Annotated in this window: 105 protein-coding genes and 1 pseudogene; 66 read left to right on the top strand and 40 right to left on the bottom strand. The window is 72.6% G+C overall.

Annotation, left to right across the window (positions count from 1 at the left end):
* Positions 1-149: 149 nt before the first annotated feature.
* On the bottom strand, positions 150-875 hold the full coding sequence (locus ACH01S_RS10920; protein ID WP_083980548.1) for an FHA domain-containing protein: 726 nt from the start codon (positions 873-875) through the stop codon (positions 150-152).
* A gap of 205 nt (positions 876-1,080) precedes the next feature.
* Between ACH01S_RS10920 and ACH01S_RS10915 the strand changes: the two genes are divergently transcribed.
* The 5 genes from ACH01S_RS10915 (at position 1,081) to ACH01S_RS43355 (ending at position 8,903) form a co-directional block, all read left to right on the top strand.
* The gene (locus tag ACH01S_RS10915) at positions 1,081-1,509 is read left to right on the top strand and encodes a DUF3017 domain-containing protein (protein ID WP_067888838.1); all 429 of its coding nucleotides are present in this window, start codon (positions 1,081-1,083) and stop codon (positions 1,507-1,509) included.
* Positions 1,510-1,724: 215 nt separating this feature from the next.
* Entirely contained in the window at positions 1,725-2,942 is a 1,218-nt protein-coding gene (locus ACH01S_RS10910) for an NADP-dependent isocitrate dehydrogenase (RefSeq protein ID WP_067888836.1), read from the top strand.
* 237 nt (positions 2,943-3,179) lie between these two features.
* Positions 3,180-4,169 carry a malate dehydrogenase gene (locus ACH01S_RS10905; protein ID WP_067888832.1) on the top strand — a complete coding sequence of 330 codons (990 nt, stop codon included), beginning with the start codon at positions 3,180-3,182 and terminating at the stop codon, positions 4,167-4,169.
* Positions 4,170-4,380: 211 nt separating this feature from the next.
* Positions 4,381-6,195 (top strand): HSP90 family protein, encoded by a 1,815-nt coding sequence (locus ACH01S_RS10900; protein ID WP_067888829.1) that lies wholly within the window; start codon positions 4,381-4,383, stop codon positions 6,193-6,195.
* Positions 6,192-8,903: a hypothetical protein gene (locus ACH01S_RS43355; protein ID WP_067888826.1), complete on the top strand. Its 2,712-nt coding sequence runs from the start codon at positions 6,192-6,194 to the stop codon at positions 8,901-8,903. Before ACH01S_RS10900 ends, ACH01S_RS43355 begins: the two co-directional genes overlap by 4 nt.
* Here ACH01S_RS43355 and galK read toward each other — a convergent pair.
* Positions 8,869-10,065 (bottom strand): galactokinase, encoded by a 1,197-nt coding sequence (gene galK, locus ACH01S_RS10890; protein ID WP_246236432.1) that lies wholly within the window; start codon positions 10,063-10,065, stop codon positions 8,869-8,871. The genes ACH01S_RS43355 and galK overlap by 35 nt on opposite strands.
* Entirely contained in the window at positions 10,041-10,994 is a 954-nt protein-coding gene (gene galE / locus ACH01S_RS10885) for a UDP-glucose 4-epimerase GalE (protein WP_067888820.1), read from the bottom strand. The genes galK and galE overlap by 25 nt, the downstream gene beginning before the upstream one ends.
* Before the next feature lie 81 nt (positions 10,995-11,075).
* Between galE and ACH01S_RS10880 the strand changes: the two genes are divergently transcribed.
* From ACH01S_RS10880 to ACH01S_RS10865, 4 genes are all read left to right on the top strand, one after another.
* On the top strand, positions 11,076-12,161 hold the full coding sequence (locus ACH01S_RS10880; protein WP_067888817.1) for a hemolysin family protein: 1,086 nt from the start codon (positions 11,076-11,078) through the stop codon (positions 12,159-12,161).
* Positions 12,162-12,179: 18 nt separating this feature from the next.
* Positions 12,180-13,262 carry a tryptophan--tRNA ligase gene (trpS, locus tag ACH01S_RS10875; RefSeq protein WP_067889746.1) on the top strand — a complete coding sequence of 361 codons (1,083 nt, stop codon included), beginning with the start codon at positions 12,180-12,182 and terminating at the stop codon, positions 13,260-13,262.
* A 133-nt stretch (positions 13,263-13,395) separates the two neighbouring features.
* Entirely contained in the window at positions 13,396-13,941 is a 546-nt protein-coding gene (locus ACH01S_RS10870; protein ID WP_246236431.1) for a 2'-5' RNA ligase family protein, read from the top strand.
* 106 nt (positions 13,942-14,047) lie between these two features.
* Positions 14,048-15,103: a YihY/virulence factor BrkB family protein gene (locus tag ACH01S_RS10865; protein ID WP_067888812.1), complete on the top strand. Its 1,056-nt coding sequence runs from the start codon at positions 14,048-14,050 to the stop codon at positions 15,101-15,103.
* Here ACH01S_RS10865 and ACH01S_RS10860 read toward each other — a convergent pair.
* Positions 15,073-15,501, bottom strand: coding sequence for a nuclear transport factor 2 family protein (locus ACH01S_RS10860; protein ID WP_083980546.1), 429 nt, complete (start codon positions 15,499-15,501; stop codon positions 15,073-15,075). The genes ACH01S_RS10865 and ACH01S_RS10860 overlap by 31 nt on opposite strands.
* Positions 15,502-15,633: 132 nt before the next feature.
* Positions 15,634-16,896, bottom strand: coding sequence for a D-alanyl-D-alanine carboxypeptidase family protein (locus tag ACH01S_RS10855; protein WP_246236430.1), 1,263 nt, complete (start codon positions 16,894-16,896; stop codon positions 15,634-15,636).
* Positions 16,897-17,378: 482 nt separating this feature from the next.
* Here ACH01S_RS10855 and ACH01S_RS10850 point away from each other — a divergent pair, with 482 nt between their 5' ends.
* The 10 genes from ACH01S_RS10850 (at position 17,379) to ACH01S_RS10805 (ending at position 30,002) form a co-directional block, all read left to right on the top strand.
* Positions 17,379-18,545 (top strand): glutamate--cysteine ligase, encoded by a 1,167-nt coding sequence (locus ACH01S_RS10850; RefSeq protein ID WP_067888806.1) that lies wholly within the window; start codon positions 17,379-17,381, stop codon positions 18,543-18,545.
* Positions 18,546-18,711: 166 nt separating this feature from the next.
* Complete coding sequence (locus ACH01S_RS10845) at positions 18,712-20,214, top strand: amidohydrolase (protein ID WP_246236429.1); 1,503 nt, start codon at positions 18,712-18,714, stop codon at positions 20,212-20,214.
* A gap of 365 nt (positions 20,215-20,579) precedes the next feature.
* Positions 20,580-21,590, top strand: a complete 1,011-nt coding sequence (locus ACH01S_RS10840) for a BMP family lipoprotein (RefSeq protein ID WP_246236428.1) — start codon at positions 20,580-20,582, stop codon at positions 21,588-21,590.
* A gap of 120 nt (positions 21,591-21,710) precedes the next feature.
* Positions 21,711-23,249: an ABC transporter ATP-binding protein gene (locus tag ACH01S_RS10835; protein WP_067888801.1), complete on the top strand. Its 1,539-nt coding sequence runs from the start codon at positions 21,711-21,713 to the stop codon at positions 23,247-23,249.
* On the top strand, positions 23,246-24,469 hold the full coding sequence (locus tag ACH01S_RS10830; RefSeq protein WP_083980544.1) for an ABC transporter permease: 1,224 nt from the start codon (positions 23,246-23,248) through the stop codon (positions 24,467-24,469). The genes ACH01S_RS10835 and ACH01S_RS10830 overlap by 4 nt, the downstream gene beginning before the upstream one ends.
* Positions 24,466-25,821, top strand: a complete 1,356-nt coding sequence (locus ACH01S_RS10825) for an ABC transporter permease (RefSeq protein ID WP_067888798.1) — start codon at positions 24,466-24,468, stop codon at positions 25,819-25,821. Before ACH01S_RS10830 ends, ACH01S_RS10825 begins: the two co-directional genes overlap by 4 nt.
* A 94-nt stretch (positions 25,822-25,915) precedes the next feature.
* Positions 25,916-26,323: a cytidine deaminase gene (locus ACH01S_RS10820; protein WP_067888797.1), complete on the top strand. Its 408-nt coding sequence runs from the start codon at positions 25,916-25,918 to the stop codon at positions 26,321-26,323.
* A gap of 3 nt (positions 26,324-26,326) precedes the next feature.
* Entirely contained in the window at positions 26,327-27,595 is a 1,269-nt protein-coding gene (locus tag ACH01S_RS10815; RefSeq protein ID WP_067888794.1) for a thymidine phosphorylase, read from the top strand.
* Positions 27,596-27,637: 42 nt separating this feature from the next.
* Positions 27,638-28,018 carry a hypothetical protein gene (locus ACH01S_RS10810; RefSeq protein WP_067888792.1) on the top strand — a complete coding sequence of 127 codons (381 nt, stop codon included), beginning with the start codon at positions 27,638-27,640 and terminating at the stop codon, positions 28,016-28,018.
* Between the two features lie 136 nt (positions 28,019-28,154).
* Positions 28,155-30,002, top strand: a complete 1,848-nt coding sequence (locus ACH01S_RS10805) for a Xaa-Pro dipeptidyl-peptidase (protein WP_067888789.1) — start codon at positions 28,155-28,157, stop codon at positions 30,000-30,002.
* 46 nt (positions 30,003-30,048) lie between these two features.
* Here ACH01S_RS10805 and ACH01S_RS10800 read toward each other — a convergent pair whose 3' ends face one another.
* Both ACH01S_RS10800 and ACH01S_RS10795 read right to left on the bottom strand, forming a co-directional pair.
* Positions 30,049-30,333: a hypothetical protein gene (locus tag ACH01S_RS10800; RefSeq protein ID WP_067888786.1), complete on the bottom strand. Its 285-nt coding sequence runs from the start codon at positions 30,331-30,333 to the stop codon at positions 30,049-30,051.
* A gap of 93 nt (positions 30,334-30,426) precedes the next feature.
* Positions 30,427-30,654: a hypothetical protein gene (locus tag ACH01S_RS10795; protein ID WP_148344087.1), complete on the bottom strand. Its 228-nt coding sequence runs from the start codon at positions 30,652-30,654 to the stop codon at positions 30,427-30,429.
* Positions 30,655-30,780: 126 nt separating this feature from the next.
* Between ACH01S_RS10795 and ACH01S_RS10790 the strand changes: the two genes are divergently transcribed.
* The 5 genes from ACH01S_RS10790 to ACH01S_RS46635 are packed head-to-tail and all read left to right on the top strand — an operon-like array spanning position 30,781 to position 32,687.
* The gene (locus ACH01S_RS10790) at positions 30,781-31,611 is read left to right on the top strand and encodes a helix-turn-helix domain-containing protein (protein ID WP_067888781.1); all 831 of its coding nucleotides are present in this window, start codon (positions 30,781-30,783) and stop codon (positions 31,609-31,611) included.
* Positions 31,608-31,820 (top strand): DUF397 domain-containing protein, encoded by a 213-nt coding sequence (locus tag ACH01S_RS10785; RefSeq protein WP_067888778.1) that lies wholly within the window; start codon positions 31,608-31,610, stop codon positions 31,818-31,820. The genes ACH01S_RS10790 and ACH01S_RS10785 overlap by 4 nt, the downstream gene beginning before the upstream one ends.
* Before the next feature lie 2 nt (positions 31,821-31,822).
* Complete coding sequence (locus tag ACH01S_RS10780; RefSeq protein ID WP_067888775.1) at positions 31,823-32,026, top strand: DUF397 domain-containing protein; 204 nt, start codon at positions 31,823-31,825, stop codon at positions 32,024-32,026.
* Between the two features lie 8 nt (positions 32,027-32,034).
* The gene (locus ACH01S_RS10775; protein WP_306303238.1) at positions 32,035-32,232 is read left to right on the top strand and encodes a DUF397 domain-containing protein; all 198 of its coding nucleotides are present in this window, start codon (positions 32,035-32,037) and stop codon (positions 32,230-32,232) included.
* 2 nt (positions 32,233-32,234) lie between these two features.
* On the top strand, positions 32,235-32,687 hold the full coding sequence (locus tag ACH01S_RS46635; RefSeq protein ID WP_148344086.1) for a DUF397 domain-containing protein: 453 nt from the start codon (positions 32,235-32,237) through the stop codon (positions 32,685-32,687).
* Here ACH01S_RS46635 and ACH01S_RS10770 read toward each other — a convergent pair.
* Positions 32,639-32,929, bottom strand: coding sequence for an EthD family reductase (locus tag ACH01S_RS10770; protein WP_067888768.1), 291 nt, complete (start codon positions 32,927-32,929; stop codon positions 32,639-32,641). The two genes, ACH01S_RS46635 and ACH01S_RS10770, sit on opposite strands and share 49 nt — an antisense overlap.
* A gap of 97 nt (positions 32,930-33,026) precedes the next feature.
* On the opposite strand from ACH01S_RS10770, the gene ACH01S_RS43345 reads away from it, so the two are divergent.
* Positions 33,027-33,197, top strand: a complete 171-nt coding sequence (locus ACH01S_RS43345; RefSeq protein WP_157406277.1) for a hypothetical protein — start codon at positions 33,027-33,029, stop codon at positions 33,195-33,197.
* Positions 33,198-33,629: 432 nt separating this feature from the next.
* Here ACH01S_RS43345 and ACH01S_RS10765 read toward each other — a convergent pair whose 3' ends face one another.
* Entirely contained in the window at positions 33,630-34,475 is an 846-nt protein-coding gene (locus tag ACH01S_RS10765; RefSeq protein WP_083980543.1) for an SCO6745 family protein, read from the bottom strand.
* A gap of 242 nt (positions 34,476-34,717) precedes the next feature.
* Here ACH01S_RS10765 and ACH01S_RS10760 point away from each other — a divergent pair, with 242 nt between their 5' ends.
* Entirely contained in the window at positions 34,718-35,185 is a 468-nt protein-coding gene (locus ACH01S_RS10760) for a BP74-related protein (protein WP_246236427.1), read from the top strand.
* A 77-nt stretch (positions 35,186-35,262) separates the two neighbouring features.
* On the opposite strand, the gene ACH01S_RS10755 is transcribed toward ACH01S_RS10760, so the two are convergent.
* Positions 35,263-35,865 (bottom strand): hypothetical protein, encoded by a 603-nt coding sequence (locus ACH01S_RS10755; protein ID WP_067888765.1) that lies wholly within the window; start codon positions 35,863-35,865, stop codon positions 35,263-35,265.
* A 120-nt stretch (positions 35,866-35,985) separates the two neighbouring features.
* Positions 35,986-36,633 (bottom strand): MOSC domain-containing protein, encoded by a 648-nt coding sequence (locus tag ACH01S_RS10750; RefSeq protein WP_067888763.1) that lies wholly within the window; start codon positions 36,631-36,633, stop codon positions 35,986-35,988.
* Positions 36,634-36,810: 177 nt separating this feature from the next.
* Here ACH01S_RS10750 and ACH01S_RS10745 point away from each other — a divergent pair, with 177 nt between their 5' ends.
* From ACH01S_RS10745 to ACH01S_RS10735, 4 genes are all read left to right on the top strand, one after another.
* Positions 36,811-37,164, top strand: coding sequence for a cupin domain-containing protein (locus tag ACH01S_RS10745; RefSeq protein ID WP_067888760.1), 354 nt, complete (start codon positions 36,811-36,813; stop codon positions 37,162-37,164).
* Between the two features lie 102 nt (positions 37,165-37,266).
* Positions 37,267-37,779 carry a hypothetical protein gene (locus ACH01S_RS10740; protein WP_067888757.1) on the top strand — a complete coding sequence of 171 codons (513 nt, stop codon included), beginning with the start codon at positions 37,267-37,269 and terminating at the stop codon, positions 37,777-37,779.
* 558 nt (positions 37,780-38,337) lie between these two features.
* A complete protein-coding gene (locus ACH01S_RS43340) occupies positions 38,338-38,493 on the top strand; it encodes a hypothetical protein (RefSeq protein ID WP_157406276.1) in 156 nt (51 codons plus the stop codon).
* Between the two features lie 213 nt (positions 38,494-38,706).
* Positions 38,707-40,218: an acyl-CoA dehydrogenase family protein gene (locus tag ACH01S_RS10735; RefSeq protein WP_083980542.1), complete on the top strand. Its 1,512-nt coding sequence runs from the start codon at positions 38,707-38,709 to the stop codon at positions 40,216-40,218.
* Here the strand turns inward: ACH01S_RS10735 and ACH01S_RS10730 are convergent.
* From ACH01S_RS10730 to ACH01S_RS10705, 6 genes are all read right to left on the bottom strand, one after another.
* Entirely contained in the window at positions 40,215-40,796 is a 582-nt protein-coding gene (locus ACH01S_RS10730; RefSeq protein ID WP_246236426.1) for a GAF domain-containing protein, read from the bottom strand. The two genes, ACH01S_RS10735 and ACH01S_RS10730, sit on opposite strands and share 4 nt — an antisense overlap.
* Complete coding sequence (locus tag ACH01S_RS10725; protein ID WP_067888751.1) at positions 40,793-41,440, bottom strand: GTP-binding protein; 648 nt, start codon at positions 41,438-41,440, stop codon at positions 40,793-40,795. Before ACH01S_RS10725 ends, ACH01S_RS10730 begins: the two co-directional genes overlap by 4 nt.
* On the bottom strand, positions 41,421-41,783 hold the full coding sequence (locus ACH01S_RS10720) for a DUF742 domain-containing protein (protein WP_067888749.1): 363 nt from the start codon (positions 41,781-41,783) through the stop codon (positions 41,421-41,423). The genes ACH01S_RS10725 and ACH01S_RS10720 overlap by 20 nt, the downstream gene beginning before the upstream one ends.
* Positions 41,780-42,214 (bottom strand): roadblock/LC7 domain-containing protein, encoded by a 435-nt coding sequence (locus ACH01S_RS10715; RefSeq protein ID WP_218010220.1) that lies wholly within the window; start codon positions 42,212-42,214, stop codon positions 41,780-41,782. Before ACH01S_RS10715 ends, ACH01S_RS10720 begins: the two co-directional genes overlap by 4 nt.
* A gap of 31 nt (positions 42,215-42,245) precedes the next feature.
* On the bottom strand, positions 42,246-43,991 hold the full coding sequence (locus tag ACH01S_RS10710) for a sensor histidine kinase (protein WP_083980541.1): 1,746 nt from the start codon (positions 43,989-43,991) through the stop codon (positions 42,246-42,248).
* A 219-nt stretch (positions 43,992-44,210) separates the two neighbouring features.
* Positions 44,211-44,873 (bottom strand): maltokinase N-terminal cap-like domain-containing protein, encoded by a 663-nt coding sequence (locus ACH01S_RS10705; protein ID WP_067888740.1) that lies wholly within the window; start codon positions 44,871-44,873, stop codon positions 44,211-44,213.
* Positions 44,874-44,976: 103 nt separating this feature from the next.
* Here ACH01S_RS10705 and ACH01S_RS10700 point away from each other — a divergent pair, with 103 nt between their 5' ends.
* On the top strand, positions 44,977-46,473 hold the full coding sequence (locus tag ACH01S_RS10700; RefSeq protein ID WP_218010219.1) for a M20/M25/M40 family metallo-hydrolase: 1,497 nt from the start codon (positions 44,977-44,979) through the stop codon (positions 46,471-46,473).
* On the opposite strand, the gene ACH01S_RS10695 is transcribed toward ACH01S_RS10700, so the two are convergent.
* Positions 46,470-47,243 carry a TetR/AcrR family transcriptional regulator gene (locus ACH01S_RS10695; RefSeq protein ID WP_067888737.1) on the bottom strand — a complete coding sequence of 258 codons (774 nt, stop codon included), beginning with the start codon at positions 47,241-47,243 and terminating at the stop codon, positions 46,470-46,472. The two genes, ACH01S_RS10700 and ACH01S_RS10695, sit on opposite strands and share 4 nt — an antisense overlap.
* Before the next feature lie 141 nt (positions 47,244-47,384).
* On the opposite strand from ACH01S_RS10695, the gene ACH01S_RS10690 reads away from it, so the two are divergent.
* The 6 genes from ACH01S_RS10690 to ACH01S_RS10665 all read left to right on the top strand — a co-directional run bounded on the left by ACH01S_RS10690 (position 47,385) and on the right by ACH01S_RS10665 (position 52,798).
* Positions 47,385-48,353: an ATP-binding cassette domain-containing protein gene (locus ACH01S_RS10690; RefSeq protein WP_067888734.1), complete on the top strand. Its 969-nt coding sequence runs from the start codon at positions 47,385-47,387 to the stop codon at positions 48,351-48,353.
* Positions 48,350-49,174, top strand: a complete 825-nt coding sequence (locus ACH01S_RS10685) for an ABC transporter permease (RefSeq protein ID WP_067888731.1) — start codon at positions 48,350-48,352, stop codon at positions 49,172-49,174. Before ACH01S_RS10690 ends, ACH01S_RS10685 begins: the two co-directional genes overlap by 4 nt.
* Positions 49,175-49,282: 108 nt before the next feature.
* On the top strand, positions 49,283-50,068 hold the full coding sequence (locus ACH01S_RS10680; protein WP_067888729.1) for an SAM-dependent methyltransferase: 786 nt from the start codon (positions 49,283-49,285) through the stop codon (positions 50,066-50,068).
* Positions 50,069-50,209: 141 nt separating this feature from the next.
* The gene (locus ACH01S_RS10675) at positions 50,210-51,001 is read left to right on the top strand and encodes an SAM-dependent methyltransferase (RefSeq protein ID WP_067888726.1); all 792 of its coding nucleotides are present in this window, start codon (positions 50,210-50,212) and stop codon (positions 50,999-51,001) included.
* 50 nt (positions 51,002-51,051) lie between these two features.
* Positions 51,052-52,143, top strand: a complete 1,092-nt coding sequence (locus ACH01S_RS10670) for an adenosine deaminase (RefSeq protein ID WP_067888723.1) — start codon at positions 51,052-51,054, stop codon at positions 52,141-52,143.
* Between the two features lie 7 nt (positions 52,144-52,150).
* Positions 52,151-52,798 (top strand): PH domain-containing protein, encoded by a 648-nt coding sequence (locus ACH01S_RS10665; protein WP_067888719.1) that lies wholly within the window; start codon positions 52,151-52,153, stop codon positions 52,796-52,798.
* Here the strand turns inward: ACH01S_RS10665 and ACH01S_RS10660 are convergent.
* From ACH01S_RS10660 to ACH01S_RS10650, 3 genes are read right to left on the bottom strand one after another with little or no spacing between them, the layout of a single operon-like run.
* Positions 52,791-54,425 carry a phospho-sugar mutase gene (locus tag ACH01S_RS10660; RefSeq protein WP_067888716.1) on the bottom strand — a complete coding sequence of 545 codons (1,635 nt, stop codon included), beginning with the start codon at positions 54,423-54,425 and terminating at the stop codon, positions 52,791-52,793. The genes ACH01S_RS10665 and ACH01S_RS10660 overlap by 8 nt on opposite strands.
* Positions 54,422-55,222, bottom strand: a complete 801-nt coding sequence (locus ACH01S_RS10655) for a purine-nucleoside phosphorylase (RefSeq protein ID WP_067888713.1) — start codon at positions 55,220-55,222, stop codon at positions 54,422-54,424. Before ACH01S_RS10655 ends, ACH01S_RS10660 begins: the two co-directional genes overlap by 4 nt.
* Positions 55,223-55,232: 10 nt before the next feature.
* Positions 55,233-55,685: a gamma-glutamylcyclotransferase family protein gene (locus ACH01S_RS10650; RefSeq protein ID WP_067889720.1), complete on the bottom strand. Its 453-nt coding sequence runs from the start codon at positions 55,683-55,685 to the stop codon at positions 55,233-55,235.
* A gap of 83 nt (positions 55,686-55,768) precedes the next feature.
* On the opposite strand from ACH01S_RS10650, the gene ACH01S_RS10645 reads away from it, so the two are divergent.
* Positions 55,769-57,154 carry an NAD(P)H-quinone dehydrogenase gene (locus ACH01S_RS10645; RefSeq protein WP_067888710.1) on the top strand — a complete coding sequence of 462 codons (1,386 nt, stop codon included), beginning with the start codon at positions 55,769-55,771 and terminating at the stop codon, positions 57,152-57,154.
* 22 nt (positions 57,155-57,176) lie between these two features.
* On the opposite strand, the gene ACH01S_RS10640 is transcribed toward ACH01S_RS10645, so the two are convergent.
* On the bottom strand, positions 57,177-58,460 hold the full coding sequence (locus tag ACH01S_RS10640) for an ArsB/NhaD family transporter (protein WP_067888707.1): 1,284 nt from the start codon (positions 58,458-58,460) through the stop codon (positions 57,177-57,179).
* Between the two features lie 22 nt (positions 58,461-58,482).
* Positions 58,483-58,941 carry a CBS domain-containing protein gene (locus tag ACH01S_RS10635; protein WP_067888704.1) on the bottom strand — a complete coding sequence of 153 codons (459 nt, stop codon included), beginning with the start codon at positions 58,939-58,941 and terminating at the stop codon, positions 58,483-58,485.
* A 368-nt stretch (positions 58,942-59,309) separates the two neighbouring features.
* Between ACH01S_RS10635 and ACH01S_RS10630 the strand changes: the two genes are divergently transcribed.
* Positions 59,310-59,969, top strand: a complete 660-nt coding sequence (locus tag ACH01S_RS10630) for a response regulator (RefSeq protein ID WP_067888701.1) — start codon at positions 59,310-59,312, stop codon at positions 59,967-59,969.
* Here ACH01S_RS10630 and ACH01S_RS10625 read toward each other — a convergent pair.
* Complete coding sequence (locus ACH01S_RS10625; protein ID WP_067888698.1) at positions 59,966-60,982, bottom strand: sensor histidine kinase; 1,017 nt, start codon at positions 60,980-60,982, stop codon at positions 59,966-59,968. The genes ACH01S_RS10630 and ACH01S_RS10625 overlap by 4 nt on opposite strands.
* 242 nt (positions 60,983-61,224) lie before the next feature.
* Here ACH01S_RS10625 and ACH01S_RS45785 point away from each other — a divergent pair.
* Positions 61,225-61,713 (top strand): annotated as a pseudogene (locus ACH01S_RS45785) (SPFH domain-containing protein); the annotation flags it as partial.
* A 62-nt stretch (positions 61,714-61,775) separates the two neighbouring features.
* Here ACH01S_RS45785 and ACH01S_RS45780 read toward each other — a convergent pair.
* The gene (locus tag ACH01S_RS45780) at positions 61,776-63,194 is read right to left on the bottom strand and encodes a hypothetical protein (RefSeq protein ID WP_246236425.1); all 1,419 of its coding nucleotides are present in this window, start codon (positions 63,192-63,194) and stop codon (positions 61,776-61,778) included.
* Between the two features lie 118 nt (positions 63,195-63,312).
* Entirely contained in the window at positions 63,313-65,073 is a 1,761-nt protein-coding gene (locus tag ACH01S_RS10615) for an acetyl/propionyl/methylcrotonyl-CoA carboxylase subunit alpha (protein ID WP_067888695.1), read from the bottom strand.
* Between the two features lie 181 nt (positions 65,074-65,254).
* Here ACH01S_RS10615 and ACH01S_RS10610 point away from each other — a divergent pair, with 181 nt between their 5' ends.
* From ACH01S_RS10610 to ACH01S_RS10600, 3 genes are all read left to right on the top strand, one after another.
* Positions 65,255-65,797 carry a hypothetical protein gene (locus ACH01S_RS10610; RefSeq protein ID WP_067888692.1) on the top strand — a complete coding sequence of 181 codons (543 nt, stop codon included), beginning with the start codon at positions 65,255-65,257 and terminating at the stop codon, positions 65,795-65,797.
* A 268-nt stretch (positions 65,798-66,065) separates the two neighbouring features.
* A complete protein-coding gene (locus ACH01S_RS10605) occupies positions 66,066-66,335 on the top strand; it encodes a WXG100 family type VII secretion target (protein WP_067888689.1) in 270 nt (89 codons plus the stop codon).
* 681 nt (positions 66,336-67,016) lie between these two features.
* A complete protein-coding gene (locus tag ACH01S_RS10600; RefSeq protein ID WP_148344084.1) occupies positions 67,017-68,753 on the top strand; it encodes a hypothetical protein in 1,737 nt (578 codons plus the stop codon).
* 86 nt (positions 68,754-68,839) lie between these two features.
* On the opposite strand, the gene ACH01S_RS10595 is transcribed toward ACH01S_RS10600, so the two are convergent.
* The gene (locus tag ACH01S_RS10595; protein WP_148344083.1) at positions 68,840-70,009 is read right to left on the bottom strand and encodes a hypothetical protein; all 1,170 of its coding nucleotides are present in this window, start codon (positions 70,007-70,009) and stop codon (positions 68,840-68,842) included.
* Positions 70,002-70,583 carry an RNA polymerase sigma factor gene (locus ACH01S_RS10590; RefSeq protein ID WP_067888681.1) on the bottom strand — a complete coding sequence of 194 codons (582 nt, stop codon included), beginning with the start codon at positions 70,581-70,583 and terminating at the stop codon, positions 70,002-70,004. The genes ACH01S_RS10595 and ACH01S_RS10590 overlap by 8 nt, the downstream gene beginning before the upstream one ends.
* 517 nt (positions 70,584-71,100) lie before the next feature.
* Here ACH01S_RS10590 and ACH01S_RS10585 point away from each other — a divergent pair.
* Entirely contained in the window at positions 71,101-71,628 is a 528-nt protein-coding gene (locus tag ACH01S_RS10585) for a DUF1062 domain-containing protein (RefSeq protein WP_067888678.1), read from the top strand.
* A gap of 46 nt (positions 71,629-71,674) precedes the next feature.
* Here the strand turns inward: ACH01S_RS10585 and ACH01S_RS10580 are convergent, their stop codons facing one another.
* Positions 71,675-76,186 (bottom strand): FtsK/SpoIIIE domain-containing protein, encoded by a 4,512-nt coding sequence (locus tag ACH01S_RS10580; protein ID WP_067888675.1) that lies wholly within the window; start codon positions 76,184-76,186, stop codon positions 71,675-71,677.
* Between the two features lie 43 nt (positions 76,187-76,229).
* A complete protein-coding gene (locus tag ACH01S_RS10575; RefSeq protein WP_067888672.1) occupies positions 76,230-77,171 on the bottom strand; it encodes an NAD-dependent epimerase/dehydratase family protein in 942 nt (313 codons plus the stop codon).
* A gap of 110 nt (positions 77,172-77,281) precedes the next feature.
* Between ACH01S_RS10575 and ACH01S_RS10570 the strand changes: the two genes are divergently transcribed.
* The 11 genes from ACH01S_RS10570 (at position 77,282) to ACH01S_RS10520 (ending at position 88,036) form a co-directional block, all read left to right on the top strand.
* The gene (locus tag ACH01S_RS10570) at positions 77,282-77,992 is read left to right on the top strand and encodes a TetR/AcrR family transcriptional regulator (RefSeq protein ID WP_067888669.1); all 711 of its coding nucleotides are present in this window, start codon (positions 77,282-77,284) and stop codon (positions 77,990-77,992) included.
* A 261-nt stretch (positions 77,993-78,253) separates the two neighbouring features.
* Positions 78,254-79,129 carry a CpaB family protein gene (locus ACH01S_RS10565; RefSeq protein WP_067888667.1) on the top strand — a complete coding sequence of 292 codons (876 nt, stop codon included), beginning with the start codon at positions 78,254-78,256 and terminating at the stop codon, positions 79,127-79,129.
* Between the two features lie 2 nt (positions 79,130-79,131).
* Positions 79,132-80,043, top strand: a complete 912-nt coding sequence (locus ACH01S_RS10560; RefSeq protein WP_246236424.1) for a hypothetical protein — start codon at positions 79,132-79,134, stop codon at positions 80,041-80,043.
* Positions 80,044-81,342, top strand: coding sequence for a TadA family conjugal transfer-associated ATPase (locus tag ACH01S_RS10555; RefSeq protein ID WP_067888664.1), 1,299 nt, complete (start codon positions 80,044-80,046; stop codon positions 81,340-81,342).
* Positions 81,343-81,361: 19 nt separating this feature from the next.
* On the top strand, positions 81,362-82,348 hold the full coding sequence (locus tag ACH01S_RS10550; protein ID WP_067888661.1) for a type II secretion system F family protein: 987 nt from the start codon (positions 81,362-81,364) through the stop codon (positions 82,346-82,348).
* Positions 82,345-83,262 (top strand): type II secretion system F family protein, encoded by a 918-nt coding sequence (locus ACH01S_RS10545; protein ID WP_067888657.1) that lies wholly within the window; start codon positions 82,345-82,347, stop codon positions 83,260-83,262. The genes ACH01S_RS10550 and ACH01S_RS10545 overlap by 4 nt, the downstream gene beginning before the upstream one ends.
* A 48-nt stretch (positions 83,263-83,310) precedes the next feature.
* Positions 83,311-83,532: a Flp family type IVb pilin gene (locus tag ACH01S_RS10540; RefSeq protein ID WP_067888654.1), complete on the top strand. Its 222-nt coding sequence runs from the start codon at positions 83,311-83,313 to the stop codon at positions 83,530-83,532.
* A 29-nt stretch (positions 83,533-83,561) separates the two neighbouring features.
* Positions 83,562-83,954 carry a TadE family protein gene (locus ACH01S_RS10535; protein WP_067889714.1) on the top strand — a complete coding sequence of 131 codons (393 nt, stop codon included), beginning with the start codon at positions 83,562-83,564 and terminating at the stop codon, positions 83,952-83,954.
* 29 nt (positions 83,955-83,983) lie between these two features.
* Positions 83,984-84,421, top strand: coding sequence for a TadE/TadG family type IV pilus assembly protein (locus ACH01S_RS10530; protein WP_067888650.1), 438 nt, complete (start codon positions 83,984-83,986; stop codon positions 84,419-84,421).
* Complete coding sequence (locus ACH01S_RS10525) at positions 84,418-84,858, top strand: TadE/TadG family type IV pilus assembly protein (protein WP_067888647.1); 441 nt, start codon at positions 84,418-84,420, stop codon at positions 84,856-84,858. The genes ACH01S_RS10530 and ACH01S_RS10525 overlap by 4 nt, the downstream gene beginning before the upstream one ends.
* A gap of 64 nt (positions 84,859-84,922) precedes the next feature.
* Positions 84,923-88,036: a bacterial transcriptional activator domain-containing protein gene (locus tag ACH01S_RS10520; RefSeq protein WP_067888644.1), complete on the top strand. Its 3,114-nt coding sequence runs from the start codon at positions 84,923-84,925 to the stop codon at positions 88,034-88,036.
* Positions 88,037-88,046: 10 nt separating this feature from the next.
* Here the strand turns inward: ACH01S_RS10520 and ACH01S_RS10515 are convergent, their stop codons facing one another.
* The 4 genes from ACH01S_RS10515 to ACH01S_RS10500 all read right to left on the bottom strand — a co-directional run bounded on the left by ACH01S_RS10515 (position 88,047) and on the right by ACH01S_RS10500 (position 92,459).
* On the bottom strand, positions 88,047-89,282 hold the full coding sequence (locus tag ACH01S_RS10515) for a YncE family protein (protein WP_148344082.1): 1,236 nt from the start codon (positions 89,280-89,282) through the stop codon (positions 88,047-88,049).
* A gap of 106 nt (positions 89,283-89,388) precedes the next feature.
* A complete protein-coding gene (locus ACH01S_RS10510) occupies positions 89,389-90,450 on the bottom strand; it encodes an NYN domain-containing protein (protein WP_067888627.1) in 1,062 nt (353 codons plus the stop codon).
* 124 nt (positions 90,451-90,574) lie between these two features.
* Positions 90,575-90,817 (bottom strand): acyl-CoA carboxylase subunit epsilon, encoded by a 243-nt coding sequence (locus ACH01S_RS10505; protein ID WP_067888624.1) that lies wholly within the window; start codon positions 90,815-90,817, stop codon positions 90,575-90,577.
* A 49-nt stretch (positions 90,818-90,866) separates the two neighbouring features.
* Positions 90,867-92,459, bottom strand: coding sequence for an acyl-CoA carboxylase subunit beta (locus ACH01S_RS10500; protein ID WP_218010218.1), 1,593 nt, complete (start codon positions 92,457-92,459; stop codon positions 90,867-90,869).
* A 102-nt stretch (positions 92,460-92,561) separates the two neighbouring features.
* Here ACH01S_RS10500 and ACH01S_RS10495 point away from each other — a divergent pair, with 102 nt between their 5' ends.
* Positions 92,562-95,186 carry a phosphoenolpyruvate carboxylase gene (locus tag ACH01S_RS10495; RefSeq protein WP_067888621.1) on the top strand — a complete coding sequence of 875 codons (2,625 nt, stop codon included), beginning with the start codon at positions 92,562-92,564 and terminating at the stop codon, positions 95,184-95,186.
* A gap of 2 nt (positions 95,187-95,188) precedes the next feature.
* The gene (locus ACH01S_RS10490) at positions 95,189-95,629 is read left to right on the top strand and encodes a GNAT family N-acetyltransferase (RefSeq protein WP_067888619.1); all 441 of its coding nucleotides are present in this window, start codon (positions 95,189-95,191) and stop codon (positions 95,627-95,629) included.
* Here the strand turns inward: ACH01S_RS10490 and ACH01S_RS10485 are convergent.
* Positions 95,626-96,399 (bottom strand): enoyl-CoA hydratase/isomerase family protein, encoded by a 774-nt coding sequence (locus ACH01S_RS10485; RefSeq protein ID WP_067888616.1) that lies wholly within the window; start codon positions 96,397-96,399, stop codon positions 95,626-95,628. The genes ACH01S_RS10490 and ACH01S_RS10485 overlap by 4 nt on opposite strands.
* An 81-nt stretch (positions 96,400-96,480) precedes the next feature.
* Between ACH01S_RS10485 and ACH01S_RS10480 the strand changes: the two genes are divergently transcribed.
* Both ACH01S_RS10480 and ACH01S_RS10475 read left to right on the top strand, forming a co-directional pair.
* A complete protein-coding gene (locus ACH01S_RS10480; RefSeq protein ID WP_218010217.1) occupies positions 96,481-97,353 on the top strand; it encodes a biotin--[acetyl-CoA-carboxylase] ligase in 873 nt (290 codons plus the stop codon).
* Between the two features lie 156 nt (positions 97,354-97,509).
* Positions 97,510-98,550, top strand: coding sequence for an adenylate/guanylate cyclase domain-containing protein (locus ACH01S_RS10475; protein WP_246236423.1), 1,041 nt, complete (start codon positions 97,510-97,512; stop codon positions 98,548-98,550).
* A gap of 14 nt (positions 98,551-98,564) precedes the next feature.
* Here the strand turns inward: ACH01S_RS10475 and bfr are convergent, their stop codons facing one another.
* Together bfr and ACH01S_RS10465 are read right to left on the bottom strand one after the other, a co-directional pair.
* Positions 98,565-99,062: a bacterioferritin gene (bfr, locus tag ACH01S_RS10470; protein ID WP_067888606.1), complete on the bottom strand. Its 498-nt coding sequence runs from the start codon at positions 99,060-99,062 to the stop codon at positions 98,565-98,567.
* Positions 99,063-99,157: 95 nt separating this feature from the next.
* A complete protein-coding gene (locus tag ACH01S_RS10465; RefSeq protein ID WP_067888603.1) occupies positions 99,158-99,478 on the bottom strand; it encodes a (2Fe-2S)-binding protein in 321 nt (106 codons plus the stop codon).
* A 211-nt stretch (positions 99,479-99,689) separates the two neighbouring features.
* On the opposite strand from ACH01S_RS10465, the gene glgX reads away from it, so the two are divergent.
* The 5 genes from glgX to ACH01S_RS10440 all read left to right on the top strand — a co-directional run bounded on the left by glgX (position 99,690) and on the right by ACH01S_RS10440 (position 108,248).
* Positions 99,690-101,852: a glycogen debranching protein GlgX gene (gene glgX / locus ACH01S_RS10460; protein ID WP_067888600.1), complete on the top strand. Its 2,163-nt coding sequence runs from the start codon at positions 99,690-99,692 to the stop codon at positions 101,850-101,852.
* A gap of 3 nt (positions 101,853-101,855) precedes the next feature.
* Positions 101,856-104,264 (top strand): malto-oligosyltrehalose synthase, encoded by a 2,409-nt coding sequence (gene treY / locus ACH01S_RS45160; protein WP_083980534.1) that lies wholly within the window; start codon positions 101,856-101,858, stop codon positions 104,262-104,264.
* Positions 104,261-106,048, top strand: a complete 1,788-nt coding sequence (gene treZ, locus ACH01S_RS10450; RefSeq protein WP_067888597.1) for a malto-oligosyltrehalose trehalohydrolase — start codon at positions 104,261-104,263, stop codon at positions 106,046-106,048. The genes treY and treZ overlap by 4 nt, the downstream gene beginning before the upstream one ends.
* A 149-nt stretch (positions 106,049-106,197) precedes the next feature.
* Positions 106,198-106,869 (top strand): response regulator transcription factor, encoded by a 672-nt coding sequence (locus ACH01S_RS10445; RefSeq protein WP_019629095.1) that lies wholly within the window; start codon positions 106,198-106,200, stop codon positions 106,867-106,869.
* 107 nt (positions 106,870-106,976) lie between these two features.
* Positions 106,977-108,248 carry an ATP-binding protein gene (locus ACH01S_RS10440; protein ID WP_067888594.1) on the top strand — a complete coding sequence of 424 codons (1,272 nt, stop codon included), beginning with the start codon at positions 106,977-106,979 and terminating at the stop codon, positions 108,246-108,248.
* Between the two features lie 16 nt (positions 108,249-108,264).
* Here the strand turns inward: ACH01S_RS10440 and ACH01S_RS10435 are convergent, their stop codons facing one another.
* Positions 108,265-108,909 (bottom strand): GtrA family protein, encoded by a 645-nt coding sequence (locus ACH01S_RS10435; protein WP_083980533.1) that lies wholly within the window; start codon positions 108,907-108,909, stop codon positions 108,265-108,267.
* 224 nt (positions 108,910-109,133) lie between these two features.
* On the opposite strand from ACH01S_RS10435, the gene ACH01S_RS10430 reads away from it, so the two are divergent.
* Positions 109,134-110,321: a 5-(carboxyamino)imidazole ribonucleotide synthase gene (locus tag ACH01S_RS10430; protein WP_083980532.1), complete on the top strand. Its 1,188-nt coding sequence runs from the start codon at positions 109,134-109,136 to the stop codon at positions 110,319-110,321.
* A 32-nt stretch (positions 110,322-110,353) separates the two neighbouring features.
* Complete coding sequence (gene purE / locus ACH01S_RS10425) at positions 110,354-110,821, top strand: 5-(carboxyamino)imidazole ribonucleotide mutase (protein ID WP_083980604.1); 468 nt, start codon at positions 110,354-110,356, stop codon at positions 110,819-110,821.
* Between the two features lie 16 nt (positions 110,822-110,837).
* Here the strand turns inward: purE and ACH01S_RS10420 are convergent, their stop codons facing one another.
* Both ACH01S_RS10420 and ACH01S_RS10415 read right to left on the bottom strand, forming a co-directional pair.
* Positions 110,838-111,293, bottom strand: a complete 456-nt coding sequence (locus tag ACH01S_RS10420; protein WP_083980531.1) for a CoA-binding protein — start codon at positions 111,291-111,293, stop codon at positions 110,838-110,840.
* 40 nt (positions 111,294-111,333) lie between these two features.
* Complete coding sequence (locus ACH01S_RS10415) at positions 111,334-112,668, bottom strand: UDP-glucose dehydrogenase family protein (protein WP_067888586.1); 1,335 nt, start codon at positions 112,666-112,668, stop codon at positions 111,334-111,336.
* Positions 112,669-112,797: the final 129 nt, after the last annotated feature.

Genomic DNA, 112,797 nt, shown 5'->3' with positions numbered 1-112,797 from the left:
GCGGGAGCCGCCACCAGCACCCCGGTGGCGGCTCCCGCCTTCGTTCCTCCTGCCGGACGGAGCCGCGCCGTCACTTGCGCGGCCCCGTCGGCCGGGTCAAGCGATCGCCCTCCAGTCGCGCTGCCGTCGAGGGCGACCGCGGATCTACCTCAGCTCGCCCTCCGTCCCGCCGGGCTCGGCGCCGGGCGGGCGCCGGTGTGGTGGGCGTGCGGCGCGCCCGCCCGCCGCGTCTCGGCCGTGCCCCGGACCCCCGGTACGCGGCCGTCCATCGGAGGGCGGCCCTGCGGGACGTGCACCGGCGGCAGCGGCCGGACGAGGCCCATCGCGATGACCTCGTTGGCGAGCCTGGTCCGCCGGTTGGCGCCCTCGGGAATCCGGAACTTCTGGTAGAGGCGCAGCAGGTGCTGCTTGACGGCGGCCTCGGTGACGACCAGCTCCCCGGCGATGTCGCGCGCCGTGGCGGGGGCCACGAACGCCTCGTCGGACAGGGCTGGACGGCACAGCGAGGTCAGCACGTCGACCTCGCGTCGGGTGAGCTCCGGCGCGACCGCGCGCCGCAGTTCGACGTCCGGGTCGACCTCCTCACGGGGGATGCCCCCCATCCGGCAGCGCGCCGTGCCGAAGCTCACGACGTCGCCGTCCTCCAGGACTCTGCGGGCGATCGGCCGCCCGTTGACGCGGGTCCCGTTGCGGGACAGGCCCATGTCCACCACGTAGACGTACGGACCGCGTCGGACGATCTCAGCGTGCAAACGGGACACACTCGGGTCGTCGAGGCGGATATCCACTCCTCTCCCTCTCCCGACCGTCGTAACGTCGGGGCGCAGCGGCACCACCAGCCCGCTGTCCTCGATCCGCATGAACGGCCCCTCCACGGCAGTCCTCCCAGCTAGTTAGCGACCCCTGTCTGCCGGGTTACCCGGGCGCCGTGTGGTCACACCCTCCTACTGGCGAGTAGGCACGATGGCGCAAGGGATTCCGGCCTCTCGGACATCACCCGCGCCCCACCCGTCCCACCCCTGCGGGACGGTGGTCCGCCCGATGTCGTGCGGTGGGCCGAATCGCTATACCGTGAAGCCCATGAGCACCGAGGTGCGCAGGCGCCGCCGCAAGGCCCCGCGCCGCAGGGAGGCGGCCCCGCACTGGCTCGCGCAGCTCCCGTACCTCCTCGTCCTCAGCGGCGTCGGCGCGGGCCTCACGCTCTGCGCGTTCAACTACTTCCGCAAGGGGTCGGGGCTGATGGCCGCGGCGCTGCTGCTCGGCGCGCTCGCCCGGCTCCTGCTGCCGGAGTCGCAGCTCGGGCCGCTCGCCGTCCGCAGCCGCTCCATCGACTGCTGGACGCTCGTCATCCTCGGCGAGATGGTCGCGTTCGTCGCGCTCAGCATCCCGCCGATGAACAAGCCGGGGCTCATCCTCGCCGGGGCGTTCGGGGTGCTGATCCTGCTGACGATGGTCGTGCGCGGCGCGCGGCTGCTGCTCGCCGGACGCCGGGAAGGCTCACCTAAGTAGGGCATCGCCCCAGGTCAGAGGGTGTTTCGTCGAGGGTGGGCGGTGGCCGGGTCCAGACCTTCCGGGCGCCTCGGCTAGCCTTGCCAGTTGAGCCTTACAAGGACTGAGTCTCTTCTCATCCGGCGCGAACCGGACGGCCGACACCGCCCCTCGCCCGCGGCAGGATGAGGAACAGCTCACTAGCTGGCCAGGTGTAGGAAAGGGACAGCAGCAGCATGCCCAAGATCAAAGTAGCGGGCCCGGTCGTCGAGCTCGACGGCGACGAGATGACCCGGATCATCTGGAAATTCATCAAGGACCAGTTGATCCTGCCCTACCTCGACGTTGACCTGAAGTACTACGACCTGGGGATCGAGCACCGTGACGCCACGGACGACCAGGTCACGGTGGACGCGGCCAAGGCCATCCAGGAGCACGGCGTCGGCGTGAAGTGCGCGACCATCACCCCCGACGAGGCGCGCGTCGAGGAGTTCGGCCTGAAGAAGATGTGGCGGTCCCCGAACGGGACGATCCGCAACATCCTGGGCGGCGTGGTGTTCCGTGAGCCGATCATCTGCTCCAACATCCCCCGGCTCGTCCCCGGCTGGACGAAGCCCATCATCATCGGCCGCCACGCCCACGGCGACCAGTACCGCGCCACCGACTTCGTCGTGCCCGGCCCCGGCAAGGTGACGATCACCTACACGCCGTCCGACGAGGGCGAGCCGATGGAGTTCGAGATCGCCGACTTCCCCGGCGGCGGCGTCGCGATGGGCATGTACAACTACGACTCGTCCATCCGCGACTTCGCGCGGGCGACGATGCGGTACGCGCTGGAGCGCGGGATGCCGCTGTACATGTCCACGAAGAACACGATCCTGAAGGCCTACGACGGCCGGTTCAAGGACATCTTCCAGGAGATCTACGAGTCGGAGTTCAAGGCCGAGTTCGAGGCCAAGGGCCTCACCTACGAGCACCGCCTCATCGACGACATGGTCGCGGCGGCGCTCAAGTGGGAGGGCGGCTTCGTCTGGGCCGCCAAGAACTACGACGGCGACGTCCAGTCCGACACGCTCGCGCAGGGGTTCGGCTCGCTGGGCCTGATGACGTCCGTCCTGATGACCCCGGACGGCAAGACGGTCGAGGCCGAGGCCGCGCACGGCACGGTGACCCGCCACTACCGGCAGCACCAGCAGGGCAAGCCGACGTCGACCAACCCGATCGCGTCGATCTTCGCCTGGACCCGCGGCCTCGAGCACCGCGGCAAGCTCGACAACCAGCCCGAGGTCGTGGACTTCGCCCACTCGCTGGAGCGAGTCTGTGTCGAGACGGTCGAGTCGGGCCAGATGACCAAGGACCTGGCGCTCCTCGTCGGCGACTCCACCCCCTTCCTGACCACGCAGGGCTTCCTGGAGGCGCTCGACACCAACCTCCAGAAGAAGATCAACGGCTGACCCGCCCCGGTCTTCGAAGGCCGTCCCGGAGACGTTCCGGGGCGGCCTTCCCCATGCGCGCTCCGCACCCGCCCCGTGCGCGCGCTGTGCGCGCCATGCCGGGTTGCGCACCTGCGCGGTGGCGGGCCCGGGGCGCGCGATAGCCTGAACCCCGAACTATCTCGACGGCGAGAGAACCCGCGCGGCGGCGGGCTCCGGTCATCACCAGCCGAGTCACAGCAGAGGATGAAGAAGGAAATGACGCGCACCCCAGTCACCGTCACCGTCACCGGCGCCGCGGGCCAGATCGGCTACGCGCTGCTGTTCCGCATCGCGTCCGGGCAGCTCCTCGGCGCGGACGTCCCCGTCCGGCTGCGGCTGCTGGAGATTCCGCAGGCGGTGAAGGCCGCCGAGGGCACCGCGATGGAGCTGGACGACTGCGCGTTCCCGCTGCTCGCCGGCACCGACATCTTCGACGACCCGACCAAGGCGTTCGAGGGCGCGAACGTGGCCCTGCTCGTCGGCGCCCGGCCCCGGACGAAGGGCATGGAGCGCGGCGACCTGCTGGAGGCCAACGGCGGGATCTTCAAGCCGCAGGGCGAGGCGATCAACGCGGGCGCGGCGGACGACGTGAAGGTCCTGGTCGTCGGGAACCCGGCCAACACGAACGCGCTGATCGCCCAGCAGCACGCGCCGGACGTCCCGGCCGAGCGGTTCACCGCGATGACGCGCCTCGACCACAACCGCGCCCTCGCGCAGCTCGCGAAGAAGGCGGGCGTCTCGGTCGCCGACATCCGCAGGATGACGATCTGGGGCAACCACTCCGCGACCCAGTACCCGGACCTCTTCCACGCGGAGATCGCCGGCAAGAGCGCGGCCGAGACCGTCAACGACCAGTCCTGGCTGGAGGACGACTTCATCCCGACCGTCGCCAAGCGCGGCGCGGCGATCATCGAGGCGCGCGGCGCGTCGTCGGCGGCGTCGGCCGCGTCCGCCGCGATCGACCACGTGCACACGTGGGTGAACGGCACGGCGGACGGCGACTGGACGTCCATGGCCGTCGTCTCGGACGGCTCCTACGGCGTCCCCGAGGGCCTCATCTCGTCCTTCCCCGTCACGACGAAGGACGGCAAGTGGGAGATCGTCCAGGGCCTGGAGATCGACGACTTCTCCCGCGCCCGGATCGACGCCTCGGTGAACGAGCTGGCGGAGGAGCGCGACGCCGTCCGCAAGCTCGGCCTCATCTGACCTGACGCGGGCGCCCGGCCCTCCGGACGCGCGTGCCCCGGATCCTCGGGGCGGCGCGTCCGGAGGGCCTTTTCCGTCCGCCGCCCGGACGGCCTCGCCCCGCGCCCGCGGGGTTGGCACGTTCTGCCGAGTGTCGAGGAATTGATCGGAAGTGGTCCGTACCGGTCGCTAGGGTGTGATCGCCAAGAAAGGTGATCGGGGAGGCGCGCCCGTGGCGGAACAGGCATTCCAGGTCGATCTACGCGGCGTGGTGGATCTGCTGAGCCGGCATCTCTACGCGAGCCCGCGGGTCTACCTGCGGGAACTGCTGCAGAACGCGGTGGACGCGATCACCGCGCGCGGCGGCGACGGCGGCCGGGTCGAGATCGAGACCTCGGGCGGGACGCTCCGCGTCCACGACGACGGCATCGGGCTGACCGCCGACGAGGTCCACACGCTGCTCGCGACGATCGGCCGCTCGTCCAAGCGGGACGAGCTGGGCTTCGCCCGGCACGACTTCCTCGGCCAGTTCGGCATCGGGCTGCTGTCGGCGTTCCTCGTCGCGGACGAGATCGAGGTCGTGACGAGGTCCGCGCGGGGCGGCGCCGCCGTCCGCTGGACGGGCCGCTCCGAGGGCAGCTACCGGGTCGAGCCCGCCGAGCGCGACGCGCCGGGCACGACGGTCACGCTGCGCGCCCGGCCGGGGTCGGCGGAGCTGCTGAGCCCGCCGGTCGTGGCCGAGCTGGCCCGCGGCTACGGCTCGCTGCTCCCCGTCGAGCTGGTCGTGGACGGCGTGCCGATCACCGGCGACGGCCCGCCCTGGCAGGTGACGCACCGCGACCCGGCGGCGCGCCGCCGCGCGCTGGAGCGGTACTGCGAAGACCTCTACGGCTTCGTGCCGTTCGACGTCGTCGACCTGGAGGTGCCCGAGGCGGGCCTGACCGGCGTCGCGTTCATCCTGCCCGACCCGGTGTCCCCGGCGGCCCGCGCGTCCCACCGCGTGTACCTGAAGCGGATGCTGCTGGCCGAGAGCGTCGAGGGGCTGCTGCCCGAGTGGGCGTTCTTCGCGCGCTGCGTCGTGGACGCGGGCGAGCTGCGGCCGACCGCGAGCCGCGAGGCCCTCTACGAGGACGAGCTGCTCGACTCGGCGCGGCAGGGCCTCGGCGGCGCGCTGCGGCAGTGGCTCGTGACGCTCGCGGAGACCGACCCGTCCCGGCTGCGGGCGTTCCTGCGGCTGCACCAGCTCGGCGTGAAGGCGATGGCGCTGCACGACGACGAGATGCTGCGGATCGTCGACCGGTGGCTGGACTACGAGACGTCCGCCGGGCCGATGACGCTGAGCGAGTTCCGCCGCCGCCACCCGGACGGCCGCTACACCGCGAGCGTGGAGGAGTTCCGCCGGCTGTCGGCGGTGGCGGGCGCGCAGGGCGTCGGGCTCGTCAACGGCGGCTACGTCCACGACACCGAGATCATCGAGCGGCTGCCCGACCTGGACCCCGACATCCGGCTGTCCCGGCTGGAGGCGGCCGAGCTGACCACGACGTTCGGCGTCCTCGACCCGGCGGCCGAGCTCGCGCTGCGGCCGTTCCTCGCGGCGGCGCAGCGCGCGGTGGAGCGGCTCGGCTGCGAGGTCGTGGTCCGCGAGTTCGACCCGGCGTCGCTGCCCGCGCTGTTCCTGACCAGCCGCGACGCGCAGTTCCGCGAGGAGCTGAAGCGGGCGCGGGAGGAGGCGGACGCGCTGTGGGCCGACGTCCTCGGCGCGGTCGGCGCGAGCGCCGGGATCGAGCGCCCGCAACTGGTGCTGAACTACCGCAACCCGCTGGCGCGGCGCGTCACGTCCCTCGGCGTCGGCGGGCCCGCCGACGGTGCGGAGACGGCCCCGCGGGCGAACCGGACCGAGCTGGTGGAGCTGGCCGTCCAGGCGCTCTACGGGCAGGCGCTGCTGCTCGGCCACCATCCGCTGCGGCCCGCCGACACGGCGGTGCTGAACCGTTCCTTCATCGGCCTGCTGGAATGGGCCGTCCACTCCCCGGAGGCTCCCGAGTGACCAGCGATCCCACCGAAGACGTCTACGCCCTGATGGGGCGGGCGGAGGAACTGCCCTACGGCGAGGCCCGCACCGTCCTGGTCGAGGACGCGCTCCGCCGCGCGGAGGCGGCGGGCGACGAGGTCCTGGCGTTCCAGGTCCGGGTCCGGCTGACGAACGCGTACCGGTACGGAGGCGAGCCCCTGAAGGCGTTCGCGACGTTCAGCCGGACGCTCGCCGACCACGACCGCGACCCGGCCCGCTTCGACGAGACGCACGGCCTGATGTGGCAGATGAAGGCGGCCGTCAGCTCGCTGACCCTGTTCCCCGAGATCCCGCTCGACCGCACCTACGCGGTCCTGGACGACATGGAGCGCCGCTACAAGGCGGGCGGGCACAGCCTCCAGGCGGTCTACCACTACCGCAACATCGTGGCGCGGCACGTCGGCGACGGCTCGGCGGACGAGTGGTACACGAAATGGCGCGCGGCCGAGCGGGACGAGCTGTCCGACTGCGAGGGCTGCGACCCGACCGGCATGGCCCGCCACCTGGTGGAGGCGGGCCGGTACGAGGAGGCGTTCGAGGTGGCCGCGCCGGTGCTGAGCGCGCGGCTGTCCTGCAACGAGCAGCCGCAGTCGATGCAGACCACGCTCCTGCCCGTCTACCTGCGCACGGACCGCCCCGAGCAGGCCGCCGACGCCCACCGCCGCGCCTACCGCGTCCACCGGGGGCGCCTCGCCGACCTCGGCGACATCGCCGAGCACCTGGAGTTCTGCGCGATCACCGGCAACGAGGCGCGCGGGCTGGAGATCCTCCAGCGGCACATCGGGTGGCTCGACAAGGCGCCGAGCACGCACGCGGAGATGGAGTTCTGCGCGGCGGCGGCGCTCGTCCTCGCGCGGGTGGAGGCGGCCGGGCACGGCGGGCTGGCCGTCCGGCGGCGCGGCCCCGGGGACGGCCCGGCCGCGGACGTGCCGGTGCCGGAGCTGCGGGCCGAGCTGGCGGAGCGCGCGACGGAGCTGGCCGCCCGGTTCGACGCCCGCAACGGGACGTCCTGCCAGGGCGACAAGGTGCGCGCGACGCTGGCGGGCGAGGAGGTCTTCGACTACGTCCCGCTGGCGGCGCACCACCGCCGCCCGGCTCCCGCGCCGCGGCCGGAGAGCGTCCCGCAGGACGGGCCCGGCGACGACCTCGGCTCGATCGACGACTTCGACGCGCTGCTCGACATCGCCGACGCGCGGCGCAACCGGCCCGGCCTGGACCGCGCGATGGCGGCGTGGCGGCGGTTCGACGTCCTCGCCGAGACGGCGGAGCCGACGCCGCTGCAGCGGGCCCGCCGCCTGGACGGCGAGGGCGTCCAGCACGCCGTGGCGAACCGCGACCAGGCCGCCGTCGACTGCTGGGAACGCGCGTTCGCGATGTTCGAGGAACTGGGCGACGAGGCGAACCGGCACCGGGTCCTCAGCCGCCTCGGCGCGATGCGCGCGAAGGCGGGCGAGGGGCGCGGCCTCGCCGACATGGCCGCCGCCGCCGAGTACTTCGCGGCGCACCCGACCGGGGAGGGCGACGCGGTCGGGACGCTCCTGCGGCTCGCGACCGCGCACGTGGAGCTGGAGCAGCCCGCCGAGGCGCTCGCCGTGCTCGACCGGGCCGGCCTGGACGGCGACGGCGCCGACCGGGCGGGCGAGTACTGGTTCGTCCGCGCGCAGGCGCTGCTGATGTCCGGGGAGGTGGACGACGCGGTCGCCGCGTTGCGCAAATCCGCGGAGGCGGCGCGCGGGTCCGAGGACCGCGAGGAGGTCGCCGCGCCCGCGCTCCTGCTCGCCCGCACCCTCGCCCGCCGCGAGGGCGGCGCGGACGACGAGACGTTCGCGCTGTTCGACGAGGCGCTCGGCGCGCTCGCCGGGCCGTCCCCGATGCGGGCGGCGGCGCACACCGAGCGGGGGCTGGCGCTGCTGGCCAAGGACCGTCCGGGCGACGCGATCCCCGACCTCGTCGAGGGCATCGCGGGCTGGACGGCCGAGGGCATGCCGATGCGGGCCGTCCACCTCCGGGTCGACCTCGCCGCCGCGTACCTGTCGACCGGCCGGCACCTGGAGGCGGCCGAGACCGCCGAGGAGGCGCTGCCCGCGCTGCCCGGGTTCGCCGACGCGGGCGACCCCGACGCGGAGCGCCGCTGCCGCCTGATCCTCGCGCACGCGCAGAAGGAGCTGCGCGAGGCGGACGCCGCCGTGTCGTTCGAGGCGCTGGCCGAGGACGCCGCCGAGGCCGGGCGTCCGGACGCCGTCGCGCACTTCCTCAACGAGGCCGCCGACGTCCTCACCGACCTCGACCGCGACGCCCAGGCCGCCGAGCGGTACGCCGAGGCGGCCGCCGCGTACGAGAAGGCGGGCGACCCGTACGGCGTCGTCCGCACCCGCCGCCGGTACGCGATGTGCCTGCTGTGGAGCGGCGACCGGGACGGCGCCGTCACGGCGGCGGAGACGGCCCGCGCCGCGCTGGCCGGGCTGCCCGCCGACAACGAGCCCGCCCGGATCTGGGAGACGGCGCTGCTGTCCTACGACCAGTCCCGCATCCTCGCCCAGGCGGGACGGCTCCAGGAGGCAGCCGAGCACGCGTCCGCCGCCGTGGACGGCTTCACCGCCCTGGACGAGAAGGGCCCGGCCGAGGAGGCCGCGACCCTCCGCGACGACATCAGGGCCGCGCTGGCGGAGGACCCGGAGGGCTGAGGCGGTCCGCGCCCCCGGACGGGACGGCGTCGATGAACCGGGGGGACGCCCAGCCGCGCCGGTCGTAGGCGGCGGCGACGGCGTCCCTGACCCGGTCCGCCCGGCCCGCCGGGGCGAGGACGAGCACCGACCCGCCGAACCCGCCGCCGATCATGCGCCCGCCGCGCGCGCCCGCGCGCAGGGCGGCGTCGACGGCCGCGTCGGCCTCCGGCCAGGACACCTCGAACTGGTCGCGCAGCGACAGGTGCGACGCGTTCAGCATCGCGCCGAGCTCGGCGGCGGCCCCGGCGCGCAGCAGGCCCACGGCGGCCTCGACCCGGTGGTTCTCGGTCACGACGTGCTGGACGCGCCGCCGCAGCACCGGATCGCGGAGCGCGCCGAGCGCGGCGGGCAGGTCCGTCACGTCGCGGAGCGCGGGGACGCCGAGCAGCGCGGCGGCCTCCTCGCACTCGGCGCGGCGGCGCCCGTACTCGCCGCCGGTCAGCGCGTGCGCGGCGCGGGTGTCGACGACGATGAGCGCCAGCCCGGCGGCGGCCGGGTCGAGCGGCACGCGCGACGACAGCCCGCTGCGGCAGTCGAGCAGCAGCGCGCGCCCGGCCTCGCACAGCAGGGACACCGCCTGGTCCATGGGCCCGCAGGGGGTCCCGGCCTGCTCGTTCTCGGCGCGCTGCGCCAGCCGGGCCAGCTCGGGACGGTCGATCCGCACCCCGTGCAGGTCGCACAGGGCCAGCGCGGTCGCGCATTCCAGCGCCGCCGACGACGCGAGGCCCGCGCCGCGCGGCAGGTCGGAGTCGATCAGCAGGGACGCGCCGCCCGTCCCGCGCTCGCGCAGCACCCGCGCGACGCCGACCGGGTAGGCGGCCCAGGCGCGGTCGGCGGGCCAGCCCTCGGACACGACCGTCCCGCCGCCGACCGGCGCGGACACCGCCGTCGCCGCCTGCCGCGACCGGACCTCGACCACGCCGTCGTCGCGCCGCGCCCCCGCGACGGAGATCCCCTGCGAAATGGCGAACGGCAGGACGAGCCCGTCGTTGTAATCGGTGTGCTCGCCGATCAGGTTCACGCGTCCCGGCGCCCGCCAGACGCCCTCGGGCGCGCGCCCGAACGCGTCCGCGAACGCCGCTTCGAGCGCCCCGGTCACCGGGAGCGCAGGAACGTCCACGCGTCGTCGATCATGGTGCGCAGGTCGCGCTCGGGCTTCCAGCCGAGCTCGGCCCGGATCTTCTCGGACGAGGCGACCAGCACCGCCGGGTCGCCGTCGCGGCGCGGCGCCACCTCGGCCGGGATCTCGCGGCCGGTCACCTCGCGGCACGCCTCGACGACCTCGCGGACGGAGTTGCCCGTCCCGCTGCCGAGGTTGAAGATCTGGTGGGAGCCGGGCGCGCACGCGTCCAGCGCGAGCAGGTGGGCACGGCCGAGGTCGGTCACATGGATGTAGTCGCGGACGCACGTCCCGTCCGGCGTCGGGTAGTCGTCGCCGAACATCTTCACGGCGTCGCCGTCGCCCTGCGCGATCTTCAGCACGTTCGGGATCAGGTGCGTCTCGACCGCGTGGCGCTCGCCGTGCCGCCCGTAGGCGCCCGCCACGTTGAAGTACCGCAGCGACACGCCGCCGAGGCCGTGCAGTCGCGCGTACTCGGCGAGGGCCGTGTCGATCGCCAGCTTGGACGCCCCGTACGGGTTCGTCGGACGGGTCGGGTCGGTCTCCAGGATCGGCGTCGACTCCGGCTCCCCGTACGTCGCGGCCGTGGAGGAGAACACGATCCGCGGGACGCCCGCGACGCGCATCGCCTCCAGCAGGGCCAGCGACTCGCCGAGGTTCTTGTCCCAGTACAGGCCGGGCTTCTGCACGGACTCGCCGACCAGGGACTTCGCGGCGAAGTGCAGGACGGCCTCGAACCCGGCGCCCGCGAGGACGTCCGCCGCGGTGTCGCGGAGCGTGCCGCGCACCAGCCGGGCGCCCTCCGGCACCGCGTCCTCGTGCCCGGTGGACAGGTCGTCGAGCACGACGACCTCGTGCCCCGCCTCCAGGAGAAGAGCGGAGACGACGCTGCCGATGTAGCCGGCGCCTCCGGTGACGAGCAGCTTCACGAATGGACCTCCATGAGACGACTCTCTTACGGCGGGGTCAGGCCAGGCTATCCGCAACACGGGACGGGGAACGCTGAAGTCATGGACGGGACGCCGTCGCGGCGGCCCAGCGGGGCCGCCCGGCCGTTGCTGTGGCTGCTGTCGGGCGCGGCCGACCTCGTCGTGCGGCTGTCGGGCGCCGACCCCGACACGCTGCGCGAGGAGCTGACCGCGGAGCGGATGCGGGCGCTCGTCGCCCGGAACACCCAGCTGACCCCGGACGAGCGCGCCCTGATCGAGGAGGTGTTCGCGGCGGGGGAGCGGCCGCTGCGGGAGGTGCTCGTCCCGCGCACCGAGGTCGTGTTCCTGGACGCCGCGCAGCCGCTGTCGGACGCCGCGCGGGCCGCCGCCGGGAGCCCGCACTCCCGGTTCCCGGTCTGCCGCGACTCGCACGACGAGGTGATCGGGTTCGTCCACATCCGCGACCTGCTGGCCCCGGACCCGCCCGCGGCGGACGCCCCCGTGGGCGAGCTGGTGCGGCCGGTGAAGTTCCTGCCGCCGACCAAGCGCGTCCTGCCCGCGCTGTCGGAGATGCGCCGCGAGGGCTGCCACCTCGCGATCGTCATGGACGAGTACGGAGGCGTGGCCGGGATCGTCACCCTGGAGGACCTCGTGGAGGAGCTCATCGGCGACATCCGCGACGAATATGATGTCCAGGACGCGCAGGCGCGGCGCCTGCACGGCGGCGTGGTCGAGGTCGACGGCCTGCTCAACCTCGACGACTTCGCCGCCGAGACCGGTATCCGGCTGCCCGCCGGGCCCTACGAGACGGTCGCCGGGCACATCATGGCGGTGCTCCGCCGCGTGCCCGCCGAGGGCGACTCGGTGGACGCCGCCGGGCACCGCCTCGCGGTGGCCCGGATGGACGGCCGCCGGGTGGCCCGCGTGCGCGTCACCCCGCGGGCGACGCCGCCGCAGGCCGCGGCGGCGCCGCCCGGCACGCCGCCCGCGACCCCGCGGGCGGCCGTCGGCCCCGCCGCCACCGGCCAGGCCGCGACCGGTCCCGCCGGCACGGGCCCGGCCGCCTCCGGCTCCGCCACCGGTCCCGCGACCGGCGGCGGCAGCGGGCGGGCGGCGGGCCGCGCGCCGGGTGGGGCCACCCGCGGCGGCGCCTCGGGCGGCGCCTGAGAGAATCGGTCCGTGCACATGTCCGAAGCGTCCAGCCCCGCCGCTCCCGGCGCGTCCCGGCCCGGCGGCGCGCTCACCCCGCGCGTGCTGTCCGGCATCCAGCCCACCGCCGACTCGTTCCACCTCGGCAACTACCTGGGCGCGTTGCGGCAGTGGGTCGCCATGCAGGACACGCACGACGCCTTCTACTGCGTGGTCGACCTGCACGCGATCACCGTCGAGCACGACCCCGCCGTGCTGCGCCGCCGGACGCTGGTCGCCGCCGCGCAGCTCTTCGCGATGGGCCTCGACCCCGACCGCGCCACCGTGTTCGTGCAGAGCCACGTCCCCGAGCACGCGGAGCTGGCCTGGGTGCTCGGCTGCCTCACCGGGTTCGGCGAGGCCGGGCGGATGACCCAGTTCAAGGACAAGTCGGCCAAGCAGGGCACGGGCGGGACGAGCGTCGGCCTGTTCACCTACCCGATCCTCCAGGCCGCCGACATCCTGCTGTACTCGCCCGAGCCGGGCGAGGGCGAGCGGGCGCTGCGGGTGCCGGTCGGCGAGGACCAGCGCCAGCACCTGGAGCTGACCCGGACGCTCGCGCAGCGTTTCAACCACCGGTTCGGGGAGACGTTCGTGCTGCCCGAGGCGCACATCCCGCCCGGCGCCGCGAAGATCACCGACCTGCAGGAGCCGGACGCCAAGATGAGCAAGTCGGCGTCGTCCCCGCAGGGGATCATCGACGTCCTGGAGGAGCCCGGCCCCATGCGCAAGAAGATCATGCGCGCGGTCACCGACACCGGCTCCGAGGTCGTCTACGACGAGGAGAAGAAGCCCGGGGTCACCAACCTGCTGCGGATCTACTCCGCGCTGGAGGGCGCCTCCGTGCCCGACCTGGAGAAGCGCTACGCGGGCTCCGGGTACGGGCAGTTCAAGAAGGACCTCGCGCAGGTCGTCCTCGACACCTTCGCGCCGATCAGGGAGCGCACGCTCACGCTGCTGGACGACGAGCGGCACCTCGACGCGCTGCTCCGGCGGGGCGCGGACCGCGCGTCCGAGGTCGCCGCGCGGACGATGGAGACCGTGCGCGAACGGGTGGGATTCGTGGGACGTGGCCGCTGACCGTCCGGCGCGCGCGAACGATGCGGGGGGGCGCCCCCCCGCACCCCCCGGAACGCCCCGCGACGGAGCCGCGGAGGGCCCGAACGAGGTGCCCCCCGCGGCCGCCGCGTCCGCTGTGCCCCCTGTGCCTGCTGTGTCCCCTGTGCCCGCCGCGCCCGGCGGGGGAGTGCGCGCGATCGGCGTCGCCATCCCGATCCCCGACCCGCACGGCGCGTTCCTGCAGGCCAGGCGCGCCTCGTTCGGCGACCCGATGGCGCACGCCATCCCGACGCACATCACGCTGCTGCCGCCGACCGAGGTCGGCGACGACGAACTCGCCGCCATCGAGGAGCACCTCAGGGAGATCGCGCGCACCGAGCGGCCGTTCCAGATCAAGCTCCGCGGCAGCGGAACGTTCCGACCGGTCTCACCGGTCGTGTTCGTCGCGCTCGCCGAAGGAATCGGCGGCTGCGAGCGCGTCCAGGCAAGGGTTCTGTCGGGGCCGCTGGCCCGGCCGCTGCCCTTCCCGTACCACCCGCACGTGACGATCGCCCACCACCTCCCGGACGACGTCATGGACCGCGCGTTCAAGGATCTGGCGTCCTACAGCGCCGACTTCGACGTGTGGGGCTTCGCCCTGTACGAGCACGGGCTGGACGGCGTGTGGCGCCCCCAGCGCGACTTCGTCTTCCGCGGCTGAGCCCGCCGAGCGCGTCGGCGCCCGTCCGCGCTGGTCACGGACGGTCGTTTACCACTCGATTACGGTCTGCCGCATCGAGTTACCGCATCCGGGTACGTTGCGGTACATGCGCCAGGCGATCAGCGGGGTCCAGCGGAAGGCCGACGCCCTTTTCGGCGGCGCGAAGGACGCGTTGCGCGGCGCCCGCGCGCGGTGGCGCTGGGTCGACCACCAGGCGCGGGCGCTGCGGCGCTACCAGGAGCGGCGCGGCGACCGGCTCGCCGCCGCCCTCACCTGCTACGGGTTCCTGTCCTTCTTCCCGCTGCTGGCGCTCGCGTACGCGCTGCTCGGCTACCTCGTCGGGATCAGCGCGCAGGCGCGCGACTACTTCGTCCGGGCGGTGAACTCGCTGCTGCCCGGCCTGTCCGAGGACCTCCAGGTCGAGCAGATCGCGCAGTCCAAGACGGCGGTCGGGATCATCGGGCTCGTCGCGCTGCTCGTCACCGGGCAGGGCTGGGTGCAGGTGCTGCGCGAGGCGCTGCGCGACATGTGGGGGTACGAGCCGGGCGGCGGCGGGAACTTCGCCGTCAAGCGGGTGTGGGACGTGGGCGTCCTCGCGTTCCTCGGCGTCGTGCTGATCTGCGGGATGGCGGTCTCGACGGTGACGACGTCGGCGACGCACACCGTCCTCGGCTGGGTCGGGCTGCAGGACGTCCCCGGCGCGGGCACCGTCCTGCGGCTGCTGTCGCTGGCCTGCGCGACCGCGTTCAACACCGTGATCTTCCTGGTGCTGTTCACCCGGCTGTCGGGGACGCGGGCGCCGTGGCGGCGGATCTTCCGGGGCGCGCTGTTCGGCGCGGTCGGGTTCGAGGTCCTCAAGCAGACCGCCTCGCTGCTCCTCGCGCGGACGACGCAGAACCCCGTCTACGGCACGTTCGCCGTCCTGGTCGGGCTGATGGTGTGGATCAACATCGTGTCCCGGTTCACGCTGTTCGTCGCCGCCTGGACGGCGACCCGCCGCGTCGTCCTCACGGCCGACGCCGACGCCGGGCTCGGCCCGGACGCCAACGCGCTGGCGGCGGCCGAGGAGCCGGCGCCGGCACCGCCGGCCGAGGCCGAGCCGCGGCCCGAGGTGAAACCGCCGTCGCCGGGTCAGGACCAGAAGGCGTCGTCGGCGTACTGATCTTCGGCCAGCGTCCGGATCTCGGTGATCCGGCCGCCGGCGAGGCGGAACAGGTCGACGGCGCGGCCGTCGAGGACGCGCCCCGGCCGCTCGGCGTAGGTCTGGACGAGCGCCGCCCCGTACTCCTCGTTCGCCATCACCGCGTACGGCTCGGCGCGGAACGTCCCGCCGGACAGCTCGAACAGCCGGACGTAGAAGCCGAGCACCTCGGCGGGCGTCCGGTACTCCCCGGCGAGCGGCCCGTTTCCCGGGACGCGGTGGACGACGTCGTCGGCGAGCAGCCCCCGGATCAGGCCCATGTCGCCCTTGGCGAAGGCGGTGTAGCCGTCCTTCAGCAGGGCGACGTTCGGATGTTCGAGCGCGGGCCGGTCGGACGTGCAGACGTACATGTCGGACATGCCGGGCTTCCCTTCGCGCTTTCCCTCGCGCCTTCCCGCCACCGCGAGCCTAGGCCCGCCCGGGCGCGCGGGCCAGCGTCCGCGACCGGCGGGGAACGAACCTTTACCGCAGGCCGAAGGATGGGCGCGGGGTCAGCGGCCGGGGTCGTCGGACGCCGCCGCCGACCGGTACCGCGGGCCCTCAAGCCGCCTGCGCCGCCGCAGCACCACGAACAGGACGGCGATCGCCAGCAGCGCGCCCACCGTCCCGCCGCCGACGAGCAGCCACAGCCGGTCGGTGCCGTTGGAGGCGAGCGGCTCGTCCGGCAGCATGCCGTCGGCGCGGTCCTTCTCCGAGCTCTTCGGGGTGCCGGGCGCGACGAGGACGCCCACCGGCTGCACCTTGCCGCGCGCGGCGAAGCCCCAGTCGAGCAGCTTGGCCGCGTACGGGGACGGCGGCCGGTCCGCCTTCATCAGCGCGATCACGACCGTGTGCCCGCCGCGCCGCGCCTCGGCGACGAACGTCTGCTGCGCGGCGACCGTGTACCCGTTCTTGCCGCCGATCATCCCGGCGTACGCCTCGCGCTCGCCCGGCAGCATGTGGTTGTGGGTGTGGATCGGGTACCCGCCGACCTTCTTGCCCTTCTTGAGCTCCTTCTTGGTCGGCGGAGCCGGGAACTTGAAGTCGATCGCCCGCATGTAGGACAGGTAGGCCGGGTTCCGCATCCCCTCGCGCAGGACGAGCGCCAGGTCGTACGCCGACGTGTGCTGGGTGCGGACGTTCAGCCCGAGGTCGGTGTCGAGCCCGTTCGGCGACCCGGCGAGGGTGTCGTGCGCGTTGATCCGCTTCGCCTCGGCGTTCATGTCGGCGAGCGTCTTGCGCATGCCGCCGTTGGCCTCGGCCAGCGTCATCGCGGCGTCGTTGGCCGACATCATCAGCATCGCGTGGAACAGGTCGGAGACCTTGTACTGCATCTTCGGCGTCAGCCCGACCTTGGTGCCCTCCACGTCGCAGGCGTGCTGCGACGGCCGGACGAGGCGCTTCGCGTCCAGCTTCGGGATCAGCGCCAGCGCGGTCAGCGTCTTGATCGTGCTGGCCGGGAGGTACCGGCCGTGCGCGTCCTTGGCGGCGAGGACGTCCCCGGTGTCGGCGTCCGCGACGACGTAGGAGCCCGCGTTGATCTTCGGCAGCGCGGGCACGCCGGGCGCCCGGTTGACGACGACGCCGCGGCCGGCGAGCTGCGGGCCGCCGAGCGGGCCCGCCGGGTCGGCCGTGGGCCCCGCGGCCGTCGGCGCCGCGGTCGCGGGCGCCGCCACGAGGACGGGCCCCGCGGTCAGGGCGACCGCGGTCAGCGGCACGGTGATCATCGTCACGGCGCGGCGGACGTCCGTCCGCTCCCGTCGCTCTGCTCGCAAGCTTCCGACGCTCCTTGATCCCGTGGAAGCCCGATCGCTCCCCACGCGCATGCGCGTACCGCCCATGACTCCCCCGAAGACTAGGCGACGTATCCGGCGAAGGGGTACCCGAACATGAACACGGCAAGCGCAGGACGTACACGACGCCGGACGCACTCCGGTGGTGCACGGTATGTAACGGACGCCCCCTATCCGTTACGCTTAGTCGCCGCAGGTATTTTGGGACGCACTGACTAGTTCGATCGGATGGTGCCCCAGACAAGATCAATGACCGAAAAGTATGGCACGGGATGCCCGCCGACCCTCCGCATGAGTCAATTGATCCGCAAAGGGCATGAGACCCGGCAGGGCGGGGAGCACGGACGCCATCATGGAACGAACACGTGACCTGGACCGGCGTTTGTCCAGGCTTAGGGACCCGCTGGCTGAATTGCGCCACGTGCCACGCAACGACCTGCAAGGATTGTGGACGGAGGTTGGCCGTGGCCATTGACTTCAACGCATCGGACGGGGCGACGCTGGGCGTCGAGTGGGAGATCCAGCTCGTCGATGCGGAGACCAGGCACCTGCGGCAGGACGCACGCGAGGTGCTCGCCGCCCTGCCGTCGCTCAGCGAGAACGGCGACAACCCGCCCGTCCGGCACGAGCTGATGGAGTCCACGGTCGAGGTCGTGACCGGGATCCGGCACACCGTCGCCGAGGCCAAGGCCGACCTCGCCGGGACCCTCACCGCCCTCCGGTCCGCCGCCGCCGACCGCGGCATCGCGCTGGCCTGCACCGGCACCCACCCGATCAGCGACTGGCGGGACGCCGTGATGGCGCCCACGCGGCGCTACGCCGAGCTGATCGAGGAGATGCAGTGGCTCGCCCGCCGCATCCAGACGTTCGGCGTCCACGTGCACGTCGGCGTCTCCGACGGCGCGAAGGCGATCCCGATCGTGAACGCGCTGTCGGCCTACCTACCGCACTTCCTCGCGCTCACCGCGTCCAGCCCGTTCTGGAAGGGCAGCGACACGGGGCTCGCGTCCAGCCGCGCGGTCGTGTTCGGCCAGCTCCCGACGGCCGGTCCGCCCCACCTCCTGGACGACTGGGCCGCGTTCGAGGATTACATGGACACGCTCCTGCGTTCGGGAACCATAAGGAGCATCAAAGAGGTGTGGTGGGACATCCGCCCGCATCCCGACTTCGGCACGGTCGAGATCAGGATGTTCGACGGGATCCCCACCATGCGCGAGGTCGGCATGGCGGTGGCGCTGTGCCAGAGCCTGGTCACGCTGTTCGAGCAGCAGCTCGACCGCGGGTACACGCTCCCGCGGCCGGCGGCGTGGGTCGTCCGCGACAACAAGTGGCGCGCCACCCGGTACGGGCTCGACGCCATCGTCATCACCGACGACACTGGGAGCACCGCCCCGCTGCGAGACGACCTCTACGAGCTGATCAGGGAACTGGAGCCGGTCGCCGACCGGCTCGGCTGCGCCGAGGAGCTCAAGGTCGCGGGGGAGGTACTGGAGCACGGGGCGCCGTACGAGCGGCAGCGCGCGATCCGCGCCGAGGGCGGGACGCTGGAGAACATCGTCGACGCTGCGATCACAGAGCTCGCGGAGGACAGGTTCGTCACACTGGGGGAGGTCGCACATGCCGGAGCGTGAGGACCCGGCCGGACGCGGGTCCGACCCCGGGGACGCGGTCCGCGAGGCAGGACGTGGGGCAGAACGCGAGACCGGCCGCGGGGCGGGCCGGGACGCGGGCACCGAAGCGAACACCGACACCACCGGGCGGAGACCCTTCGGCTCCGCCGTCGCACAGGGGGCGCACATGACACCACACCCGGCACCAGGGGTGATGCCCGGCCTTGAGCCGCCCGCCGCCTCGGGGCCGACCGGCCCGGGGGCCCGCGGCACCGAGGCCCACGGCGCGGGCGCGCCCGGCGCGGGGGCGGGGGAGGCGGCCGAGACCGCCCGCGGTTCGCTGCCCGCCGAGACGCTCGCCGCCGAGAACCCCGCCGACGAGAGCGTGACCGGCCGCATCGTGCCGACCCCGGCCGTCCCGGGCGCGGCGTCCGCGGGCTCGGCCGTGCTCGGCGGCGCGGTGCTGCAGCCGCAGCTCGACGCGTTCCTCGCCGCGCACGAGGACGAGCTGATCGCGTTCCGCCGCGACCTGCACATGCACCCCGAACTCGGCTACGCCGAGCACCGCACCACCCGCAAGCTCGCCGAGCGGCTGCGCGCGGCGGGCCTGCGGCCGGTGATCCTCCCCAAGGGCACCGGGCTGTTCTGCGACATCGGCCCCGCCGACGGCACCACGGTCGCGCTGCGCGCCGACATCGACGCCCTTCCCCTCCAGGACGAGAAGGAGAAGGCCCCCTACCGCTCGACGGTCCCCGGCGTCGCGCACGCGTGCGGCCACGACGTCCACACCGCGATGGTGCTGGGCGCGGGCCTGTTCCTCGCCCAGCAGGCGGAGGCGGGGCTGCTGCCCGGCCGCGTCCGGCTGCTGTTCCAGCCCGCCGAGGAGACCCCGGGCGGCGCGCTCGACGTGATGGCGGCGGGCGGCATCGTCGGCGTCGACCGCGCGTTCGCGCTGCACTGCGACCCGCGCATCGAGGTCGGCCAGCTCGGCCTGCGCACCGGCCCGATCACCGCGGCCTGCGACAAGGTGTACGTCAAGGTCACCGGGCCCGGCGGGCACACCGCCCGGCCGCACCTGACCGCCGACCTCGTGTACGCGCTCGCCAAGATCGTCACCGAGCTGCCGTCCGCGCTGTCGCGGCGGGTCGACCCGCGCTCCAGCCTGTCGCTGGTGTGGGGACGGGTGTCGGCCGGGTCCGTCGCGAACGCGATCCCGGACGACGGCATCGCCGAGGGAACGGTCCGCTGCCTCGACGACGACGCCTGGCACCGCGCCCCCGAGATGATGAAGGCGCTGCTCCAGTCGGTCGCCGCCGCCTACGACGTGGAGGCGTCGCTGGAGTACGTCCGGGGCGTCCCGCCGACCGTGAACGAGGCGGCCAGCGTGCAGATGTTCCGCGACGCGGCCGCGCAGGTCATCGACGAGGAGGGCGTCGTCCCGACCCCGCAGAGCCTCGGCGGCGAGGACTTCGGCTGGTACCTGGAGTCGATCCCGGGCGCGCTCGCCCGGCTCGGCGTCCGCACCCCCGGCTCGCCGGGCGAGTACGACCTGCACCGCGGCGATTTCGACGTCGACGAGCGCTGCCTCGCGGTCGGCGTCCGGGTGCTGAGCGCGACCGCGCTGACCGCGCTGTGGGAGGGCGGGCGTCCGGGCGACGCCGAGCCGATCGAGGGCGCCGCCCTTGCCTAGCCGACGGCGTCATGACGACCTGGGCCAACGGCCCGAGGTAAGACCTGGAGTGGCGGTCCCGCGCAGCGAACACTCACCCTGCGGACACGCTCACTCCGGGTAATCTCCGTCTCCGCGACTCCTCGCTGGCCGGGAGCGGCCGTCCGTGCCCTGACCTGGGGTGCTGACCTGTGGCGATATGCGTACGCCTTGGTAACGGAGCTGTTGCGAAACGGTGCACGCGGGAAGTTTGCCCGCATTCGCGGGGTAGCGTCCGATCGATTTCGGTGACCGTACCGGTCGCCGGACCGTGGGTGGGGAACGGAAGGAGCGCTACCTTGCGCCGTGGATTGAAGATTTCGCTCGTCACTCTCACGGGTGCGGCGTTGACGCTCACGGCCTCCGCGTGCGGCGGCAAGAAGGCCGACAGCGGCGGCGACGACAAGGACGGCAAGAAGACCCTCAAGATCGGGCTCGCCTTCGACATCGGCGGGCGCGGCGACCAGTCGTTCAACGACTCCGCCGCCGCCGGGCTGGACAAGGCCAAGCAGGACCTGAGCGTCCAGACCGAGGAGATCTCCGCCAAGCCGGACGAGCCGGACGCTGACAAGGAGTCCCGCCTGCGGCTGCTGGCGAACAAGGGCTACAACCCGGTCATCGGCGTCGGCTTCGCCTACACGGCTTCGATCGTCAAGGTCGCCAAGGACTTCCCGAACACCAAGTTCCTCGTCGTGGACGCCGACCAGTGCAAGGTCGAGGGCGCGAACGTCAGCGGCGCGTGCTTCGCCGAGGAGCAGGGCTCGTACCTGGTCGGCGCGGCGGCGGCGCTGAAGTCCAAGTCCGGGACGATCGGGTTCATCGGCGGCGTCAACGTCCCGCTGATCCAGAAGTTCTTCGCCGGGTACCAGGCCGGGGCGAAGAAGGCGAAGCCGGGCATCAAGATCCTGCCGCCGAAGTACCTGACGCAGCCGCCGAACTTCAACGGCTTCAAGGACACCGGGCTCGGCAACGAGGCCGCGAAGGGCCAGCTCGACGCGGGCGCGGACGTCATCTACCACGCCGCGGGCGGCGCCGGGATCGGCGTGATCAACACGGTGGGCGCGGCCGGCAAGTGGGCCATCGGCGTCGACTCCGACCAGTACAACCAGCCCGCGGTCGCCGGGGCGAAGCAGCACATCCTCACCTCGATGCTCAAGCACGTCGACCTCGCCGTGTACGACTTCGTGGAGAGCGTCGCGAAGGGCACCTTCCAGGCCGGCACCAAGCAGTACGACCTGAAGAACGACGGTGTCGGCTACTCCACGACCGGCGGCAACGTCGACGACATCAAGGCGAAGCTGGACGAGCTGAAGGCCGACGTCGTCGGCGGCAAGATCACGGTTCCGACGAAGGCCTGACCCCTTCCCGTCCGGCCGGAGCGGCGCGGCCGGGCGCCATCCGCCGATGGCGCCCGGCGCGGCCCGGCGCGGCGGCGGGGCGGCGCGCGTCCAGGATCCGAGGCGGGAGGAGGGGCACTCGTGCCTGAGCAGGTGCCGGCCGTGCGGCTGACATCGATCACCAAGCGGTTCCCCGGTGTGGTGGCGAACCGCGACATCAACCTCACGATCGAGCGCGGCGAGGTGCACGCGCTGTGCGGTGAGAACGGCGCCGGCAAGTCCACCCTGATGAAGATCCTCTACGGCATGCAGAAGCCGGACGAGGGGACGATCGAGGTCGAGGGCGAGCAGGTCTCCTTCCGCACCCCGGCGGACGCGATCGCCCGCGGCATCGGCATGGTCCACCAGCACTTCAAGCTGGCGGACAACCTGACCGTCCTGGAGAACGTGGTGCTGGGCGCCGAGCCGCGCGGCGCCGGGTGGCGGCGCGGCCGGATCGACTTCGCCGCCGCCCGCGCGAGGATCACCGAGATGTCGCGGGCCTACGGGCTGCACGTCGATCCGGACGTGCTGGTCGAGACGCTCGGCGTCGGCGAGCGGCAGCGCGTCGAGATCCTCAAGGTGCTGTACCGGGGCGCCCGCGTCCTGATCCTGGACGAGCCGACGGCGGTACTCGTCCCGCAGGAGGTCGACGAGCTGTTCGGCAACCTGCGGGAGCTGCGGGCCGAGGGCCTGACCGTGCTGTTCATCTCGCACAAGCTGGACGAGGTGCTGACCGTCGCCGACACCATCTCGGTGATCCGGCGCGGGACCACGGTCGCGACCCGGCTCGACCCGGGGGAGGTCACGTCCCGGCGGCTGGCCGAGCTGATGGTCGGATCGGAGCTGCCCACCCCGGAGCTCCGCGAATCGACCGTGACCGAGGAGGTCCAGCTCGACGTCGCCGGGCTGACCGTCCTCACCCCGGAGGGGCGCCCCGTCGTGGACGAGGTGTCCCTGCGCATCCGGCGCGGCGAGATCGTCGGGCTGGCGGGCGTCGAGGGCAACGGGCAGTCCGAGCTGATCGAGACGATCATGGGCGTCCGGCACGCCGACTCCGGAACGATCCGCTACGGCGGGGAGGACGTCACCCACTGGCCGACCCGGCGGCGCCGCGAGGCGGGCATCGCCTACATCCCGGAGGACCGGCACCGGCACGGGCTCGTCCTGGAGGCGACGCTGTGGGAGAACCGCATGCTGGGCCACCAGACGCAGCGGCCGAACGTGCGCGGCCCGTGGACGGACCGGCGCGGCGCCCGCCGCGACACGACCCGGATCGTCCGCGACTACGACGTCCGGACGCCGGGCATCGAGGTGCCCGCCGCCGCGCTGTCCGGCGGCAACCAGCAGAAGCTGATCGTCGGCCGGGAGATGTCCGGCGACCCGCACCTGCTGATCGCCGCGCACCCGACGCGCGGCATCGACGTCGGCGCCCAGGCCGCGATCTGGGACCACCTGCGGCAGGCCCGGGCCGCCGGGCTGGCCGTCCTGCTGATCAGCGCCGACCTTGAGGAACTCATCGGTATGTCCGACACCCTGCACGTGATCCTGCGGGGACGGCTGGTCGCCGAGGTCGACCCCCGCACCGTCACCCCCGAGGACCTGGGCGCCGCGATGACCGGCGCGGGAGCCGCCACATGAGCGACCCGAAGGACCCGGACCTCGCCGCGAAGTCGCCGGACGCGCCGGGCCCGCCGGAGGTGCCGGAGCCGGTGCCCGCGTGGAAGGCGATCCTGCGCGGGCTCGGCCCGCGCGGCCTCGGGCTGCGGATCGGCGCGCCGGTGCTGGCGCTGCTGATCTCGCTCGGCATCACGATGATCCTGCTGCGGGTCACCGGCGCCGACCCGGTCAGCTCCATCCAGAGCATGATCGACTACGGCACGACCAGCAACTCGATCGTCGACATCGTCAACCGCGCGACCCGCTACTACCTGTCCGCGGTCGCGGTGGCGATCGGGTTCCGGATGGCGCTGCTGAACATCGGCGTGGACGGCCAGTATCGGCTGGCCGCGTTCCTCGCCGCCGCGCTCGGCGGCGCGCTCACGCTGCCCGCGCCGCTCGGCCAGCTGCTGGTGATCGTCGCGGCGATGGTGGTCGGCGGGCTGTGGGCGGCGATCGCGGGCGTGCTGAAGGTGACGCGCGGGGTCAGCGAGGTGCTGTCCACGATCATGCTGAACGCGATCGCGACCGGGCTGATCGCCTACCTGCTGAACGACCAGCGGCTCGCCGAGCTGCGGCCGGGCAGCAACAACGTCGCGACCCCGAAGATCCCGTCGGACGGGCGCGTCGGATCCCTGAACGGCTTCCTGTCCTCGATCGGGATCGACCTGCCCGGCGACGTGTACGGCCTGCTGCCGCTCGCGATCGTCGTCGGCGTCGTGTTCTGGGTCGTGATCAACTACACCCGGTTCGGGTTCGACCTGAAGGTGTCGGGGCTGTCGCAGTCCGCCGCGCAGGCGAGCGGGGTCAACGCCCGGCGGATGATCGTCTACACGATGATCGCGTCCGGCGTGGTGGCCGGGCTGATCGGGATGCCGGAGCTGCTCGGCGCGTCCTACGAGTACTCGCTGAACTTCCCGGCCGGGCTCGGCTTCACCGGGATCACGGTCGCGCTGCTCGGCCGCAACCATCCGGCGGGCATCGCGCTCGCCGCGCTGCTGTTCGCGTTCCTCGACCAGACCTCCGACGTGCTGCAGGAGGTCGACGTGCCGAAGGAGATCGTCGGGGTGATGCAGGGCGTGGTCGTGCTGACCGTCGTCATCGTGTACGAGCTGGTCAGACGCTGGGAGATCAGGCTCCAGCAGCGGACCGTCGCCGCCGAACTGGCCACCGGCCGCGACCTGGCCCGGGAGGCGTCGTGACCGCGGCGGCGGAGACGGTCTCGCCGGCCAAGGCCGCGAGCGGCGCGCGGCGGTTGCGGTGGCCGCACTACCTGCTGATCGCGTCCGGGCTGCTGGTGCTGCTGTCGCTGGTCCGGGTGATCGACGACGCGGACCCGGTGACGTCCAGCGGGACGGTCAGCGCGTCCCTGCGGCTCGCCGTCCCGATCTTCCTCGCCGGGCTCGGCGGGCTGTGGTCCGAGCGCTCCGGCGTGATCAACATCGGGCTTGAGGGCATGATGATCCTCGGCACCTGGACGGGCGCCTGGGCCGGCTACCAGTGGGGCCCGTGGATCGGCGTCCTCGCCGGGATCATCGGCGGCGCGCTCGGCGGGCTGCTGCACGCGATCGCGACCGTGTCGTTCGGCGTCGACCACATCGTGTCCGGCGTCGCGATCAACATCCTCGGGCTCGGGCTGACGCAGTTCCTCGCCGGGCTGATCTTCGACAAGGGCGAGGCGAAGGCGCTCGGCGGCGGGCCCCGGCAGTCCCCGCCGGTCGACCCGATCAACACGCTGACGCTGCCGGTGCTGTCCGGCGGGAAGGTCGGCGGCTGGGAGAGCCCGGACTGGCTCGGCTCGCTGGAGCGCCACCACTGGTTCCTCGTGTCCGACCTCGCGGGCATCGTGCGCGGGCTGACCAGCGACATGTCGCTGCTGACGCTGGTGGCGCTGCTGCTCATCCCGCTGAGCTTCGTCGTCCTGTGGCGGACGCCGTTCGGGCTGCGCATCCGGTCCTGCGGCGAGGACCCGTACGCCGCCGAGTCGCTCGGCGTGCACGTGTACCGGATGAAGTACGCGGCCGTCATCATCTCGGGCGGGTTCTCCGGCCTCGCGGGCGCGTTCCTCGTCACCGTCGCCGCCCCCCTCTACCAGGACGGCCAGACCAACGGCCGCGGCTTCATCGGCCTCGCCGCCATGATCTTCGGGAACTGGCGGCCGGGCGGGCTCGCCGCCGGGTCGCTGCTGTTCGGCTACACCGACGCGATGAACGTGCGCGGCGGCGGGCAGTCCGTCCACGCGCTGCTGCTGTTCGTCGCGGTGCTGCTGATCGGCGTCGCGATCTGGCAGGGGTTCCGGGCGACGCGGCTGCGGCCGGAGGTGGTCACCGACCTCGGCCGCCGCGAGCTGCGGGGCGCCTACGTCGGCGCCGCGCTGTCGCTCGTCGCGGCGGCGGCGCTGCTGGTCTGGTTCCTGATGAGCGAGATCGTCCCGGGCGAGCTGGTGTCGTTCACACCGCACCTGACGACGCTTCTCGTCCTGGCCCTCGCGAGCCAGCGGCTGCGAATGCCCGCCGCGAACGGCCTTCGATATCGGCGGGGTGAGGCCCGCTGACCGGTGGCTGGAACGGAGCGCTAGCGGAGTGGAAGCCACCGGTCGGCGCTCTCGGGGGGTTTGGGGGGTCGTCCCCCCAGAAAGGAAGAGCCTCATGGAGATCGACTGGTCCGCCTTGCGCGACGCCGCGCGGGACGCGATGAAGCGCGCCTACTGCCCGTACTCCGGGTTCCCGGTCGGCGCCGCCGGGCTGGCGGCCGACGGACGGATCGTCACCGGCTGCAACGTCGAGAACGCCGCGTACGGGGTCGCCCTGTGCGCGGAGTGCGGGCTCGTGTCCGCCCTGCACGGCCCCGGCCGTCCGGCGGAGAACCCGCGGCTGCTCGCGGTCGTCGTCGTCGACGGGCACGGGACGACGCTGATGCCGTGCGGGCGCTGCCGCCAGCTCCTCTGGGAGCACGGCGGCGCGTCCATGCTGCTGGAGACGACCAAGGGGATCCTGCCCATGTCGGACGTCCTGCCGGACGCGTTCGGCCCCGACGACCTGATCGAGAGGGCGTGATCGGTGGACGCGATCGACGTCATCCGCGCCAAGCGCGACGGCGGGGCGCTCACCCCCGAGCAGATCGACTGGGCGGTCGACGCCTACACGCGCGGCGCGATCGCCGAGGAGCAGATGGCCGCGCTGGCGATGGCGATCCTGCTGAACGGCATGTCCCGCGCGGAGGTCGCCCGCTGGACCGACGCGATGATCCGCTCCGGCGAGCGGATGGACTGGTCGTCGCTCGACCGTCCGACCACCGACAAGCACTCCACCGGCGGCGTCGGCGACAAGATCACGCTGCCGCTGGCGCCGGTGGTGGCGGCGTGCGGGGCGGCCGTCCCGCAGCTGTCCGGGCGGGGCCTCGGCCACACCGGCGGGACGCTCGACAAGCTGGAGTCGATCCCCGGCTGGCGGGCGTCGCTGTCGAACGCGGAGATGCTGGACGTCCTGCGCGCTGCGGGCGCGGTGGTCTGCGCGGCGGGCGGCGGCCTCGCCCCCGCCGACCGCAAGCTCTACGCGCTGCGCGACGTGACCGGGACGGTGGAGTCGATCCCGCTGATCGCGTCCTCGATCATGTCCAAGAAGATCGCGGAGGGGACGGGCGCGCTCGTCCTGGACGTCAAGGTCGGCTCCGGCGCGTTCATGAAGACGGCCGAGCAGGCGCGCGAGCTGGCCGAGACGATGGTCGCGATCGGCGCCGACCACGGCGTCCGCACGACCGCGCTGCTCACCGCGATGGACCGGCCGCTCGGCGCGGCGGTCGGCAACGCCGTCGAGGTCGCGGAGTCGGTGGAGGTGCTCGCGGGCGGCGGGCCGTCCGACGTGGTGGAGCTGACGCTGACGCTGGCCCGGGAGATGCTCGACGCCGCCGGGCTCACCGCGAAGGACCCGGCGGACGCGCTGAAGGACGGCTCCGCCATGGACGTCTGGCGCCGCATGATCGCCGCGCAGGGCGGCGACCCGGACGCGCCGCTGCCGTCCGCGCGCGAGACGCACACGGTCACGGCGCCGTCGTCCGGCGTCCTGACCGGCCTGGACGCCTACGGCGTGGGCGTCGCCGCGTGGCGGCTCGGCGCGGGCCGCGCCCGCAAGGAGGACCCGGTGTCCGCGGCCGCGGGGATCGTCTGCCACGCCAAGCCCGGCGACACGGTCACCGCGGGCGCGCCGCTCCTCACCCTGCACGCCGACGACGCGTCCCGCATCCCCCGCGCCCTCGAATCGCTGGACGGCGCGTTCGAGATCGGCGGCGCCTCGTCCCTCCATCCCCTGATCATCGACCGCGTCTCCTGATTCCCTTTCGGACGCGGAATCGCAATAGAAGGAAGGGCGTCCATGGGTGTCGCGCGTCCGAAGGACTGGGTGCCGAACCGTCCCCTGCAGGACTCCAGGTTGGCGTGGGAGGCGGCGCGTCCCGAACTGGCGCGGCGCGCCACGCCCTGGTGGACGGTGCCGTTGCGCGTCCTCAGCGCTGGCGCCACGGCCAACGCCCTCAGCAGGAGCCGGACGCGGGGCGACACGGTCGGGGACGCCCGGAAGATCTCGAACGAGGCGTCCAGCGGGCGGCTCGCGACGTTCGCCATTCCCGTCGACGTCGTCACCGACCGGCTGAGCCCGGCGGAGCGGAAACTCCTGCGCGCCGAGGGCAGGCTTCCCGACTGGTTCTTCGACGCCGTGGAACAGGAGCGCCGGGCGCGGCGAAAGCGCCGCTCTTGACGGTGCCTGAGCGCGCGGATCCGCCTACGAAACGCCACCGCCGCAACCAGCAGGTTTGTTAACAATTACCGTTGACCGTCCCCATTCGCCGCCGGAAGGCTGATCAGGTTTCTTTCAGTGATCAGGGGAGCGGACGTTGAGACACAGACTCCTGCCCGTCGCGGCACTGGCGGGCCTGACCGGCCTCGTGGCGGGCGCACTGCCCGCCAATGCCGATACGGCGCGTCCTCACATCGTCGTCAAGGACGGCAAGACGCAACCCGTCTTCTCCTTCAAGGACGCCGTTCGCGAAAAGGTGTTCGTCGAGACCACGGTGGACAGTGACGGGGACGGGAAACGCGACCGCGTGTCCATTTACGTCACTCGTCCGAAGGAGACGGACGGCGGACTGAAGGTCGCCTCCATCATCGAGGGCAGCCCGTACTACGCGGGCCTCCAGGACCCGCCCTACCACCCGGCCGACGTCACCGACTATCCGCGCCTCGCGAAATGGACGCCGCCGCCCGGGCCGCCCGGCCCGGCGAACTACGCGTTCCCGTACTACGACAATTACTTCGTCTCCCGCGGTTACGCCTTCATCGCCGCCGACACGCTCGGCACGGGCGACTCCGACGGCTGCCCCACCGCCGTCGGCCCGAACGAGGCGCAGGGGATGAAGTCCGTCATCGAATGGCTCGCGGGCAAGGGGACCGCCTACGACGAGAACGGCAAGAAGGTCCGGGCGGGCTGGTCGACCGGGAACGTTGCAATGGCGGGCAAGTCCTATGACGGGACGCTTCCGCTCGCCGCCGCCGCGACCCGCGTCCCGGCCCTCAAGACCGTCGTGTCCGTCTCCGGCGTCTCCAACTGGTACGACGAGTACCGCGCCAACGGCGGAGTGGTCGCGCCCGACGGATGGGAGGGCGAGGACCTGGACCTGCACGCCAAGGCCGTCCTCAGCCGCAAGGACCCGGCCGTCTGCGCGCCCGTCATGCACGACCTCGAAAAGAAGATGGACCGCGTGACCGGCGACTACAACGCCACCTGGGACGCGCGGAACTTCGCCAAGAGCGCGCCGAAGTTCCGCGCCAGCGTGTTCCTGACGAGCGGCCTCGCCGACTGGAACGTCAAGCCGATCCAGATGTCCCAGCTCTGGGACGGCCTCAAGAAGGCCGGAGTCGATCGGAAACTCTGGATCCACCAGGGCGCCCACGACGACCCGCTGGACATTCGCCAGAGCGCCTGGCTCGAAACCCTGAACCTCTGGTTCGCGCACGAGCTGTACAACGTCCGCAACGACATCATGCGGCAGCCGCGCGTCGACCTCGAACGCACTCCCGGCAATTGGGAGACGCACAGGGAATGGCCTGACCCGTCCGCCCGTCCCGTTTCCCTGGGCCTGAACGCCAAGGGCCTCGGCACGCGCGGGAACGGCACGCAGCAGCTCGTGGACGACCCGTCCCGCAAGGCCGAGGACCTCGCCGCCAAGCCGGACGAGGCCGACCCGAACCGGCTGATCTACCTCACGCCCGCGCTGACCAAGGCGACGAAGCTGAGCGGCACGGCCAGCGTCAAGCTGCGCGCCTCCGTCGACGGCCGCTCCCCGTACCTGTCGGCGGTGCTCGTCGACTACGGCACGGACGAGCGCGTCTCGGGGTTCGTGCCCACGTCCGACAGGTGGTGCTACGGCGACTCGATCCCCGGCAACGAGGGATGCCGCGCCGTCCGCAAGTACACGACGGCGGTCACCCCGTTCAAGATCGTGACCCGTGGCTGGCTGGACGTCCGCAACCGCACGTCCATCTGGCGCAGCACCCCGGTGAAGGCGGGCAAGGACTACACCTTCTCCTGGACGATGCAGCCGTATGACTACGTCTTCAAGCCCGGCCACCGCATCGGCCTGATGGTCCTCGCCACCGACCACGCGTACACCTTGCGCTACCCGGCGGGCACCAAGGTGAAGGTAGACCTCCACAACAGCACCCTGACCCTGCCCCTCCACTAGCAAGAGGTCGGCCCCGCCGCTTGGATGCGGCGGGGCCGTCCTGTCTCTAGGCCAATTCCCGGACGAGCACGGCCACGACACCGTCCACGTTCCGCACGGACCCGATCGTCCGCCCGTCCGCCCAGGTGAACCACCAGTCCGCCCGGAGGAAGTCGCACCCGACCTCCACCAACCGCTGCGGCGCGTCCACCCGGACGACACTGATCCACGAGACCCCGCGCCGTTCCACGACGCCGCACGCGAGCTCGGGGTGCGCCTCGATGGCCGTCCGCAACTCGCCCAGGTGCGCCTGCCGGTCACTCCGCACCGGCAGCACGTTCTGCCACTCCATGACCTCACCTCTCCGTGTGGGACGACGCGGCCGGTGAACCGGGGGGAGGGCCACCGGCCGCGCCGCGTTCGATAGGCGGCATGGCCGCCGCGTTCACCCGTTCCTGACCCGCGCCTTCTCGGCCTGCCGGATCAGCGCCTTCCGGAGCAGGGGCGCGCTGGGAAGCATCAGCGTCGGCTCGACCCCGACCTTGGGGTCATGGAGGCTGGCGACCCACTCACCGAGCCCGCCGTCCCGCCTGACGGCCCGCCAGATCCGCCACCCACCAAAGTCGTCCCGAAGCCGCCCCAGTTCCCGTTCGTCCCGCGCCTGCACATCCATCCCAAACCTCTGGTCGCTCACCTGCCGATTTCGTGTGACCACCATCACGTAGATGAATTACGCTCTGCTACAGAGCGAACACAACAACGCGCCAACCAAGATCGGCGCTGACCCGAGGAACCCCCGATGACCGTCGAGACGGGCCCCCACACTCGCGATCCGCTCATCCAAACGTTCGGCGTAGTCCTGCGCGGCTATCGAGAGGCCGCGGGCTTGTCCCGGCCGCAGTTGGCGGACGCCCTCGGCTGCACCCCCGCCTGGATAGAGAAAATGGAGACGGGCACCAAGCCGTCGCTCGCCTCGGCGATGGACCTGGACACCTACTTCAAGATCCCCACGAAGCCCTTCCAGAAGATCGCGGAAGAGATCGAGCGGATGGGCAAGCGCCTGGCGTTCCCGCCGGGCTTCCCGGGCTTCGTGGAACAAGAGGCCCGCGCGACAGCGATTTACGGCTTCGAGTCACAGTTGATCACGGGGCTCCTGCAAAAGGAGGCGTACGCCAGGGCGATCATGGACGCCGGTCAGGTCCCGGAGGAGCTTGACGCGCTTGTGGCCGCGCGGCTGAGCAGGCAGGCAATACTTGAGAAGGCCAAGCCGCCCCGCATCTGGTTCGTGATCGACGAGTCTGCTCTCTATAGGCCGGCCGGAGGTCGCGGGGCCCTGCGCGAGCAGTTGGCCTACCTCGCCCACGTGATGATCCACTCCCCGGGCATCCAGGTCCGCATACTGCCGTATGACTCGGTTACCTGGGCAAGCCTCGATGGCTCCTTCCAGATCCTGGAGTTGCCTGATGGGCACAAGGCCGCCTACTTGGAATCTCCTGGATCAGGTCAGTTGATCCACGAGCCGAGTATGGTCGAAGCGACCTTGGTACGTTTCCATCTCGTCATGGGAGAGGCCCTCCCTGCCAGTGCCTCCCTCAAACTGGTGACGAGGGTATTGGAGAGTTACGAATGAGCTTCCAAGCCAAGTCGGCGATCCAGTGGCGCAAGAGCAGCCGTAGCGGCGGCCAAGGGGGTGCTTGCGTGGAAATTGCGGAACTTGCCGCTGCCATTGCGGTGCGTGACTCCAAGGACCCGGAGGGGCCCAAGCTCACATTCGACACCGCGTCGTGGCATGCGTTCACGCGCCGTGTGAAGTCGAGCGAGTTCGACCTGGAGCGCTAGCCATGACCGCGTCGGACGTCCCCTGGCGCAAGAGCAGCCGCAGCAGCGGCCAAGGCGGCAACTGTGTCGAGGTCGCGAACCTCGGTGCGAGAGTCGCGCTGCGCGACTCGAAGGATCCGGACGGGCCCAGTCTGGCATTCGACGTCACGGCTTGGCGTGCGTTCACGTGCCGTGTGAGGTCGAGCGAGTTCGATCTGGAGCGCTAGCCATGATCATGTCGCAAGCAAACTGGCGCAAGAGCAGCCGCAGCTCGCAGTACGGCGGCGAGTGCGTGGAGGTCGCCCATGTCGCCTCCTCGGTAGCGGTTCGTGACTCCAAGGACCCGGACGGGGCCAGGCTTGAGTTCGACGCGACGTCCTGGCGCGCGTTCATGCGCGGCGTGAAGTCGAGCGAGTTCGACCTGGAGTCGTAACCATGGCCGTCTCGGACGTCCTCTGGCGGAAGAGCAGTTACAGCAGTGGCCAGGGCGGTGATTGCGTGGAGGTCGCGAACCTCACATCGGTGGTTGCGGTTCGTGATTCCAAAGACCCGAACGGCCCGATGTTTGTATTCCCTGCCACGGCTTGGCGTGCGTTCACGCGCCGTGTGAAGTCGAGCGAGTTCGATCCGAGGTGCACCATGAACACATCGAACGTTCAGTGGCGAAAGAGCAGCCGCAGCGACCAGCACGGTGGCGAGTGTGTTGAGGTCGCGAACCTGGCGTCGATGGTCGCGGTTCGTGATTCTAAGGTCCCCGATGGGCCCAGGCTGGCGTTCGACCTGGCGTCGTGGCGTGCGTTCACCTGCCGCGTGAAGTCGAGCGACAACAGTCGTCGTCCCTATCTGACAACGTCTCCCATGACCACGTCGGGGCGCACGTTGGTGTAGTTGGCGACATCAACCCTGATCTCGGCGCCCTTTTCGGCCATCGCTGCGTCGAACGCTTGGGCGCTCGACACGAGCGCCCAACCAATCGCCTCGTACGGACCACTGGTGATCTTGTCGGCGCCCCAGCTCTGACAGGCGTCGCCGAGCGCGGCGGCGAGCATCGGCATGTGCGTCGACGTGTAGTAGTCCATGTCAAACGTCGACTCGTCGGTCTTCGGATAGAGGAACGTCACGCGGATCATTCGCAGAGTGTCGCATGCTGATCGGGATGGTCCGTTACCCAGACCGCCTTACTGGCCCACCGCCCAGGCGTCCGATCCCTGGACTGGGCCCAGCCCGGTGCCGACATCAGCCCCGCAGACGTCGGTGGGCGTCGATCCCGCCGTCGAGTTGGTGCCCGTGGGCCCGAACCCGGTGAAGGTGATTCCGGTGGCCGTGTGCTACGAGGCCACCGCCCAGACCGCCACCATCAACATCTGGCTCCGCGCCCTCACCAACAAGGCTTTCTAAACACGGCCTCGTTGCTTGGGCTGGCGGCCGATTGTGTCCATTACGTGTGGCCCGCTCTTTGCTACGAGTTGTCGCACCGTCGGGCGTCCCTCGCTGGGAGAACGCGTTGAGCGTTAGCTGATAAGGCGTCCAAGGCAGGGCTTGATGTGCGTTGTGGGCTTTTTGGTGGCTCGTGGTTCCTGGGGGCGTCCACCCTGCGGCGCGCGGTTGGTATCGGCAGTCGGCCGGGGCACATGCGAACCACTCGGCGATCTCTCTTGCGGTCATTCGCGCCACTTCCTTGACGTTACCGAACAGCTCGAGCTGAAAAGCTTGGACGGTGACAGGGATAGGCGGACCAGTGAAGCGGCGCAGGATGGACCGGCCAGGAACCACGAACCGATCCCATATTAGGCCACGGCATCAGGGCGACGATCGGGTGTGATTCAGGAGTTACGTGGGGCGGGGGACGCCGATGGGGTTGGGGAAGGGGATCTCGCCTGTTTCGGCTAGGGCGCGGGCGAACGGTTTCAGGAGTTCGTGGACGGTTTCGGGGGCGTCCAAGGCCAGGTAGGGCGGGGCGGCCAGGGCGTCTGTTCGGTCTTCTATCTCGGTGCGCAGGGCGCGGCCCTTTTGGGTGACGCCGTTCTCGTCCAGGAGGCCGCGGGTTGTCAGGGTGGCGACTCCATTCGTCCATTCCTCGGCTGACCAGCCTCGGCTGTCTCGGATCCTGTCCGTGGGGACCAGGTCCATCGCGGATGCCAGGACGTTGGCTTCCAAGCCGTTCAAGCCGGCGGACGTCAACGCCGCGACGTGGCCGTCGCCTCGGTGTTCGCGCAGGGTGGTCGCCAATTGCCAGAGGGCCTCGACCGGGTCTTCGGGGAGGGCTAGGTCGCGGTTGGCCGCGAACAGGACACGTCCGGCGGCGTCGGCCGCGTCCACCACGGCGCGAAGGGGCGGTATGGCTTTGGGGGCGACGGCTTCAATTTCCGGGGCCACTCGGCGGAGTGCCTTCGCCGCGGTGGCGCTGCGGGTTCGGAGGATGTCGGCCGGGGACGCGAAGCTCCACGCGTCGGGTATCGCGCGCCGGACGCGGGACGGGTGGAAACCGAAGAAGGACGCCTCGATCACCCCGGCCGGGACGGGGCCGAGCGGCGCGCCACGGCTCCCGAAATAGCCCATCCAGAATCCCTTGAGGCCGATCTCCTTGGCGCCGTCCAGGCATTCCGGCGAGAAGTACGTGACGGCGTGAATCGGTTCGAGGACCATCCAGAAGTCCCGTGCGACGGACGCGTCCACCCTGACTCCCCTCCGCTAGGCATCCCGTCGAACGCTAAGCGCCCGGCCATCGTGGGGCAATCCCGGCTTCTTGCTTGGCTTGGTGGACGACCGGGTGTTACTTAACGTCACAGCATATCCACCATGCGTGGCCACGGGGGCGAGAATGCCGGAAGTGGACGCGAAGAGTAGTCGATCATTCGCTCTGGGTATGCGTCGGTCGGACCGGATCACGCCGGTCCGCCGACTCCCATGGAGGGACCTTGTTCCAGTTCACTGCCCCGTTGCTGACGGCGAAGCGGCGCCTGCGGGCGCTCGCCGCGGCGGTCGCCGTCGCCGTGGTCGCACCGCTGACCGTGGGCGTCGCGCCGCCCGCCCGCGCCGACGTGGCGGCGTACTTCGTCTTCACCGACATCACCCGGGAAGAGGCCGTCCTCAAACTCACCGACCCCGCCAAGATCCAGCACGCCCGCGACCTGGTCAACGGCGAGACCACCGACCGGCCGCACATCCTCGGCAGGATCCTCAAGCGCCAGGCCGACTACAACCCGCGCTGGAGTTACCACTACAACCCCGACACCGTCGATTTCTTCGACGTCGCCATCGAGGTCTGCGACGCCACCATTCCCTATGTCGAAGACCACCTGGACGAGGCGGGCGGCGCGTTCCTGCCCGGCCTGGTCTGGTGCCCCTGGACGTCCCGGCTGATCCGAGAGATCCCCGCGCCGTGACCTAGCGCGACTTCGCGCCGACGAGAAAGGGCCGCCCCCGAGGCGAATCGGCTCGGGGGCGGCGCTCTGGTTCTGGCTCAGACCTTGGTGACCTTGAAGTCGTAGGTCCAGAACCACCTGACGTGCCCCGTGCCGAGGTAGTGGCGTTGGACGCCGTCCCACTTGCACGTGTACACCTTGTGGTTGGGCCAGTGGATCTTGCCGCGCGTCTCGTAGGCGTTGAAGACGTACTTCTTGTAGACGAGACCGGCGCGAACGGAGTAGTGGCCCTTCTTCGTCAGGTTCTTGGTGAAGGTCCTGTTGATCGTGCGGGCCTCCGACACGTTGATCCCGATCGTCGCGCCGATGTCGGCCTTCGAGATGCCGAACGTCGCGTCGATGGCGGTGGTGCGCGTCGCGCTCACGCTGAGCGACAGGCTGGAATTGGGGCCATAGGCGGAGGCCCGGAACTCGGAATTGTTCGGCCACTCGTACTGGGTGCCGACGAACTTCCTGTACTGGGACCATTTCTTGATTACGCAGGGTTGGCCCTCGCTGGCCTTCTTCTGCGCGGACGCCCCCGCCACGGCCGACACGTTCTTCGCGGCCGGCTCGTCGTCACCCTGTGCGAGGACGATCGTCCCTCCGACGACCGTCGCCGTTGCGCCCACCGCCGCGATCGCCGCGAATTTCTTCATCATTCTGCTGCGCCCCTCGAATTCGCTGGTTCCTTGATCGAGCAAAAGGAACGCTACGAATTCGGGTCGCCCCGCCTCTAGGGCCCTAGGGCCCCTACGCCCATCCCGGGGACCCCAAACCCTTTAGTCGGTGCGGCGGCGGACGACGTCTTTCGCATATTCGGGGAGGGCTTCGACGTGCAGCAGGCGCGGGAGCAATTCGGGTTCGTTGGTGAGGGCGCGGAACGCGACGGCCACCGTCACGTCGTGGTCCGGGCGGTGGACGACCTCCACCGGGTCGGCGGCGCGGATCTCGCCCGGTTCGATCACCCGCAGGTACGCGCCGGGGCGCGCCTCCGCCGTGAACCGCTTGATCCAGCCCTTCTCCTCCAGCCAGCCCTGGAAGGTGGCGCAGGGGATGCGCGGGAGGCTCACCTCCAGCACGACCCGCGCGCCGAGCCGCCACCGCTCGCCGATCAGCGCGCCGTTCACGTCGATCCCGGACGTGGTGAGGTTCTCGCCGAACACGCCGTTCGGCAGCACGCGGCCGAGCTCGTCCGCCCACCGGTCGAGATCCTCCCGCGCGTAGGCGTAGACGGCCTGGTCGGGGCCGCCGTGGTTGCGCGTGTCGTACACGCGGTCCCCGGCGAGGCCCACCTCGCCCGTGTCCTCCGAGACGGGGGCGGCGACCATGACCGGGCCGTCGACCGGACGTTTGTCGATGCCCGTCAGCTCGGGCGCCTGCCAGTGGTTGGTGCGCGGCCTGCCGACGTTGACCGAAAGGAGCTTCACAGGGCGACGATACGGAGCCGCCCCGTCCCGCCGCGACTCGATTTCCGGCGGGCGGGGGCGGGGGTGGCGGGGAAATGCCGATTCTTGACCCGCGTCCGGGCGATGGGGTGTCCCGGTCTCCTTGACGCATGTCAGGGCCGGTGCGAGCGTGGAAACGATGGTGAAAGGGGGACCATCATGACGGAAATCAAGAGCATCGAGAAGCCGGACGAGCGCCGCGACTTCCCACGGGGGCACATCGAGATCCTCAACATGTCGGGTCTGGTGTTCGGCCGCGCCACGTTCGAGCCCGGATGGCGCTGGACGGAATCGGTGAAGGACATCGCCGGAACGGACCTCTGCGAAGTCCACCACAACGGCTACGTCGTCCAGGGACGGATGCGCCTGCTCATGCGGGACGGCTCGGAAGGCGAGGTCGGCCCCGGGGACGTGTTCGTCCTCCCGCCGGGCCACGACGCCTGGGTCGTCGGCGACGAACCCTGCGTGATGTTCGACTTCGCGGGCAACATCGGCGACTACGCGAAGGCATAGAGAACCTGACCCGCGCGACGCTCGCCCCGTCCCCGGTCCAGCCGGGACGGGACGGGCGTTAGCCTGACCGCGGACGAAACTCCGCCGGTAAAGGACCCCTGAATGCCCGTCGAATACGAGTACGTGGGGCCTCCCGAGATTCTGGCGGCGGTGCGCCCCGGTAGTGGGGGGACGCGGGTAGATTCGGGCGGTGACTTCACCGCCTGGTGGGCCACGCTCGCTGAGGACGAGTCGGCGGAGCCCTTCACGTTCGTCGTCGGACTGGACGGGGTGCTGCGGCTCGCGCCCCGGCGCAGCGAGCACGTCGCCTGCGCGGACGGCCGGGCGGTGCTGAGCGCAGGCGAGATCGCCTTCGTCCTGGAGGACGGCCGCCACCGCGTGGACGGGATCAGCAACCAGTCGACCGGGTACTGCCCCGACCCGGCCTCGTGGCCCGCCGTCGCCGCGGCGCTCGACCGGGTGGGGCTGCCGCACCCGGGGCATTTCACCGACCCGATCATCTTCCGCCGCTGTGCCGAGTGCGGGGAACGCAACCTTGTCAAGGACGGCCACTTCTTCTGCGCGGTCTGCGCCGCCGAACTGCCGTCCACCTGGAACCTTAGCGCCGAGAAGTAAGGGCGAATGCGACCGTCCGCGGGCGCGGGAAAACGCCGGTCGTTTGGGGCGGCCGAAACGGTCCATGACTAACGCGGGGCCGACCGTAAGCAATGGTCCTGCGGGGCGCCGGCAAAGGAGACCCGCGGGCGAAACCACCGTGCCGGATCCGCCAGTGAGCAGAGCCCGTTTATCACGTTTCGCCGGAAGGGGGGGCTGGCGGACGCACGGCAGCGTGCCGTCCGCCCGCGCCCGGCCCCGGGGGCGAGCGGCGTCCGGAGCCCTGTTCCGGTACTCGATTCCGCCGCCGCCCAGCCCGCTTTCGCCGATTCCGGCGTTGTCCTCCGGCTGATCATCTCGGATCGGCTCTAACGCGCGACCCCCGGACCCGTTGGGACCGATCCACGCCGGAAACTGCGCGTCATTTGTCAGGCGCCGTCCGCCGCGCGTTCCGTTGCCCCAACGAACCCGAAGGTCAGCGCGTTCCCAATGCCGCCGCGGCGGGCTTTCGGCGAATGGCGGAACTGGACAACGCAAACGGTTTACGATCAACTTTGTCCTGATGAAGGAGAGTCTCACGTGGCCGATGCGGCTGAGCTGCCAGGAGAGCCGTCCGCGGCGCGGCCCGCGCCCCTCGCGCCCGCCCGCGCGTCCGCCCACGCGCCCGCCGCGCCCGTCCCGCCCGCGCGCGTGCCCGCCCGCGCGGGCGACACCCTCGGATGCCCGTGCCGTTAGCACAAGACGCCGCCGGGGGATTGGCCGAATCCGGTTACGGTGAGCAAAACCTGTCTTGCACGTGGTGATGAGCCGGTTAACGATGACGTGAGAGTCTCAAACGGGAAGGAGGTTCGCATGGTCGGTTGTCTGTAGCGAATCGGACACGCTCATAGATCGCCGGAGTCCGACGACTTCCCCCGCACGACCCGCCGACCCGTGAGAGCGGACACCATGACGAACGTCCTTCAGACGATGTCCACCAGCGATTTCCTCGCCGGCATCGCAGCGATCGCCCCCCGGTTCGACACCGCGACCTACCCCCAGGAGAACCTCCCAGCCGACGACTGGACGCTGCTCACCCGAGCGGGCGTGCTCCTCCCGACGCTGCCGAAGGAGTACGGCGGCCGCGACAGCCATCAAGAAATGTGTCGGGTAGTAGAGACTTTGTCCGAATGGAACCTTCCGCTGGGCATGTACGTCACGGTCATCACGGGTGTGGCGTTGCGGCCCATCGCCCTCTGGGCGGGCGCCGAGGCCAAACGGGAGGTGCTGCCCCAGTACGCCGGCAGCGACCCCATGATCTGCGGGTTCGCCTCGACCGAACCCGGCTGCGGTTCCGCGATGTCGGGCATGACGACCACGTTCGAGGAGGTCGACGGGGGCTACCGGATCCGCGGCCGCAAGCACTGGCAGGCGTTCAGCAGCAGCGCGCACTGGTGGCTGGTCAGCGCGAAGAACGACCAGGGCGGCGAACGCGAGTACGGCTACTTCATCGTCAAGCGCAGCGAGGGTTTCCGCACCCTGCAGCCGTATGAGCCGCTCGGCCTCAAGGTCATCGACTACGGGCTGAACGAGATCGACGCGGTGATCCCCGAGCACCGGCGGATCCGCGCGGACGGCCGCAACCTGCGCCCCATGGTCGAGATGCTCATGGCGTCGCGGGCGATGATGGCGGCGATGGGCTGCGGGTTCCTGCGCCGCATCAGCCGCGAGGCGCACGCCTACGCCGACCGCCGCCGGATCGGGCCCGGCCCGCTGTCGGCGATCCGGTTCGCCCGGTACCGGCTGGCGGCGATCGACACGTCCTACGCCGTCTGCCAGGCGCTCAACCACTACCTCCAGACCGCGCTGGACATGAAGACCGACATGATCGGCGCGTTCCCCGCCGTCCAGGCGATCAAGACCGTCGCCACCGAGCGGATGCTCAGCGCCGCGGAGCACTACCAGCAGCTCGTCGGCGGCGAAGGGTACCGCTGCGAGTCGCCCACGAACATCTCCGCGCAGGCGTTCCTCGACGCCCGCGTCTACACGATCTTCGACGGCACCAACGACCTGCTCAGCCAGCAGCTCGCCGAGTACTGCCTCGCCCGGACGCCCGGACGCCCGCTCAGCGAGTACCTCGCGAACTGGGCGCTGACGGCCCCCGCCGTCGCCGCGCACCGCCTCGACCTGCGCTTCCTCGACGGCGAGCTGAGGCAGGAGCACCTCGTCCTCGCCGGTCGCGCGATCGCCTACGCGTTCGCGATCAGCCAGGTCATGCGGTGGGCCGCCGAGACCGGGGCCGACGTCGACCGGGCCCGCGCGGCGATGGAGTTCCTCAAGGCGGACATCGCCGGTGTCGAGACGGAGTTCGGCCTGCTCGCCGCGGGCGTGCTCGACGCCAAGGACGGCGTCCCCGCGTCCCCGGACGAACCGCCGTTCTCACGTTCCATCCCGATGCCCGCGGAGGCGTCGCGGTACTAGGGAAGCAGCTCCTCGCGGCGGCGGATCAGCTGGACGAGATCCGCCGCCCTTTCCTTGATCAGGTGCAGGCCGGGGTGGCCCCACGGGCGGGGCTCGCTGTCGACGATGCAGATCGTCCCGAGGGTGGTGCCGGTGTGGTCGATGAGGGGGGCGCCGACATAGGTCCGGATGCCGAGCTTGTCGACGACCGGGTTCCCCGCGAACCTCGGGTAGTCGCACACGTCGTCCAGGACGAGGGCCTTGCGCCGGACCACCACGTGCGGGCAGTAGCCGTGGTCGAGCGGCACCTCCCGGCCGAGCTGGACGGCGCCGCCCGCGTCGGAGCCGGGCGCGGGCGGGGCGTAGAGCCCGGCGAGGAACTGCCGGTCGGTGACGAAGTTGACCATCGCGAACGGGGCCTGGTCGGTGTCGGCGAGCCGCCGCGCGGCCTCGGCCAGCTCGCGGGCGAACGCGTCGAACTCGGGGTCGGGCGCCTGCCCGAGGCCGAGCTCGCGCAGCCGCGTCACCCGCTGCGGCATCTCGTGGTCGTCGGGGGTGAGCAGGTGGCCGGGCGGCTCGAACAGCGGTTCGTGGATCACGGGGCATCTCCCTGTGCGGCGGGGACGGCGGTGTCGGCGGCGGCGGGTTCGCTGGCGGAAGGGTCGGCGGCTTCGGACGGGACTGTGCTCAGCAGGTGCCGGATCAGCGACTGCAGCACCGAGATCGCGGACCGGCGGTCGCGCGCGTCGCACAGGACGATCGGCACCCGCTGGTCGAGTTCGAGCGCGGCCCGGACCTCGTCGGGCTCGTAGCGGAACGCGCCGTCGAACTCGTTCACCGCGACGAGGAAGCGCAGCCCCCGGCTCTCGAAGAAGTCGACGGCCTCGAAGCACGCCTCAAGGCGGCGGGTGTCGGCCAGCACGACGGCGCCGAGCGCGCCCGCGGACAGCTCGTCCCACAGGAACCAGAAGCGCTCCTGGCCCGGCGTCCCGAACAGGTAGAGGACGATCCCGTGCAGGCTGATCGTGATCCGGCCGAAGTCGAGCGCGACGGTGGTCGTGGACTTCTTCTCGACGCCGCCGAGGTCGTCGATGCCGACGCTCGCCGTGGTGATGAGCTCCTCGGTGCTGAGCGGCTCGATCTCGCTGGCCGCGCCGACGAACGTCGTCTTCCCCACGCCGAAGCCGCCGGCGATCAGGATCTTGACCTGAGTGGGGAACACCTCAGGCTCGTTGTAGGCCATCGAGCAGCTTCTCCAATAGGTCTCGGTCGGTGAGTTCCGCCGCGGGCCGCGGCGCTTGGCTGGTCATCGCCCGGCAGCTCACCAGGTCGGCGAGGAGAACCTTCGTGACCGCCACCGGAAGCCCCAGGTACGCCGACACCTCGGCGACGGAGGTGGGAGCGCGGCAGAGGTCGAGCGCCTTCTCGTGCTCCAGGTCGAGGCCGGCGGGACGCGGCCCGGTCGCCACGACTAACGAGAGCAGGTCGAGCCGGACGGCGGGCCGGGTGCGCCCCGCGATCACCGCGTACGGGCGCACCAGCCGTCCGGCGTCGTCGTCGAGCCAGAGCTCGTCGCCGGTGGTCATGACGTCCGGTCGGCCCGGCCGGTCGCGGCGGCCGGGCGGGCCGCGGTGTCCAGGAAGGGCCGGACGGACTTGATCAGCCGGGCCATCTCGAAGCCGACGACGGCGGGGTCGGCGTCCGCCCGCGCGAGCACCGCCAGCACCGAGTTGAACCCGGCCCACGCGATGAAAAGCTGGCTCTCCTTCAGCTCGGCGACCACCTGCCGGACGTCGTTGCTGCCGTCGAACTTCGTGCCCGCGCTGCGCGCTATGGAGAAAAGCCCGGACGCGAGCGCCGCGAACTGCTCCGCGGTGGCGCGGTCGAAGCCGTCGGAGGCCTTCAGCATGCCGTCCGAGGACAGCAGCACGCTGCCCCGGATGACCGGAACCTCCTCGCCAAGCCCCCGCAACAGCCAAGCAAGATCCTGGGACTGGTTCGGGGAGACAGCACTCAATGGACGCTCCTTCATCGCTTGTGGTGTTCCGTCAACCCGTCGTGCCGGCGTCGTCGTCGGCACCGTCACTCTCCTGGGCGCCGCGGACACCTCGCTTGAAGGCGGCCATCAGCCCGGGGTTGTGCTCGATCTCCTGATCGTCCTGCTGCGGCGTGGGCGGGTTCTGCAGTTCGGGGGCGAGGCTCGCCTGCGCCTGGCGGCGCGGCAGCTCGGGGCGCGCGCCGGTCGGCGCCTGCGGGGCCGCGCCCGCCCCGGCGGCGGGACGGTCCGGCCGGCCGAGCCGCTCGGGCCGCGCGGGCTGCCGGGGCCGCGCGGGCGGCGGCTCGGTCGCGAGGGGGCCGCGCCCGCCCGGGACGGGCCGGGCCGCCGTCGCGCCGTCGCGCTCGCGGCCCGCGTCGTCGACGTCCAGCAGCGAACCGGCGAGGGACGCGGTGGGCGGCGGCGCGGACAGCGGCGCGCCCGCGGCGGCGGGGACGGCCGCGGTCTTGGCGGGCGCCCGCGTCTCGGACTCGTCGGTCTCGACGCCGACCAGCTCGTTCGGCACGACGACGACGGCCTGCGTCCCGCCGTAGAGGTTGCCCTGCAACTGGACGCGCACGCCGTGCCGCCGGGCCAGCGCGGAGACGACGAGGAGGCCGATGCGCCCCTCCTGCAGCAGCTCGCTGGAGTCGACGTCGGCGGAGTCGGCCAGCAGCTCGTTCAGGCGGTGCCGCTCCTGCGGGGGGATGCCGAGGCCGCGGTCCTCGACCTCGACGGCGAGGCCGGCGGCGACCGGCCCGACGCGGATGAGCACCTGCGTCTGCGGCGGCGCGAACCGGGTGGCGTTCTCGATCAGCTCGGCGAGCAGGTGGACGATGTCGGCGACGGCGCCGCCGTGCAGCGTCCCCTCGACCGGCGGGACGACCTTGACGCGGTTGTAGTGCTCGACCTCGGCGATCGCGGAGCGCAGCACCTCGTAGACGGTCACCGGCCTGCTCCACTGGCGGCGGGACGCGGCGCCGCCGATCACCGCGAGGCTCTCGGCCTGGCGGCGCATGCGGGTGCTGAGGTGGTCGACCTTGAACAGCCCCTTGAGGAGGTCGGGGTCTTCCACCTGGTTCTCCAGCTCGTCGAGGCCCTTGATGGTGCGGTGGGCGAGCGACTGCATCCGGCGGGCGAGGTTGACGAACACGTCGACGCGCTGGTCGGCGTGCGCGCCGGACGCGCCGCCCGCCGTCTCCAGGACGGCGTTCCACGCCTCGCCCTGCGCCTTGCGCAGCTCGTGCGCGAGCCGCAGGAAGGGGTCGCCGGTGTCGACGGAGGGCGTGTCGTCGATGTGCGGCGCGACCGCCTCGCCCGATTTGACCCGCTCGGCCAGTTCGCGGAGCCCGTGCCTGCCGCGCGCGATCAGCAGCCACAGCTCGCCGAGCCGCCGCTGCACGTCCTCGCGCTCGCGGACGGACAGCATGGCGTGGTACCGGTGCACCCTGCGGGTCGCGACGTCCGCCGAGTACGCGGCGGCGCCGAGGGCGAGCACGGCGCCCGCCGCTGCGGCGATCAGGACGAGCTGCGTCGTCCGCGTGACGGTGTCGGCCGTGTAGAGGACGGCCGCCGCGACGAGCCCGAGCACCGCGACCACGGCCGCCGGGAGGACGGAGATGCACAGGTGGAGGCCGCGCACGCTGCTCTCGCGACGGGCCCCGCCGCCCTCGCGGTGGGTTCCGCGGGACGGGGTCCCGCCGTGTCGCCGGACGTCCCGGCGCTCGGCACCGGCAGCAGTTTCGGAAAAGTCAGGCATCGGCGTCCTCGGTGCGATCGACGACGGGCACATTTGCTGAGGAATGCATACGCGGCAGGTACAGTCCGTATCCAGGCTGACACAGTGTTCGATCGTGTAAGTACGGATCGCCGAAATTGGGGATAAACAGGCGCTCTGCCGTGCTGGCTGTCCATCTACGCCCAATTTGTCCGAAAATTATGGCGGTCTTGTCCTAAAGGGGGAGCGGCTCGGCGGCGGTCAGCCGGCCGCCGGGGCGAGGACGGCGAACGTCCCGCGCGCCTGGTCGCCGCCCGGCGGGCGCCATGCCGCCTCGACCCGTCCGAGGGCGCCGGCCGGGGCCGCGCCGCCCGGCGCCAGCGCGCGGGCGAGCTTGATCGTCAACGGGCCGCGCGGGTCGGTCTCGACGTGGACGTCGGTGCCGTCCGGGGTGCTCGTGACCTTCGTCAGGGCGGCCAGAGTGAGGACGGCGTCTCCCGTGTAATGGCTGGTCACAGACGGTTCCCGGGTGTCGCTCTTGGTCTGGTGCTGCGGTTCGGCGCGGCCCTGCAGCAGGGCGATCAGCTCCCCGGCGAGGACGGGGTCGTGCGCGCCGTCGTAGACCCAGCGCCGTCCCAGCACGCCGTGCTCCGCCGTGCCGACGAGCCCGTCGGCGGCGCCGTCCAGCGGCGCGCCGCGGTAGCTCAGCGGGACGTGGTAGGAGACCGGACGGCCGCCGGAGGCGTCGGTGACCACCATGAACTCCATCCCGACCTCGCCGTCCGGGTCGTCCAGACGGAAACCACCGGCCCTGCTCAGCTCGGGCCCGCCCGCATTTTTCGTGTACCAAGGCTGCGCGGGGAGCCATGCGGCGAGGAGTTCCAACTTGCCGGGGGACAACGTGGTCTCGTGGATGACGGCCATAGGCCCGAACCTATCGGCCGCGCGCAATTCTCGACACCGGCGACCCCCCATCGCTGTCGCCTCTCGTCCTGGACACGGCGGTGATTGCGAGAAGGATCAATTTGTGACCTCCAACACATCCCCCGCCGAGCCCGCCGAGCCCACCGCCGCCGGAGCCAGCCGGAGATCGTTCCTGTCCCTGTCGGCGGCGGCGACCGCCGTCACCGCGGCGGCGGCCGGGACCGGCGCCGCGCTGACCGCCGCCGCCCCCGCGTCCGCCCCCGCGTCCGCCGCCGCCGGACCCGGCCCGAGCTGGCCGGACGGCCCCGGCAGGCCCGCCGCCGACCAGCCGCCGGACGCCGGGCTGCGCGCCCTGCTGCGCGAGATCGACCCGGACCGCGTCGAGGCGACCGTCCGGACGCTGGTCGGGTTCGGCACGCGGCACACGCTGTCCGTCCAGGACGATCCGGAGCGCGGCATCGGCGCGGCCCGCGACTGGATCCTCGGCGAGATGAACCGCTACGCCGAGGCGTCCGGCGGACGGATGAAGGCCGAGCTCCAGTCGTACGTCCAGGAGCCCGCGACGCGCATTCCCGTCCCGACGCGCATCACGAACGTGGTCGCGACGCTGCGCGGGTCGGCGTCCCCGGACCGGATCTACGTGGTGTCCGGGCACTACGACTCGCGCGTGACCGACGTCATGGACGCCACCTCGTTCGCGCCCGGGGCGAACGACGACGCGTCCGGCGTGGCGGTCGTGATGGAGCTGGCGCGGGTGATGGCGAAGCGCCGTCCGAAGGCGACCATCGTGTTCACGGCGGTCGCGGGGGAGGAACAGGGCCTCTACGGCTCGCGGCACCAGGCGAAGCTGTACCGGGCCGCGAAGGCCGACGTGCAGGCCATGTTCACCAACGACATCGTCGGCAGCAGCACGGCCGACGACGGCACCCGCGACCCGCGCTCGCTGCGGCTGTTCGCGGAGGGCGTCCCGACCGCCGAGACGCCGCGGCAGGGCGAGACGCGGCGCTCGGTCGGCGGCGAGAACGACTCGCCCGCCCGGCAGCTCGCGCGGTTCGTCGCGTCGGTCGCCGGGCCGCGCGTCACCGGCATGAACGTCCGGACGATCTACCGCCGCGACCGCTACCTGCGCGGCGGCGACCACATCGGCTACCTGGAGCAGGACTACCCGGCCGCCCGCTTCACCGAGCCGAACGAGAACTTCGACCACCAGCACCAGGACGTCCGCGTCGAGAACGGCAAGCGGTACGGCGACCTGCCCGAGTTCTGCGACTTCGACTTCGTCGCGCGGGTCGCGAAGGTGAACGCCGCCGCGCTGTGGTCGCTGGCCCAGGCGCCGGGGACGCCGAAGAACGTCCGCGTCCTGACCGCGCGGCTCACCAACGACACCGACCTCGCCTGGGACCGGGGCCCCGAACCCGACCTCGCCGGTTACGAGGTCGTCTGGCGGGAGACCACCAGCCCCGACTGGACGCACGTCATCCCCGTCGGGGACGTCACCGGCGTCACGATCGACCTGTCGAAGGACAACGTGTTCTTCGGCGTCCGCGCCGTCGACCGGGACGGGCACCGCAGCCCCGTCGCGTTCCCCGTCCCCGCCTAGGGCTCCCTGCCCAGGTGGGACGCGCTCAGGTGGGACGCGAAGCCGTCGTGGAGGCGCTCAAGGCCGAACTCGAAGAGGTCTTCGTAGGAGAAGTCGAAGGTGTCCATGGGGAGGTCGGCCATGGTGGGGAACGCGCCGCTGTTCAGGGCGTCCACCAGGGTCGGCTCCTGGGCGCGCCAGAACTCCTCGTTGCTGACGCCCGTGCGCGCCTCCGCGCGGCGCTCGTTGATGTAGCGGCGCGCGACGCCCTCCACGTAGTCGTTCTGCGCGCTGATCATCATCATCAGCGTCCGGTCCGGGACGCCGCTCGGACGTAGCCGGGCGAGGAGCCGGTCCAGGCCGCGCAGCCCGTTCGGGCCGAGCAGCGGGCGGCTCTGGTCGACGAACGGGTACCAGGGGTGGTCGAGGCAGAGCCGCCAGTGGCGGCGGGCCCCGGCGGCGAGGATCTCGCGCCAGCCCGACGCCCCCTCCGCGAGCGGCTCGGCGACGTCGCTGACGTGGTCGAGCATGAGGTCGAGCAGCTCGCTCTTGCCGGGGACGTAGCGGTACAGCGTCATCGTCCCGACGCCGAGGTGCGTGGCGATGCACCGCATGGACAGCGCGTCGAGCCCCTCCTTGGCGGCCAGCTCGTCGGCGACCTCGACGGCGGCGGCGACGATCCGGTCGAGGGTGAGGCCGGGCGGGCGGCCGCGCGGCGGGCGGGCCCGGTCGCCCCACAGCAGCTTGAGGCTCCGTCCGAGGTCGCGGTCCGCGCCGTTCTCCGTGGTCATCGTCCGTCCTGCCGTTCCCGTGCGCTCCCCAGCGGGACGCGCCTGACTCGACGCTACAACCCCGTCCCGGCGGGCCGCCGACCGCACTTCGGGTATGGTGTACGCTAATTTGCGTATGGCATACCCGAAATGGAGGCGGCCATGCCGGACAACGCGATCCTCGCCACGGGGGTCCGCAAGAACTACGGGACGAAACACGCCCTCGACGGCTTCGACCTCGCCGTGCCCGCGGGCATGGTCTACGGCCTGCTCGGGCCCAACGGCGCGGGGAAGACGACGGCCGTCCGGATCCTGAGCACGCTCGTCCGGCTGGACGGCGGCCGCGCCGAGGTCGCCGGGATCGACGTCGCCGCGCGGCCGCGCGAGGTCCGGCGGCGGATCGGCCTCGCCGGGCAGCACGCCGCGCTCGACGAGGTCCTCACCGGACGGCAGAACCTGCGCATGTTCGGCCGCCTGTTCCACCTCGGCAAGCGCCGCGCGGCGGCCCGCGCCGAGGAGCTGCTGGAGCGGTTCGACCTGGTGGAGGCCGCCGACAAGGGGATCAAGGAGTACAGCGGCGGGATGCGGCGGCGGCTCGACCTCGCGGCCAGCATGATCCTCGCGCCGGACGTCCTGTTCCTGGACGAGCCGACCACCGGCCTCGACCCGCGCGGCCGGAACGAGGTGTGGGACGCCGTCCGCTCCCTCGTCGCGCAGGGCACGACCGTCCTGCTGACGACGCAGTACCTGGACGAGGCCGACCAGCTCGCCGGGCGGATCGCCGTCCTCGACAAGGGCCGGGTCATCGCGGACGGCCCGCCCGAGTCGCTGAAGCGGCTCATCGGCGGCGACCGGATCGAGGTCGTGGTGCGCGACCCGGCGAGCCTGCCCGCGACGGCGGCCGTCGTCGCGCGGGTCGCGTCCGCCGAGCCCCGGGTCGAGGAGGCGGCGGGACGCGTCCACGCGCCGGTCGCCGACCGGGTCGCCGCGCTGACCGAGGTCGCCCGCACGCTCCAGGACGACGGCGTCGACGTGGAGGACATCGGGCTCCGCCGCCCCACCCTGGACGAGGTGTTTCTCCAGCTCACCGGCCACAAGACCGACGAGGAGAAGGAAGAGGTGCGCGCGTGACGACGCAGACCAGGGCGGAGGAGGGCGCGGCCGCGCGGCTCTACTGGGCCGCCGCCGACTGCTGGACGATCGTCCTGCGCGGCCTGACGCACTATGTCCGGCAACCGTCCAACCTCGCCTGGCAGCTCGGCTTTCCGATCGTGTCCGTGCTGCTGTTCGGGTACGTGTTCGGCAGCGCGATGTCGGTGCCGGGCGGCGGCGACTACCGCGAGTTCCTCATGCCGGGCATGTTCGGGATGACCATGGCGATGGGGTTCATGAACACCGCGTACGTGGTCGTCTACGACAGCGCGCGCGGGGTCACCGACAGGTTCCGGTCGATGCCGATGTCGCCGTCCGCCGTCGTCACCGGGCGCGGCGTCGGCGACCTGATCGGCGCGAGCCTCGACCTGGTCGTGCTGGCGCTGACCGCGCTCGCGGTCGGCTGGCGGTCCAGCGGCGGGGTGCTCGACACGCTCGCCGCGTTCGGCCTGCTCCTGCTGCTGCGCTTCGCGCTCATCTGGATCGGCGTGCTGCTCGGCCTGCTGGTGCCGAACGAGGAGGCGGCCGGGAGCCTGTTCGCGGTCGCGTTCCCGTTCGCGATGATCTCCAGCGCGTTCGTGGCGCCGTCCCTCATGCCGGACTGGCTCGGCGCGGTGGCGCGGTGGAACCCGGTGTCCTCGACGGTGACGGCGTCCCGCGGGTTGTTCGGGAACCCGGCGGCGGTCGGCGGCACCTGGGTCGAGCAGCACGCCCTGCTGATGTCGGTGGTCTGGCCGATCGCGATCACGGCGGTGTTCCTGCCGCTGGCCGTCCGGCGCTACCAGCGGCTGAGCCGCTGACCCGGGGGCCGGGATGGCCGGACCCGGCGGGAACGTTCCGCCGCGCCGCGGCGGGTGCGAGGATCGGGCGCGACCGATCTTGAAAACGCTTCGCGAAAGGGCCCGCGCATGGCACCCTCCCCGGACTTCGACACCTCCGTCGCGCACCCCGCCCGGGTGTACGACTACTGGCTCGGCGGGACGGACAACTTCCCCGCCGACCGGGAGCTCGGGGACGCGATGATCCGGGCCATCCCGGCCCTCCCGTCGATGGCGCGGGCGAACCGGTCGTTCATGGAGCGGGTGACGCGGCACCTGGTGGAGTCGGGCGTCACGCAGTTCCTCGACATCGGCAGCGGCATCCCGACGTCGCCGAACCTGCACGAGATCGCGCAGGGGATCGACCCGTCCGTCCGGGTCGTCTACGTCGACAACGACCCGCTCGTCGCGGAGCAGGCCCGCGCGATGCTCGCGGACGTGCCGGGCGTGGGCTACGTCCACGGCGACCTGACCGAGCCGGAGTCGATCCTCGCGGACCCGCTGCTCGCCGGGACGCTCGACCTGACCCGGCCGGTCGCGCTGATGGTCGTCGCGCTGCTCATGTACTTCCCGCCCGAGCTGGCGCCGGAGCGGTGGGTCGCGACGCTGTTCGACGCGCTCCCGGCCGGGAGCAGGCTGGCGATCTCGCACCCGACCGCCGACTTCGACCCGGAGGCGGTCGCCGCCGCGAACGCGGCGGCCAACGCGGCGGGCATCCCGCTCGTCTCCCGGACGCGGGAGGAGTTCGCCGCCCTGTTCGGTGCGGCGACGCTGCTCGACCCGGGCGCGGTGCCGCTCGCGGCCTGGCGCCCCGACACGCCTCCGGCCGACCCGCGCGAGGTCTACTACTACGCGGGCCTCGGCGGCAAGGACTGACCCGGCGGGGGCGGGGCGACCCCCGGGTGGGACGGACGGGGCGGAACGGGCGAAAGGTGTGTATCGGGCTAATGATGGTGGGATGATCGTGCCGACCGGAACCGGATGGCACGGCGTCCGAGGCGATGGCGAGGTTGGGCGATGGCGGGCTCACTGGGACTGAACACCTCCGTCGCCCACGAGGCCCGGGTGTACGACTACTGGCTCGGCGGCAAGGACAACTACGCCGCCGACCGCGACCTCGGGGACGCCATGACCGAGGCGATCCCGCGGCTGCCGCTGATGGCGCGCGCCAACCGGGCGTTCATGCACCGCCTCGTCCGGCACGTCGTCGCCGAGGGCGTCACGCAGTTCCTCGACATCGGGACGGGCATCCCGACGTCGCCGAACCTGCACGAGGTGGCGCAGTCGCTCGTCCCGTCCTCGCGGGTCGTGTACGTCGACAACGACCCGCTCGTGCTGGCGCACGCCCGCGCGCTGATGACCAGCGACCCGGCGGGCGCCACCGCCTACGTCCACGCCGACCTCACCGACCCGGACTCGATCCTCGCCGACCCGCTGCTCGAACAGACCCTCGACCTGGCCGAGCCGGTCGCGCTGACGCTGGTCGCGGTGCTGATGTACTTCACCGACGAGCAGCGTCCCGAGCGGTGGGTGGCGCGGCTGGCGGACGCGCTCGCGCCCGGCAGCCTCATCGCCGTCTCCCACCCGACCGGTGACTTCGACCCGCCCGCCGTCGAGGCGGCGGTGCGGGCCGCGCGCGCGGCCGGGATCACGCTCGTGTGCCGCGACCGGGCGGGGTTCGAGGCGCTGTTCGGCGGGGCGACGCTGCTGGAGCCGGGCGTCGTGCCGCTGGCGGCCTGGCGTCCCGACACACCCCCGGACGACCCGCGCGGCACCTACTACTACGCCGGGCTAGCCCGCAAGGACTGAGCCGGTCGCGGCGCCGGTCGCGGTGCCGGCGGCGGAGGTAGATTCGGGGGATGAACGTTCGGCCGACCCTCGACGACGTCCGGCGCGCCCCGAAGGTGCTCCTGCACGACCACCTCGACGGCGGGGTGCGGCCCGAGACCGTCATCGACCTGGCGCGCGAGTCCGGCTACCCGGACCTCCCGACCACGGACCCCGACGGCCTGCGCGCGTGGTTCGAGGACGCGTCCAACTCCGGGTCGCTGGAACGCTACCTGGAGACGTTCACCCACACGGTCGGGGTGATGCAGTCCGCCGAGGCGCTGGCGCGCGTGGCGTACGAGTGCGGGCAGGACCTCGCGGCGGACGGGATCGTCTACGCCGAGGTCCGGTTCGCGCCCGAGCAGCACCTGCGGGCGGGGCTGACGCTGGAGCAGGTCGTCGAGGCCGTCCTGGACGGCTTCGCCCGCGCCCGCCGCGACCTGGGCATCCGCGTCGGGACGCTCGTCACCGCCATGCGGCACCAAGCGCGGTCGAGGGAGATCGCGGAGCTGGCCGTCCGGTACCGGGACGCGGGCGTCGTCGGCTTCGACATCGCGGGCGCCGAGGCCGGGTACCCGCCCACCCGCCACCTGGACGCCTTCGAGTACCTCCAGCGGGAGAACGCGCACTTCACCATCCACGCGGGCGAGGGGTTCGGGCTGCCGTCGATCTGGCAGGCGATCCAGTGGTGCGGCGCCGACCGGCTCGGGCACGGCGTCCGGATCATCGACGACATCGACGTCACGGGCGGCGAGGCGCGGCTCGGACGGCTCGCCGACTACGTGCGGGACAAGCGGATCCCGCTGGAGATGTGCCCGACGTCCAACATCCAGACGGGCGCGGCGAAGTCGATCGCGGAGCATCCGATCGGGCTGCTGCGGCGGCTGAGCTTCCGCGTCACCGTGAACACCGACAACCGGCTGATGAGCGGCACGTCCCTGTCACGGGAGTTCGCGAAGCTGATCGACGCGTTCGGCTACGGCTGGGACGACCTCCAGTGGTTCACCGTCAACGCGATGAAGTCGGCGTTCGCGCCGTTCAACGAGCGGCTCGAACTGATCAACGGGGTGATAAAGCCCGGTTTCGCGCAGCTCAAGTGGAGCGGCGCCAGGCCCCTGGCATGATCGTGCCATGACCATTCGTTCCACCGGCGGGCGCGTCGCGGCGTACGCGTGGCTGGTGTTCGCCGTGCTCAACCTCGTCGACATCGTGTTCGGCGTCACCGGCGACGCCAAGTTCTCCGCGAACACGGTCGGCCTCGGCGCCGTGCTGCTGCTCGGCTGCGGCGTCGCGTACACGGTCGGGCTGCGTCCGGCGATCATCGGGGACGACGACGGGATCGTGCTCCGCAACCCGCTGCGGGACGTCCGCGTGCCGTGGGCGGCGGTCCGCCGGATCGAGGGCGGCCACGTGCTGACCGTGAGCTACACCGGCGCCGACGGGACGGAGACCGCGTCCCGCGCCTGGGTGCACCAGACGTCGCCGCGCGCCCAGGCGAAGGCGGACGCGCGGGCCCGCAGGGAGCAGACCGGCGGCCAGCGCCACGGCGCCGACCTGCGCGGCCGGACCCCGACCCGGTACGCGGCGCAGCAGCTCAACGAGATGCGCGACCGGCTGCGGCCGAAGACCCGCTCGGGCGCGCCCGACAAGGCGGCGGCCGCCGAGGCCGAGGCCGGGGACGCCCACGGAACGGTCACCTGGTCGGTCCCGGCGCTGGCGTCCCTGGCCGTCCCGGCGGTGGCGCTGATCGTCGTCGTGGTCGTGTCGAGCGTCAGGTGAGGGCGGCGGAGACGTCGGCGCGGAGGGCGTCCAGGTCGGTTTTCGCGTGCGCGCGGGCCGCCGTGACGTCGTTCCCGGCGGGGTGGACGACTTCCAGGTAGCACTTGAGTTTGGGTTCGGTTCCGGAGGGGCGGATGACGACCCGGGCGCCTCTGGCCAGGTGGAACCTGAGCCCGTTGGTGGGTGGTAGGCCGTTCGAGCCGTGGGCGAGGTCGTCGAGCGACTCGACGGCGCGCCCGCCGAGCCGGGTCGGGGGATTGGCGCGTAGCCGGGTCATCGCCGCCGTGATCATCGACGGGTCCTGGGCCCGGATGGAGACCTGTGTGGTGGCGTGTAGGCCGTATTGGCGGGCTTGGTCGTCCAGGAGGTCGGGCAGGGTGCGGCCGTCGCGGTGGGCCTGGGTGGCGAGTGCGGTGATGGCGAGTGCGGCGCTGATGCCGTCTTTGTCGTTGACCAGGACGCCTCGGTCGTCGCCCACGCTGTAGCCGAGTGCTTCTTCGTATCCGAACACCATCCGGTCGAAGGGCCGGGCGGCGCGCTTGATCCATTTGAAGCCGGTGAGTGTCTCGGCGTATCGGACGCCGTGCGCGGCGGCGATGGCGCGTAGCAGCGAGGACGACACGATCGTTGTGACGAGGAGGCGGTCGTCGCCGGTGGTGTGGCGGAGGATGTGTTCGGCGAGCAGGCCGCCGAGTTCGTCGCCGGTCAGTGTCCGCCAGCCGCCCTTGTCGGGGATGGCGATGGCGCAGCGGTCGGCGTCTGGGTCGTTGGCGATCACCAGGTCCGCGCCGCGCTCGCGGGCCAGCGCCAGCGCGAGGTCGAGCGCGCCGGGCTCCTCCGGGTTCGGGAACGCGACGGTCGGGAAGTCGGGGTCGGGTTCGGCCTGTTCGGGCACGACGATCGGGGCCGGGAACCCGGCCTGGTCGAACGCGGCGAGCAGGACGTCGCGCCCCACCCCGTGCAGCGGGGTGTAGACGATGGACAGGTCGCTGTCACCGGTGAAGCCGAGGCGCAGGGACGACACCGCGTCCAGGTAGAGGGTGGTGGTGTCGTGGACGGGCCAGCCTTCGCCCAGCGGCAGCTCGTCGACGCGTCCGACCGCGTCGATGGCGGCGGAGATCTCCGCGTCCGTCGGCGGGACAATCTGCGCCCCGTCCGCCCAGTACACCTTGTAGCCGTTGTCGCGGGGCGGGTTGTGACTGGCCGTCACCATCACCCCCGCCACCACGTCATCGAAGCTCTTCGTGAAGTGCGCCAGGACGGGCGTCGGCACCGGCTCGGCGAACACCTCGGGACGCAGCCCGGCCCCGCTGAGCACGGCCGCCGTGTCGGCGGCGAACCGGCGCGAGCCGTGCCGCGCGTCGAACCCGACGATCACCCGGCCGCCGGGGGGCAGGCAGGCGGCCAGGCCCGCCGCCGCACGCATCACCGTGACCCGGTTCATCCGATTCGGACCAGCGCCCAGCTCGCCGCGCAGCCCCGCCGTCCCGAACTCCAGCCGCGCGCCGAACCGGTCGGCGAGCGCGCCATCGTCGCCCGCCTCCAGAATGGCCCGCAGCTCGGCGCGGGTGCCGGGGTCGGGGTCCTGCGCGAGCCAGTCCCCGGCCCGCGCCCGCAGGTCGCTCACAGCTTCCCCAGCACGGTCGCCAGCAGGGCCCCCATCCGCCCGGCCGACGCACGTCCCGCCGCCAGGACCTCCTGGTGGTCGAGCGGCTCGCCCGCCAGGCCCGCCGCGATGTTGGTGACCAGCGACACGCCCAGGACGTCGGCGCCGCCGCGCCGCGCCGCGATCGTCTCCAGCACGGTCGACATGCCGACCATGTCCGCACCCAGCGTGCGCAGCATCCTGATCTCGGCAGGCGTCTCATACGACGGCCCGCGCAACGCCGCATACACCCCTTCCGACAGCGTCGGGTCGACCTCCCTGGCGAGCGCGCGGAGCCGTCCGGAGTAGGCCTCGGTCAGATCCAGGAACGACGCCCCGGACAGCGGGTTGGCCCCCGACAGGTTCAGGTGGTCGGCGATCAGCACCGGCTCCCCGACCTTCTGGTGCTCGGGCCGCAGCCCGCCCGCCGCGTTCGTCAGCACCACCGTCGTGACCCCGGCGGCCAGCGCCGTCCGGACGGGGTGCGCGACCGCGTCCACGCCGCGCCCCTCGTACAGGTGCGTCCGGCCGAGGAAGACCAGAGCGCGGCGGCCGGATACCTCCAAGACACGGACACGCCCGGCATGCCCCTCGACGGCGGGCGGCGCGAACCCGGGCAGCTCGGCGAAGGCCAGCTCGGCGGCCGGGGAACCGAGCGCGTCCGCGGCCGGAACCCAGCCCGAACCCATCACCAAAGCGACGTCGAATGAGTCGACCGACGTGCGGCTACGCAGCTCGTCCGCGGCCTCCCGCGCCAGTGCGAAAGCGTCTTTGCTCACAGACCCGACATTAGTCGCCCAGTGATTTGCAAGGACGCGTGCGCAGGCCCTTGACGTAGTCGTCGGGGGCGCCCGCCTTCTCGGCGGCGTCGGCGAGGATGCCGAGGTAGCGCGCGGACGGCAGGCCGCCCTCGTAGTCGTCCAGGACGTACATCCAGCACAGGACGTCGCCGTCCAGCGTCTGCACCCGGACCCTGACCTTGTGGTAGACGCCGAGCGCGGCCCCCTCCCAGGCGTCGAGCTCCTTCTCGTCCCAGGCGGGGACGTCGTAGTAGACGACGAAGACCTGCTCGGAGTCGTCCTCGACGACGGTCGCGAGCGCGCCGTCCCAGCTCTTGTCCTGCCCCCCGAAGGTCAGCCGCCACCCGGCCAGCCAGCCGGTGCCGCGCATGGGCGAGTGCGGAGCCCGGATCGCCATCTGGTCCGGGTCCATGTTGGAGGCGTACGCCGCGTACAGTGCCACGCCGCCCAAGGCTACTGCCCAGATCGGAGGGGCGCGGGGGCCGCCGGACTTTTCACCGCCGCCTGTAGGAAACAATGGAAGATGTGACCCGAATCGTGATCATCGGAGGAGGCCCGGGCGGCTACGAGGCCGCGCTCGTCGCGGCGCAGCTCGGCGCCGACGTGACCGTCGTCGAACAGGACGGTCCGGGCGGCGCGTGCGTGCTCACCGACTGCGTCCCCTCCAAGACGCTCATCGCCACCTCGACCCGGATCTCGGTCATGTCGGAGTCCGCGGGCCTCGGGCTGAGGTTCAACGGCGGCCCGGACGGCATCGTCGGCGCCCTCGAAGCCGACATGGCGACGGTCAACAAGCGGGTGAAGGACCTCGCCCGCGCCCAGTCGTTCGACGTCGCCGAACGCCTCGCCTACGAGGACGTGAAGATCGTCCGCGGGGCGGGACGGCTGGTCGAGCCGCACGTCGTGGAGGTCGGCGGGCGGCGCCTTGAGGCCGACATCGTGCTCGTCGCGACCGGCGCGACGCCGCGCGTCCTGCCCGGCGCGGAGCCGGACGGCGAGCGCATCCTGAACTGGCGCCAGCTCTACGACCTGCCCGACCTGCCCGAGGAGCTGATCGTGGTCGGCTCCGGCGTCACCGGCGCGGAGTTCGCCGGGGCCTACCTGTCGCTCGGGTCGCGGGTGACGCTGGTGTCCTCGCGCGACCGGATCCTCCCGACCGAGGACGCCGACGCCGCCGCCGTCCTGCAAGAGGTGTTCCTGCGGCGCGGCATGAAGGTCATGTCGCGGTCGCGGGCCGCCGCGGTCGAGCGGTCCGGCGGCGGCGTGATCGTCACGCTGGAGGACGGCACGAAGATCGAGGGCACGCACTGCCTGATGACGGTCGGGATGGTCCCGAACACCTCGGGGATCGGCCTGGAGGAGGCGGGCGTCCGGCTCGACCCGCGCGGGTTCATCGAGGTCGACAAGGTGTCGCGGACGTCCGTCCCGCACATCTACGCGTCCGGCGACTGCACGGGCGTGCTGATGCTGGCGTCCGTCGCCGGGATGCAGGGGCGCATCGCGATGTGGCACGCGCTCGGCGAGGCGGTGCAGCCGCTCAAGCTCGGGTGGGTCGCGTCCAACATCTTCACCGACCCCGAGGTGGCGTCGGTCGGCGTGACGCAGCACATGGTCGACTCCGGCGACGTCAACGCCCGGACGGTCATGCTGCCGCTGTTCACCAACGCCCGCGCCAAGATGCAGGGCTTCGAGGACGGCTTCGTGAAGGTGTTCTGCCGTCCGTCCACGGGGATCGTGCTCGGCGGCGTGATCGTGGCGCCGCGGGCGAGCGAGCTGATCCTCGGGCTGTCGATGGCCGTCCAGCAGCACCTCACCGTCGACCAGGTGGCGCACACGTTCGCGGTGTACCCGTCGCTGTCGGGGAGCGTTACCGAGGCGTCCCGGCGGCTGATGGCCGAGCACGCCTACTAGGAAGCGTGCCCGGCCGCCCGGGTCAGAAGTAGCGCAACGCCACGTAGGCCCAGGCCAGCACGGTGCTGAACACCGTGACGACGATCCCGTACCGGGTGAACTGCCAGAAGCTGATCGGGTGCCCCGTCTTCGCGGCGATGCCGATCGCGACCACGTTGGCGCTCGCGGCGACGGCCGTCCCGTTGCCGCCGAAGTCGGCGCCGAGCGCGAACGACCACCACAGGGCCTCCGCCGTCGTCGGGTCCGGCGCGTTCGCCGCCATCCCCTCCACGATCGGCGCCATCGTCGCCGCGTAGGGGATGTTGTCGAAGAACGCCCCGAGGACGGCCGAGCCGAACAGCAGCGCCGTCGCCGCGGCGAAGTGGTCGTCGCCGACCGAGTCCGCCGCCCACGTGCCGATCTTCTCGATGACGCCCGTGTGGCCCAGCGCGGCCACCATCACGAACAGGCCCATGAAGAACACGAGGACGGGCCACTCGACCTCCTCCAGGACGTCGGAGACCTCCACCCGGGAGACGAGCAGCATCACGCCCGCGCCGACCAGCGCCACGATCGACGGTTCGAAGTGCAGCACCGAGTGCAGCGTGAACCCGACCACGACCAGCGCCAGGACGGCGAGGCACCGGACGAGCAGCGCCGGGTCGGTGATCGCCTTGCGCTCGTCCAGCGACATGACCTCGGCCGCGTACCGCTCGTCGTATTTGAACGACTTGCGGAACAGCACCCGCGCGAGCAGGACGAACGCCACGAAGATGATCACCACGATGGGCGTCATGTGGACGAGGAAGTCGTTGAACGTCAGCCCCGCACGGCTGCCGATGATGATGTTCGGCGGGTCCCCGATCAGCGTCGCGGCGCCGCCGATGTTGGACGCCAGCACCTCCGCGATCAGGTACGGCGCGGCGGGCACCCGCAGCCGGTTGCAGACCACCACCGTCACCGGCGCGACCAGCATGATCGTGGTGACGTTGTCCAGGAACGGGGACGCCACGGCGGTGATGAGCATCAGCATCACCAGCAGCCGGTACGGCCTGCCCTTGGACCGCTTCGCCGCCCAGATCGCCAGGTAGTCGAACAGCCCGGTCCCTTTGATCACCCCGACGATGATCATCATGCCGAACAGCAGGAAGATGACGTTCCAGTCGATCCCGTCGTGCTCGGAGAAGAACACGTCCGCGCCGGGGGTGAGCCCGAGGACGGTCAGCACCCCGGCGGCGATCAGGACGACCTTGACCTTGTCGACCTTCTCGGTCGCGATGAAGAAGAACGCGACGACGAAGACGGCGAGTGCCGCCGTCGCGCTCACCGCCCGCCCCCGGGCGGCGGGGTCAGTCGTCGGGCCTGGTCAGCGCCAGCGCCGACAGCAGCCGGTCGAGCGTGATCGCGCCCGCGAGGAGCCCGGCGTCGTCCACCACGGCGACGAGCGGGCTGCGCTGCCTCGCCATCAGCGTGGCGAGCTCCAGCAGCGTCGCGGACGCCTTGACGACCACCGGGCGGGCCGTGGGCGTTCCCAGGCAGTCGCCGACCGTCCGGTCGCGTATCTCGTGCCAGAACACGTCCGCGTGGGCCTCGTCCACGGTGCGGGTCAGCGCCGGGTCCTCCTGGTAGGCGACCGGCACCGCGAGGCGCAGCACCTGCGTCCCCGGCAGCACGACGCGGGGCCGCCGCGCGTCGTCGACCACGATCAGGCCGGGCAGCCGGCCGAGCGCCATCACCTGGATCGCGTGCGCGATCGAGTCGCCGAGCGTCACGGTCGGCACCTGTACGGCGATGTCCCGCGCCTGCATGCGAGTGTCCTTCCGGCTCCCGGAGAGCCTTGTCCTTCGAGCTGATAGGTCCCTCCTCCTGGCGCCGGGGGCCGTTCCGTCGCAGGACGGCCGCCGTCGCGCCGCGGGCGGGGGACGGTGTGCGCCGCCAGAGAGTCGACCCATGCGCCCGCCCCTTCCGCTTCCGCTTTCCGCGCCCTGCCGCACCCGGTTCCGCGTCCTTCCGCGAACGCCTTTCACGTCCGCGCTGTCCAGTTTTCGCGGCGCCGGGCCGGGCCGATATCGGGGCGAGCCCCCATATCGGCGGGGCGGAACCATGTATCCGCAGGTGGAGGAGGCCACCCGCGATGACCCGAGCCTACGATGGTGGACGAGACCGGAGGTGACGGGTGCACACTCGCGAGTCCGCGACCCGGATTCTGCTGGCCGACGACCACGCGCTCGTGCGCCGCGGGCTGCGCCTCATCCTGGACGCCGAGCCCGACCTGACCGTCGTCGCCGAGGCCGCCGACGGGGCCGAGGCCCTGGACGCGCTCGCGGCGGGCGGCGTCGACCTCGCGATCCTCGACATCGCGATGCCGCGGATGACCGGGCTGCAGGCCGCGCGGGAGATCGGCCGCCGGTTCCCGGACGTCCGGACGCTGATCCTGTCCATGTACGACAACGAGCAGTACCTGTTCGAGGCGCTGAAGGCGGGCGCGTCCGGGTACGTGCTGAAGTCCGTCGCCGACCGGGACCTGCTGGAGGCCGTCCGGTCCGCGATGCGCGGCGAGCCGTTCCTGTACCCGGCGGCCGTCACCGCGCTGATCCGCGAGTACCTGGCCCGCGACCGGGACGGCGAGGCGCCCGGTGGCGTCCTCACCCCGCGCGAGGAGGAGATCATCAAGCTGATCGCGGAGGGGTACTCGTCCAAGCGGATCGCGGAGACGCTCACGATCAGCGTGAAGACCGTGGAGCGGCACCGCGCGAACATCCTCGGCAAGCTCGGCATGCGCGACCGGCTGGAGCTGACCAAGTACGCCATCCGCGTCGGCCTCGTCGAACCCTAGCCGGGACGGCGCGGCGGGACGCCTCGCGGCGGGACGCCCCTGGGTGGGACGCCCCTGGGCGGGACGACCAGCTTGACCTCGGTGCCGCCGCCGTCCGCGGGCCCGATGGTGAGCCGCGCGCCGATCAGCATCGCCCGCTCCCGCATCCCGTGGATCCCGGTGCCGACCCTGGTGGGCGGGCCCTCGCCGTCGTCCGCGACGCGCAGGACGACCTGCCCGTCGTCGTCCTGCGTGAGCGACAGCTCGGCGTTGCGGGCGCCGGAGTGCCGCCACACGTTGGTCAGGCCCTCCTGCGCGATGCGGTAGATCACCAGCTCGGCGTCCTTGCCGATCCCCGCGATGCCCTGCTGGACGCGGCGGGTCACCCGGGGGCCGCCGCCGGTCTCCGAGAAGTCCCCGGCGAGGGCGGTGAGCGCGCTGGTCAGGCCCAGGTCGTCGAGGACGCCGGGACGCAGCCGCCGCGCCACCCGGCGCACCTCGTCCAGGCTCGACCGGACCGTCTCCTGGACGTCGCGCAGCTCGTCCGCCACCTCGTCCGGGGCCCGGTTCACCACCGACTTCAGCTCCAGCAGCACGACCGTGAGGCTCTGCCCGATCTCGTCGTGCAGCTCCTGCGCGATGCGGCGGCGCTCGGCCTCCTGCGCGTCCAGGACGACGGCGGTGCTGATGCTGCGGTCCGCCTCCAGCCGGTCGAGCATCGCGTTGAACTGGTCGACCAGGTGGAACAGGTCGCCGTTGCGGCCCTGCTCCAGGCGGTCGCCGGAGCGCAGCGAGTCGAGCCGCGCCATCAGCGCGGTCAGCCCCGCCAGCGGCGCGAGGCTGGCGCGCAGCAGCACCGCGTTCGCCGCCATCATCACGACCAGCCCGATCACCAGCACCGGCAGCTCGCGCAGCAGCACGAGCGAGGACACGGTGACGGGCGCCACCGCCAGCGCGGCCGTGCCCGCCGTGAAGATCAGCCCGTTGATGCCGAGGATGCGCCAGTACAGCGCGGACGCCGGTGTCCTGCTCATGAGCCCAGGTCATCGCATGTGGGCGCGTGTTGTCCATGCGTGACACCCGGCGCGGGTCTGCATGGCGCGGCCCCGGCGGGATGGTGGTCCGGCCCGATGGCGGAACCGCGTCCCGTCGCCGACGGTGAGGATAGGCGCAGTTCAGGAGGTGGGGAGTGGACGTTCTCGCAGCGACCGCCGCGACCTCCGCGACCGCCGCGACCTCCGCGCTCGGGGCGCGTGCGGACCTCCTGAGCCTTCCCATGGCGGTGCTCGTCCTGGCCGGGCTGGTGGCGGGCGCCGTCGCGGTGTCGGGGCTGCGGCGGGTCGGGCCGTCCGAGCGGCTGGTCGTCCGGCGGTTCGGCCGGACGCGCGGCGTCCGCGGCCCCGGCCAGCGGTACCTGCTGCCGCTCGCCGAGAGCGGCGTCCGCGTGCCGGTGGGACCGCGCCCGCACCACCTCTGGTTCAAGGCCACGACCGGGGACGGCGTCCCGGTGCGAGTGCGCGCGCTCGCCCTCGTTCAGGCGTCCGACCCGGTCCGGTACGCCGAGGCCGCCGCCGTCTTGGGGGGCGGCGGGGCCTCGGGCGCGCAGGGCGCCGTGGAGGGCGCGCTGCGCGCGGCCGTCGCGGACCGGGACCTGGCGGACCTGGCGTCCCTCCTGGCGGAGGGGGACGACGCCGAACTGGTCCGGCGCGTCGACGAGGCCGTCCGGCCGTGGGGAGCGACGGCGAGCCTCGTGAGCGTCACCGACGCGACGGTCCCGGTCCGCGCGGCCCTCGCGCGGTGCGGCTGCCGCGCCGGGGGCCGGGCGCGTCAGAAGCCGCCGAAGTCGCCCCCGCCGCCGAAGTCGCCGCTGCCGAAGTCCCAGCCGCCGCCGATGTCGCCGCCGTCCCCGCCGAAGCCGCCCATGCCGTCGCCGCCGAAGCCGTCGCCGTAGCCGCCGCCCCAGCCGCCGCTCATCATCGAGCCGAGCGCGGTGCCGATCAGCAGCCCGCCGAGCAGGTCGAACCCGCCGTAGCCGTAGTAGTAGCCGCCCGCGTAGGGCCCGTAGGCCGGGCCCGCGTCCCAGTACGGCCGCCGGATGCCGCCGGACGGCACCATCCGGATGTCGGGGTCGAACCCGTGCAGGACGGCGTCCGCGTCCGCCGCGCACGCCGGGACCGACCGGGCCACCCCGCCGGGCGGCGCCCACGTCACGTCCCGCACCGACGGGCCGTGCTGCGGGTTGAAGAAGCACGGCGCGCGGCGCTCGGGCACGGGCTCGCCGCTGAGCCGGGCGCGGGTCGCGGTCATGTAGTAGCGGCCGTCCTCCAGCGCGGCGGTGACGTGCTGCATGTCCTCGGGCCGGGCGGCGCGGTCGGTCTCCCGCTTGGCCTTGTCGTAGGAGTCCATGGCGTGCTCGTAGTCGGCGCGGATCTCGGGGTCGAGACCGGCGTCCATGACGTTGAGGTCGAGGCGGGCGATGTCCTCGCCGAGGAGGGTGACGTCCTCCTGCACGCCCGCCTTGAGGTCGGCCATCTGCTGGGCCTCGCGCTCGCGGCGCCGCCTGCGGACGACGAGGAACGCCCCGAGGACCCCCGCCACCACCAGGACCAGCACGCCGAGCGTCACGAACCCGCCGATCATGCCGGACCGGGCGTTGTCGTCGACCTTCTTCTCCGCCAGCCCGCCGAACCGGATCAGCCGCTCCTTGAGCGGCGCGCCGTTCGTGCGCGTGACGAGCTGGTTGATCTCCTTGGTGTCGAGCTTCTTGGAGATCCCGCCCATCCGGCTGCCGTCGGCGGTGATCGCGATGTAGGTCTGGCCCTCGCCGACGCGGTTCGCGACGGCCCGGAGCATCGGCCCGACCTCGGCGCGCGTCACGTTGTTCCCCACGACGACGGCGCGGATGTCGGCGTCGGAGTCACCGGCGAGGGACGTCTTGATCTGGTTCTGGTCGGCCGGGGACAGCACGTTCCCCGCCTCGCTCGTCACGTACAGCCGCGAGTCGATCAGCCCCTTGGCGATCTGCCCCACGTTGTCGGCGGCGGCCCGCTGCGGCGCGATCTTGACGGCGCGCGCCTGGCCCGCGGGCGCGGCGGCCCGCTCGGAGGTGCTGGTCTGGGTCGCGGCCTGCGCCGGGGCGGCCTGCGCCGGGGCCGCGAAGGCGAACGCCGGCACGGCCACGGCGGCGACGAGCAGCGGCACGGCCCCCCGGCGCACGGTCCGCACGGCCCGGTCATCGGTCCTCATGCACCCAGTCTGCCCACGTGGACGGGTGGATACGTCGTCCGGAGGAGGGATTCGGCGTCGTCCTCGATGGGGGCCGTCCCCCATCCGGGCCCGCCGGACGGAGGACGGCCCCGACCGGCTAGCTGTCCTTGATCTCGCAGATGGCGGCGCCCGCCGAGACGGTCTGGCCGACGTCGGCGGACAGGCCGGTGACCGTCCCGGCCTTGTGCGCGGTGAGGGGCTGCTCCATCTTCATCGCCTCCAGGACGACGATGGTGTCCCCGGCCGCGACGGTCGCGCCGTCCGCCGCGACGATCTTGACGATGGTGCCCTGCATGGGGCTGACCAGCGCGTCGCCCGACGCCTGCGCGCCGCCGCCCTTGCGGGAGCCGCGCCGCCGTCCGGGCGCCGCCTTCGCCGGGGCGGCGGCCGCGCCGAGCCCGGCCGGGAGGACGACCTCGATCCGCCGTCCGCCCACCTCGACGGTGACGCGCTCCCGCTCGCCCTCGGCCTCCTCGCTCTCGGCGGGGGCCTGGTGCGGGGGGATCTGGTTGTCGAACTCGGTCTCGATCCACCGGGTGTGGACGGTGAACGGCGTGGCGTCGTCGGCCGGGACGAACGCGGGGTCGTCCAGGACGGCGCGGTGGAACGGCAGCACGGTCGGCATGCCGTCGATCGTGAACTCGGCGAGCGCGCGGCGGGCCCGCTCGACCGCCTGCCGCCGGGTCGCGCCGGTCACGACCAGCTTGGCGATCAGCGAGTCGAACGCCTGCGGGACGGTCTGCCCCGCCACGTACCCCGAGTCGAGCCGGACGCCGGGCCCGGTCGGCGGGTCCCAGGCGGTCAGCGTGCCGACGGCGGGGAGGAAGCCGCGTCCCGCGTCCTCGGCGTTGAGCCGGAACTCGATCGAGTGGCCGCGCAGGACCGGGTCGCCGTAGCCGAGTTCCTCGCCGTCCGCGATACGGAACATCTCCCGGACCAGGTCGACGCCCGCGACCTCCTCGGTCACCGGGTGCTCGACCTGCAGACGGGTGTTGACCTCAAGGAAGGAGATGGTGCCGTCCTGCCCGACGAGGAACTCGCACGTCCCCGCCCCGACATAACCGGCTTCTTTCAGAATCGCCTTGGAGGAGGTGTAGAGAAGCTCCACCTGCTGCTCGGAAAGGAACGGCGCCGGGGCCTCCTCGACGAGCTTCTGGTGCCGCCGCTGGAGCGAGCAGTCGCGGGTGGACACGACGACCACGTTCCCGTGCTTGTCCGCCAGGCACTGGGTCTCCACGTGGCGCGGCTTGTCGAGGTACCGCTCCACGAAGCACTCGCCGCGCCCGAACGCGCCGACCGCCTCCCGGACGGCCGACTCGTACAGCTCGGGGACCTCCTCCAGCGTCCGCGCCACCTTCAACCCGCGCCCGCCGCCGCCGTAGGCCGCCTTGATCGCGATCGGCAGGCCGTGCTCCTCGGCGAACGCGACGACCTCGTCCGCGCCCGACACCGGGTCCTTCGTCCCGGCGACGAGCGGCGCGCCGACCTTCTGCGCGATGTGCCGGGCCTGGACCTTGTCGCCCAGCGCCGTGATCGCCGCGGGCGGCGGACCGATCCAGGTCAGGCCCGCGTTCTCCACGGCGGTGGCGAAGTCGGCGTTCTCGGCGAGGAACCCGTACCCCGGGTGGACGGCGTCCGCGCCCGCCTCGGCGGCGATCTTCAGCAGCTTGTCGATGTTCAGGTACGTCTCGGCGGCGGTCTGCCCGCCGAGCGCGAACGCCTCGTCGGCGACCCGCACGTGCAGCGCGTCCAGATCGGGCTCCGCGTACACCGCGACACTGCCGAGCCCCGCGTCCCGGCAGGCACGGGCTATACGGACCGCTATCTCACCGCGATTGGCGATCAGGACCTTGCGCACGTTGGGTCTCCTCCCTCAACCTGGCAGGCAGTCTAGATAATCGCTGTTTCCCGTTTTCGTAAGGGCCTCCTCATGTGGCCCCGCGCGGGGACGGCGCCCGTGCGGCGGGCCCGTGCGGACGGGCCGCCGGGTGTATCTTCGGCTCGGATCTGCTCGCCCCTCGTCCGCGCGGGAGAGGCCGATGCTTCGCCGGTGGCCCCTGACCGGCCTGACCGCCGTCCTGGCCCTCTGCCTCGCGGCGCCCTCGTCGGGCGTCCGGCGGGGGAGCCCCGTCGTGGACGCCGACGTCACGCGGCAGCTCACGATCGCGGCGTCCGCGCTGGTCGACCGGAGGTCGCAGGCGCTCGTCCAGAACCACGGCCGCGACCGGCGGGACACGCCGCCCGAGGTGTTCGGGGTGCGGATCGCGCCGGGGCTCGCGCGGTCGCAGGAGCGGGCCGTCCGGGAACTGGAGAACCGCAACCGCGCGCCGGTCGAGGGCGGCCCCGCCTACACCGGCGCCCGCACCAGCCTGGACGCCGGACGCGCCGTCCGCACCGGCAACCGCATCACGCTGGACGCGGTCGAGCACACCGAAGTCCGCTACGGCAGCGGCCGGGTCACCCAGTCGGTGCGGCGCCGGTTCGACTTCCGGACGAGCGGCGATCAGATCATCCTCGTGGGCGAGCGCGTCCTCGACCCGGGCGCGCGTCCGGTGAACGACCCGGGCGACCCCGAGCGCTGAGCCATTCGGACGTGAAAAGCGCTCTGGGTATCCCTTTGACGATGGGACGTCAGGATCGTCACAACGGATGTTGTGCGGCCCCCCTGGCCACATCCGGACACCCCGTAATGGTGCCCCACGCCCGTTTCGGACAACCCTGCGCGTGGTGGCCCTGGCTCTAAGTGAACGATGGGGCGTAAGCTGTCGCCATTCTTTCCGCACCACTCGAAACGTTCCAGCGACGGGACGCGACACCGTCGAAACGAGCAGTGACGAAAGGGCCGGAGCGATGGGCGACAAGCGCGGCGCCAACCTTGGCGAGCTCGAAGAGCTGTCCCGCATCTTCAGCAAGCACTCCCGCAACCTCGACGCCCTGATCAAGGACCTCAACGGCCGGACGGTGAGCAGCAGCGCGTCCTGGTGGGGCCCCGGCGCCGACCGCTTCCGCAGCGCGTGGGCCGAGGCGAAGACCGCCTTCGACAAGATGGCCGTGGCCCTCGAAGAGGGCGGCCAGGACATCCGCAAGTCCCGCCAGAACATCGAGGCCGCCACCCGCTGACCCCCCTGAGCCGCGGGTCCCGGCCCATCCCCCCGAGGCCGGGACCCGCAACCCCTCCCACCCGCCCAAGAGGCGCCTCGAACGCCGATGCTGGAGCCGGACGTCGGTCTCGCGGCAGTAGCAGTCAGCCGACGCGGGACGAAACGCGTCACGGCGCAGCTGATCCATCTGCCCGGACGGCTCGCGGCTGAGCCGCGCAACGGAGGGCGACCAAAACGGTCGCCGCTCGCCAGCCCCTCGACCGGCTGAATCAGCGGCAACGCGTACGCGGCTGGTAAGCCTTCTACTCTCGCCCGCGTCGATAGACGTTCAGCTCCGCCTTCCCCAGGCCCAGGGCCCTGAGCTGAAACGCCGAAGCACAACAACGCCGAAGCCGCCATGAGGCCCGTGCCGGGTACGAACGGTTATACAAGGTCGATTCGTGGCGAATAACTTCTGCTATCGGCTGCGATGGCGGTGTTGCCGAAGACCAGTGGTAACCGAACTTTCACATGCTGTGTTTCGCAGTTCTGTCGGTGACATCGCCACCCCTTGCCGAGGGTGAATGTCAAGAGTGATCCATATCTCAGAACAAGCGATCTTGGGGTCTTGTTCCGGGCTCGGCGTGCGGTGAAACTCAACCCGACCATGATTCAGGAAGGGGCCCCCGCACCCCGGTATCCACTCCAGAAGAGAGGGCATGTGAATTTCAGGGACACGTGTTCGGGATGGCGCGCCATCGTCGCGTTATCGGTCGTAATAACCGGTACGGCCGCGCTTTTGGTGGCGCCGCCGCAGGTGCGTGGGCTTACCGGAATCGCCCGTGCCGACACGGCCGGTGGCTCCCAGTTCCATACGATCACTCCGTTCATGCTGGCTGACACGCGCAATGGTGCGGGCGGGGTCCCGGTCGCCAAGGTTTCGCCGGGAAGTGCAATCACCTTCCAGGCGGCTGGAATAGGTGGTGTGCCGGCTACCGGGGTGTCGGCGATCGTGACCAACGTGTCGGTCTACGCGGCGGACGCCTTCGGCTGGATCAACGCCTACCCATCCGATCAGCCGACCACGATCAGCACTCTGACTTACGCCGCCAACGAGACCACCAACACGGAAGATTTCACGAGACTGACGGATACCGGCCAGGTTACTCTTAAGAACAACGGCAGCGGGACGGTCAACATCGCCGTAAGCGTCCGGGGGTACTTCCTTGATGCGGCTTCCGCCACCGCCGGGAACGAGTACTACCCGGTAGACAGTGCGTTCCTCTACGACACTCGGGTCGGCAAAGTCACCGGGTCACCTGCTCACGCAGCGGCACCCATTCCTGGCAACTCGTCGGTGACCGTCGATGTCGCCGGGCAACTGGACCTACCCGCAAGTGGTGTCACGGCGGTCGCGGTCAATGTCGCGGCCCTCAACCAGACGGCCCAGGGCGCCTTGACGGTGAGTCCGTCTGACCAGATCGATACCAGTCTTCCGGTGGTCAACTACAACCCGAACGAGACCGACAGCAGCTTTGTGGTGACACAACTCACTGCGACCGGGAAGCTCACCTTTCACAATAAGGGAACCGTACCGGTGGATCTCGCGGTCAGCGTTCGCGGATATTTCAAGGGGGCAAGCGACGGAACCGGCTCGACTTACACCCCGACGGCTACGGCCCTCCTGCTCGACACCCTTACCGGGTTCAACACCGCCGGCGGGAGCACCGCGTCTCTTGGCGCCGGGGAGACCATCACCTTCAATGCCATCCAGGCCGCCGAACTCGACGCCTTGGATCAGGACGAGCCGGTTCTGGCTTTGAACATCGATGCCCGGAGACCGACTAATCAGGGATGGCTGGCGGTTTACTCCAGCGAGGATGGCGATCCGGGCGTCAACAGCGTCAACTTCGACGATGACGGGGAAAGCACCAACGGATTCGACCTGGTGAGGCCGGACTCCCGCGGCAATGTCTCCATCACCAATCACAGCGCAGGTACTGTGCACCTCCAGGTCTCGATGCGTGGATACTTCACGACTCCCGCGCCTCCTGCGGAGCCTACGGAAAGCGTCGACGACGAATCGCAGGAGATTCCGGAGGGCGGGGTCGCCGTCGACGGGGGCCGGTACATCCACGCCGTCGACATCGTCCTCTTCCAGCAGCGCGGAGAGGGATGGGGCTGGCTGTACTGGTCCGGTGGGGCGCCTTACAAGGTCTCTACCAAGTTCAACATCCAGGATCAAAGCGCGGATGGCTACTGTATCGCGATGGTCATCTACGGGGACGGCAAGAATCTGACCAACAAGAACTGGGTCGTCTGCGGAGCGTCACATCAGAAGTACCTGCCCTACACGCTCGGCCGTCGGCTCTACAACGCCGGGATCAGGGTGTGCAGAGCCAAATGGAGCAAAGGCATCGACAACTGGAAGTATAGTGGCTGTACGGCGCCTTCTTAAGTGACTGTAAGCATGTGGTTCGCCCTGTTCCTTCACCGGCTTGGGAAGGGGCAGGGCGAACTCGTCGGTGGGAGGCTCTGCTCGGGCTAATTTGTCGGTGCTTCCTCGACCTCGGTCTTGATATTGATCGACTTCGGTAGGAGTTCGTTGACTGGGGTTGTGGTCCACTCGGCATTGTGGATCACCTCGTAGCGCCAGCGAACGCCCGCTGGAAGATCGGCGTTCAGGCGCCCTGGAGTGACGATGACCTGCTGACTTGCGGTCAGCCTTCCGCTCTGCGGATCGATGATGAGCTGCAGGTCCAGAGTTCCGGACTCGGCGGAGACCTCTCGCATTGATACGGCCTGCCCGCGGCGTCCGGCAGCGTCGGTGGCATTGACGAAGCGGACGTTCTTCAGGCTCGCCAGAATTCGATATGTCGCGATCCGTACCTTGTCACTGACGGGCGCGTCCACCAGGAGGAACGAGGCGCTTTCGAAAAGAAAGAGATCTGGGTCGGCCAGCCGCTTGTGGTCGGTCCGGGTGGCGTAGTTCAACAGCCAGGCCCGAAGTTCGGCCGGGTCGGTGGGGAGTTCGCGAGCCGTGTCGTCACCGAAGTCCAGCACCGTCCCGCCTCCGGCCGCGGGGCCGATCGAGGCTTCGGGGGCATCGATGCGCAGGTCATCGGGCCTCGGCCGGAGGTCGGCCTTCCAGGCGGCACGGGCGGCGGGGGTCGCCGGGCGAGTTCTCAGCCGCTCGCCGGGCCACTCGAGATGCCTTGTCGGGTGTGACGGATCGGGCCCGGCGAACGGTTTCTGCGGCGAGGCGAGGAGGAAGTCGTCTCGCTCGACCTCCATGGGATAGGCGACACCGGCCCGGTAGGGCGACTTCGCCATGACGGTTCCCCCGACGGCGGCGCGTCGATACCAGAGGTGCCCGTCACCGGCGTTGCGCGCCCGTGCGTCGGCGGCGGCGAGGAGGAACTTCGCCGCCGGTCCGCTGTATCCGGCCAAGGGCTCCGGAGAATAGAGCGGACGGCTGCTCCACGAGTGGTAACCAAAGCCGCCCGCCGCCAGTACGGCGGCCGTCGTGACGGCGATGAGAGGCGTCCGCCATCTGGACGCCGGCAGCCGCATCGCCTTTGCGCGGCGCCTTCCAGGTTTCGCGGTCGAATTCATTTCGGCGATGAGCCGATGACGCGCCGCCGCAACGGTTTCAGGCGAGGGCGGCCTGTTCACGGTGTGCAGTCCACTGATCCGGTCGTCAAGGTCACGCATGGATCTCTCCCCCGTCGGGTGACGCTATCGCTCTATCTGACAGTTCGGCCTTGACCTGGCGGCGGGCACGATTGAGTCGTGAGCAGACGGTGCCGTAGGCGATCCCCAACGCTTGTGCCACCTCGGCGTAGCTCAGATCTCCGAGAGCGATCAGGAGTAAGACGTCGCGATCACCATGTTTGAGCCGGGTCAGGGCCGCACTCAGCGGTGCGTCCACCGTGTGCGAGCCAGTGAGCGCGTCATCTTCGTGCTCATCCACCGGAACTCGTGCTTGGAGTCGCGTGATCGCCTTGTATTTTCGCAGTTCCGTTCGACGGTGTCGGCTCACCAGCCGGGTCGCGATGCCGTACAGCCAGGGCCGCGCCGAGCCGCTCTCCGGCTGGAACTTACCGCGTGACCGGAATGCCACCAGGAACGTCTCGGCGGCGATGTCGTCGGCGATATCCGGGCCGAGCCGACGGTCCACATAGCGGTGAATCTCGGCGTAGTACCGATCGAAGATCGCAGCGAATTCCTCCGGCCGCCGCCATGATCCGACAATGGTCTCGGCGTCTGACGGCGACGGTGTGGTCATGTCTGGTCCAGGACTGCTCCAGAGTTGATCATCTACGCTCCTTGGACGGCTACGAGAGGGCTTGAGCACACTCTTGATTGCCCGCAGCACACTAGATCCTTCTCGCCGGGGCACCCCACCGAGTCGCCACCATCGGTTCCGACCCGAGCAGCGGGCTGGTTCTCCCCACCGAACCGGCCCGCCGCGGCTCTGAGGTGCGGCACTCGCCTCCGGTCTCGGCGGACGCCGGGCAGTTTCGCCGATGAGTGTGAGTTGCATCACTCACTCGAGGCGGGGGGCGGGCGGGTGGTTGGCGGCGGTGAGGGGGCCCGCTGGCGGGAGCAAAAATTGGTGGTGGGTGGGGGTGGGGGTGTCTACGGTTGGGGGTTCTACTACGTGAGGACTTCGTGCGCATGACGCCGCCTGCTCTTTAGACCTGACTCTTCTTCGCGCATCGGTTGCCGACGGGTGACGTCGGCTCTGTTTTCTGTGCTCTCGTCAGGTCTTCAGAGAGATCATGTCTTCACAACGTCATATCGTGCTGCCCTGGGTGGTGCGGCGGACTCGGCTGCCTTCGCTCGTTCTGCGGTGCGTGGGCTGCCCTTCCGAGCGCGCCGGTACCGGAAGCGGCAGGTTCCGTGTCAATGCCAACGGCAAGCTGCTCCATGTCTGGCTGCTTGTCATCTGTGTTGGGTGTGGACGGACCAGCAAGGTCAGCGTGCATGAGCGGGTGCCGGTGCGCTCGCTGTCCGCTGAGCTGCTGGCCGGGTACACGGCCAATTCGCCGGAGCTCGTCGTGGACGCCCTGTTCGATCCGCTGGTCGCGCGGCGCAATCGGTTCGAGCTGGATTGGGACGGGTGCTGGGAGCTTCTCGCCGCGCCCGTCCCCGATGATCCGTGGCCCGTTCAGATCGAGGTCGCCTTCGAGGATCCCGTGCCGGTCCGTCCGGACTGGCTCATCGCCCGTGAGCTGGGCCTCAGTCGGAAGGAGGTCGGTCGGAGAGTCAAGATCGATATTCCGCTGAAGCGCAGGACGAAGGCGGACTTCTCCTTCGTGCTGGTGTGAGACGAGCCCCCGGCCGACCGTTTCCCGGCCGGGGGCTCGCCTGTGGTCAGTCGGTGGTGGGTGGGGGAAGGGCGACCTGGATCTGGGTCGTGACGCCGGTGGCCACGAACAGGCCGCGGCCGGTCGGGCCGCCCAACGGGGCGTTGCGGGGGAGGCGGAGGCCGAACAGGTCGCCGTCGTCCGGGGACTCGATGGAGAGCAGGACGCCCGAGCGGGAGCGGCGCGTGTCCGAGAGGAAGCCCCGGTAGCCGCGGCCGAGGTCGGCGGTCGTCCCGCCGATGACGACGGCGTGCTCGCCGTCGCGGGCCGTGCGGAGGACGTCGCGGAGGGCGTCGTCGAGGTCGGTCTCGTCCAGGAGTTCGGCGTCGTCCACGACCACGGCGTAGCGGTGTTCGTCGCCGATCGCGTCGACCAGGTCGTCCGGGTCGGAGTCGGCGGTGAGCAGGCCGAGGACGCCGGGGTGGCCGGACAGCAGGCGGAGCGGGGAGCGGCGCGGCGTGATCAGCACGACCGGGACCAGGCCGCCGCCGACGGCCGGGTCCAGCAGGGAGTGGACGATCGTCCGCAGGGTGGTCGAGCGGCCGGAGCGGGGCGGGCCCGCGACCGCGAAGCCGGGGCCGTCGTCCAGGAGGTCCACGCCCACCGGGGCCAGCGTGTCGCCGCCCACGCCCACCAGGGCCCAGAGGGCGGAGGGGGCCAGGAACTCGGGGTCCAGCGACATCGCCTCGCGGTAGGTGACGCGGACGGGAAGCTCGTCCACGCGGAGGGGACGGCGGCGGCGGGGCAGGCGGCCGTAGCGGGACACGCACGCGCGGGCTATCTCCTGCAGCGCCGCGACCTGGCCCGGGCCGGACGGGTCGTCCCCGAGGACGCCGATCTGGGACTCGCGCGGCGGCGCGCCCGGCACGGACGGCTCCAGGGCGCGGCCGGGCGGCATCGCGGCGGGGACCTGCTTGTCCTGGAGGCCGCCGTAGGCGTAGTCGTTCGGGTCGGCCATGCGCAGGATGAGGCGGCGGTCGAAGACGGTGGAGACCTGCCCGCCGAGGCCGGAGCGGTCGCCGGTGAAGACGGCGCGGAGCCCGGCGGCGGCGCCCTCGCGCAGGAGGCGGACGACCTGGTCGACGAGCCGCCCGTAGTCGTAGTGCTCGAACGCGCCGAGGAACCCCTCCCAGCGGTCGAGGAGCAGGACCATCCAGGGGAGCCGGTCGGTGGCGGCGACGGCGGCGCGCTGCTCGGCGACCGACGCGAAGCCCGCCTCGGCGAGGAGCTGCTGGCGGCGGGCGACCTCGGCGGTCAGCGCGGTGAGCAGGCGTTCGCAGCGGTCGAGCTGGTCGCGGGTGACGACGGCGCCGCAGTGCGGCAGGGAGACCAGCGGGAGCAGGGCGTTGGCGCCGCAGTCGACGGCGTACAGGTGCGCGTCGTAGGGGGAGCAGGCGGCGGCGAGCGAACCGGCGATGGTGCGGAGCGCGGTGGAGCGCCCCGACTGGGCGGATCCGGCGAGGTAGAGGTGGCCGCCCGCGGTGAGGTCGAGCGTCAGGTCCTCGCGGGACTGGACGGCGGGCAGGTCGGTGACGCCGAACGGGACCGGCGGGACGTCCACGACGGAGCCGCCCGCGGCGGTGCGCGGGGTGAGCGCGACGGTCTCGGGCAGCGGGCTCAGCCACGGGGACGGCTGCCGCGCGATGCCCGCCCGGCGGGCCGCCTCGTCCACGGCCTGGACGAGGACGCCCAGGTCGGTGGTCTGGACGGCGTCGTCGGCCGGTTCGCGGGGACCGGGCAGCGGGTGTCCGAGGCCGCGCCACGGCAGGACGCGGACGTCGGTCGTCCGGCGGTCCGCGCCGGCCGGGCCGGGACGGCGGCCCCCGATCCGCGCCGACTGCACCGGTTGCGGCGCCGACACCCCGGAGCGGATGTAGCAGCGGCCGGGGGTCGACTTGGAGATCTGCGCGGCCTCGGGCCCGTCGAGCACGTCGGCCGACTCGTCGGGGTCGGTGACGCGCAGCGCGATCCGCAGGTTCGTGTTGGCGCGGATGTCGGCCGTCACCACCCCGGCCGGGCGCTGCGTGGCGAGGACGAGGTGCACGCCGAGGGAGCGTCCGCGGCGCCCGATGTCGACCAGCCCGGCGACGAAGCCGGGCAGCTCGGTGACCATCGCGGCGAACTCGTCGATCACCAGGACGAGGCGCGGCACGACCGGCAGGCCGGGGTCGCCGGGACGCAGGTCGTTGTAGTCGTCCACGTCCTTGGCGCCCGCCTTGAGCAGGATCTCCTCGCGGCGGCGCAGCTCGGCGGCGAGGGACTCCAGGGCGCGTTCGGTGGCGTGCCCGTCCAGGTCGGTGACCATGCCGACGGTGTGGGGGAGGCGGGCGCAGTCGTTGAACGCGGCGCCGCCCTTGTAGTCGATGAGGACGAACGTCATCTCGTCCGGTCGGTTCGCCACGGCGAGCGACGCGATCAGCGTTTGGAGGAGCTCCGACTTGCCCGCGCCCGTCGTCCCGGCGATGAGGGCGTGGGGGCCGTCCGCGCGGAGGTCGATCTCGTATGGTTCGGCGGCGGAGCCGTGCCCGCCGGGGCCGACGCCGACGGGGACGCGGGTCGTCCGGCCGCCGGTCCGCGTCCAGGTCCGCAGGACGTGCTCGGCGGTCGGCTCCGGCATGCCGAGGACGTCCAGCAGCCGCACCTCGGACGGGACGGACTCCGCCGCGTCCTCGCGCGACACGTCCCGGACGGGCGCGAGCGCCCGCGCGACCCGGTCGGTCCAGATCGGGGACACCTGGTCGGCGAGGACGTGGCCGAGCGCCTCCAGCCCCTGCCCGCGCAGGTGCACGGCCGAGTGGTACTGCGGGTCGAGGGCGGCGACGGCGCTGCATTCCTCGGGGAGGAGGCGCTCCTCGTCGTCCACGCAGATGGCGTAGAGGCCGTACTCGGCGCCGCGCGACAGCAGCATCGGCATGCCGGGGATGCGGCGGAGGGCGCGGGCGCCGTCCAGCACGATCAGGATGTTGTACGGGACGGAACCGGCCGGCTTCGCCTCGCCCTTGCCGAAGAACGACGACTCGGCCTGCGCGGCGCGGCGCCGCTCCGTCACGCGGATCGCCAGCTCGGTCACCCGGTGCGCGGCCGACTCCAGGTCGGCGCCGACGAGGGCGACGCAGTCCTCGCCCTCGCGGGGCGCGCAGTGCGGGAGCCAGCGCACCCAGTTCCACTCCTCCCCGGCCTCGGCGTCCGCGGACAGGACGACGATCGCGAGGTCGCGCGGGCTGTGCAGGACGGCGGCCTGCGCGACCAGCCAGCGGGCCAGCGCGCGGGACGCCCGGCGCGGCCCGGTCAGCCCGATCACGCCGAGGTCGGCGAGCGGCAGCGCGACCGGCACGTGCCGCGCGGTCGGCACCGGAAGATCGGCCTTCGCCCCGGTGAACTCGATGCGGGCGGGCAGGTCGGCGAGCCCGACCCGCAGGTGCAGGACGTCGGGGTCGCCGCGCCGCCGCTCCCACAGCCGCCGCCGCGGGCCGGTCGCGGTGAGCAGCACCTCGGCCGGGTCGGGGTGCAGGGCGCGGCGCTCGGCCTCGTCCGCGCGGCGGAGCCGCTCCACCTCGCCGTCGAACTCCCCGGCGCGGCGGTGGTAGTCCTTCAGCGCCTTCTTGTAGGACTTGCGGCCGTGGATCCGGTCGCCGATCCACTCGCCGAGCGTCATCAGCGGCCAGGCCAGCGCGAACAGCGCCCACCACCACTGGCCGAGCCCGAACGCCATCGCCAGCCCGAACGCGGAGAACAGCAGCGCGCCGAACAGGCGGAGGCGCTCGCGCGGGTTGCGCTCGGGACGCTCCGGGACGTCCAGCCGCCGCGCCTGCCGCGCCGGGTTCAGCCGGGGCGGGCGGTTGAACGCAAGCCCGCCCTCCGGCAGCGGCTCCAGGTGCGTGTCGGGGGCGGTGCTCGGCACGAGCACCAGCACGCTGGCGCCGACCGCCAGCAGCTCGCCCGGCCGCCAGGTCGCCGGTTCGGTGAGCGGCGCGCCGTCGAGCGCGACGCTGCCCTGCATCGTGAGGGCGGACGCCTCCACCCGCACCGTCTCCCGCCCGACCGTGAGCCGCAGCGACCGGGCCGGGACGGACGGGTCGTCCAGCACCACGTCCACGTCGAGCCCGGAGCCGAGCGTGCTGACCCCGAGGCCGAGCCGGTGCACCGACCCGGCGGCCGGCCCGCCGATGACGCGCACCTCCACGAGGCCGGTCGGCTCGGCGAGGACGGTCGCCGCCGCGACGCGCCGCTCGACCGCGACGACCGCGCCGTCCCGCAGCTCCTTGACGGCGAGGGCCTGCGGGTCGAGCATGCGGCCGTCCATCCAGAGCGCGCGGCGCCGCCCCGGGCCGCCGCCGAGGGGCTCCTTGGCGAAGCGCGGGGAGAGCGCGGGGGCGGGAGCGGGAGAGGGGGCCGGGGAGGGGGCGTCGAGGAGGGCGGCGAGGGAGTGCGCGACCGCGTCCACGGTGGCCTCCGAGTCGACGTCGAGCACGACGTCGCGCGGCCCTCCGCCGGTCAGCGCCGTGAACGAGATCCGCATCCGAGCCTCCGACGTCCGCGTCCGCAGCACGATCGGAGTCAGCTTAGTTACCCGGCGCGGCCGACTCCCGGTAGGCGGCGACGATGGTGCGGAGCGCGTCGTCCATGGGCGTCGGCCTCATCCCGAATGTCGTCTCGAAAGCGGACGAGTCCAGGATGTACGGCTTGTCGAACTGGTAGCGGGTCTCGCGCAGTTCGCGCGCCATCGGGTTGACGAGCCCGGCCGCGTTGAAGATGAAGCGGGGGACCTCGAAGACGCGCGGCGCGGGGGCGTCGGCGATCTCGCACAGCCGCTTCGCGACGTCGAGCGTCGAGACGGCGGGGCCGGTCGGGACGTGCCAGGGCCGTCCCCACGCGCGCTCGTCGGTGCCCGCGATCGCGAGGGCCTCGGCGACGTCCGGCAGGTACGTCCACGCGTGCGGGACGGACGGGTCGCTGAAGTACGGCACCCGCTTGCCCGCCAGCAGCGGCTTCACGAACCGCGTCTCGCCGATGTACGCCTGGTCGGTGCTGCGCGGCCCGTAGTAGTCGGACGGCCGCAGCTCGGTGGTGCGGATGCGGCCCGCCTCGTGCGCGGCGAGGGCGTCCCGCCACATCTTCGCCCGCACCTGACCCTTGACGCCGGGGGCGGCGAGCGGCAGGTCCTCGGTCATGGGGCCGTCGACCGGGCCGTACCCGTACAGGTTGCCGAGGATGACGAGGACGGCGCCGGTCGCCTCGGCGGCGGCGAGGAAGGACGCGGCCAGCGGCGGCCAGTCCTGCGTCCAGCGGTGGTATTGCGGGTTGACGCAGTTGTAGAGCGCGTCCGCGTTCTTGGCGATCTCGGTGAGCCGCGCCCGGTCGGCGGCGTCGGCGGCGATCCGCTCGACGCCCTCGGGGCCGGACCCGGACCTGGTCACCACGACGACGTCATGGCCCTGCCCGGCCAGCCGGTCGGCGAGATGCCCGCCGACCTGTCCGGCTCCGACGATCACGTGCTTTCCCATGGCCAGTCTCCAATCGGTGCTCTGTTATGAGAGCAATGCTCTCTCCAGAGAGCGGTGGTGTCAAGAGCAGTGCTCTTGATTCGGTGCGGCGCTCTGTTAGGCTGCCGGTCATGAGCGCGGCGCGGACGGCACGGGAACGGGTGCGGGCGGAGCTGATCGGCGAGATCACCGAGCTGGCGAGGCGGCAGCTCGGCAGCTCGGGCGCGGCGGGGCTGTCGCTGCGCGCGATCGCCCGCGAGATGGGCATGGTGTCCTCGGCCATCTACCGGTACTTCCCGAGCCGCGACGACCTGCTCACCAAGCTGATCATCGACGGCTACGACGCGATCGGGGACGCGGTCGAGCGCGCCGACGCCGAGGCCCGCGCGGACGCCCCGGACGACTTCGCCGGACGCTGGCTCGCCGTGTGCCGGGCCGTCCGGGAGTGGGCGCTCGCGCACCCGCACGAGTACGCGCTGCTCTACGGGTCGCCCGTCCCCGGGTACGAGGCGCCGCAGGACACCGTCCCCGCCGCCCTGCGCGACACCGTCGTCTTCGCGCGGATCGTCACCGAGGCGCACGCGGCGGGCGCCCTCGACCCCGCCGGGCCGTGCCCGCCCGTCCCGCCCGGCCTCGCCGAGGACGCGGCCCGCGCGCGCGCCGCCGTCGGGATGGACGTCCCCCACGAGATCGTCGCCCGTGCCCTCACCGCGTGGTGCGGCCTGTACGGGACGGTCAGCTTCGAATTGTTCGGGCAATTCACCGCCGTGATCGAAGAACGTGCCGCCTATTTCCACCATTCCATGACACTCCTCGGCCGTCTCATCGGCCTCCGGTCCTGACCGGAGGCGCGCTCCGCCGGGCCCCGCGCGCGGTCAGCCGCGCGGTCAGTGACGCGTGTGACTGGTGGTAAGCGGCCAAGTGACCGGTGAATGCGCAGGTCACCGATGAATCCCCGGAGAACGGGCGGCTTGACTCCACCGAATCCATTGACGTGACCTCACCGCCCCCGCAAGCATGGATCGCTCGGTGACGCCGGGAACTCCCGGACCGGGCTCCTGGACCGGGGTCTCCGGGAGGGCGGAAGGAGCGCGTCGGACTTGATGAAGGCCAACCAGACGACCGTCTCCGGCGGCGGTCCGGGCTCGTCCGGCGGGACGCCCGGCCTCGGCCGGTCCGGGCTCGGCACCTCCGGCGGGCAGCGGCTCCCCGCCTCGCAGCGCGAGCGCAAACCGGCCCTCGCGGCGCTCGCCGTCCTGCTCATCCTCGGCGGCGCGCTCGCCAGCGCCTACCTCGTGATGGCGAGCGGCGAGCGGGTGTCGGCGGTCCGGATCTCGCAGCCGGTCGCGGCGGGGCAGCAGATCCCGGCGAGCGCGCTCGAAGAGGTCCAGGTCGGCGACACCGGGATCCAGTACATCTCCTGGTCGGAGCGCGCCAAGGTGACCCGCTACTTCGCGGCCGTCCCGCTGGTGAAGGGCGCGCTGCTGACCAACGCCATGATCAGCCCGGCGGACGGCCCGGCGAAGGGCCGCCTCATCGTCGGGCTCGCGCTGAAGCCGGGACAGTTCCCCTCCGGGGGGCTGGAGACCGGCAAGCACGTCACGCTCTACGCGGTCGGCGGCGGGACGAACGGCGGCCCCCGCGCGGGCACCGTCCTCGCCCAGGACGCGATCGTGATGGCCGTCGGCGGCGGCAGCGGCGGCAGCGGGTTCGGCGGCGCCCGGCTGCGCTCCGACCAGACCAGCGTGGACGTCGCCGTCCTCCCCGCGGAGGCCGCGCTCGTCACGCAGGCGGCGTCCGGCGGGACGGTCGCGCTCGCGCTCGTCCCGGACGGCACGAAGGTCGCCCTCCCGCCGCCCGCGACGCCGGGGAAGAACGGCGAGCAGAACCAGGGCGGCACCCAGCAGCCGCCCACCGGCGGGACCGTGCCCGTCCCGCCGCAGAGCGGCGCGCCGCCCGCGGGCAACGGCGGTAACTAGCGGTGGCCCTCATCGCGCTCGCGGCCGACAAGGGGGCGCCGGGCGTCACCACGGCGGCCGTCGCCCTCGGCGCCGTGTGGCCGCGCCCGGTGCTGGTCGCCGAGTGCGACCAGGCGGGCGGCGACCTCGTGTACCGGCTCCCCGCGCAGGACCGCGACGGCGCCGAGGCCATGCTCAACCCGTCCCGCGGACTGCTCAGCCTCGCCGCGACCGCGCGGCGCGGGCTGCGCCCGGACCAGATCGCCGAGCACTGCCAGCGGCTCGTCGGCGGGCTCGACGTCCTCGTCGGCATCACGAACGCCGAGCAGGCGCAGGCCATGACGTGGCTGTGGGGGCCGCTCGGCCGCGCGTTCACCGGGCTCGCCCCGGTGGACGTCATCGCCGACTGCGGCCGGCTCGGCGCCGACACCCCGCTGACCGAACTGCTGCGCGAGGCCGACCTCGTCGTCCTGCTCACCCGCGCCACCCTCGAACAGGTCGCCCACCTGCGCGAGCGGGTCGCCGCGCTGACCGAGTCGCTGCGCGGCGGGCCGCCGGTCGGGGTGCTCGTCCTCGCCGACCCGCGCGACTTCCGCGCGCCGATCGCCGAGGTCGACCGGATCCTCGCGGGCGCCCGCAACCGCGGCCACGCGGTGGACGCGGCCGGGCAGCCCGGCCCGCCGCCGCCCCCGGTGACCGTCCTCGGCGGGCTCGCGCTCGACCCGAAGGGCGCGGAGCTGCTGTCCGGGCAGTGGGGCGGGCGGCTCGACCGCTCGCTGCTGATCCGCTCCGCCCGGGAGGTCGCGGGCGACCTCGTCGGACGGCTCCCGTCCGCCGGGCACGCGCCCGAGCAGCCGGTGGGGCGGGACGGGGCGCCCCCGCGGGACGGCGCGCCCAGGCACGACGTCCCGCAGCACGTCGAGGGGAGGCGCTAGATGGACCACGGACTCGTCAAACGGCTCCGCCAGGAGGTCGGCGACCGGCTCGCGCAGCAGCGCAGGCTGGACGCCGCGCACGGCCTCGCGCCGATGTCCGGCGAGGACGAGCGCCAGTTCGCCCGCGCGCTGATCGGCCGGGTGCTGGAGGAGTTCGCGCACGGCGAGATCACGTCCGGGCGGCGCCCGCCGAACGCCGAAGAGGAGGAGGCGCTCGCCGCCGGGGTGCACGCCGCGCTGTTCGGCGTCGGCCGCCTCCAGCCTTTACTGGAAGACCCCGAGATCGAGAACATCGACGTCAACGGGTGCGACCGCGTGTTCATCGGCTACGCCGACGGCCGCGAGGTGATGGGCGAGCCGGTCGCCGAGAGCGACGAGGAGCTGGTCGAGCTGATCCAGATCCTCGCCGCCTACAGCGGGCTGTCGTCCCGGCCGTTCGACACCGCCAACCCGCAGCTCGACCTGCGCCTGCCGGACGGCTCCCGGCTGTCGGCGGTGATGGACGTGACCGTCCGCCCGGCGCTGTCGATCCGGCGCGCCCGGCTCGGCAAGGTGTTCCTCGCCGACCTGGTCGGCAACGGGACGTTCAGCCAGGAGATCGGCCAGTTCTTCCGCGCCGCCGTGCTCGCCCGCAAGAACATCATGATCGCCGGGGCGACCAACGCGGGGAAGACGACGCTGCTGCGCGCCGTCGCCAACGAGATCCCGCCGCACGAGCGGCTGATCACCGTCGAGCGGGCGCTGGAGCTCGGCCTCGACGCCTTCCCCGAGCTGCACCCGAACTGCGTCGCGTTCGAGCAGCGGCTCCCGAACTCGGAGGGGCAGGGCGCGATCTCCATGGCGGAGCTGGTGCGCCGGTCGCTGCGGATGAACCCGTCCCGGGTGATCGTCGGCGAGGTCCTCGGCGACGAGATCGTCACGATGCTGAACGCGATGACGCAGGGCAACGACGGGTCGCTGTCCACGATCCACGCGAACTCGTCGGTGGAGGTGTTCAACCGCATCGCGACCTACGCGATCCAGTCGGAGGAGCGGCTGCCCGTCGAGGCGACGCACATGCTCATCGCGGGCGCGATCGACTTCGTCGTGTTCGTCGAGAAGCACAACGACTACGCCTCGGGCGGGCGGCTGCGCCGGTTCGTGTCGAGCGTCCGCGAGGTCACCGGCGTGGACGGGCGCGTCCTGTCGTCGGAGGTGTTCGCGCTCGGGCCCGCCGGGTACGCGGTGCCGAGCGCGCCGATCGCCTGCGCGGACGAGCTGGCCCACCACGGCTACGACCCGTCCGGGGGCGCGTGGTGAACTCCCGGGAGGACGGCTGATGTACACGCCGGACGTGCTGCTCGCCATCGTCGCCGGGGCCGTGGCGGGCGGCGGGCTGCTGCTGTTCGCCGTCGCGCTGCGCGGGCTCCCCGCCCGGTCCAAGCCCGTCCGCGGGCGCAGCCGCGAGGACCTCGTCCGGACGCTGACCACCCGCACCGCCGTCGCCGTCATCGTCGGCGTCGTCGTGCTCGTCCTGACCCGCTGGCCGATCGCCGCCGCCGGGACCGGCGCGCTCGTCCTCGCCTGGAACGGCCTCGCGGGCGGCGCCGCCGAGGAGCGCCGGGGCATGGCGCGCCTCGAAGCCCTCGCCGGATGGACGGAGTCGCTGCGCGACACGATCGCGGGCGCCGTCGGACTCGAACAGGCCATCCCCGCCTCGCAGCGCGCCGCCGCGCCCGCGCTCCGGCGGCCGCTGCGCGAGCTGGTCGACCGGCTGCACACCCGCGTCCCGATGCCGGACGCGCTGCGCCGGTTCGCCGACGACCTCGACGACCCGTCCGCCGACCTGGTGATCGCCGCGCTGGTCCTGAACGCCAAGCTGCGCGGGCCCGGCCTGCGCGACATGCTGAGCGCGCTCGCCACGTCCGCCCGCGCCGAGCTGGACATGCGGCGCCGGGTGGAGGCCGACCGGCGGTCCACGCGGCGCAGCGTCCGGATCGTCGTCGCCGTCTCGGTCGGGACGGCCCTCGCCCTCGCCGTGTTCAACCACTCGTACGTGCGGCCGTACGACGACGTCCTCGGGCAGCTCGTGCTGTGCGTGGTCGTCGCGCTGTACGCGGCGGCGTTCCTGTGGCTGCGCCGCCTGGCCCGGTACGAGCTGCCCGGACGCTTCCTCACCGAGGCGCGCGACGCCGCCCAGCCGGGCGTGCCGGGCGAGGTGCCGAGCACCGTCGCGGGCTGGCAGGGCGACGGTTCCGCGGGCCCGCAGGAGCTTCCGCTGCGCGGCCGCCACACCATGGACGCGGGCGGGGGTGGCGCGACGTGAACGCCGCCCTGCTCGCCGGGGCCGTCGTCGGCCTCGGGCTGTACGTGCTGGTCCGCGCGCTGTTCCCGGCGCGTCCCGGGCTCGCCGCGCGGATGGCCGCGCTCGACGCCGCCCGCCACCGCGACCTGGAGGAGCGGCAGGCCGGGCGGCTCTCCCCGACGCTCGAAAAGGTCGGCGGGGTGCGGGCGCGGCTCGGCCGGGAGCTGGTCCGGTTCTGCGAGTCGCGGGGGTGGCGGCTGCGCTCGGTGCGCGCCGACCTCGCGATCACCGAGCGGTCGCTGGAGGCGTTCCTCGCGACGAAGTTCCTGCTGCCCGCCGCCGCGCTGGTGTTCATCCCGCTGGTCGTCGCGTGGTTCGCGCTGCTCGGGCTCGGGTCGTCGGTCGCCGTCCCGGCCTGGATCTGCGTGCTGTTCGCCATCGCGTTCTTCTTCTTCCCCGACATGCAGCTCCGGCAGGAGGCGCAGGCCCGCCGCCAGGACTTCCGGCACGTCGTCGGCGCGTTCCTCGACCTCGTCTCGATGAACCTCGCGGGCGGGCGCGGCGTCCCGGAGGCGCTGATGACCGCGGCGGGCGTCGGCGAGGGCTGGGCCATGCACCGGATCAGGGACGCGCTCGGCAACGCCCGCATCACCGGGCAGACGCCCTGGCAGTCGCTCGGCCGCCTCGGCGAGGAGCTCGACATCGCCGAACTCCGCGACCTCGCGGGGGCGCTCGCCCTCGTCCAGGACGACGGCGCGCAGATCCGCAAGTCGCTCGGCGCGCGGGCCGCGTCCATGCGCAGCCGCGAGCTGTCGGAGCTGGAGGGCAAGGCGGGCGAGCGGTCCCAGTCGATGCTGGTCGCGCAGCTCTTCCTGTGCGCGGGCTTCCTGATCTTCCTGGCCTATCCGGCCCTGATGCGGGTGCTGGCCTCATGACGCCGCCCCTGTTCGACCACACCTCGACCGGCCCCTGGAGGTGCCACGATGAGTCCGCTCAACCCGCTGCACGACCCGTTCGTCGTCTATCTGCGCGCCATGGTCGCGGCCCGGATCGCCCGGCTGCGCGCCGAGGAGGACCGCAGCCGCGGCGCCTCCGCGATCGAATGGGCGATCATCACCGCGATCCTGGCGCTGCTCGCGATCACGATCGGCGCGATCATCACGAAGAAGGTCACCGACAAGGCCAACAACATCAACACCGGCTGAGCCTCCGGTCGGACGCCGGGGTGACGGCGATGGAATGGGCGTTGCTCACGCCCGTCCTCATCCTGCTGATGATGGTCGTCGTCCAGTTCGCGATGGTGTTCCACGCCCGGCACGTCGCGCTCGCGGCGGCGCAGTCGGGGGCGCGCGTCGCGCGGACCGCGCCCCTCGGCGACGGGTGGCAGGGCGCGGCGACCGCTAAGGCGTCCGGCGACGTCCGCAAGATCGGCCCTGAGCTGCTGAGCGGCCTCCAGGTCCAGGCGGGGGAGGCGGACGACGAGCGCTGGGTCGAGGTCAGCGGGACGGCCGTGTCCGTCATCCCGTTCATGACGTTCCACGTGTCGCAGCGCTCGCGCGGGCCGATCGAGTGCTTCCGGCCGGACGTCGGGTCCGGCACCGCGTGCGAGCAGGGGGCGGGGCGGTGAGGCGGGCGCGCGGCGGGGACCGCGGGTCGATGTCGCTGGAGATAGTGCTGGTCACGCCCCTGTTCGTCGCGTTCCTGCTGTTCCTCGCCGGGGCCGGGCGGATGGTGGACGCGCAGAGCCAGGTGGACGGCGCCGCCCGGGACGCGGCGCGCGCCGCGTCCATCGCGCGCAGCGCGCCGTCCGCGCAGGATCTCGCCGCCGAGACCGCCGCCGCCGGGCTGCGCGGCAACGACTGGTGCTCGGGCGGGCCGACCGTGAAGACCGACGTGTCCCGCTGGAGGCCGGGCGGAAGCGTCGGCGTCACGATCATCTGCGACGTCGACCTCGGCGACCTGTCGTTCATCGGGCTGCCGGGCAGCAAGCGGATGGAGGGCACGGCGATCGCGCCCGTCGACACGTTCAGCTTCCGCGGCACCGACCCCGACGACCCCGATCCCGGCGGCGACGATCCCGGAGGCCTGCCGTGACGCGGCTTCGCGGGCTCGTCGGGCGCGGGCGCGACCGCGGGACGATCGCGCTCTACACCGTCCTGTTCACCCCGATCGTGTTCCTGCTGGCCGGGCTGCTCGTGGACGGCGGCCTCGCCATCCACGCGCGGCAGCGCGCCGCCGACATGGCCGAGCAGGCGGCCCGCGCGGGCGCCAACCAGATCGACGCCGACCGGCTCCGCGCGACCGGCAGGCCCGTGCTCGATCCCGGCCGGGCCCGCGCGGCGGCCTGCGACCTGCTCGCCTCCTACCGGGACCAGGTCACCGCGTCGAGCTGCGACGCCGACGATCAGGAGGTGGCGGTGAGCGTGCAGATCACCGTCCGGCCGCAGCTCCTCGGGATCATCCCCGGGTTCAGTGAGTTCAGGCTGACCTCGGGGGCCACCGCCCGTCCCGTGACGGGAGGCAACCCTTGAGCCCGATCGGATTTACCATGGGTGCGACGTCCAGGCGTGCAGCGAGCCGAATGGCAGGGGCGCGATGACGACTCGGCAAGGGCGGCGGACCCCGGTGCGGGTGAGCGGATGGCGCGGCGCCGGCGACGTCCTCGCCGGGCTCGGCTCGGTGGTGGCGCTGGCGGCGCTGATGATCGGCGTCCCGGTCCTGCTGCTGGCGGTGTTCGGGTCGCCGCTGCCCGATCATGTGCCGTCCACGTCCGACCTGACGCACCGGGTGGGGCCCGGCGCGCTGATCGGCATCCTCGTCGCGCTGGTGTGGCTGGCCTGGCTGCAGCTCGCGGCGTGCGTGGTCGTCGAGGTGTACGCGGGGATCCGCGGGGTCGGCGTCCCGGCGCGGGTGCCGCTCGCGGGCGGGACGCAGTCGCTCGTCCACCGCCTGGTCGTGGCGGCGCTGCTGCTGTTCAGCGCGACGGCGGCGGTCGCGCCCGCGTTCTCCGCCGCCGGGCTGGCGCAGCGCCCGCCCGCGCAGACGCAGGCCCAGGGGGCGGGGCAGGCGTTCCAGGCGGTGCCGGTCGCGAACGTCGAGCGGACCGCCGTCAGCGACCGCCTCGCCGAGAGCCCCGCCGCCGGGACGACCGTCGAGAAGGCGGAGACCACCAAGATCTACCGGGTGCAGCCGCCCGAGGGGCGCCACCACGAGAGCCTCTGGGAGATCGCGGAGAAGTGCCTCGGCGAGGGCCGCCGCTACAAGGAGATCTACTCCCTCAACAAGAACCACGTGCAGCCGGACGGGTCGCGGCTGACGATCGCGAGCCTGATCCGTCCGGGCTGGATCCTGGAGATGCCCGCCGACGCCAAGGGCGCCCGCGTCATCCCCGCCAAGGACCTGCAGGACTACTTCCGGTACGGGCACGACGTCCCCGACAAGCCCGCGAAGAAGCCCGCGCAGCCGCCGCCGGAGCAGTCGGCGAAGCCCGACCCGAAACCGGCGCAGCCCGCCCCGCCGTCCGCGACCAAGCCCCCGGCGACGCCTCCTCCGACGACGGCGCCCCCCACGACGGCGCCTCCCACGACGGCGCCTCCGACGACGCGCGCTCCGGCCACGCCGCCGCCCGCGAGCCAGGCGCCGCCCGCGACGAAGGCCCCGGCCTCGAAGGCTCCCGCGACGCAGGCGCCGCCGCGGAAGTCGGAGCCGAAGCATCCGCCGGTGCACGGGGAGACGCCGTCCGGCGAGGTCGGCGGCGGCACGGCCGGGCCCGGCCAGGGCTCGCAGCGCGACGACGGTGCGGGCATCGGCTGGCCGCACGGCCTCGCGGCGGCCGGGCTGGTCGCCGCCGGGCTGCTCGCCGTGCTCGCCAGGCGGCGCCGCGCGCAGATGTGGCGGCGGGCGAACGGGCACATGATCGTCCGGCCGGAGGGGCGGGCGGCGGAGGCGGAGCGGGCGCTGCGGCTCGGCGCCGACGACGAGGCGGCGAAGCTCCTCGACCTCGGGCTGCGGCACCTGTCGAAGTCGATGGCGGCGGGCGGCCGGGCGCTGCCGACCGTGTACGGCGTCCACCTCGGCCGGTCGCGGAGCGAGGCCCACGAGGGGCAGAGCAGCCTCGACCTGTGGATCGCGCCCGCCGACCTCAACCCGCCCGCCCCCTGGCAGGCGTTCGACGACGGCCAGGTGTGGCGGCTGCACGGCGACGCGCTGCCCACGCTGGAGGCGTCCGACCTCGGGGACGTCCTCGCCCCCTACCCCGGTCTCGTGTCCATCGGGACGAACGACAACGGCCGCATCCTCGTCGACCTGGAGGCCGCGCACGGGCTGATCGCGCTGCGCGGCCCGGAGGACGTCCGGCGCGCCGCGCTGTCGGCGATCGCGCTGGAGCTCGCGACGAACCGCTGGTCCGACCACATGCGCATCACGCTCGTCGGGTTCGACGCCGAACTGGGCGAGGGCCTCGCCGACCTCGCGCCCGACCGCGTCCGGTCCGTGCCGACGCTCGCCGACGCGCTGCCCGAGCTGGAGGAGCGCGGCGAGGAGGTGCGGCAGGCGCTCGCCGCGTCCGGCGTCGACTCGGTCCTCACCGGACGCTGCCGCGGCGTGTTCGGCGAGGCGTGGATGCCGCACTACCTGATCATGGCCGACCAGCCCGCCGAGTGGGACGCCGACCGGCTCGTCGCGCTCGCCCGCACCGGCACCCGGATGGCGATGGGCTACCTCGTCCCCGGCGACGTGCAGGGCGCCACCTGGACCTGGGACGTCGACGAGGCCGGCCGGCTCCGCGCCGGGGTGCTCGGCTTCGACGTCGCGGCGCAGCTCGTCCCGGACGACGACTACCGCCGCGTGTTCGAGCTGTTCCGGACCGCGAACCGGCTCGACTCCGTCCAGCTCCCCGGCCTCGCCGAGAGCGCGGAGCCGCCCGCCGCGCGGCAGTCGTCGGCGGAGGTGCGGCTGCTCGGCCCGATCGAGGTCGAGGCGCCGGGCCCGATGGACGAGGGCCGCCGCGCCCTGTGCACCGAGCTGCTCGTGTACCTCGCGGCGCACCCGGAGGGCGTCCACCCGACCGTGCTGTCCGGGGCCGTCTGGCCGCGCGGGGTGAGCGCGGCCGTCCGGGACGCGACCGTCGCCCGCGTCGCCGACTGGCTCGGCCAGGACGCCAGGGGCCGCCCGAACCTGTACTACGACGAGCGCGGCCGGATCAGGCTCGGCTCGGAGGTGCGGGTCGACCTCAACGTGTTCCGCTGGCTGGTGTGGCGGTCGGCGGCCGAGCCCGCGTCCGAGACCGCGTACATGTCGTACGCGCTGGACCTCGTGCGCGGGCCGCTGCTCGCGGACCGGCCGCGCGGCCGGTACTCGTGGCTGGCCGACCACGACCTGGAGTACGAGGCGTCCGCGCGGGTCATCGACGTCGCGCACCGGCTCGTCGTGCTCCGCCTGGACGAGGGCGACCCGCGCGGCGCGGTCGGCGCGGCCCGCGCCGGGCTGCGGCTCGCGCCCGGCGACGAGGGCCTGTGGCGCGACCTGCTCCGCGCCACGCACGCCACCGGCGACGTCGCGCAGGTGCGGGTGGTCGTCGACGAGCTGCGCTCCCGCGCCGCCCGCGACCCGATGCTCGGCGGCCTCCAACCGGAGACGGAGGCGCTGATCGAGGAACTCGTCCCGGACTGGCGGCCCGCCCACGACTGGCACGGCGTCAGCACCCGCTGAGTCCCGGGGCTCAGCGGTAGAGGCCGGTGCCGCCCAGGGAGTGGCGGCCCGGTTGGGGGTGGAGGCGGAGGCCCGCCGGGCGTCCGCCGACCCAGAGGCGGCGGACGACGCGTCCCGTCCGGGTGGACACCGCGTAGACGAGCCCGGCCGGGTCCGCGAGCCACAGGACCGTTCCGTCCGACGACACGCCGCCGGGCGCCGGGGACCCGCCGCCGGGCAGCGGCCACCGGGCCACGACCCGCCGGGCCGTGAAGTCGACCGCCGCGAGGGCGCCGTCGCCCACGACGAACAGGCGGCGCGCGTCCCGGCCGACCGCGAGGCCGCGCGCGCCCGGCACCGCCGGGACGAACCCGAGCAGGACGAGCCGCCGCGCGTCCACCAGCCACAACCCGCCCTTGACCGGGTCGGCGACGTAGAACGCGGCGCCGTCGGGGGAGAGCCGCAGGTCGCCGGGGCGCGCCCCGTCCGGCAGCCGGAGCACCCCGGAGACGCGGCGCCCGGCGAGGTCGACGCGGGCGAGCCCGCCCGCCGCCGGGCAGGACGCGACGAGGGCGGAGCCGTCCGCGGCGAAGTCGGCGTGCCCGGCGGCGCACGGCAGCGGCACCGTCGCCTTCCGCAGCATCGTGCGCGGGTCGCGGACGTCCACCCGCCCACTCCCCCCGAAACGGCCTGGGGGGCGGGCGAGGACGAGCGCGTCCCGCCCGTCCGGGGTGAAGTACAGCCCGGCCGGGCCCGCGACCTGGACGGCGAGCGCCCGGCCCGCGCCGCGCGGCCCGAGCGGGACGACGGCCCCGCGCGGCGGATCGGCCGCCCACAGCCGCCGCAGGTCCCACGACGGGACGACCGCCGCCGCCCCGGTGGGGATCCGCGCGACGAGGCGCGGGCCGTCCGGGTCGAGCACGTCGACGCGCGGGCCGTTCGCCACGTACAGGCGCGGCGGGATCCCCCGCGCGGCCGGTGCGAGCATGCCGGGCCCGGCGGCGGCGTAGACGGCGGCGGGGACCGGCGGGGCGGCGCCGCGCCGCCCGGGGTCGGGCGCCGTCCGGCGCCCGCGGTCCGCGCGGAGCGGCTGGTAGGGGGCGGGGCCGCCGAGCCCGACGACCGGCTCGTCCGGGGGCCCCTCGCCCGGCCGGTAGAACGGGACGGGCGAGGAGCATCCGCCCGCCGCGCCGCCGGTCAGCGCCAGCCCGAGCGCCGCCGCGACCGGAAGCGCGGCGCGCCGCGATCGTCGTCCGCGCGGTCCCATCCCCGGCCACCTCCTCGTCGGCGGGGACCTTACCGAGCGGCGACGGTGCGTGCCCGGCTAATCGCAAAACGTGTTCGCGTTCGCGGGGGGCGCGAAGAGGGGAAGGTCAGTCGGACTTGCCGATACCGATGCCGAACTCGCGGTAGACGCGCTCCCAGAAGCCGTCCCGCAGCCAGGTGCGGGCCTCCTGGTAGGGGCGCAGCGAGCCGCCGAGCTCCTTCTCGGCCTCGATCAGCAGCTCCTTGTCGATGACGGGCGGCAGGATCGGTCCCGGCAGCAGGTCGCGGATGTTGTCCCGGCCCCGCTCGAAGATCCACTTCTGTGCGACATGCTCGCCGATCTCCAGCATGTGGTCGCGGTCGGGCCCGAGCTTGCCGTCGGACACGGCGGCGGCGGCCGAGTTCATCGACGCGGCGACGGTCGCGGGCGTCGCGCCGCCCGCCACCTGCACGGCGGTGCGGGCGCCCACCCCGGCCGCGGGCTTGACCGCCGGGGGACGTCCCGCGAACACCTGCGACGGCGACGGGACGGGGCTCGTCCGCCGCGCGGCGGCCGCGGCGTCGCGGGCGGCGGCCGGGCTGCCCGGCGCGGGCTGCGGCAGCAGCTTGGCCTTGGTGAAGTACGGGCGCAGGAAGTCGGCGGGCAGCACCTCGACCGTGTCGGACTCCCACACGAGCCACTCGGCCTGGTTCGAGCCGTGCGTCGGCTCGACGCCCCACAGGTGGACGCGCACGCCGTACCGCTGGGCCGCCTCGACGGCGGGCAGCATGTCCTCGTCGCCCGCGAGCAGCACGGCGTCGGTGATCGCGCGGTGCCGGGCGAGGGCTTCGAGGTCGGCGCGGAGCTGGGCGTCCACGCCCTTCTGCTGGCCCTGCGCGTTCAGGTTGCCGAGCCGCAGCTTCACCAGCGGGAGGTTGGCGATCACCCGCTGGTCGACGGTCGGCTGCCGCTTCGGCGCCGCGTCGAACCAGTACACCCGGAGCAGTTCGCCCCGGCGCTGCTCGTCCGCGTGATCGGTCAGCGCCTTGATCAACTTCTCGGCCGCGACCCGGTACTCGCGTCTGGAACCGCAGCTCAGCAGCAGGGCACCGGAGGCCGCGTAGAGGTACCCCGCGTCGACGAAGATGGCGTATCGCGCGGGCTGTGGGACGAACTCCGAGGTGGCCATGGCCTTCCACCTTATTCGTGCCCGGCCCCCACTGGGCGTGAACCGGGGTTGTCCGTCACCCCGGGCACCGCGAGTGTGGCGGCCCGGCGGGGGCCCGGCGGCGGGGCCCCTCGGCGGGGGCGGGTCAGCGCGGGAGGGCGCTGGCGCGCCACGCGCCGGGGCCGCGCGGGCGCAGGCCCCCGGCGGCCGTCGCGCGGACGAGCCGCGTCCGGTCCGCCCACCGGGACGGCCGGGCCGGGCCCCCGCCGTCCCGGGCCGCGGCGGCGTCCCGGGCGCGGCGGGTCAGCACGGTGACGAGTGCGGCGATCTCCTCCGGCCCCGGCTCGCCCCGGACGATCTGGACGAACGGCTTGTCGGCGTCGGTCACCGGTCCTCCTGGGAGTGTCGGGGTCAAAGCGGGAGGTCAAGGCGGGAGGTCAAAGCGGGATGTTCCCGTGCTTCTTCGGCGGCAGCGTCTTGCGCTTCTCGCGCAGCGCCCGCAGCGCCCGCACGACCTGCCCGCGCGTCTCGGCGGGCCTGATCACGTTGTCGACGTAGCCGCGTTCGGCGGCGATGTAGGGGTTGGCGAGCGTGTCCTCGTATTCGGTGATCAGCTCGGCGCGGCGGGCGTCCGGGTCGTCGGCGGCGGCCAGCTCGCGCCGGTACAGGATGTTCACCGCGCCCTGCGCGCCCATCACCGCGATCTGCGCGGTCGGCCACGCCAGGTTGATGTCGGCGCCGAGGTGCTTGGAGCCCATGACGTCGTACGCGCCGCCGTACGCCTTCCGCGTGATGATCGTGACGAGCGGGACGGTCGCCTCCGCGTACGCGTACAGCAGCTTCGCGCCGCGCCGGATGATCCCGTTCCACTCCTGGTCGGTGCCGGGGAGGAAGCCGGGGACGTCCACGAACGTCAGCACCGGGACGTTGAACGCGTCGCAGGTCCGGACGAACCGCGCCGCCTTCTCCGAGGCGTCGATGTCGAGCGTCCCGGCGAACTGCATCGGCTGGTTCGCGACGATGCCGACCGAGTGGCCCTCCACCCGCCCGAAGCCGGTGATGATGTTCGGCGCGTACAGCTCCTGGACCTCAAGGAACTCGCCGTCGTCCACGACGTGCTCGATCGCGACGTGCATGTCGTACGGCTGGTTCGGCGAGTCCGGGATGAGGGTGTCGAGCTCCTCGACCAGCTCGGAGGGGTCGACCTCCGCCGGGAGGACGGGCGCGTCCGACAGGTTGTTGGACGGCAGGTAGGACAGCAGCGCCTTGACGTACTCGATCGCGTCGTCCTCGTCCGACCCCTGGTAGTGCGCCACGCCGGACTTGGAGTTGTGCGAGTGCGCGCCGCCCAGCTCCTCCATCGTCACCTCCTCGCCGGTGACGGTCTTGATCACGTCCGGCCCGGTGATGAACATGTGGGACGTCTGGTCGACCATGACGATGAAGTCGGTGATCGCGGGCGAGTACACGGCGCCGCCCGCGCACGGCCCCATGACCAGCGAGATCTGCGGGATGACGCCGGACGCGTGCACGTTCCGCTTGAAGATCTCCGCGTACAGGCCGAGCGCGACGACGCCCTCCTGGATCCGCGCGCCGCCGGAGTCGTTGATCCCGATCACCGGGCAGCCGGTCTTGACGGCGTGGTCCATGACCTTGCAGATCTTCTCGCCGAAGACCTCGCCGAGGGAGCCGCCGGAGACGGTGAAGTCCTGGCTGAACACGGCGACGGGACGTCCGTCCACGGTGCCGTGCCCGGTGACGACGCCGTCGCCGTACGGCCGGTTCCTCTCCATCCCGAAGTTCGTGGACCGGTGCCGCGCCAGCTCGTCGAACTCGACGAACGAGCCCGGGTCGAGCAGGGCGTCGATCCGCTCGCGGGCCGTCATCTTGCCCTTGGCGTGCTGCTTCTCGACGGCGCGGGCCGATCCGGCGTGCACCGCCTCGTACCGGCGGCGCGCCAGGTCCGCGATCTTTCCCGCCGTGGTGTGGACGTCGTACTCAGCGGGGGGTTCAGGGGCTTCCATCGCCATGCGGGCCAGGGTAACCGGACCCCGATCCGGCCCCGGCGCGCGGGGGCCGCCGACCGCTGACCGGGCCGAACGCGCCGGGACGCGGCTCGTTACGCTGGCCGGGTGGCTACGAAGACGCGCGACACCTTCCGGCAGGACCTGCCCGAGCCGCTCCGCCGCGACGTCCGCCTGCTCGGCGCGATGCTCGGCGACGGCCTGGTCGAGTACGGCGGCCCCGGCCTCCTGGACGACGTCGAGCGGCTGCGGCGCGCGGTGATCGCGGCCCGCCGGGGCGAGGCGTCCGGGGACGAGCCCGCCGCCCTCGTCGCCGGGTGGACGCTGGAACGCGCCGAGCAGGTCGCCCGCGCGTTCACCGTGTACTTCCACCTGACGAACCTCGCGGAGGAGCACCACCGCATCCGGACGCTGCGGGAACGTGACACCGGCGACACCGTCCCCGGGTCGGTGGCGGCGGCCGTGGAGGAGATCCGCGCGACCGGCGAGGACCGGCTCGACGCGCTGGTCGAGGGCCTTGAGTTCCGTCCGGTCTTCACCGCGCACCCGACCGAGGCGCGCCGCCGCGCCGTCGTCACCGCCATCCAGCGGATCAGCGACCTGATGACGCGGCTCGACGCCGGGCCCGGCTGGACCGAGCGCGAGGAGATCGAGCGCGCCCTCCGCGAGGAGATCGACCTCCTCTGGCGGACGGCCCTGCGCCGCGAGGCGCAGATGGACCCGCTCGACGAGGTCCGCACCGCGATGGCCGCGTTCGACGAGACGATCTTCCGCGTGGTGCCGCGCATCTACCGGACGCTCGACCGCGCGCTCGACGGCGGCGACACCGGCGCCCGCCCGCCGAAGGCCCGCCCCTACCTGCGGTTCGGGAGCTGGATCGGCGGCGACCGGGACGGCAACCCCTACGTCACCGCGCAGGTCACCCGGGACGCGGTCATGATCCAGGCCGACCACGTCCTGCGCGCCCTGGAGGCGGCGTGCGGGCGGATCGGGCGGGAGCTGACCGTCAACGAGGCCACCACGCCCGCGTCGCCGGACCTGCGCAACGCCCTCGCCGCCGCGCGCACCGCGCATCCGGAGCGCGTCCGCGAGATCGCCAAGCGGTCGCCGGGCGAGCCGCACCGCCAGTTCCTGCTGCACGCCGCCACCCGGATCGCCGCGACCCGCGAGCGGGACGCCGACCTCGCCTACGCGGGCCCGGACGAGCTGCTCGCCGACCTGCGGACCGTCCAGGACTCGCTGGCCGCGGCGGGCGCGCCCCGGCAGGCGTACGGGCGCGTCCAGCAGTTGATCTGGCAGGTCGAGACGTTCGGCTTCCACCTCGCCGAGCTGGAGATCCGGCAGCACTCCGAGCTGCACGAGAAGGCGCTGGCGGAGGTCCGCGCGGGCGGCGAGCGGTCGGAGACGACCGAGGAGATCCTGGAGACGCTCCGCGTCGTCGCGTGGATCCAGCGGCGGTTCGGCGTCCGCGCCTGCCACCGGTACATCGTGTCGTTCACGCGCTCGGCCGCCGACATCGCGGGCGTGCACGAGCTGGCCGCCTCGCTCGGCGACGGCGCGCCCGTCCTGGACGTGATCCCGCTGTTCGAGACCGGCGAGGACCTGGAGCGCGCCCCGTCCGTCCTGGACGGGATGCTGGAGATCCCCGCCGTCCGGCGCCGCCTGGACGACACCGGCCGCCGCCTTGAGGTCATGCTCGGCTACTCCGACTCGGCCAAGCAGCTCGGCCCGGCGAGCGCGACCCTGCGGCTCTACGACACGCAGGAGGCGCTCGCCGCGTGGGCCGCGCGCAACGGCGTCACGCTCACGCTGTTCCACGGCCGGGGCGGCTCGCTCGGCCGCGGCGGCGGCCCCGCGAACCGGGCGATCCTCGCGCAGGCGCCCGGCTCGGTCGCGGGCCGGTTCAAGGTCACCGAGCAGGGCGAGGTGATCTTCGCGCGGTACGGGCACGGCGAGATCGCCAAGCGCCATGTCGAGCAGGTGACGAGCGCCGTCCTGCTGGCCTCGACGGACGCCGTGCAGGACCGCGCCCGCGCGGCCGCCGACCGCTTCCGCCCGCTCGCGGACCGGCTCGGCGAGGCGGCCCGGGCCGCGTTCCGGGCGCTGATCGAGACCGACGGGTTCGCCGCCTGGTTCGCCCGCGTCAGCCCGCTGGAGGAGATCGCCGAGCTGCGGATCGGGTCGCGTCCGGCGCGCCGCAAGGCGGCCCGCGGCCTGGAGGACCTGCGCGCCATCCCGTGGGTGTTCGCCTGGACGCAGACCCGCGTCAACCTGCCCGGCTGGTACGGGCTCGGCAGCGGCCTCGCCGCCGTCTCCGGCGACGGCGCCGACCTCGCCGGGCTCCGCGACGCCTACGAGACGTGGCCGCTGTTCAACACCCTGCTCGACAACGCCGAGATGAGCCTCGCCAAGTCCGACCGCGCGATCGCCGAGCGCTACCTCGCCCTCGGCGAGCGGCCGGAGCTGACCGAGACCGTCCTCGCCGAGTACGACCGCACCCGCCGCCTCGTCCTCGCGGTGACGGGCCACGAGCGGCTGCTGGAGAACCGGCGCGTCCTGTCCCGCGCCGTGGAGCTGCGCAACCCGTACGTGGACGCCCTCTCCCACCTCCAGCTCCGCGCCCTCCAGGCCCTCCGCGCGGGCGTGGCCGACGACGACGAGCGCGCCCACCTGGAGAACCTGCTCCTGCTCTCGGTCAACGGCGTCGCCGCGGGCCTCCAGAACACCGGATGACCATGATCAGAACTGCGACCCGGGACGACCGCGCCCGGATCGAGGAGATCGTCGAGGCCGCCTACACGCCCTGGGCCGAGCTCATCGGCGTCCGCCCCCTCCCCATGGACGCCGACTACGCGGCCCTGATCGGCGCGGGGCAGGTGTTCGTGACGGACGACGACGGCCCGCACGGCGTGATCGTCCTCATCCCCGAGGACGGCGCCCTCCTGGTGGAGAACGTCGCCGTCGTCCCCGACCGCCACGGCCGGGGCCTCGGCGGCGCCCTCCTCGCCTTCGCCGAAGACCACGCCCGCGCCCTGGGCCTACCGCGCCTCCGCCTCTACACGAACGAGCTGATGACGTCCAACATCGCCCGCTACGAACGCCTCGGCTACCGCGAGACCGGCCGCCAGGACATAGGCGGCCGGTACGTCGTCCACATGTCCAAGCCCGTCGGCTAGGACGGCCAGGCGGGGGTGCGTTTCTCGTTGAAGGCGGCTATGCCCTCGCGGCGGTCGGGGGAGAAGGCGGCCGTGCGCCAGGCGTTGTCCTCAAGGTCGAGGCCCGCCTCCAGGGCCGAGCCGATGCCGAGGCGGAGGGCGCGCTTCGCGGCGCGGACGGCGACCGGCGAGTTGCCCGCGATCACGCGGGCGATGGACAGGGCCTCCTCGCGGGCCGCGCCCGCCGCGACCTTCCGGTCGGCGAGGCCGTAGGCGACGGCCTCGTCGGCGCGCAGGCGGCGGCCGGTGAGGACGAGTTCGGCGGCCCGGCCGGGGCCGAGCCGGTGCAGCGCGAGCTGCGTCCCGCCGCCGCCCGGGACGAGCCCGACCGTCACCTCGGGCAGCCCGAACACGGCGGTCTCGTCCGCGACGATCATGTCGGTGGACAGGGCGAACTCGCAGCCGCCGCCGAGCGCGTAGCCGTGCACGGCCGCGACCACGGGCTGCGGCAGGTTCAGCACCCCGCCGAACGCCGCCCGGAAGACCGGCCGCTGCGCGAGGATCTCCGCGTCCGTCATCGCGTTGCGCTCCTTGAGGTCGGCGCCCACGCAGAACGCCTTCTCCCCGGCCGCGCTCAGCACCACGGCGCGGGCGGACGCGTCCGCGGCCACCTCGGCGCACACCGCGGCGAGCCGCCGCGCCATCGCCGTCGACAGGGCGTTCAGGGCCTCGGGCCGGTCCAGCACGATCTCGGCGACGTGTCCGTCGCGCCGCAGCGTCACACCATCCATGGGAGGCACCCTAACCACGGGGGTCCGGGACACCCGACGCCTGCCCTCATGATCGGGACGCGCGTGAGGTTGGATGGACGCGTGAGCGACTCACCGTACGGAGACCTCGACCGGCCGCCGCTGCACGAGGCGGCGCTGCACCGCGCGCTCGTCCGGGACGGCGGGCTCTGGCGCGAGGTGCGGGTCGTCCCCGAGACCGGGTCGACCAACGCCGACCTCGCCGCGCGGGCGCGGGACGGCGCGCCGGAGGGCACCGTGCTGGTCACCGAGGTCCAGACGGCCGGGCGCGGGCGGCTCGGGAGGGCGTGGACGGCCCCCGCGCGGTCGGGCCTCACGTTCTCGATGCTGCTGCGCCCGCCGGTCCCGGTGCGGGCGCTCGGCTGGGCGTCGCTGCTGACCGGCGTCGCGGTGGCCATGGCCGTCCGGCGGATGACGGCGTGGTCGCAGGCCGGGGAGCGGTTCCTCGGCGCGGACGCGGGCCCGGCGGGCGACGCGGCCGTGGACGCCCGCCTCAAGTGGCCGAACGACCTGCTGGTCGGCGACCGCAAGCTCGCCGGGATCCTCGTCGAGAAGATCGACGACGGGATCGTCGTCGGCGTCGGCCTGAACGTCGGCCTGCGGGAGGCCGAGCTGCCCGTCCCGACCGCGACGTCCCTCGCCATCGAGGGTGCGCCGCTGAGCGACCGGGCGCCGCTGCTCCGCGCGATCCTCCGCGAGTTCGCCACCTGGTACCGGGAGTGGACGGCCCTCGACGGTGACCCTGAGACCAGCGGGCTGCGTACCGCGTACAAGGAGCTGTGCGTGACGCTGGGACGCGAGGTGCGGGTGGAGCTGCCGGGCGGGGAGTTCCTGCCCGGGACGGCGACGGACGTGGACGAGGCCGGGCGCCTCGTCGTCGCCGGTCCGGGCGGCGAGCGGACGATCAGCGCGGGCGACGTCGTCCACGTCAGGTGAGGGTCCATGTCAGGTGAGGGGGTGCACGGCCGATGAACGGATGGCGTCCGGTCCGGGTCCCGACGATGAAAGCGCGGTTGATCTGCAACGATATGTCCCGGTACCGAGTTGGGACGCCGCCGCCACGGCCGTGGGCGGCGGGCTGAGGGGCGGAGGATGACGGCCGGCATGCCGGACCCGAAGGAGATCGAAGAGCTGCTGCTCGGCGGCGAGCTGCGGTACAACCGCGTCGACGCCGTGCGGCTCGCCGGCGTCTCCCGCGAGTTCTCCGGCCGGGTGTGGCGCGCGTTCGGCTACCCCTCCATGCCGGACGACGCGGTCGCCTACACCGAGGGCGACGTCGCCGCGCTGGACCGCATGCGCCGCCTCGTCGACGACGGCGTCCTCGACGAGGACGGCGTGATCCGGCTGGTCAGGGCGTTCGGGCAGACCATGACCCGGCTCGCGGAATGGCAGGTCAGCCTGCTGCGCGCCATGCTCGCCGAGGACGCGCACGACGCCGCCTCCGCCGAGGCCGTGCAGACGATCGTGGACGTCGCGGAGAAGCACATCGGCGAGTTCGAGCCGCTCGTGGTGCACGCCTGGCGGCGCCAGCTCGCCGCCGCCGGGACGCGCGCCCTCGCCGCCGCCGCGACCCGCGAGAACGGCGACCCGGCGGGCCGCCAGCTCACCACCGTCGGGTTCGCGGACATGGTGTCGTTCACCCAGGTCAGCCGCGAGCTGGAGGAGATCGAGCTGGCCCGGATCGTGGAGTGGTTCGAGGAGACCGCCGCGGACATCATCGCGTCCTGCGGCGGCCGCCTCGTGAAGACGCTCGGCGACGAGGTCCTGTTCAGCGCGGAGACGCCGGAGATCGGCGCGGAGATCGCGCTCACCGTGGCGGCCGCCATCCAGGACGAGACGGAGGTCCCGGACGTGCGGGTCGGCGTCGCGCACGGGCCCGTCCTGCCGCTGATGGGGGACCTGTTCGGGACCACGGTGAACCTCGCGGCCCGGCTGACGTCGCTGGCCAGGCCCGGCTCGGTCGTGATCGACGGGGAGCTGGCCGGGGCGCTGGAGGAAAGCCCGGAGTTCGAGGTGACGCGGATCGTGCGGCGCCCGGTCCGCGGCCTCGGCATCATCCAGCCGTACGTGCTGCGCCGCCGCCCGGGCGCGACCGCCGCGGCCCCCGCCCCGGCGGAGCCGGAGGCGTCCTAGCCGGAGACCGGCCGTCAGACCGGCTTGACGCCGTCCTCGCCGGGGGCGTCGGTGAGGCGCTGGAGGTAGTTCTGCATGCCGAGCGCCTGGACGAGGCCCAGCTCGGTCTCCAGGTAGTCGATGTGCTCTTCCTCGTCGGCGAGGATGTCCTCGAAGATCCGCGCGGACGTGATGTCGCCGCGCGAGCGCATCAGCTCGATCCCGGGGCGCAGCCGGGCGACGGCCTCCATCTCGACCGCGAGGTCCGCTTCGAGCTGCTCGACGACGTTCTGGCCGATCCGCAGGGTGCCGAGCTTCTGGTAGTTCGGCAGGCCCTCCAGGAAGAGGATCCGGTCGGTGAGCCGCTCCGCGTGCTTCATCTCGTCGAACGACTCGTCGCGGGTGTGCTCGGCGAGGCGCGTGTAGCCCCAGTTCGCCTGCATCTTGGAGTGCAGGAAGTACTGGTTGATCGCCGTGAGCTCCGCGGTCAGCTGGTCGTTCAGCAGCGCGATGATGTCCTTGTCGCCTTCCATGGGCTCCATGCTTCCACGGAGGGCGGGTTCGGGACAGCACTAACCCCCGCGGGAGGCGTGTCCGCCCTGGTGGCGGGCGCCCGCGGGACCGGGGCTCAGGCGGCGGTCGGCGGCGCGGCTCCCCCTTCGGCGGCCTCGGAGACCAACGGCTCGGCGGTGGGCGGGGCGGAGGTCCCGGGCTCGGGCAGGTCCGGCTCCGGGACGGCGGTGAGCTGCGCGGGCCCGCCGGTGAGGGCGTCGGCCAGCTCGCTCGCCGTCCGGTACTCGCTGACCATGCGGTGCAGGCGCTTCGTGCAGGACCCGCATCCGGGCTTGAAGCCGCAGGCGGCCTTGACCTCCTTGGCGGTGGCGCAACCGCTCGCCATACAGCCGTTGACGTCGTCCTCCGTGACGGCGTTGCAGATGCAGACGTACATCGGCGAGGCGGACCTTCCGTGCGGCTCGTGTCCCGGACCATGCCCGACCAGGGGATCTTAGGTAACCCTCATTAAGGTAAGGCTCCCCTAAGGTAGCTCAGGGATGTCCGTTCTGGCCAGGGGGCTCCCAATCGGTGTGATCCACCCCTCAGCGGGAAGGGCTTTCTCCGCGTACGCGCCCCGCGTGCCGCAGGGACGGGAGGCCGGGACATTGGCTCAGGTCTGGCCGGGCGACGCCTACCCCCTGGGCGCCCGGTTCGACGGCGCGGGGACGAACTTCGCCGTCTTCTCCGAGGCGGCCGAGCACGTCGAGCTGTGCCTGTTCGACGGCCCGGCGGGCGACGGCGCCGAGACCCGGCTGGCGCTCCCCGAGGTGGACGCCTTCGTCTGGCACGCCTACCTGCCGGGGATCATGCCGGGCCACCGCTACGGGTTCCGCGTCCACGGCCCCTACGATCCGCGCCGGGGGCAGCGCTGCAACCCGGCGAAGCTGCTGCTCGACCCGTACGCGCAGGCCGTCGAGGGGTCCGTGGACTGGGACGAGTCCTGCTTCGGCTACCGGTTCGGCGACCCGTGGTCGCGCAACGACGCCGACTCGGCGCCCCACACCATGCGGTCGGTCGTGGTCAGCCCCTACTTCGACTGGGGGGACGACCGTCCGCCGCGCATCCCCTACCACGAGACGGTGATCTACGAGGCGCACGTCCGGGGCCTCACCGCGCGGCATCCGGACGTCCCGCGCGCGCTGCGCGGCACCTACGCGGGCCTCGGCCACCCGGTGGTCATCGACCATCTGCGCTCGCTCGGGGTGACGGCGGTGGAGCTGATGCCCGTGCACCAGTTCGTCCACGACGACGCGCTCGTGCGGCGCGGGCTGCGCAACTACTGGGGCTACAACACCATCGGGTTCTTCGCGCCGCACAACGAGTACGCGTCGTCCGGGCAGCGGGGCGAGCAGGTGCTGGAGTTCAAGGCGATGGTGAAGGCGCTGCACGAGGCTGGGATCGAGGTGATCCTGGACGTCGTCTACAACCACACCGCCGAAGGCGACCACCGCGGGCCGACCCTGTCGTTCCGGGGGATCGACAACGCCTCCTACTACCGGCTCGCCGACGACGACCCCCGCTACTACACCGACACGACCGGCACCGGGAACAGCCTGCTGATGCGCGGGCCGCACGTCCTGCAACTGATCATGGACTCGCTGCGGTACTGGGTGACCGAGATGCACGTGGACGGGTTCCGCTTCGACCTGGCCGCGACGCTCGCCCGCGAGCTGCACGAGGTGGACCGGCTGTCGGCGTTCTTCGACCTCGTCCAGCAGGACCCGGTGGTGTCGCAGGTGAAGCTGATCGCCGAGCCGTGGGACGTGGGCGAGGGCGGCTACCAGGTCGGCAACTTCCCGCCGCTGTGGACGGAGTGGAACGGCAAGTACCGCGACACGATGCGCGACTACTGGCGCGGGGAGCCGGGCGCGATGCCGGAGTTCGCGTCCCGGCTGACCGGGTCGTCGGACCTGTACGCCGCCGACGGGCGGCGGCCGATCGCCTCGATCAACTTCGTGACCTGCCACGACGGGTTCACGCTGCGCGACCTCGTCTCCTACGACGGCAAGCACAACGACGCCAACGGCGAGGGCGGCCGGGACGGCACCGACGACAACCGGTCCTGGAACTGCGGGCACGAGGGCCCGACCGACGACCCCGGCGTCCTCGAACTGCGCGAGCGGCAGAAACGCAATCTGCTGACGACGCTGTTCCTCTCGCAGGGCGTCCCGATGCTGCTGCACGGCGACGAGATCGGCCGCACCCAGCGCGGGAACAACAACGCCTACTGCCAGGACAACGAGCTGTCCTGGGTCGACTGGACGGGCCTGGAGGACGGCGGCTTCCCCGACGAGCGCGGGACGCTGCTCGACTTCGTCCGGCGGCTGTCGCGGCTGCGGACCGCGCATCCGGTGTTCCGGCGCAGGCGCTTCTTCCTCGGCGACCAGCGGCCGAAGCGGGCCCGCGCGAACGGCCGCCCGGAGGAGCTCCCCGACCTCGTCTGGTTCACCCCCGGCGGCGCGGAAATGGCCGGGACCGACTGGACGGCCGGATTCAACAAGGCCCTGTGCGTCTTCCTGAACGGCGACGCGATAGGCGAGCCCGACCCGCGCGGAAGGCAGGTCACCGACGACTCGTTCCTGCTCCTGTTCAACGCGGACGACGGCGACCTCGCGTTCACGCTCCCGCCCGCCTCCTACGGCGCGACGTGGACGACCGCCCTCGACACCGCCGACCCCCTGCCCGCTCCCGGCGAGCCGTCCACCCTGAAGGCCCGCGAGACCGTCGCGGTCACCGCCCGGTCGATCCAGGTCCTGCGCCGGGGCTGAGCCGTGACCCCCGCCTCCGTCCGCGACATGCACGCCGAACCCGCTCCCGACGAACCGCTCCCCGGCGAACCCCCTGGTGAGGAGACCGTGTCCGAGGACCACCTGGACGAAGAGCACCTGACCGCCAAGAGCAGAACCGGCAGGCACACCACCGGCAAGCACACCACCGGCAAGCACGGGGGCGCCCCCGGGGAAGAGGAGGCGGCGCCGCCGTCCGGCACCTACCGGCTCCAGTTGCGCGGCACGCCGGAGGGCCGCTTCGGCTTCGCCGAGGCCGCCGCGCTCGCCCCCTACCTGGCGTCCCTCGGCGTGTCGCACGTCTACCTGTCGCCGATCCTGCGGGCCGCGCCCGGCTCCACGCACGGCTACGACGTGATCGACCACTCCCGGCTGTCGGCCGAACTCGGCGGGTCGGAGGCGTTCGGCGCGATGGCCGCGCGGTTCCGCGCGCACGGGCTGAAGCTGCTGGTGGACGTCGTCCCGAACCACATGGCGATCCCGTCCCCGCCCGACCTGAACCTGCCGTTCGCCGCCGTCCTCGCAGACGGGCCGTCCTCGCCGTTCGCGAAGTGGTTCGACGTGGACTGGACGGCCGGGGGCGGACGGATCGTCCCGCCCGGCGAGGGCGAGCCCAACTACCGCCGCTTCTTCGACATCTCCGGCCTGATCGGGCTCCGCCAGGAGGACCCGGAGGTCTTCGAGCGCACGCACGCCCTCCTGCTGAACCTGGTCGAGGAGGGGCACGTGGACGGCCTGCGCGTCGACCACCCGGACGGCCTCGCCGACCCGCGCGGCTACCTGCGGCGGCTGTCGGAGGGGGCGCCGGGCGCGTGGCTGCTGGTCGAGAAGATCACGACGGGGGACGAGCGGCTGCCGCCCGACTGGCCGTGCGCGGGCACCACCGGCTACGACGCGCTCGGCATGGTCGGCGGGCTGTTCGTCGACCCGGCCGGGGAGAAGCCGCTCACCGACTACTACGTCGCGCTGACGGGCGGTCCGCACGACTTCGCGGAGGTGGAGCACGAGTCGCGCATGTACGTCGCGACGCATGGGCTGAAGCCGGAGATAGAGCGGCTTCAGGGCGTCCTTCGGCGGGTGGTGGGCGAACGCCGTCCCGGTCTGGAGCGGGCCTTGCTCGAACTGCTCGTCGCCATGCCCGTGTATCGCGCGTACGTCGTCCCTGGGCAGGACCCGTCGCCACAGGCCGTCGACGTCCTGGAAGAGGCGGCGGGCCGTGCCCGCGCGCATCTGCCGGAGGAAACGCACGCGGATCTCGAATTCGTCGTGGACCTGGCCCTCGGGCGTGGCGAGCGCACCGATGCCGAGTTCATCGTGCGGTTCCAGCAGACGTCGGCTCCGCTGGCGGCGAAAGGCGTCGAGGACACGGCGTTCTACCGGTGGAACCGCATGGCCGCGCTGAACGAGGTGGGCGGCGACCCAGAGCGCTTCTCGGTCAGCCCCGAGGACTTCCACGCGTTCTGCATAAGGACGGCGAGGGACTGGCCGTTGACGATGACGACGCTGTCCACGCACGACACCAAACGGGAAGAGGACGTGCGGGCGTGGCTGTCCGTCCTGTCGGAACTCCCCATCGAATGGACGGAGGCCGTCGAACGGTGGCGGAACTGGGGCCCCGGCACGTCCCCGCTGGAACCCGACCTCGAATACCTGCTCTGGCAGACGCTCGTCGGCGCCTGGCCCCTCACCACCGGACGCCTGGAGGAATTCCTCACCAAGGCGATGCGCGAGGCCAAGACGCGCACATCCTGGACCGACCACGACCCCGAATACGAGCGGGCCGTCCTCGACTACGCGCGGGGCGTCCTCGCCGACCCCGACCTCATCACCGACATGACCGCGTTCGTGCGCAGGCTCGCCCCCTACGCGCGCTACAACACGCTCGGGCAGAAGCTCGTCCAACTGGCGATGCCGGGCGTCCCGGACGTCTACCAGGGCTGCGAGCTGACCGGGCTCGCGCTGGTCGACCCCGACAACCGGCGGCCGGTCGACTACGGGCGGCGCCGCGAGCACCTCCTGCGGCTGGACACCGGCCGCCGGCCGAAGGAGGTCGACGACGAGAAGCTCCTCGTCACGTCGCGGACGCTGCGGCTGCGCCGGGCCCATCCCGAGTGGTTCGGGCCCGGTTCCCGGCACGAGCCGATCACCTCGCGCGGGCCCGCCGCCGAGCACGTCGTGGGGTTCGCCCGCGGCGAGGCGGTCGCGCTGGCGACGCGCCTGCCCGTCGGCCTGGAGCGCAAGGGCGGCTGGGCCGGGACGAGGGTCGACGTCGCCCACCAGGGCTGGCGGGACGTCCTCACCGGCTGCACCCACATGGGCCCGATCCTGGACGCCGGGCGGCTGTTCGAGACGCTGCCGGTCGCGCTGCTCGTCCCCCGGGAGATCGATCGGTGACCACGCGGTTCGAGGTCTGGGCGCCGTCGGCCGGGCGCGTGGAGGTCGAGGCGGGCGGCGTCCGGCATCCCATGGACGCGTCGCCGTCCGGCTGGTGGAGGGCGGACGTCGCGGACGCCTCGCATGGCACCGACTACGGGTTCGTCTTGGACGGCGCGGACGAAGTACTGCCCGACCCCCGCTCGCCATGGCAGCCGGGCGGCGTCCACGGGTTGAGCCGCGTCTACGACCACGACCGGTTCGCCTGGACGGACCAGCACTGGCACGGACGTCCCCTCCCCGGCAGCGTCCTCTACGAGATGCACGTGGGCACGTTCACGCCGGAGGGGACGTTCGACGCGGCCGCCGAACGCCTCGACCATCTCGTGGCGCTCGGCGTGGACGCGGTGGAGATCCTGCCCGTCGCGTCCTTTCCCGGAAATCACGGATGGGGATATGACGGCGTCCACCTGTGGGCGCCGCACGAGCCCTATGGCGGCCCGGACGCGCTGAAACGCTTCGTCGACGCGGCCCACGCGCGCGGGCTCGCGGTGATCCTCGACGTCGTCTACAACCACCTCGGCCCGGACGGAAACCGCCTCGCCGCCTATGGCCCTTATTTCACCGGCACACATCCGACGCCTTGGGGCGACGCGGTCAACTTCGACCAGGAAGGCTCGGAAGAAGTGCGCGCGTTCGTCGTGGAGAACGCGCTGATGTGGCTGCGCGACCACCACTTCGACGGGCTGCGGCTCGACGCCGTCCACGCCATCACCGACCTCGGCGCGGTGCACGTCCTCGAAGAACTCGCGGGCGCGGTGGCGGGCCTTTCGGCGCACCTCGGACGCGACCTGTTCCTCATCGCCGAATCCGACCTGAACGACCCGCGCCTGGTGACGTCCCGGGAGGCGGGCGGGTACGGCCTGGACGCGCAGTGGAGCGACGACTTCCACCACGCCCTGCACGCCGCGCTGACCGGCGAGCGGCAGGGCTATTACTGCGATTTCGGCGATTTGGAGACCCTCAAGAAGGCGCTCACGAACGTGTTCGTCCACGACGGGACCTGGTCGACTTATCGGGGGCGCCGCCACGGGCGCCCGGTGAACGTCGTGAAAACACCCGCGCACCGGTTCGTCGGCTTTCTTCAAAACCATGACCAGATCGGCAACCGGGCGGCCGGCGACCGGCTCGGCGCCGTCCTCGCCGCCGCGGGCGCGCCGCCCGGCCTGCTCAAGGTCGGCGCGGCGCTGCTCCTCCTCGCGCCGTTCACGCCCATGCTCTTCATGGGCGAGGAATGGGGCGCGTCCACCCCGTGGTGCTATTTCACCGACCATCAGGACCCCGAACTGGGACGGGCCGTCAGCGAGGGGCGCCGCCGCGAGTTCGCGCGGCACGGCTGGACGGGCGGCGTCCCCGATCCACAGGCTGTGGACACCGTCCGGCGGTCCGTCCTCGACTGGACCGAGCCCGGCCGGCCGCACCACCGCGACCTGCTGGAATGGCACCGGGCGCTGATCGCGCTCCGCCGCTCCCGCCCCGAGTTGAACGACCCGCGCCTGACGGGGACGACCGTCGAGACCGGCGGCGACGGGGCCCGCTGGCTGATCATGCGGCGCGGTCCGATCCGCGTGGCGGCGAACCTCGGGGACGCGCCCGTTCTGCTCCCCGTGTCCGCCGCTGAGGCGCCGCCGCCCCGCCTCCTGCTCGGCTCGGACCCGGCGATCCGCCTGGACACGGGCGCCACCGGCGATTCCGGAACCGCCGCGCTCGAACTTCCGGCCGCGTCCGCCGCCGTCCTCGGCTGACCCGGCCCGGCGGGCCCCAGGCGGGATGCGGACTGCATCCCGGTTCCGCCTGATAAGCGGTGTTCGAGGATGTACTACGAGTGGCAAACCGCAGGTCAAGAGCGCGGCGGCAGCCGGGCAATGTTCAAGAATGGTCATACGATCGGTTCATGACCTCAGTACTGCTCGCCGAGGACGACACGTCCATCTCCGAGCCTCTCGCCCGCGCGCTGCGGCGCGAGGGGTACACCGTCGAAGTCAGCCCGGACGGCCCGCAGGCGCTGGAGCGGGCGCTCGGCGGCGGGGTGGACCTGATCGTCCTGGACCTCGGCCTACCCGAGCTGGACGGCCTTGAGGTGGCCCGCCGGGTGCGGGCCGAGGGGCACGGCGTGCCCATCCTGATCCTGACCGCGCGTGCCGACGAGGTCGACACCGTCGTCGGGCTGGACGCGGGCGCCGACGACTACGTGACCAAGCCGTTCCGGCTGGCCGAGCTGCTGGCCCGGGTCCGGGCGCTGCTGCGCCGCGGCAGCACCGAGACCCCGATCGTCCAGGGGGTCCGGATCGACGCCGAGTCGCGCCGCGCCTGGATGGGCGACCAGGAGCTCCAGCTCACGACGAAGGAGTTCGACCTGCTGCGGGTGCTCGTCCGCGACGCGGGCAAGGTCGTCACCCGCGAACAGATCATGCGCGAGGTGTGGGACACCAACTGGTGGGGTTCCACGAAGACGCTCGACATGCACATTTCCTGGCTGCGCCGCAAGCTCGGCGACGACGCCGGCAGCCCCCGCTACATCACGACGGTGCGGGGCGTCGGCTTCCGGTTCGAGCGCGGCGACTAGGGCACGCCCTACCGGCCGCCACGGTCGCGCGGGTCGTCCCGGCGCCTTCCCGAGAGGCGCCGGGTCCCTGCCGCGCGGTCCGTGGCCCCACCCCTGAAGGAGCCCTGATGAGGCGCCGACTCCTCCTGTCGACGCTCGCGGTGGCGGTGGTCGCGATCCTGTCGCTCGGCATACCCCTCACCTACTTCGCCCACAGACTCTCCTACGAGAAGGAGAGCCGGTCGCTCGACCGGGAGGCGTCGTCCATCGCCGTCGGCGTCGGCTTCAGCCTGGAGTCGAACCGTCCCGTCACCGGCGCGATGATCGCGCGGGAGTACCCGGGGCGGCACGTGTCGATCGTCATGCCGGACGGCCGGACGCTCACCGCCGGGCCGCCGCGCCGCGGGCCCGTGCTGTCCGCGGACCGGACGAACGGCGCCGTGCGCGTGCGGGTGTCCCGGCCGGAGGCGGAGGTCCGCGACGACGCGGTGCGGCGGATGCTGTTCATCGGCAGCCTCGCGCTGCTCGGCGTCGCGCTGACCGTCGGCCTCGCGATGGTGCAGGCCCGCAAGCTGACCGTCCCGCTGGTCGACCTCGCCGAGACCGCCGACCGGCTGGGCAGCGGCAACGCCAGGCCGCGGCGCCGCCGCTACGGCCTGCCCGAGGTCGACCGGGTCGCCGAGGTGCTGGACCGCAGCGCCGTCCGGATCGCCGACTTACTCGCCGCTAGCCGCGAGTTCGCCTCCGACGCGAGCCACCAGCTCCGCACGCCGCTGACCGCGCTGTCCATGCGGCTGGAGGAGATGATCGACGCCGCCGACTACCCGGACGTCGTCCGGGAGGAGGGCGCGGCTGCCGTCGCGCAGGCGGAGCGGCTCGTCGCGGTCGTCGAGCAGCTGCTCGCCCGCGCCCGGCACGACCGGACCGGCGCCGCCGTCGCCTCGCCCATCGACGAGATCATCGCCCAGCAGGTGGAGGAGTGGCGGCCCATCTTCCGGCGGGACGGCCGGGACGTGCGGATCGTCGGCGAGCAGGGCCTCGTCGGCATGACCAACCCCGAGGGCCTCTCCCAGATCGTCGCGACCCTGCTCGACAACTCGCTGATGCACGGCGCGGGCACCGTGACCATCCACACCAAGCCGGGCGTCAGCTCGGTGGTCGTCGAGGTCGGCGACGAGGGCCCCGGGATCCCGCCCGAGCTGGAGCCGCGGATCTTCGAGCGCAGCGTCAGCGGCGGCCGGGGCACCGGCCTCGGGCTCTACCTGGCCCGCTCCCTCGCGATGGTGGACGGCGGGCGGCTGGAGCTGATCCAGTCGCGTCCGGCCGTGTTCGGGATCTTCCTGCGGCAGACCGAGCAGGCCCGGCTGGCCGAGGAGCGCGTCGTCATGGGCCCCGCCTGAGCGGCGGCCCGCCCGCTCAGCGGCGGGTGTACTGGGCGTAGTCCGCGGTGTGGCGCGCGTCCAGCGGGTGGCCGAGCCGGGGGGCCGGGCCCTGCTGGCCGTTCGCGGGCTGGCCGTTGACGGGCTGGCCGTTGACGGGCTGGCCGTTCGCGGGCCGCCCGTTCGCCCGGTGCGCGCCGGGCGCGGCCGGGGCCTCCGGCAGCCCGGACGCGGGGTCGACCTGCGGCGCGCTGGACGGCAGGAACACCCACTTCTTGTACGACCAGAAGCGGAACAGGGTGGCGAAGCCCGTCCCGATGATCAGGGCGGCGTTGTAGAAGACCGCGCCGTTCAGCCCGAGGACGTAGTGCGAGAACCCGATGAACAGCTCGGTGATGACCAGCCCGACGCCGTTCAGCGCGAAGAACAGGACGTACTCGCGGCCGAGGCCGGTGCGGTCGCGGTGCCGGAACGTCCAGTACCGGTTCGCCAGGTAGGCGAACGTCGTGGCGACCACCGTGGCGATGCCGTTGGACGTCAGCGGGCCCATCCCCAGGCCGGTGTGCAGGCCGTTGCCGATCCCGAAGGTGATGACGAACGCGATCGCGCCCACGCTGCCGAACTTGGCCAGCTCGCGCACGAGGTGCGCGAACTGCCGATGGATCTTGGCGACCAGGCTCACGAAGGGGAACCGTCCTTCCGGACTTCGTCTCTGCGCCGCGGCGGACAGGCCGCGGCACTTGCGGAGGCATCACGAGGATAGACGCCCGCGCCCGCCGGGACGTCGGAACATGAACGTTTCACGTCGTCCGTGCGTTCCTTGCCCATTGTCGCGATCCCCACACACGGGTTCGACGCGGGGTCCGGCGGGTTCGTTCACGCCGGTCGGCCGATACGCTTTCAGGCGTGACCAATCCGGCTGACGCACCCGTCGTGGGCATGGCGGGCGGGGGCCAGCTCGCCCGGATGACCCAGCAGGCGGCGATCTCCCTCGGCGTGTCGCTCCGCGTCCTCGCGGGCGCGGCCGACGACTCGGCCGCCAAGGCCGTCTCCGACGTCCGGGTGGGCGACGACCGCTCCCTCGACGACCTGCTGTCCTTCGCCAAGGGCTGCGACGTCGTGACGTTCGACCACGAGCACGTCCCCGGCCCGCACATCCGGGAGCTTGAGGCGACGGGGGCGCCGTGCCGTCCGGCCGCCGCCGCCCTCGCCCACGCCCAGGACAAGCTGGTCATGCGCGAGCGGCTCAGCGGGATGGGCGTCCCGTGCCCGGCGTACGCGCACGTCCCGGCCGACGGGGCGCTGGACGTCCTCGAAGCGTTCGCCGCCGAGCACGGCTGGCCGGTCGTGCTGAAGGCGACGCGCGGCGGCTACGACGGCAAGGGCGTCTGGATCGCCGGGGATCCCGGCGAGGCCGCCGAACTCGTGCGGCGGCTGCTGGACGAGGGCGTCGACCTGATGGCCGAGCGGCACGTCCCGTTCCGGCGGGAGCTGGCCGCGCTCGTCGCCCGCTCCCCGTACGGGCAGGGCGCCGCGTACCCGATCGTGGAGACCGTCCAGGAGGGCGGGATCTGCACCGAGGTGATCGCGCCCGCGCCCGGCCTGTCCGAGGAGATCGCCGCCGAGGCGCAGCGGCTCGCGCTCGCCGTCGCCGAGGGGCTCGGCGTCACCGGCCTGCTCGCCGTCGAGCTGTTCGAGACCGACGCCGGGCTGCTCGTGAACGAGCTGGCGATGCGCCCGCACAACTCCGGCCACTGGACGATCGAGGGCGCCCGCACGTCGCAGTTCGAGCAGCACCTGCGCGCCGTCCTCGACCTGCCGCTCGGCTCCACCGAGCCCACCGCCCGCTACACGGTGATGGCGAACGTGCTCGGCGGCGACGACCCGGACGTCCACTCCCGCTACTTCCACGTGATGGCCCACGACCCGGGCGTGAAGGTGCACATGTACGGCAAGGAGTCGCGTCCCGGACGCAAGATCGGCCATGTGACGGTGCTCGGCGACGACCTCGCCGACCTGCGCGAGCGCGCCCGGCACGCGGCGGGCTACCTGCGCTGGGGCAAGGCCCTCGCGGAGCGGGAGGGGCGGCGGTGACCGGCGCCCCGGCGCCGCTCGTCGGCGTGGTCATGGGCAGCGACTCCGACTGGCCCGTGATGGAGGACGCGGCCCGCGCGCTCGCGGAGTTCGACGTCCCCTACGAGGCCGACGTCGTGTCCGCGCACCGGATGCCGCACGACATGATCGCCTACGGCGAGGACGCGGCGGCCCGCGGGCTGCGCGTGCTCATCGCGGGCGCGGGCGGCGCGGCGCACCTGCCGGGGATGCTGGCCTCGGTGACGCCGCTGCCGGTGATCGGCGTGCCCGTCCCGCTGAAGTACCTCGACGGGATGGACTCGCTGCTCTCGATCGTCCAGATGCCCGCCGGGGTGCCGGTCGCGACGGTCGCGGTCGGCGCGGCGCGCAACGCGGGGCTGCTGGCCGTCCGGATCCTCGCCGCCTCGGACGAGGCCCTGCGCGCCAGGATGAAGGACTTCCAGCGCGACCTCCACGCCCAGGCCAAGGCGAAGGGCGAGCGGCTCCGAGAGCGGCTCTGAGCGCCGCCCGCCCGCGCTACCGGCGCAGCGCCCACTCGACGGCGGGGCAGCGGTTCATGACGACGTCGAGCCCGGCGTCCTTCGCGCGCTTCGCGGCCGCCTCGTCGATCACCTGGAGCGGCAGCCAGACGGCCTTCGCGCCCACCGCGATCGCCTCGTCCACGGCCTGCCCGGCGTGCTCGGCGCGGCGGTAGACGCCCACGACGTCGATCTCGGACGCGTCCGGCACGTCGGCGAGGGACGCGTACCCCTTTTCGCCGAGCACGTCCGCCGCCGCCGGATGCACGGGGATGATCCGCTTCCCGCGCTTCTGCAGCAGCCCGGCCTGGGTGTAGACCTCGCGGTCGGGGTTGTCGCCGAGGCCGACGAACGCCCACGTCCTGGACTCGTGCAGCAGCCGCCGGATCACGGCGAGCTCGGCGTAGGGGTCGGCGGACGGGTCGGCCGGAGGGGTGGCGAGAGAATCCGTCATGTCCGCGACAACAGCGCCCGCCGCCGGTTTAGTTCCGTTTTCAAGGACGTCCGAGGGCCCGGTAGTTCCAGCCCGCCGCGCGCCACCGCTCCGGGTCGAGGGCGTTGCGGCCGTCCACGATGTTGCGCTCCGCGACCGCCTCGGCCAGCGCGGCCGGCTCCATGTCGCGGAACTCGGCCCACTCGGTCAGCAGCAGGACGACGTGCGCGTCACGGGCGGCCGACAGCGCCGACTCGCCGTACTCCAGGGACGGCTGCGCGACCCGCGCGTTCGCCATCGCCTGCGGGTCGTACACCGTCACCCGGGCGCCCTGCGCGCGGATGGACGCGGCGACGTCCAGCGCGGGCGAGTCGCGGACGTCGTCGGAGTTCGGCTTGAACGCGGCGCCGAGGACGCCGACCGTCCGTCCGGCGAACGAGCCGCCGAGCAGCTCGCGGGCGAGGTCCACCATCCGGATCCGGCGCCGGATGTTGATCTCGTCGACCTCGCGCAGGAAGGTGAGCGCCTGGTCGGCGCCGAGCTCGCCCGCGCGGGCCATGAACGCGCGGATGTCCTTCGGCAGGCAGCCGCCGCCGAAGCCGAGCCCCGGGCCGAGGAACTTGCCGCCGATCCGGTCGTCGTGCGACAGCGCCTCGGACAGCTTCGTCACGTCGGCGTGCGCGGCCTCGCACACCTCCGCCATCGCGTTGATGAACGAGATCTTGGTGGCGAGGAACGCGTTGGCCGACACCTTCACCAGCTCGGCGGTCGGATAGTCGGTGGTGATGAACGGGGTGCCCGCGCCGATCATCGTCCGGTAGACCTCGCGCAGCGCCTTCTCGGCGTGCTCGGCGGCGCCCTGCTCGGCGGGCAGCCCGGCGACGATCCGGTCCGGGTGCAGGGTGTCCTGGACGGCGAACCCCTCGCGCAGGAACTCGGGGTTCCAGGCGAGGACGGCGTCGCCGCCCGCGGGCGCGGCGGCGGCGAGGATCTCGGCGAGCCGGGCGGCCGTCCCGACCGGCACCGTGGACTTGCCGACGACCAGGCACGGCCGGTCGAGCAGCGGCGCGAGGGTGGTGACGGCGGCGTCCACGTAGCGGAGGTCGGCCGCGTACTCCCCGGCCTTCTGCGGCGTCCCGACGCACAGGAAGTGGACGTCGCCGAACTCCGCCGCCTCTTCGTAGGACGTGGTGAAGCGCAGCCGCCCGCTCTCCAGCCCGCGGCGGAGCACCGGCTCCAGGCCGGGCTCGTAGAACGGCAGGTCGCCCGCCGCGAGCCGGGCGATGCGCGGCTCGTCCACGTCCAGGCCGAGCACCTCGAAGCCCAGGTCGGCCATGCAGGCCGCGTGGGTGGTCCCGAGGTACCCGGTTCCGATGACCGTCAGCCGGTAGGACACGGCCCGCTCCTCTCGATTCGCCGCCGCCGACTCGCGGCCTCATCTGTCACGTGCCCGCCACGGGCCGGGACCCGCGCCGTCCACGCATGTCTACTCGCCGGTAGCATCGGCGCCATGAGTTCTGATTTT

It is taken from the genome of Actinomadura chibensis NBRC 106107 (genome assembly GCF_001552135.1).
GTDB lineage: Bacteria > Actinomycetota > Actinomycetes > Streptosporangiales > Streptosporangiaceae > Spirillospora > Spirillospora chibensis.
The sequence above is the reverse complement of the archived record's forward strand: the minus strand, read 5'-3'. Positions and strand labels throughout refer to the sequence as shown.

Excerpts from the sequence above, each read along its gene's own strand:
- ACH01S_RS10915 (WP_067888838.1), top strand. The coding sequence starts at position 1,081 with ATGAGCACCGAGGTGCGCAGGCGCCGCCGCAAGGCCCCGCGCCGCAGG.
- ACH01S_RS10910 (WP_067888836.1), top strand. The coding sequence starts at position 1,725 with ATGCCCAAGATCAAAGTAGCGGGCCCGGTCGTCGAGCTCGACGGCGAC.
- ACH01S_RS10905 (WP_067888832.1), top strand. The coding sequence starts at position 3,180 with ATGACGCGCACCCCAGTCACCGTCACCGTCACCGGCGCCGCGGGCCAG.
- ACH01S_RS10880 (WP_067888817.1), top strand. The coding sequence starts at position 11,076 with ATGGACGGGACGCCGTCGCGGCGGCCCAGCGGGGCCGCCCGGCCGTTG.
- trpS (WP_067889746.1), top strand. The coding sequence starts at position 12,180 with ATGTCCGAAGCGTCCAGCCCCGCCGCTCCCGGCGCGTCCCGGCCCGGC.
- ACH01S_RS10865 (WP_067888812.1), top strand. The coding sequence starts at position 14,048 with ATGCGCCAGGCGATCAGCGGGGTCCAGCGGAAGGCCGACGCCCTTTTC.
- ACH01S_RS10860 (WP_083980546.1), bottom strand. The coding sequence starts at position 15,501 with ATGTCCGACATGTACGTCTGCACGTCCGACCGGCCCGCGCTCGAACAT.
- ACH01S_RS10845 (WP_246236429.1), top strand. The coding sequence starts at position 18,712 with ATGACACCACACCCGGCACCAGGGGTGATGCCCGGCCTTGAGCCGCCC.
- ACH01S_RS10830 (WP_083980544.1), top strand. The coding sequence starts at position 23,246 with ATGAGCGACCCGAAGGACCCGGACCTCGCCGCGAAGTCGCCGGACGCG.
- ACH01S_RS10820 (WP_067888797.1), top strand. The coding sequence starts at position 25,916 with ATGGAGATCGACTGGTCCGCCTTGCGCGACGCCGCGCGGGACGCGATG.
- ACH01S_RS10810 (WP_067888792.1), top strand. The coding sequence starts at position 27,638 with ATGGGTGTCGCGCGTCCGAAGGACTGGGTGCCGAACCGTCCCCTGCAG.
- ACH01S_RS10800 (WP_067888786.1), bottom strand. The coding sequence starts at position 30,333 with ATGGAGTGGCAGAACGTGCTGCCGGTGCGGAGTGACCGGCAGGCGCAC.
- ACH01S_RS10795 (WP_148344087.1), bottom strand. The coding sequence starts at position 30,654 with ATGGATGTGCAGGCGCGGGACGAACGGGAACTGGGGCGGCTTCGGGAC.
- ACH01S_RS10790 (WP_067888781.1), top strand. The coding sequence starts at position 30,781 with ATGACCGTCGAGACGGGCCCCCACACTCGCGATCCGCTCATCCAAACG.
- ACH01S_RS10785 (WP_067888778.1), top strand. The coding sequence starts at position 31,608 with ATGAGCTTCCAAGCCAAGTCGGCGATCCAGTGGCGCAAGAGCAGCCGT.
- ACH01S_RS10780 (WP_067888775.1), top strand. The coding sequence starts at position 31,823 with ATGACCGCGTCGGACGTCCCCTGGCGCAAGAGCAGCCGCAGCAGCGGC.
- ACH01S_RS10775 (WP_306303238.1), top strand. The coding sequence starts at position 32,035 with ATGTCGCAAGCAAACTGGCGCAAGAGCAGCCGCAGCTCGCAGTACGGC.
- ACH01S_RS46635 (WP_148344086.1), top strand. The coding sequence starts at position 32,235 with ATGGCCGTCTCGGACGTCCTCTGGCGGAAGAGCAGTTACAGCAGTGGC.
- ACH01S_RS10770 (WP_067888768.1), bottom strand. The coding sequence starts at position 32,929 with ATGATCCGCGTGACGTTCCTCTATCCGAAGACCGACGAGTCGACGTTT.
- ACH01S_RS10755 (WP_067888765.1), bottom strand. The coding sequence starts at position 35,865 with ATGATGAAGAAATTCGCGGCGATCGCGGCGGTGGGCGCAACGGCGACG.
- ACH01S_RS10745 (WP_067888760.1), top strand. The coding sequence starts at position 36,811 with ATGACGGAAATCAAGAGCATCGAGAAGCCGGACGAGCGCCGCGACTTC.
- ACH01S_RS10740 (WP_067888757.1), top strand. The coding sequence starts at position 37,267 with ATGCCCGTCGAATACGAGTACGTGGGGCCTCCCGAGATTCTGGCGGCG.
- ACH01S_RS10735 (WP_083980542.1), top strand. The coding sequence starts at position 38,707 with ATGACGAACGTCCTTCAGACGATGTCCACCAGCGATTTCCTCGCCGGC.
- ACH01S_RS10725 (WP_067888751.1), bottom strand. The coding sequence starts at position 41,440 with ATGGCCTACAACGAGCCTGAGGTGTTCCCCACTCAGGTCAAGATCCTG.
- ACH01S_RS10720 (WP_067888749.1), bottom strand. The coding sequence starts at position 41,783 with ATGACCACCGGCGACGAGCTCTGGCTCGACGACGACGCCGGACGGCTG.
- ACH01S_RS10710 (WP_083980541.1), bottom strand. The coding sequence starts at position 43,991 with ATGCCTGACTTTTCCGAAACTGCTGCCGGTGCCGAGCGCCGGGACGTC.
- ACH01S_RS10705 (WP_067888740.1), bottom strand. The coding sequence starts at position 44,873 with ATGGCCGTCATCCACGAGACCACGTTGTCCCCCGGCAAGTTGGAACTC.
- ACH01S_RS10695 (WP_067888737.1), bottom strand. The coding sequence starts at position 47,243 with ATGACCACGGAGAACGGCGCGGACCGCGACCTCGGACGGAGCCTCAAG.
- ACH01S_RS10690 (WP_067888734.1), top strand. The coding sequence starts at position 47,385 with ATGCCGGACAACGCGATCCTCGCCACGGGGGTCCGCAAGAACTACGGG.
- ACH01S_RS10680 (WP_067888729.1), top strand. The coding sequence starts at position 49,283 with ATGGCACCCTCCCCGGACTTCGACACCTCCGTCGCGCACCCCGCCCGG.
- ACH01S_RS10675 (WP_067888726.1), top strand. The coding sequence starts at position 50,210 with ATGGCGGGCTCACTGGGACTGAACACCTCCGTCGCCCACGAGGCCCGG.
- ACH01S_RS10670 (WP_067888723.1), top strand. The coding sequence starts at position 51,052 with ATGAACGTTCGGCCGACCCTCGACGACGTCCGGCGCGCCCCGAAGGTG.
- ACH01S_RS10665 (WP_067888719.1), top strand. The coding sequence starts at position 52,151 with ATGACCATTCGTTCCACCGGCGGGCGCGTCGCGGCGTACGCGTGGCTG.
- ACH01S_RS10635 (WP_067888704.1), bottom strand. The coding sequence starts at position 58,941 with ATGCAGGCGCGGGACATCGCCGTACAGGTGCCGACCGTGACGCTCGGC.
- ACH01S_RS10625 (WP_067888698.1), bottom strand. The coding sequence starts at position 60,982 with ATGAGCAGGACACCGGCGTCCGCGCTGTACTGGCGCATCCTCGGCATC.
- ACH01S_RS45780 (WP_246236425.1), bottom strand. The coding sequence starts at position 63,194 with ATGAGGACCGATGACCGGGCCGTGCGGACCGTGCGCCGGGGGGCCGTG.
- ACH01S_RS10610 (WP_067888692.1), top strand. The coding sequence starts at position 65,255 with ATGCTTCGCCGGTGGCCCCTGACCGGCCTGACCGCCGTCCTGGCCCTC.
- ACH01S_RS10605 (WP_067888689.1), top strand. The coding sequence starts at position 66,066 with ATGGGCGACAAGCGCGGCGCCAACCTTGGCGAGCTCGAAGAGCTGTCC.
- ACH01S_RS10595 (WP_148344083.1), bottom strand. The coding sequence starts at position 70,009 with ATGCGTGACCTTGACGACCGGATCAGTGGACTGCACACCGTGAACAGG.
- ACH01S_RS10590 (WP_067888681.1), bottom strand. The coding sequence starts at position 70,583 with ATGACCACACCGTCGCCGTCAGACGCCGAGACCATTGTCGGATCATGG.
- ACH01S_RS10580 (WP_067888675.1), bottom strand. The coding sequence starts at position 76,186 with ATGCGGATCTCGTTCACGGCGCTGACCGGCGGAGGGCCGCGCGACGTC.
- ACH01S_RS10575 (WP_067888672.1), bottom strand. The coding sequence starts at position 77,171 with ATGGGAAAGCACGTGATCGTCGGAGCCGGACAGGTCGGCGGGCATCTC.
- ACH01S_RS10570 (WP_067888669.1), top strand. The coding sequence starts at position 77,282 with ATGAGCGCGGCGCGGACGGCACGGGAACGGGTGCGGGCGGAGCTGATC.
- ACH01S_RS10565 (WP_067888667.1), top strand. The coding sequence starts at position 78,254 with ATGAAGGCCAACCAGACGACCGTCTCCGGCGGCGGTCCGGGCTCGTCC.
- ACH01S_RS10555 (WP_067888664.1), top strand. The coding sequence starts at position 80,044 with ATGGACCACGGACTCGTCAAACGGCTCCGCCAGGAGGTCGGCGACCGG.
- ACH01S_RS10550 (WP_067888661.1), top strand. The coding sequence starts at position 81,362 with ATGTACACGCCGGACGTGCTGCTCGCCATCGTCGCCGGGGCCGTGGCG.
- ACH01S_RS10540 (WP_067888654.1), top strand. The coding sequence starts at position 83,311 with ATGAGTCCGCTCAACCCGCTGCACGACCCGTTCGTCGTCTATCTGCGC.
- ACH01S_RS10535 (WP_067889714.1), top strand. The coding sequence starts at position 83,562 with ATGGAATGGGCGTTGCTCACGCCCGTCCTCATCCTGCTGATGATGGTC.
- ACH01S_RS10530 (WP_067888650.1), top strand. The coding sequence starts at position 83,984 with ATGTCGCTGGAGATAGTGCTGGTCACGCCCCTGTTCGTCGCGTTCCTG.
- ACH01S_RS10520 (WP_067888644.1), top strand. The coding sequence starts at position 84,923 with ATGACGACTCGGCAAGGGCGGCGGACCCCGGTGCGGGTGAGCGGATGG.
- ACH01S_RS10515 (WP_148344082.1), bottom strand. The coding sequence starts at position 89,282 with ATGGGACCGCGCGGACGACGATCGCGGCGCGCCGCGCTTCCGGTCGCG.
- ACH01S_RS10510 (WP_067888627.1), bottom strand. The coding sequence starts at position 90,450 with ATGGCCACCTCGGAGTTCGTCCCACAGCCCGCGCGATACGCCATCTTC.
- ACH01S_RS10500 (WP_218010218.1), bottom strand. The coding sequence starts at position 92,459 with ATGGCGATGGAAGCCCCTGAACCCCCCGCTGAGTACGACGTCCACACC.
- ACH01S_RS10490 (WP_067888619.1), top strand. The coding sequence starts at position 95,189 with ATGATCAGAACTGCGACCCGGGACGACCGCGCCCGGATCGAGGAGATC.
- ACH01S_RS10485 (WP_067888616.1), bottom strand. The coding sequence starts at position 96,399 with ATGGATGGTGTGACGCTGCGGCGCGACGGACACGTCGCCGAGATCGTG.
- ACH01S_RS10475 (WP_246236423.1), top strand. The coding sequence starts at position 97,510 with ATGACGGCCGGCATGCCGGACCCGAAGGAGATCGAAGAGCTGCTGCTC.
- bfr (WP_067888606.1), bottom strand. The coding sequence starts at position 99,062 with ATGGAAGGCGACAAGGACATCATCGCGCTGCTGAACGACCAGCTGACC.
- ACH01S_RS10465 (WP_067888603.1), bottom strand. The coding sequence starts at position 99,478 with ATGTACGTCTGCATCTGCAACGCCGTCACGGAGGACGACGTCAACGGC.
- ACH01S_RS10445 (WP_019629095.1), top strand. The coding sequence starts at position 106,198 with ATGACCTCAGTACTGCTCGCCGAGGACGACACGTCCATCTCCGAGCCT.
- ACH01S_RS10440 (WP_067888594.1), top strand. The coding sequence starts at position 106,977 with ATGAGGCGCCGACTCCTCCTGTCGACGCTCGCGGTGGCGGTGGTCGCG.
- purE (WP_083980604.1), top strand. The coding sequence starts at position 110,354 with ATGGGCAGCGACTCCGACTGGCCCGTGATGGAGGACGCGGCCCGCGCG.
- ACH01S_RS10420 (WP_083980531.1), bottom strand. The coding sequence starts at position 111,293 with ATGACGGATTCTCTCGCCACCCCTCCGGCCGACCCGTCCGCCGACCCC.